We start from the raw sequence: 115,343 nt of genomic DNA on the forward strand, positions 1-115,343 counted from the left end.
GCCAGCGGGCTTTAGTTCCGCGCGAACAGGCCGAACACAAGACCGTATCTGACAAATTGCCAATTGCTTCGAAAAAAAGTCTTGCTTTGCAGGTGCCATCCACACAGGACAAAGCAGTCCTCTACAGGTTGAGGGTCAATGTCTGGTTTCCGAAAGCCACGCTTGACTTAACGCATAGGTCGACTGCGAGCCTTTTAACTTCGCGCCAATCTGATTTGGTCTAATGCCAATGCGACGATTGCCAAAAGGACCACTCCGCCGGAAATCATTGCAAGGACTACCCATCCAAGGCTGGAAATCACAAAACCAGCAGCAAAGGCGCAGATAGTGGACACCAGTGCAATGATTGTATCATTTGCACCTTGAACAGCCGCCTTTTCCTTCTCTGATAAAGCCGCATCTAGCATCGTAGTGCCTCCGATGAACCCAAAATTCCACCCAATACCAAGAATAATAAGTGATCCATAGAAGTGCATCGCCGATAGGCCGAGTGCAGCCGCGACCGCCGCTACGATAATGATGACAAGCCCCGTTACGGCGATGCGCTGCGCGCCAAACCGTTTAATCAGAAAGCCGGTAAAGAAGCTTGGCGCAAACATCGCTACAATGTGCCAGCGCACGACATCGCTGGCGGTCGCCTCGCTGAACCCGCATCCGACCATTGCGATTGGCGTCGGGATCATCAGGAACACCATGACACCCTGTGAGATCGCGGCGATACCCACCGCCTGTCTGATAGCGGGGCGGCGGAGCGCGGCAAGAGCGGCGAACCTGCTCGTCGGCTCTGTCGATGCGTCGGTTTCGGGTCGCGGAATCCGAACCGCCGCAAGAGGAATAAGGCCGAGAACGGCAATTAGACCCGTCGCCGCATAAGCGCCTGCGAATGGGATGGGTGCGAGCGCGTCCTGTGCCATGATGAACACCTGTGGCCCAGCAATCGCTGCAACTAACAAAGAACTTAGCATCAAGGAGATTGCAACAGGTCGCCAGTTTGGTTGGACGACCTCTCCGGCAGCGAAACGGAAATACTGAAACGACGCCCAACCTGCTCCCATCATGAAATGCGCAGCACATAGCAGGGTAAAACTCTGAGAGACCAATGCTTGGGTTGCGAGGATCGCTCCGAGAAGCGTAAGTACAGCTCCAAAAGCGAAGCCTGCCCGCCTACCCATTCGCCCCATAAGGAGGGAAAAGGGTGCAGCTGCAACCATCCCCGCCATGGTTTGGAGCGATGACGGAAGTGTGGTAAGCGCCGGGTTCGGTGCCAACATCAGCCCAGCGAGCCCCCCCAATATCAACTGAACAGGAAACGCCGCACCGAGGATTGTATTGGCCAAGAGGAGGCCGACGAAATTTCGGTTTTTGACGATGGAAGTTGCGGACAAAATGGCAGGCCTTTGAAACAGGGTTTGTTCAATAAGTTATAGGGCGACTTCAAGTGTATTCATCTTAGGAGCCGACATTCATTCGCACCGCAGTATTCGGGAGTTTGGGCTCACAGCCGCCATTCAGTTATCTCTCAAAATTTCCATGCCTCCCAATTTTTAAGACATAGAATATCACACTTCGAACAAATATTAACAAAATAGACATTCTTATCGAAACCTTACAGCAACGGGCTTGCTGACAGGTTTGAAAACTGTCTCTGGGATGTCAAAATCGCAGTTTTGTACAAAATTTCAGGTACAAAACCCGTGTACAAAATATACAAAACCGGGCGATTTCAGCTTAAATCGGCTCAATATCACCCTGCGCACGCATCGTTAGGAAGTCTGCTTCGAATTGCGCAAAAGTGCCAGCCGATATCGCGCCCCGCATTGCCGCCATAAGTTCTTGATAATAATGCAGATTATGCCACGTCAATAACATTGAGCTAATGATCTCTTGTGACCGAAACACGTGATGCAAGTAGGCCCGCGAATACTTGCGGCAAGTCGGACACGTGCAATCTTCATCCAAAGGGCGCGGATCATCTAAGTGTCTGGCATTCTTGATATTTATTACCCCGCGGCGCGTAAAAACCTGCCCCGTGCGGCCTGATCGCGACGGCAAAACACAGTCCATCATATCAACCCCGCGCTTCACCGCGCCAACAATATCATCCGGCTTTCCAACACCCATCAGATATCGCGGCTTATCTTCCGGCAGCATGTCCGGCGCATAGTTCAGAACGTCAAACATCGCCCCTTGCCCTTCGCCCACCGCAAGACCGCCAATGGCATACCCTTCAAACCCAACGTCCCGTAATTTCTGAGCACTTTCAGCACGTTGGTCACGAAAAACACTTCCTTGCTGAATACCAAAAAGCGCATACCCCGGGCGATCCCCGAACGCATCACGCGACCGTTGCGCCCATCGCATCGACAATTGCATAGACGCCAAGCTTGCTTTTTCTTCAACCGGATAAGGCGTGCATTCATCAAAGCACATCACAATATCACTGCCCAAAAGCCGTTGGATCTCCATTGAACGCTCCGGTGTCAGATGGTGCTTTGATCCATCGATATGGCTTTTGAATGTGACGCCTTCCTCTTTCAGCTTTCGCAGATCATTCAAGCTCATCACCTGAAATCCACCGCTGTCTGTCAAAATAGGGCGGTCCCAATTCATAAATTTATGTAATCCACCCAATCGGTTGACGCGTTCAGCCGTCGGGCGCAGCATCAGATGATAGGTATTGCCCAACAAAATGTCGGCACCGGTGTCGCGCACCGATTCAGGCATCATCGCTTTGACTGTCGCCGCCGTCCCAACCGGCATAAAAGCAGGTGTGCGCACGTCACCGCGCGGCGTCGAAATTAACCCTGTGCGCGCCTTTCCATCGGTGGCATGCAATGAAAAGCGAAAAGAAGAAGTCATTTTGTTCCTGATGCATCCAAAACAGCGTCTTTAACCAACGTCTGTTAATGCGTCCATGTCCCGCGGCGGTCTGTCGCAAAGTTTTCCCCGTACCCACGCTCCCGGATGTTCGCTCGGCGCTTTTTGGGTTCCTGAACAACAGCTTCAATCTGATTTTCGCGAGCATAGGCAACAGCGGCATCTTTCGTATCAAACTGCAGTTTGACCTGACTTTGGGTATCCGAAGATGACGTCCAGCCCATCAATGGTTCAACCTCACGCGCGGAGTCTGGTGCATATTCCAAAATCCAGTGTTTTGTCTTTGCTGTGCCAGACGACATTGCTGTCCTGGCTGGCTGATAAATACGGGCGCGCACAGATAGATCCTCCATCAAACAACATGCGTTATCGTTGATACATAATATCAATGCAACATATGGCGGACATATCCGAACAATTTTATGGAAATACACGCGTTGTCAGTCAGATCACCGGGAGCGAGGGATTGGGGGTGGAATGTAATCTGACTGACAAGCTTCTTGCGACGTGTACTTAAAAGTGTATGCACTACACGCTATGCGAGCAATACAATTATTGACGTTAAGTCAACATTTTATCTCCGAATTCACAGAAAACACTTTAATATACTGATTATAAACGATAATATAAAATTCCACAGGGGTGCGACAAAGTGACATTGCGACTTTGGTATGATATTGATACATCCCCTTGAAGAAGAACAAAAACAGATCAAATCTGTGGATGGAAGGAATCATCATATGTCCCAGCCTGCCCCAGTATCTGAAACGCGCCCTCGAGATAAACTTGAAGGCGGTATCTCATTTAAATTAAAAACAGATTTTGAACCTGCAGGCGATCAACCCACTGCAATTGCCGAATTAAGTGGCGGGCTTAAAAATGGTGATCGGGACCAGGTGCTGTTGGGCGCCACAGGTACGGGCAAAACCTTTACGATGGCTAAGATTATCGAAGAAACGCAGCGCCCTGCTATTATTCTTGCCCCAAACAAAACACTGGCTGCACAGCTTTATGGTGAATTCAAGGGGTTCTTTCCTGAAAACGCCGTCGAATATTTTGTCAGCTATTACGACTATTACCAGCCCGAAGCTTACGTCGCGCGCAGCGATACCTATATCGAAAAAGAAAGCCAGATCAACGAACAGATCGATCGGATGCGCCATTCGGCCACCCGCGCGCTGTTAGAACGCGATGATGTGATCATCGTGGCTTCTGTCAGTTGCATTTATGGTATCGGTTCGGTCGAAACCTATTCCGCCATGACCCAGGATCTGATCGCAGGCAATCAATATGACCAACGCAAAGTCATGGCTGATCTGGTAGCCCAGCAATACCGCCGCAATGATCAAGCGTTTCAACGCGGCAGTTTTCGCGTGCGCGGCGATAGCCTTGAAATCTGGCCCGCCCACCTTGATGATCGCGCCTGGAGGCTGTCGTTTTTTGGTGAAGAGCTGGAGGCGATCACTGAATTCGATCCTTTAACCGGACAGAAAACGGACACGTTCGAAAAGACCCGCATCTACGCCAATTCACACTACGTCACGCCGCGCCCAACCATGCAGCAGGCCATTATCGGCATCAAGAAAGAGCTGCGTATGCGGCTGGACCAGCTGGTGGCCGATGGTAAATTGCTGGAAGCGCAACGCCTTGAACAGCGCACGAATTTCGATCTGGAAATGCTGGAAGCCACTGGCGTCTGCAATGGTATTGAAAATTACTCTCGCTATCTGACGGGGCGTGCGCCTGGTGAACCCCCCCCCACCCTATTTGAATTTATTCCCGATCATGCCATTGTTTTTGCAGATGAATCCCATGTATCCGTGCCGCAGATCGGTGGCATGTATAAAGGTGACTATCGTCGTAAATTCACTTTGGCTGAACATGGCTTTCGCTTGCCAAGCTGCATGGACAACCGCCCGCTGAAATTCGAAGAATGGGATGCCATGCGCCCGCAATCAGTATTCGTTAGCGCCACCCCCGCCGCGTGGGAGTTGGAGCAGGCGGGTGGTGTATTCACCGAACAGGTCATCCGCCCCACGGGCCTTTTGGACCCCGAGGTTGAGATCAGGCCAGTCGAAATGCAGGTCGACGATCTGCTGGATGAGGTTCGCAAAGTAGCTGCTGACGGTATGCGCACCCTTGTTACGACCTTAACCAAACGCATGGCCGAAGATCTGACCGAATACATGCACGAACAGGGTATCAAGGTCCGTTATATGCACAGCGACATCGACACGATCGAACGGATTGAAATTCTGCGCGACCTGCGCCTTGGTGCCTTTGATGTTCTGATCGGCATCAACCTGCTGCGCGAAGGTCTTGATATTCCTGAATGCGGATTGGTCGCAATTTTGGATGCGGATAAAGAAGGTTTTCTGCGATCAGAAACGTCGTTGGTCCAAACCATAGGCCGCGCCGCGCGAAATGTCGACGGCCGCGTCATCATGTATGCAGATCGCATGACGGGCAGCATGGAACGTGCGTTGCGCGAAACCAACCGCCGCCGTGAAAAGCAGATTGCCTATAACATTGAACACAACATCACGCCTGCGACGGTGAAAAAGAACGTCGAAGATATTCTGGCTGGTCTGTACAAAGGCGATGTTGACATGAACCGCGTCACCGCCCAGATCGAAAAACCAATGCATGGCGCCAATCTTGAGGCCCATCTGGACGGCCTGCGCCAGCAAATGCGCAAAGCCGCCGAGAATCTTGAATTCGAAGAAGCCGCCCGCTTGCGCGACGAAGTGAAGCGCCTGGAAACTGTAGATTTGGTGGTGTCCGATGATCCCTTGGCCCGTCAAAGCGCTGTCGACCAAGCGGTGGGCGACGCCCAGAAAGCCGCCGGTCGCAGCACCGCTGGCAAACCCGGGCAAAGGGGCGGTGTGAAGCGAAGGAAGAAGAGATGAAATTAGATAGGATTCCACAATGAAACGCTCAAAATTTCTTGCAGATATTACTAAAATTAAAAAGGCTTATCAGGTTGGTATAAATGACTTAATGCAACTTAGTTCTTCGAAACAAATAGGTGGGCCTAAAACAAAGTTTTCATTTCTGTTACCTTATTCAATCATGATAGACAGAAAAAATGAACGTGCTGATGATAAGGCTATTATTTATAAATTTGATGAGTTGAGAGATAGTGTGCAAGTTGCTACAAATTATGTCTATTCATCTTTGTACATGGCCAAAGATCAGATAGTGGATTTTATGGCTGAAACACACAACCTTTACGGTGATAAAACCGGTGCTTTTCTTAGTGAACTCATGTATTCTTTGCATTCACACCAAGCTGAAAAAGGCTCCGAATATCAGCAGGCAGATATTCTTGCTTATGAAGCTGAAAATCAACTTACTGGCATATTAAACTTCCCAGCTTATTCCGCAGTTCAAATTGTAAATTATTTTAGTACAAAATCTTAAAAGAAATAAATTTTTTAGGACTTGGGCATTAAAAAAACCGAATTGATTGCTGACTACTTTTGCCTGCTTAATAATAAAGACCCAACACAATATCGTACGACTGTATCTGGACGTCCACGCCCACCAATCAATGTCTACAAACGGATCATACCGTTTGTAGACTAATTTGAGTGTGCGATTTAAAAATCGAAAATATCGCTTAGGAAAGACTCTTTCCGTTTTTTGCGGCGCGGGCGGCGGTCGTCGTAATCATCATAGTCATCATCATACCCCCGACCCGCTTGTGGCGGGGGCGGTGGGGCCGCTGCAGGAACGGAACGTTCGATGATCTTATCCAATTCACCACGATCCAACCAAACACCTCGACACTGGGGGCAATAGTCAATCTCGACGCCGCTTCTGTCGGCCATTACAAGCTCAGTTCCGTCAATTGGACATTGCATCGTGGTGCTCCTTTTCAAATCCTTTCAGAACATATGGTGCGGGTTTTCCAACATACAATATCGCAGCGAAGTGTTGCTAACGGGCTGTAATGTTTTATTGCTAAGATCAATATCTGCAGTTCAAATTTACATTGTTAAAAATAATTTTTAGCACGATACACCGGTATAAATTGAACTGGAACGATATGACCCCATCACGTCTTGGTCCCATAGCTAGCCTTGTGGCCCGCACCACAGGCATTTCAAACCTTCTTCTTGGCAGCCACTCATTAGCAATTATTTACATTCGTTTTGAAAGCGAGGGCCTTACCGAAGCATCGACTATGCAACTTGTTATCGGGTCGGCATTCATAATCTTTGGACTGCTGTTTCTTTTGCCCAATACACATATATCCGTTTTGCGCATCTTTTATAGTGCTTTGGCCCGCCCTTTGTTTATCGTTCTAAGCCTAGTGATGTTGTTATTTATGATAATATACGCAGTCGCGATACCAAATTCATTTTTGATCAAACAGTATATATCATTGAACCCCAAATACACCGGAGCGGCTGCCGGAATTCTAGCGATATTTTATTTGATTTTCTACATCATACCAGGCTTATCCTTTCGAGCTGCCCGTCCAACTGAAATCAGACCCAAGCAGCGTTTGAAAAACGTCAGCCGTATTTCGAATGCCTATCTTTATATCGTTTTAGTTTTTGCTGCGGCTGCGATTTACAGCTTCTTATTTTCAAAAACTATTCCATCGCTTGAACATATTGAAGCAAACCGAAAGCTTCTGCCCCTTAGTCTGGTCCTGCTAACTCTTGTGTCTTGTCTATTCGCTAATTTTCAAAGGCTGGTGAACGAACAAGGGTATGATGCAACTCACGTTGGACATCGGATTGGGTACGTTATCTTTACCACATCATTCCTGGCAGCGACACTTATCCCGAATGTTGAAAGAACATTTCCTATGATTTACCATCAATTTGAAACGTCTGTACCCGTAGAAGAGCAGATCTATCAAATCACTGGAAAAGCTGAAATGCGGCGTTGCCCAGAGGCCATATCGATTGCGTACCCCAAAGATCCGGATCGGCATTATCAAATATGCCGCGTGGGCAGCATTTGGTATCGCATTGAACCCGGCCAAAATATTCTGGTGTCAGGCAAACGCAGCCAATATGGGCATACGTTCACCACCATTCGTTTAGCAAATTAACCCAACCGACCTGCCAAACCTTTTTCAATAAGCACAACGGTTTCATCAACCCCATAAAGGGCGATGAAGCCGCCAAAACGTGGGCCCTGGCTGGCGCCTAAAAGCACCTCATAGATGGCCTTGAACCAATCGCGCAACGGCTCAAACCCGTGATTTTTACCGATGGCAAAAACGACTGATTGCAAGAATTCCTCGTCCGTATAATCGACCGCAGGTAGCGGGTCGTCATTACCCATTGCCGCATTTTTCTGCGCAATCGCATCCAACGCAATCTGCTCATCTTTCAGCGCATTTGCCAGATCCTGCAGTGCTGCATGTTCCTGGTCTGTGGGCGCACGGAAAACCTTGGTTGGCTTCACGAAATCATTGAAATAGCGTACAGCAAAACCCGCCGCTGCATCCATCGAAGGATGTGTCGAAGGCGAGGCATCGGGCGCATATTTGCCAATAAAGCCCCACAGAGTGTCCTTGTCTTCAGCACTTGATGCACTGGCCAGATTCAGCAGCATCGAAAATGGCACGACCATATCCGAAGCCGGCACATTATGACCGTGCAAGTGAAATACCGGGTTCGCCAGCTTTTGCGCATTATCCTGCCCCGGATATGCGCGCAGTTGTTGATGATATTCATCAACTGCCTTTGGGATCACGTCAAAATACAGCCGCTTTGCTGTTTTCGGCTTTTGATACATGAAATACTGCAGGCTTTCTGGTGCTGCATAGGTCAGCCATTCTTCCATCGACAATCCATTGCCTTTGGATTTGGAAATCTTTTGGCCCTGCTCGTCATTAAACAGCTCATAGGACAAACTTTCCGGCGGGCGCTGGCCCAAGGCGCGACAAATTTTCGACGACTGCGTTACGCTATCGATCAGATCTTTACCCGACATTTCGTAATCAACACCCAAGGCCGCCCATCGCATGGCCCAGTCAGGCTTCCATTGCATTTTGACGTTACCGCCGGTCACAGGAATTTCGACCCGTTCGCCATCGGGTTCTTCGTACACAATCGTGCCTTTGGCCACATTTCTTTCTAATGTCGGAACTTGCAGAACATGGCCTGTCTTCGGGCTGACAGGCAGGAAACAGGAATACGTCGCGCGGCGATCTGGGCCAAGGGTTGGTAACATGATCTCCTGAATTTTATCGAAACGTTCCAGTGCGGTCTGCAGCGCTTCGTCAAACTTGCCGCTCGTATAATACTCGGTCGATGACGCAAATTCATATTCGAACCCATAACTGTCCAAAAATTCGTTCAATTTGGCATTATTATGGTGTGCAAAACTTTCATGACATCCAAAAGGGTCACGTACTTTGGTCAATGGCAAATGTAGATCCTGCGCCAATTCATCCTGCATCGGCACATTGGTCGGGACCTTGCGAAACCCGTCCATATCATCGGAAAAACAGATCAGCTTTGTGGGTATATCGCTGATGATCTCAAATGCGCGACGTACCATTGTAGTACGAGCAACTTCGCCAAACGTACCGATATGCGGCAAACCACTAGGACCGTACCCAGTCTGGAACAAAACAAAACCTTTTTCTGGCGCGTTTTTCTCATAGCGTTTAAGCAAGCGGCGTGCCTCTTCAAAGGGCCAGGCTTTCGAACTCATCGCAGTATCGCGCAGATCAGACATCTTATTCTCCACATGCGTCCCGGCACCACACCAGAAACATCCCTTCTCCTATTGCCGCGGCGCGGCGGCGTCAATAAATTGCAAAGTGTATAGAAAAGGATATTCACGTGACCAATGCCACATCCCTAACGCCGCAGGATTGTCTAGCTGCCATGATGATCGCCGTTTCAGCATCTGACGAAAACATACGAACATCGGAATTGATCAAGATTTCAAATGCGGTAAATAACCTGCCGGTTTTTGCAGGCTATGATGCGGATCGCTTGAAGACGATTTCGCAAACGGTGTTTGATTTGTTTGAGCAAGAAGATGGGCTGGATGCGCTGTTTGGTCTTGTGCGTGAAAGTCTGCCGGAACGATTATTTGAAACGGCTTATGCGCTTGCATGCGACGTGGCTGCAGCAGACGGCAAAATCGCCGACCCAGAACTGCGGCTGTTAGAGGAAATGCGGTACGAATTAAATATTGATCGACTTCATGCGGCCGCGATTGAACGTGGATCGCGTGCACGTCACATGCCCATATAAAAAGAGCGGCTGTGCGCCGCTCTTTTCTATAAGAATTAATCATTTGATGGCGGCGACACGTTAAGTGTCGGTATGGTAACTTCTTCAGTATTTGTGGTTACCTGTACTTCTGGCACTTCCACTTCTACCGTCGTTTCACCCACACTAATCGAACCAACTTCGGCTTCGTATTCAGGAATTTGACCACCTTCGATGTCAATCGAAACATCAGGCAGACGTGCTTCTTCAGTTTGATCAATGTCGACCATATAGAATGCTACAGCCGCAACTGCGACAACCGCGATGACACCTGTGATTGCTACTGCTTTGTTCATAATAAACTCCATTGTTTGCTGATGAAACAACTCAACGTTTATCGAAATGGTTCCAATAATTTTTCAAATGGGAACTTTTAGGCATGCCCGGCATTAAATCCTTATAACGCCACAGGAGAGCGAAATGGAATATGGAATTATTGGCCTGCTGATTTTGATCGCAAACATCTATGCGATTATTAAAATCATAGGCAGTGGAGCATCAACCGGAGCAAAAGTTCTTTGGATTGTACTGATCTTAGTACTGCCAATTGTTGGGTTGATCATCTGGTTTCTTGCAGGACCAAAATAACACAATCAGCTTCCGTAAATATGGCCCCAACGCTGTAATAACTGCTGCTGCATAAGCCTGGAACGCCGATTCCACCCCCGTGCACCCCGAGGTCGATCATCACCAGATGATCGGCCTTTTTGCCGTTTACTAAGGTCTGCCGTGAAGATTGCAAAGACCAGTTCAGTCCCATCTTTTGCCGTTAAATAGCCGGCAAGGCTGCTTACGAAATTCAAAGTTCCAGTTTTTGCCCTGACCGTTACAGGATGGTTTTTCATGACTTTATAATCATTATCGCGCATTGGAATGGGTTTCAGCAAACTGGGTAAGGCACCTGATTGCAGTCTGGCAAGGGCTTTTACCATATCCTGCGGGGCCATGCGTGATGCGTCACCAAGACCGGAATGGTCGACAAACTTAGCATTGACCCCAAGCTTCGCCTTGGCCCATTTCGTCATTTCACTTGCCGAGACGCTTAACCCATCGACAGTTCCGTTTCGCATTTGGCTGGATGTCATGCCCAAAGCCTCGGCCGTCAGATTTGTCGAGTATTTCAACATACCACGGCACAAGGACCCAAGGGATGGGCTGCGATTTTCAGCAATCAGAGTACCCTTTGCAGATTTGTCAGAAACAGTCGCAGCAGGCAGACTGATCCCTTGTTCAATTGCAACAGCGCGAAATACATCGCCTGCATAAAGTTCAGGATTTCGTACTGGCAACCACCGCGCACCGCCTTTACCCAATGCGCTGCGTGCAACAGTCCATCGTTCAATCCGGTTTCCACGACGGTATGTATACACAGGCAATTTACGATCCACGATCTGCATCTGCGCCACATTCACAACAGGTTTAAACCGTTGTGCTGGTGCGCCCATGATCGTAACGTATTCTTTTCCATCCCGCTTCCATTCGAAATGCACACGGTTAAAATTGACATTCAGCCCTGAAATCGTCGCGTTATAACCATGATGGTCCGGTTGCCCCTGATCAATCGAATAGACAAACGGCAAGGCAGTCCCGATCACAATGAATTTGCCATTGATGCGATTGATGCCCTTGGCTTTCACACTGGCTGCCATATCGGCCAGATCATCGGTGCTTAAAACAGGATCGCCCCCGCCGACCAGATACAGATCCCCTTTCAACGTTCCATTTTGAATGGGGCCATTGGCCAGTATCTGCGTTCTAAAACGATGCCCTGCCCCCAAAACATCAAGCGCATAGGGGGCGGTGATGGCCTTGGTCACACTGGCGGGCGGCAAAGCTTTTCTGGCGCCACGGCTTTCAAGCATTTGTCCCGTTTTGGCATCGGCCACTGCAAAACCGACGTCGCCTGATAAGTTGGCACTGGCAATAATCTGATCCAGAGATCCAATTGCAGCCGGGATCAGGTTGGTCGGGCGTGCAACAGGTATCAACGAAATTTGGGGCGGTGCCGCGAAAGCGCCGGTAGCAGTACCGGACAAAAGCCCGGTTAAAAAAATGCGTCTTGAAATATCTGAAGTCATATTGAAACTAAAGCGCACAGGTCTTTTTCTTACAATACGCTTTACGATCAAATTTCCGATGTTTTGGTGTTATTTTTGCTTTCAACCCGCCTTATCAACGATCCACTCACCCCGAGCACGAATAGATGTCGATGAAACATGCGTTAAAGGCACATTCGCAAAACACCATGCAGGTGCATGTGACCGCGGCAAAAGATGTGACGCGCGTGCGTTAATACGGGCATGACGGTAAACCGTCGCAGCCTTGGATGTACGCGCCGAAATTCGGTCGCCAGGTCGGGCAATCACACCGATTGGGATATGTTCCATAATCCATTGCCACCGATCCCAATGGTGAAATTGCGCCAGGTTATCAGCGCCCATCAACCACACGAACCTTACACCTGGATAAAGGAACTGCAGATTAAGAAGCGTGGCTGCGGTATAACGCGTCCCGATTTGCGCCTCGATATCCGTAATGGTCACCTTTGGGTGCGTCATCAACGCGCGTGCGGCCTGCATGCGGTCGGACAGTTTAGCAGGTCCGCGCGATTTTAGCGGGTTACCAGGCGATACCAGCCACCAGATACGATCAAGATTGAAACGCTTTAGCGCCTCTGTCGTAATATGCACATGCCCTTGATGGGGTGGGTCAAAAGATCCGCCCAACAGACCGATTGTCTGCCCTAATCTGGCATATGGTAAGCAATATCGCATTTCGCTTGAATGACGGCATCAAAACAAAAGGGCAAGGGGACTGTTGTTCAGCACAACTGTCTTATATCGTTTGATCTTATGTTATCACCACGTATCTTGATCTTTACGACTGTATGTAACGAAGGCCCGTTTCTGCTGGAATGGATCGCCCATCACAAGGCGTTGGGCGTCACGGATTTTCTGATCTATTCCAATGATTGCACCGACGGTACCGATACGTTGCTGAATACCCTTCACAATGCGGGCGAAGTTACCCATGTGCCGCAGCATGCCAAAGGTAAATCTCCCCAATGGCTGGCGCTAAAGGCCGCAGCAAAGCACCCACTGATGACGCAAGCCGATTGGGCTATGGGCATTGATTGTGATGAATTCGTGAATCTGCGAGCGCCATTCCACCATTTGCAGGATATGATTACAGCGACCGAGGCAGACGCTTTTGTTTTGCAGTGGCGCTTGTTTGGCAACAGCAACGCATTGCAATTCGCAGATGCGCCAACGACGGAACAGTTCACCATGGCCGCACCCGAACGATGCCCATTCCCGTTGATGACACGGTTTTTCAAAACGCTTTATCGGGTCAAAGATGGCCCTTTTCGCAAGCCCGGCGTTCACCGCCCGAAATCAAAGCGTATTGCAAGATGGCATGACGGATCAGGCCGCCCTTTAACCACCGAATTTTCAAAAGCCGAAAACCGCATTATCGCAACAATGGGAAATGCACCTTGCGCATGGGTGCAACTGAACCACTATTCTCTTAGATCGACCGAGGATTTTATGGTCAAACGCGAACGTGGTTTGCCCAACAGACGCAACAAGAAAATAGATGCAGCGTATTGGGCGGAGCGCAATTTCAACATTGTCGAAGACCTGACAATCCAACGGCACCGCGATGCCGCAAAAGCCCATGAAGACAGATTGCTTAGCATGCCCAGTGTCGCGCAAGCCAGACAACAGTGCATATCAGCGCATCGTTCTGCGATTGAAACGATCTTGTCCAATCCGGATGAGGCAACTTTATTCACGCGCCTTGCGTTACTGAAAACAAGCACACCCCCAGATGAAGATATAGCCAAGATACTATTACAACGATTACAACACGCATCATCGACTTAATGATCACAACAAAAGGACCTGCCACAATGGATCTTAAGGACAAATCGCTTTTGGAAACCCGCGCTTTTATCGGGGGTGAATGGCACGAAGCGGACAAGACCTTTGAGGTGATCAACCCGGCGACAGGTGAAACAATCACACAAGTCGCTGATTGTTCAACGGATCAATTGTCAAAGGCAATTGATCTTGCCCATGCCGCGCAAAAAGACTGGGCTAAAAAAACCGGGAAAGAACGTGCAAATATCTTGCGCAAATGGTTCGATTTGATGGTCGAACATGCTGATGATCTGGCGCAAATTCTGACTGCCGAAATGGGCAAACCTTTGGCCGAGGCAAAAGGCGAAATCATGTATGGTGCGTCCTTTATCGAATGGTTCGCAGAAGAGGCCAAGCGGACATATGGAGATATTATTCCGCAACATCAGGCAGATAAGCGGATTGTGGTGATCCAACAGCCTATTGGCGTCGTTGGGTCGATCACACCGTGGAATTTCCCCAACGCAATGATCGCACGCAAGGTGGGACCTGCGCTGGCAGTTGGATGCTCTGTTGTGGCGCGACCAGCAGAACTGACCCCACTATCGGCACTTGCAATGGCAGTGTTGGCCGAACGGGCTGGCGTTCCAAAAGGTGTCTTGAACATCGTACCCAGCACCGATGCCGCCGCCGCAGGTGAAGAGCTGTGTGCAAACTCAAAAATACGCAAAATCACCTTTACCGGATCGACACGCGTGGGCCGATTACTAATGAAACAATGCGCCGAAGACATCAAAAAGGTCAGCCTTGAACTGGGTGGCAATGCCCCCTTTCTGGTTTTCGATGATGCCGATCTGGATGCCGCCGTGGAAGGGGCTGTTGCTGCAAAATATCGCAATGCCGGGCAAACCTGTGTTTGCGCAAACCGGATCTATGTACAAGCCAGCGTGTATGACGAATTCGCCGAAAAGCTGGCTGAAAAAGTGGCAGAACTGAAGACCGGAAATGGCTTTGAAGACGGTGTTACAATTGGGCCGCTGATCAATGATGCCGCCGTGGAAAAAGTACAAAATCATATCACAGATGCGTTGGACCACGGTGCGACGGTCAAACTGGGCGGCAATCGATTGGAAGGTACATTCTTTGAACCGACCGTCATTGTCGATGTTCCACACAAGGCACTGATCGCCCGTGAAGAAACTTTTGGGCCCGTTGCTGGCTTAATCAAATTTGACACCGAAGAAGACGTTATTGATATGGCCAATGACAGCGAATTCGGGCTGGCAGGGTATTTCTATACCCGTGACCTGGGTCGTGTCTGGCGCGTGGCTGAAGCGATGGAAACTGGCATTGTCGGTGTCAACACAGGCATTATCTCAACCGAGGTGGCGCCTTTTGGCGGCATTAAGCAATCAGGTCTGGGACGTGAGGGTTCAAAATATGGTGCTGATGACTTTACTGAAATCAAATACATTTGTATGGGCGGCATTTAGGGGCACATCATGGAAAAGAGATATCGCCCTTGTGTCGGCATCATGCTGGCCAATACTGCCGGACAAGTCTTTACAGGCCAGCGTATGGATTACTCTTCTGAGGCTTGGCAGATGCCCCAAGGCGGGATTGATGATGGTGAAAAACCCAAACAAGCCGCGCTGCGCGAATTGTGGGAAGAAACCGGTGTAGTTTCCGATCTGATCACGATTGAGGCTGAACACAGTGATTGGCTAAACTATGATTTGCCCGAAGATCTGGCCCAAAAACTGTGGAAAGGTAAATATGTTGGCCAGACCCAGAAATGGTTTCTGATGCGGTTTCAAGGTACGGATCAGGATATCAATATCGAAACGGATCACCAGGAGTTTTCGGAATGGCAATGGATGCCGCATGATCAACTGATTGATCGTATCGTGCCGTTCAAGCGTGAAATTTACCGTCAGGTCCTGGCGCAGTTCGCATCGCATTTATAAGATAAAGCCCCGGACATAACCCGGGACTTTGCAATCTTCAGCCTAAATGAATTTTCTTCATCTCGCCCTTGATAGCTGCCCATAAAAACATGCGATACAGAAGCAGGATGACCACAAAAACCACACCACCAAAAATTGCCAATCCTGCGGGATCTGCCATCAAATCGTTTGTGTCTGCGGCACCTGATGCGTTTCCATAAATTGCGATATTGGCAACTACACTAAAAACGATGGTTATGACAAATGCGATGATTGTGAACATGATCGACAGAGACCATCCTTCGCCAAATGTCGTCTTGCGCTTTTCATGAGTGACAAACGACTTTGCCACCGTGGCAACAGGAATAACAAGTACTGCGATACTGCCGCCCATCAACGCCCCCAGAAACATCGGTGATGCCGCAAGATCGGGGGCGAATTCCTGTAAAGCGAAAAGAGCAGCGGAAAGTACAACAATCGCGACTGTATAATAGAAAGCAAATGTCATGCTATACTGGGCTTTCGAACGCACCATAGTTAATAACCTTTCATTAGGTAAACATGCTCAGGTTAGACTGCCTTTTTTAAAGCCTCAACCAAATCTGTCTTTTCCCAGCTAAATCCGCCGTCGTCATCGGGTGTACGACCGAAATGACCATAAGCCGCAGTGCGTTCATAAATTGGTTTGTTCAACTCAAGATGCTGCCGGATGCCCCTTGGGGTCAGATCCATAACCTGTTCGATCGCTTTTTCGATCTCGGATGGATGCACTTCGCCTGTTCCATATGTATCAGCATAGATTGACAAGGGCTTGGCCACACCAATCGCATAGCTTAGCTGAATCAAACAACGATCTGCCATACCTGCCGCCACAACGTTTTTTGCCAGATAGCGCGCAGCATAAGCCGCCGAACGATCAACCTTAGTCGGATCTTTACCGGAAAACGCACCGCCACCATGAGGGGCCGCACCGCCATATGTGTCAACGATGATCTTACGACCGGTCAGACCTGCGTCACCATCGGGGCCGCCGATTACGAAAGTACCTGTTGGATTGACCCACCATTTTGTCGCGTCAGTGATCCAGCCCGATGGCATGACTTCGCGAATATAGGGTTCAACGATTGCGCGGATGTCATCGCTGGTCTGGCTTTCATCGGCGTGCTGTGTGGACAGCACAATTGATGTCACCTCGACCGGTTTACCGTCTTCATACCGTAAGCTGATTTGCGACTTTGCATCCGGGCGCAGCGTCGGTTCTTGACCCGATTTCCGCACCTCTGCCAAACGACGCAGAACTGCATGGGAATACTGGATCGGTGCTGGCATCAATGCGTCGGTTTCCGTCGTCGCATAGCCGAACATGATGCCCTGATCGCCTGCACCTTCGTCTTTATTATCAGATGCATCCACGCCTTGCGCGATATGGGCAGATTGCTGATGCAAAAGATTTGTTATTTCACATGTTGCGTGGTGAAATTCGTCCTGTTCATAGCCAATATCCTTGATACAGGCACGCGCAATATCTTCGATTTGCCCCATATATTCGGCCAATTTGGACTGATCGGACAACCCGACTTCGCCCCCGATGACAACACGGTTCGTGGTTGCAAAAGTTTCAGCAGCAACGCGCGCTTCGGGTTCTTCAGACAAAAACGCATCCAGAACGGCGTCAGAAATACGGTCACATACTTTATCTGGATGACCTTCGGAAACGGATTCCGAGGTGAAAATATAGTTCTTACGGGACATGAAAGTGCTCCATTAGGGTTAATCCGTCACGCCAGGAAGCCGTTGTGACAGGTGCCGGATTGGCCTACGCGTATGACCCGCGCCGGTCAATCAGATTTTCGCCATTTCGTTGCGGCAAGTGCTGCTAGTGCCAGACAAAGCACAAGGAACAGTGGCAAATCGCCTGTTCTATTATAAAGTGTTCGCGTCAATTTGGGGGGCAGTGCCACGTCAAGGTACCCTGCCTGCCCTAAAGGAATATGATCAATGATGTGGCCGCGCGCATCAATCATGGCTGAGACGCCCGTGTTCGCGACCCGCACCATAGGCAGGCCCTGTTCAATCGCCCGCATTCGCGCCTGCGCCAGATGCTGATATGGGCCAGAAAATTTACCGAACCAAGCGTCGTTGGTGATCATCAACAGAAAATCCGCGCGATTGGGCGCACCGTTGACCAGATGGGGAAAAATACCTTCGTAACAAATTAGTGGCATGGCAAGACCAAGAGGTCCAAGATCAACCAAGCCGGGACCAGATCCATGGGCAAAACCACCGTCTTGATTAGCTGCAAGGCCGTAAATGCCAAATTGCGCCAGAAAGGATGCGGCGGGCATGAATTCTCCGAATGGGACCAGATGACCTTTGTCATATTGCCCCATGATATGTCCGTCAGAATTGGCCGCGATCAGTGTATTGTAGAAGCGTTGGTTTTCGGTGCGTTGGATGCCCAGAACGACGGTCGCGCCCCGTGCTGCCTGACTAATCTGTTCCAAAGGGCGTCCGGCCTCGTGCAGCCAAAAGGGCACTGCGATTTCAGGCCAAACAACAAGATCGACAGGATTATCGGCAGATGTAAAGTCCAGTTGACGGTTGTAAAACACCGGCATCATTGCTGGATCCCATTTCAGGTGCTGTTCCGCATTTGGTTGGATCAGACGAACCACTGGCGCTGAGGCATCGGCCATTGGCCCTTTTGGCGCGGGCCATAATGTGATTGCGCAAACAGCTACCAATCCGGCAGTTGACCCCCAAAATGGTATGCTGAACTTTGATTGACGAAACGATAGCAGTGCAGCCATCATGAAAATCAGGGTATTCAAACCATGCGGCCCAATCCAGGCCGCAGATTGCCCAAGAATACTGTCGACCCAGGCATAAGATTGCATTGCCCATGGAAACCCAGTGAACAGATACGCGCGCAGCACTTCAGTTACTGTCAGCGTCATCACCAAAACCAACCGATTGGGCGACAGCCAGCGGGCGACGCCAAACGCAATGGCATACATAATTGCAAGGCCGCCGCATAAAAAGAACATGGCAAATGGTGCCAGCCAACCGTGGCGAGCAATATCAACCATAAAGGGTTCAATAATCCAATGCAGGGTTGTTACGAAAAAGCCCGCGCCAAAGGCCCAGCCCACTAAAGCCGCATCACGAGCCGTTGTGGTCAAGCCGTACATCGCAAATGCTGCGATCAGTCCCAGAAATGTCAAAATTGTCAGATCAAACGGCGGATGCCCCAAGGATGCGATCCCGCCAAAAAGCGACGCAATCCCCATTTTTTTCCAACGCGAACAGGACTGAAACCATACGGCCCAGTCCCTTGGCTTTTGATGCTGGGCAGTATCGCTCACGGCACCCGAACGCGAAGTCGTTTAATGCGGCGCGGATCTGCATCGACAATCTCAAATTCGGGACCTGACGGGTGGGGGACAACTTCGCCACGCGCTGGTACGCGCCCAGTCAGCATAAAAACCAACCCGCCAAGCGTGTCGATTTCTTCTTCGTCGATATCATCGTGATCGGTCAACGACTGGCCGATCTCTTCTTCAAATTCGTCCAGCGGCGTTTTGGCCTGCGCCAGATAACAGCCGGGTTTTTCTTCTGTCCAGAAAAGACCTTCGGCGATATCATGTTCATCTTCGATTTCGCCGATAACCTGTTCGATCAGATCTTCAATCGTGACAACACCGTCCACGCCGCCATATTCATCAATCACCAGCGCCATGTGTGTGCGATCTGTTTGCATCTTTTGCAACAAAACGCCGATCGGCATAGACGGCGGCGCGTAAAGCAAGGGCCGCAACATCTTGCGCAGACTAAATGTACCATTGCCGTTAAACCCGTGCCTGAGCGCTAGATCTTTCATATGGATCAACCCGATGGGCGTGTCCAAGGTACCTTCGTAAACAGGCAAGCGTGTTAGCCCGCTTTCGCGAAACGTCTGCACAAGATCCTCTTTGCTGATATCATCTGCAACAGCGACAATATCGGCCTTCGGAACGGCCACATCCTCGAGCCGCATGTTGTACAGATTAGACAAGCCATCCAACCGTCCCGAAGGCGGCGTATCTGATGTATCCACTTTTTCGACATCGGTATTTTTCGAACCGAACGCCCCAAAGATACGGTTTAACAAACCGTCCGAAGTGTTTGAGTCCTGCGCGCTTTGCGCTGCGTTAGAAGACCCGTCTGAGGTATCGCCCATTGTTCCTAACCAAAATGAAAACGCTGATTATGCGTTAGATTGCATATATGGGTCAGGCAGACCTAAAGTTGCAAGTATGTCGACCTCTAATTCCTCCATCAAGGCGGCATCTTGATCATTTATGTGATCATAACCCAACAGATGCAGCATAGCATGAACAATCAGATGCGTCACATGATCGTCTAGTGACTTATCCGCGGTGTCCGCTTCTTGTCTGCAAGTTTCATATGCCAATGCGATATCGCCCAATTCTGTCGGTCCCATCGGCCCAATCTCGGGCGAAACAGGGGTTTCACCAGGTCGCCCCGTCGATAAAGCCTGTGCAGGCCAACTAAGCACATTTGTCGGTTTTTGCTTTGCACGAAATTCAGCGTTTAATTCTGAAATGCGGGCATCATCGCACCCCATCAGGCTGACTTCAAACATTCCGGGTTCAATGCCAAGTCGGGACAATGTGGCAGATGCAGCTGTTTCTGCCAACGCAGCAAGTCTGACATTTTGCCAACGATCATCTTCGACAAGGATTTCAACCAGCATTATGGTTAAGTTGCTTCGTCAGCTTCATAAGCTTCGATAATAGCCGCAACAAGCGGATGGCGGACCACATCTTTCGATGTAAAATAGTTGAACGAAATCTTAGAGATATTCCCCAATAACCGTTCAGCATCCCGTAATCCTGATTGAACACCACGTGGCAGATCCACTTGGCTGCGATCACCTGTGATAACCATGCGGGACCCTTCACCAAGGCGTGTCAAAAACATTTTCATCTGCATGGTGGTGGCATTTTGTGCCTCGTCCAGAACGACGAAGGCATTCGACAGTGTGCGACCACGCATAAAGGCCAAGGGCGCAATTTCGATCCGCTTATCTTCGATCAGTTTTGCCACCTGTTTGCCTGGCAAAAAGTCATTCAGCGCATCATAAAGCGGCTGCATATAAGGATCGACCTTGTCTTTCATATCGCCAGGTAAAAAGCCCAAGCGCTCGCCTGCTTCAACTGCGGGGCGGGACAGGATGATCTTATCAACATGTCCGCCAATAAACATCGACACCCCCACCGCAACAGCCAGATAGGTTTTCCCCGTTCCGGCCGGACCAATTCCAAAGGCAAGTTCATTTTCAAAAAGCGATTTAACGTACGTTTTTTGCGCCTCTGTCCGGGGCTCAACCAGCTTTTTGCGCGTTTTGATTTCAACACGTCCGCCCTTGAACAGCTCCATCTGGTCACCATCCCGGGCGCCGGTATTTTTTGCCGCACTGTTCATTCGCAATTCGCCATCAATGTCGCCCGCGTCAATGCTGCGACCCGCCTCAAGACGTTGATAAAGCGTTTGCAAAATAGCAGCGGCACGCCCGCGTTCATCACCATTACCGATAATGGCCAGTTGATTGCCACGCCTTAAAATCTGCAATCCCAGGGAATGTTCGATTTGTGCAAGGTTGCGGTCAAATTCACCGCAAAGATCAATCAAAATGCGATTGTCTGGAAATTCCAGAAGTGTTTCTTGTATGTCATCCGAGGCAACTGGTGAGGTCGTCGTGCTGAGAGCCAATCAAATCTCCTGTTTTCGAGGGCTTGCTTTGATCTAGCCCTGCCTAAGACAGCGATGCAAGAGCGACATTTGATTTGTTACGAAATTGACAAGAAAACAGGCTGAAATTGGACAGCTTGCTATAAATAAGCAAAGATATGCACATGATTGTTAGGTATTGGTGTTATTCCATTACAACGTTGAATACCTCGGGATATCCCCAGATATCATCTGCACGCTCGCGCGGACCAATTGGAATTATGATCGATATACCGCCACCTGCTCCCATCATACTGTTTGCAGCTCGTCTTTTCTCAGAAATGTTGATGGCTTCAAGGGTATCCACGCCAATCTTACCTTCATAACTACATCTGATTGTTGCCGATGGTGACTGACGGCGGTAATCAGGCACCTTAACATACGCTGGTGCTGTAAAAGACGCCTGAAATAATTGGTTCGATAGGGTGCATTGTGGTCCTTTTCGAAAATTTACCAAATCAGCAGCACGGATCAAAATCAATCTATCACCATAGTATCTTGGCTGGCCTTGGTTGCGTGTCGCGGCATAAATATCAAGGCCGTTGGCGCTCTGTACTTTTGGTTGAACGACTACAACGTTATTTGGATCGCCATCGTACCCTGCACAGGCAATAAGGAAAACGAAAGGGATTGAAAAAAGAGCTTTGCGAAACAGCATAAATTTTACTCCTGAGTTATGTATGAATATTATTTGAAGCGCATAATTTGGGTGCCGCTAAAGCGAGGTTTTGAATTAGGATTGAAAAATGGACGGCACCCTAGTTGAGCCCTGCATGACAAAGATCGCGAGCGAAATGACCCGGTTGTGAAAAATGTGACATATAAAACTCCATAGTTCAAAAATATGAACATAGTTCATGAACGCCATTCATAAAGGCGGGGAAAAATCTGTCAAGGTTTTTTTGTCTATGGATTATGTGTCAAAGAAAAAGGGGCCCGAAAACTCGGACCCCTTTCAAAACTACATAAGCAGGTTGGCTTACATCATGCCGCCCATGCCGCCCATGTCAGGCATGCCGCCACCACCGCCGGCGCCTGGCTTTTCTGGCTTATCAGCAACCATCGCTTCTGTTGTGATCAACAGACCAGCGATTGATGCTGCATCTTCCAGCGCAGTACGAACAACCTTAGCCGGGTCGATCACGCCGAATTTGAACAGATCGCCATACTCTTCAGTTTGTGCGTTAAAGCCAAAAGTAACGTCGTCGCTTTCGCGGATCTTGCCTGCAACAACAGCGCCGTCAACGCCCGCATTTTCAGCGATCTGACGCAGGGGCGATTCAATCGCCTTACGCACGATTGCAATGCCGGCTTCCTGGTCAGAGTTTGCGCCTTTCAGACCTTCCAGTGCCTTACCGGCCTGAACCAGTGCAACACCACCGCCGACGACAACACCTTCTTGCACAGCCGCACGAGTTGCGTTCAGCGCGTCATCAACGCGGTCTTTACGCTCTTTCACTTCGACTTCGGTCATACCGCCAACGCGGATCACGGCAACACCGCCAGCCAGCTTGGCCACACGTTCTTGCAGTTTTTCACGATCATAGTCCGAAGATGTTTCTTCGATCTGACCACGGATCTGGCTAACACGTGCTTCGATTTCAGCTTTTTCGCCGTTACCATCAACGATTGTTGTTTCGTCTTTTGTGATCGAAATACGCTTGGCTGTGCCCAGCATGTCCATTGTGACGGACTCAAGCTTCATACCCAGATCTTCGCTTATCACCTGACCACCGGTCAGAATCGCGATATCCTGCAGCATGGCTTTACGGCGATCACCGAAACCAGGTGCTTTAACAGCCGCAATTTTCAGGCCACCGCGCAGCTTGTTGACCACTAACGTTGCCAAAGCTTCGCCTTCGACGTCTTCTGCGATGATCAAAAGTGGCTTGCCAGACTGGATAACTGTTTCCAGCAATGGAACCATTGGCTGCAGTGATGCCAGTTTCTTTTCATGCAGCAAGATCATGCAGTCTTCGAGATCTGCAGTCATCTTGTCGGGATTTGTCACAAAGTAAGGCGACAGGTAACCACGGTCGAATTGCATACCTTCGACGACGTCCGTTTCTGTTTCCAGACCTTTGTTTTCTTCGACGGTGATGACACCTTCGTTGCCGACTTTTTGCATCGCATCTGCAATCTGACGACCGATTTCAGCTTCGCCGTTGGCCGAGATTGTACCAACCTGTGCAACTTCGTCGCTGTCTGTCACTTCACGTGCCGCAGCTTTGATCGCTTCGACAACTTTGGTTGTTGCCAAATCAATACCGCGCTTCAGATCCATTGGGTTCATGCCAGCAGCAACAGATTTCATGCCTTCTTTGACAATCGCTTGCGCCAGTACAGTCGCAGTTGTTGTACCATCACCAGCTTCGTCATTGGTGCGGCTGGCGACTTCTTTCACCATTTGCGCGCCCATGTTTTCGAACTTGTCTTCCAGTTCGATTTCCTTGGCAACCGATACACCATCTTTAGTGATGCGCGGCGCGCCAAAAGATTTGTCCAGAACCACGTTACGGCCTTTTGGGCCCAGTGTTACTTTTACAGCATCAGCCAGAATGTTGACGCCGCGCAGCATACGGTCGCGGGCATCTGTATTGAACTTGACGTCCTTAGCAGCCATTTTGCTTGCTCCTGATTATATTTGAATTTTCGTGTTGTGCGGAAAATACGGTTTAGGCCATCAGGCCCAAAATATCGCTTTCCTTCATGATCAGCAGTTCTTCGCCGTCAACGGTCACTTCTGTACCGGACCATTTGCCGAACAGAATTTTATCACCGGCTTTGACGTCCATCGCGATGCGATCACCGTCTTCGTCGCGTGCGCCTGCACCGACGGACACAACTTCGCCCTCTGCTGGTTTTTCTTTTGCGCTATCCGGAATGATCAATCCGCCAGCTGTTTTTTCTTCACTTTCTACACGGCGTACAAGCACGCGGTCATGAAGTGGTGTAAATGCCATCTCTGAGGCTCCTTGGCTCAAAGTTTCTCCCAATGACGTCGAACGACGCCTATTAGCACTCGTTAGTGACGAGTGCCAATGAAGCGTAATTAAGTATCGTATCTCTGTGTGTCAACAGGAGTCTGACTGAAAAAATCAACACGGTTGAGCTTGATGCCGCGCATGCTTAGTTTGTATGTAAACTCAAACAAAGGAATGGGTTGTATGCGCATTATAACAAGTCTGTTTTTCTTTTGCTTATGTACCCCAATTTTCGCTGCGTGCAACGGGATTGACAGGCTGGCTGACTTGCAAAGTGAACAGCGCCAAGAGCTAGATCAGACGATTGCGCAGACACCTTTTCCATACGGAAATCATTGGAAGGCAGAAAAACCCGGCAGTACAATCCACATTGTCGGAACAATCCATGTCTATGATCCGCGGCTTGAGGTAAATTTGGATCGTCTTAAACCTGCGATAAAAGATGCAGGCATGCTGTTGGTCGAAGTGACCACCGACGACGAATACGCGTTGCAACAACGCCTGTCACGCGAGCCAGAGTTGCTGTTTATCACAAAAGGCCCCACCCTGCCCGATCTGATGTCGGAAGACAGCTGGAAAAAACTGGCAGATGAAGCGCGCGCACGGCAAATTCCAGCATTCATGGCAGCAAAATTTCAGCCTTGGTATTTGTCGATGATGCTTGGCATCCCCCCTTGCGCCATGTCCGATATTACATCTGGCAAACGTGGTCTGGACCACCTGATCATGGAATATGCCAAGCAAGCAGACATTCCGTCACAATCACTGGAAGACACGCTGACATTGTTTAAGATGTTCTCAAATGACCCTATCGAAAAACAGGTTGAGATGTTAGAGGCAGGTATTGCTGTGAACCAAGATGCTAACGCAATGTTTGCGACCTTGGTTGAGGCATATTTCCGCGAAGCTCATGTTGAAATATGGCAATACTCGCGCCTTCATGCTCTTCAAGTTTCAGGTCAGGATACTGATCAGACTGCTGAAATGTTTGACGAGATTGAAGAGTTGCTTTTGAACCGACGCAACCAAGCTTGGGTCCCAGTGATTTTAGAGGCCGCTGCAGAACACGAAACGATTATGGTGGCCGCCGGCGCCGCCCACTTGGGCGGTGACGAAGGTGTTTTGAACCTGCTGAATGCCGAAGGTTATCGTCTGACAAGGCAGGATTTCTGACACTTCCCAGGTGACAGGTGACAATCAGATCAAGCCCGGCTAAAACCCGCGCGACCGGATCAAACAGATGAGACAGCGCAATGATCAAAGTATTTGGCCACAAGGCCCCCGACACTGATTCCACCGGCTCCCCCATCATTTGGGCCTGGTACCTGAATAAGGTACAGAAAACTGTTGCAGAACCTAAATTGCTGGGCGAACCAAATACAGAAGCGGCCTTTGTTCTGAAGCGTTGGAATTTGGACAAGCCCGAGATCATTTCAGATGTCAGCGAAAACGATACCTGCATTGTCGTTGACACAAATAACCCTGCCGAACTGCCCCCATCCATCAACAGCGCTGACGTAATTCAGATTATCGACCATCACAAGCTAACTGGCGGGCTTGAAACAAAAGGTCCAATCGACATCACAATCCGCCCCTTGGCCTGCACGGCGACTGTTATGTATGACATGATGGGGGAAGATGCCGCCAGAATGCCTGACCAGATCAAGGGCACTATGTTATCATGTATTCTGTCAGACACTCTGGAGTTTCGCAGCCCCACCACAACACCCCATGACAAGGAAGTGGCTGAAAAGCTGGGCCGAGAATTGGGCATTTCCATTCCTGAGTATGCCGCCGATCTGTTTGCTGCAAAATCCGATGTCTCGGCTTTTTCTGATGCCGAATTGCTGCGAATGGATTCCAAGGAATATACCGTAGATGGCACAAAATTCCGTGTCTCTGTTTTAGAAACCACAGCCCCGAAAATGGTTTTGGATCGCAAAGCCAGTTTGATTGAAGCAATGCCGCAGGTTGCGCAAGAGGATGACGTGGATCAGGTACTGCTGTTCGTGGTCGATATCCTGTACGAGGAAGCCACAATGCTGATACCAAATAACCTTAGCAAAACGGTTGCAGAAAAATCGTTCGACGTGACTGTGTCTGGCGATACGGTGGTTCTGCCCGGTATCATGAGCCGCAAAAAACAGATTATTCCAAACCTAAAAATCTGATGACAGAATACGCCCTTGGCGAAAATATGTGTGGAACACTGAAAACCATGAGGCGCGTATGACCAGAATTATCAAGACATTGGACGAGATATCGCAAGACTATGATGCGCTTTTTTGTGATCTTTGGGGGTGCGTGCACAACGGCATTGCGCCGTTTTCCGAAGCTGTGGCAGCTCTAACTGCATTCAAAGCGCAAGACGGTATCGTCGTTTTGCTGACAAACGCGCCAAGGCCCTTTCCAAGTGTTGAAAAACAACTTAGCCGCATGGGATTGCCCAACGATTGTTGGGATACGATCGCCACATCAGGTGACAGTGCGCGCGCAGCCATGTTCCGTGGTGCGGTCGGCGAAAAAGTGTTCTTTATCGGTGAAGATCATGACCAAAGCTTTTTCACCCCAATGGACATCGTGGAAGACCCTGTTGATATCCAGCAAGTAAAGTTAGAAGACGCCGAAGGGATCGTTTGTTGTGGCCCTTTCGACGCGCACGCTGATCCATCCGTGATGCGGCCTGAATTTCTATATGCCAAGCAAAAGGGCCTGAAACTGTTATGCGCGAACCCCGATATTGTTGTGGATCGCGGGAAAACGCGGGAATGGTGCGCGGGGGCTTTGGCACAATTATATACGGAAATGGGCGGCGAAAGCCTCTATTTTGGTAAACCACATCCACCGATTTATGATTTGGCACGGCGGCGGTTGATCAATCTGTGGCATGATATTCCCGACAACCGAATTCTAGCGATTGGTGATGGTATCAAAACCGATATTCTTGGTGCTTCGGGAGAACAGATCGATTCTGTATTCATCACCGGCGGCTTGGCAGCTATTGAAACAAAAACGCAAGATCATCCGGACCAAAAGGCGCTTGATGCGTTTTTAGAAACAGAAATGGTCACACCAACATTTGCGATGGGTCAATTGAGATAACCGATTCAGGACTTGCATTTTCTGCACTTGCAAAGTAATTTAATTACTAAATTATGATCTTTAGTGGTTAAATATTACCCAAAGGATGTGCGAGATGTTGGATAACATGCCCCGTGGTACGATCTGTATCGAAGATATCGAAATTGGAATGAAACGCCATCTGCGCAAGGTGGTGACAGACCGCGATATCGAAATGTTCGCTGAAGTGTCCACCGATCATAATCCTGTGCATCTGGATGATGCTTATGCGCAAGACACAATTTTCGAAGGGCGGATCGCCCACGGGATGCTGACCGCAGGATTAATTTCCGCTGTGATAGGGGAACAATTACCCGGCCATGGCACTGTTTATCTTGGACAATCTCTGAAGTTTCTTGCGCCTGTTCGCCCTGGCGATATGGTCATGGCTGAGGTTGAAGTAATCGATATTGATCATTCTAAGCGCCGTGTCACTATGGATACCTATTGTGAAGTTGACGGGAAAAAAGTGTTGAAAGGCGAAGCGGTTGTACTAGCCCCATCGCGCAAGTTCGACTGAGCCTTGCACCCATATCGCAGCCACGTTAACTGCGATATATGAAGATCGTCCGAGACACTCAATTCATCGATCCAAGCGACCAAGGTGCCAGTGCGGCCATTGGTAATTTCGATGGTGTCCATCTGGGCCATCAGGCCGTTATCGATATTGCGCGCGCGCGCGCAGAACAATTGAATGCACCCCTTGGTGTCATGACATTCGAACCACATCCACGCGAATTTTTCGCCCCCGAAACACAACCCTTTCGCTTGATGAATGCAGACGCAAAAGCGCACCGACTTGAAAAAATAGGCGTAGAAAAATTATATGAATTGCCTTTCAATTCAATACTTTCATCGCTTGAAGCTGACCAGTTCGCACAACAGATTATCATGGACAGCCTAGCGCTGAGGCATGTCGTCATCGGGCAGGATTTTTGCTTTGGTAAAGGACGCAAGGGCACTGCGGATGATTTGCGGAATTTTGGCGATCAGATGGGTTTCGGTGTGACCATAGCTGAGATGGTTCAGATGGATATGGGTGAAGTATCGTCAACCAATATCCGCGCGGCATTATCGCAAGGGCGCCCCGGGGATGCAGCTGCGATGTTGGGCCACTGGCACCGAATTGAAGGCCAAGTGATCCGCGGCGAACAACGCGGCCGCGAGTTGGGATACCCCACCGCCAATATGTCGATCAGTGGCTTGCACCCCCCCAAATTTGGTGTTTATGCCGTCAAGATTGATGTGCTGGCGGGTGCGAACGCGGGCAGCTATCATGGGGCTGCTTCCATCGGGGTGCGTCCGATGTTCGGCCAAAATACAGCAAATTGCGAAACCTATCTGTTTGATTTCAAAGGCGATCTTTACGGTGCGCAAATATCGGTCGGGTTAGTGGAATTTCTGCGACCCGAGCTGAAGTTTGACACAATTGATGCGCTGATCACGCAAATGGATGCCGATTGCGCAAAAGCCCGGGAAATTTTGCAAAATGTCTGATGATCCCATTGATCGCAGTGGGCTGCGCCATCAGTTTTGGAAAACCGTTCCACTGAAAAAAATGACGCCAAAGGAATGGGAAGCCTTGTGCGATGGCTGTGGAAAATGCTGTCTGAACAAGCTAGAAGATGAAGATACGGGCGCTATTGCGCTGACCTGCGTGGCATGCCGGTTGCTGGATGACAGCACCTGCCGCTGCGCACAATATGACATCCGCAAACAGTTTGTGCCAGAATGTATCGTGCTGACGCCTGATACGCTGGCCGACCATATGTATTGGATACCACAGACCTGCGCCTATCGATTAGTATATGAAAACAAGCCCTTATACGATTGGCACCCTCTGATTTCCGGCACGCCACAAAGTGTCCACGATGCAGGTGTGTCGGTACAGGACAGGACCGTATCTGAATTCGAATTCCCTGAAGACGAATGGGAAGAGTTTATTATCGAGGAGCCAACCTGATGTTTTTCGCCTCTGACAACGCAGGCCCAGTGCATCCCAAGGTCATGGAATCATTGGTAAAAGCGAATGCAGATTATGCGATGCCCTATGGCAGCGATCCAATTATGGGAACCGTTCGCGAACAAGTACGCGAGGTATTTGAGGCACCGGAAGCGGCCGTTTATCTGGTGGCAACCGGAACTGCTGCGAACTCTATCATACTGGCAACACAGGCCAATCCCTGGGAAACGATCTTCTGTTCGCGCATTGCGCATATTCATGAAGATGAATGCGGATGTCCTGAGTTTTTCACGGGCGGTGCCAAATTGACCTTGGTTGATGCGCCTGATGGAAAAATGGACCCAGATGCCTTGAAAGTAGCAATTGAAGGCGAAGAAACACGCGGTGTCCACGGCCCTCAACGTGGCCCTGTGTCGATTACACAAGCCACAGAAAAGGGCACAGTCTATTCGCTTAGTGAACTGAAAACGCTAATTAATATTGCAAAATCCTATGGTCAGAAAACCCATATGGATGGTGCCAGATTCACCAATGCACTGGTCTCGCTTGGCTGTTCGGCGGCTGAGATGACTTGGGGGGTGGGGATTGATGCGGTTAGTTTTGGGGGGACGAAAAACGGATTGATGGGGGTTGAGGCGGTTGTTCTGTTTGATCCAGATCAGGCATGGGAGTTTGAGCTACGGCGCAAACGGGCGGCGCATCTGTTTTCCAAGCACCGCTTTTTATCGGCGCAAATGCAGGCCTATCTGACAGATGATCTGTGGCTTGAGCTGGCCACAAAAGCCAATACAGCCTGCGCCAGATTGACCCGCGGGTTAAAGCAAACCCCTGATACTAAAATACTTTTTGAACCCGGCGCGAATATGATCTTTGCTGAATGGCCGCGCGCGGGACACCAAAGACTGCATGATGCAGGCGCGCAATATTATATCTATTCAGGCGCGTTGGAAGGCGATGACCCGGACGAGCCATTGATGGCAAGACTGGTCTGTGACTGGTCCGCGACAGATGAAAATATCGATAGATTTATTGATCTGGTCAAAGGTTAACCCGATGAACGTTGCGCAGGATCATCCGCGCGCGCACCACCGTCACGCAGTTTTGTATATTTTGTACAAGGGTTTTGTACCAAAAGTTTTGTACAAAACTGCGATTCTGGCACCTCACGTCGGTTTTCAGCGCTGTCAATAAGGCCGCTGGCGAAAGGGTTCGGTAGGATTTTCCGATCTGTTAAGGTTTGCCCGAAATGCGCCCTTTTGAGAGATTGACCCCAGTCGATCCGGGATATTTAAGGGATGAAGAAATGCCCGCTTCGTCCATTTATGATGATCTGCAATGCAACGATCTGTGACCACAAACCGATCGTGCAGCTATGTCTGGTAACCCTGTTAAATAGAATTCCGCTGCCAGCGTGATACGCGTTGGGGTGAAACTCTTTTCAATCCAAGCGATAACCCTGCGGGACGTACACATCAAAGATTTCAGGCACCGCATCTGGCGCGACAAGAACTTCGCGACCAAAACCCGATACGCCGGGCGGTTCAACCGCATCAGCGACACAGCGCGCGGTAGCAGATCCGTCGAAAATGAAATCCTGCCCTTCCTCAAACAAAGGCGCTATCGTCGGGAAAAACTCGATAGCACGTCGCAACGTGGGTTCTTTGATAAACCTACCTGGAATCGCGACAAAGAAACCAGTCTCAGAGAAAGGTGAACCTTTGGTTATTTGAGTATTTGAAGGATCACTTTCGCCCCGATCGCTTACCCATTGGTTCAGTACGCCGTGTAGATCATATAGCCCAATCGGATTTGGAGGGCGCGTACCTGGAATGGGGCGGACAAAACTAGACACACCCTCGTCTCTCTTCCAGATATTTCTTGGTGGTTCCCAATGGCCATTATCAGTACCGTATGGAGGCTTGAGCACGCGCGACCGTGCCGCATATTCCCACTCACTTTCCAGCGGCAGGCGCATCGTAAGACCCGTCAAGTCGCCAAGCCACTTACAATAATCTTCGGCTTCATGAAAAGGCATAGAAGCTACAACTTCCGGCGGTGTTTCGTCGAGAAGCGGTGGCAGCCCGGTTTCATGACGAAATGTTACATATTCAGCAAAAGTTGGCAGATGGCTCTGAATATAGAAACTGTCGAGTGTTACCTCTGGCAAAGACTTACGTCCAATGACCCCCATCTCGCGTATTTCAATTTCACCATTTTGAAGACGCAGTTTGACATCGTAATTTCCGGGGCGAAACGTACCGCCTGCGATATAGACCAGGTTTGAGCGGGTGCGCTGCTTTAACTCCTCAAGGTTAACCATTTTGTTGTCCTGACAACCTGACAACGCAACTAATCCCAAAAGTGCTAATAATCTCATATAAAACCCTTTATGCGTTCGGTGCGGCAAGGCTTATTGGGCCTAGATGCGCGCACTCCTAAATATCTGCCTGCCTAGCACGACATTACGCGCGGACAAAGACTTGGCTGTGTGGGACATTCAAAAAAATAGACATTGGCGTTAAACGGTTGAAGGAAAGCATTATTCAGAAATCTATCAATGTTGGAGTTTATAATCGGCTCATTGGCAAAGAAAATCTTTGTATAGGATCGCCCCGGGGCTGGTCTTGGACGGCATTCACGTCGCAAGAATTTCAGCAATTTGGGTTGGATGTGTGATCGGAACCATGTGGCCTGCACCGTCGATCGTCGTTCGGGTCGGGTTTTGCATGCGGGCGGACAGGGCGTTCAGGATGGCGGGCATGATGGGGCCGGACAGGGCGCCGTCAATGAGATCAATGGGCATTGTCAAAGCCTCGATCAGGCCGCTGGTCAGCAGGTTTGCATTGTCATCACGGATAGCCTTGCCCTGAGCCGGGATCAGGTGGATGCGGTCAGTGATATATGTGCGTTGCGCGTCTGGCAGGGCAGCCCAGGGGGTGCCACCGCCCCACATGGACATGAACAGCCGTGCCGCTGTTGCGCGATCACCTGCTTGCATAGCTGCGGCAAAGGGCGCGAAATCACGTTCGTTCCGGGCATAGGCCGGATCACCAGCAGCACGGGCGGCGGCGAAAAAAACTGGCTCAATCAAGCTAAGGCGGTTGACCAGATTGGGGCGTTCACAAGCCAGACGCAGGGCGACCGTGCCACCAAAGGAATGGCCGATCAGGTGGACCGGACCATCGTCGCAAAAGGTTTCCGCGATCCGGGTCGTCAGTTGCTGGTAATCGCCCTGCCCGTCCCAATCGGCAGATCGGCCATGACCCGGCATGTCAAAGGCTGTGATCGTGTGCGTTTTGGACAGGCTCTTGGCAACACCTGCCCAGACGCCCTGATGGGCCAGCGCACAATGAATCAGGACCGCGTTGATCGGTCCTTGGCCATGTTGTGTCCAATAGGTCTGATGGCCCGCGCGTGTGTCTTTGGGCACTTACAGGCGGCCCGACAGATAGGCATCCAGATCATCCAGACGGTCCTGCCCCCAAAAGCGCTGATCGGTGTCAGTGATATAAAACGGCGCGCCGAATGCACCGCGATTGACCGCCTCTTCTAGGTTTGAAGCATAGGTATCGGCCCCTTGCAACAAGCCGCTGTCAGCCAGTGACGGATCAAAGCCCGCAGCAGACAGGCAATCGCGGATCACATCGTCTTGGGCGATATCCTTTTCACCGGCCCAACACGCAGCAGTCAGGCCATGGATCAGTTTGCCCATATCACCACCGCCCGCGTTTTGCGCCGCAATGATGGCATAGGACGACGGCGCAGGATTTGTGGGCCAAAACGCAGGTTTCAGATTGATCGGCAGACCGGCCAGCTTGGCGCGACGGGCCATATCCTGCAGTCGATATTCCTGACGGTTGGGGTGCCGGTCTTTGGGTGGGGTTCCCCCTGTGCGGGAAAAAAGCCCCATGATATCAACCGGCTTATATGTCACCGTCGCCCCATGTTTGGCGGCAATCTCCTCTAATCTGGTGCCGGTCATGTAGGTGAAGGGTGATATAGTTGCAAAAAAGTAGTCGATATGGGCCATTTGTGTTCCCCCGGGATGGCTAATTCTTTGCGTGACCCTAGACGCATGCTAAGCGATGTCAACGTCGCGAATCCGCTGCAATCGGAAAACCCTGGGGACCCTTACATGCCAACTGTTTTTGAGCCGAAATTGATTTCTGGCAACGCCAATCTGCCACTTGCCAAAGCTGTCGCACGGCGCATGTCAATGCACCGGGGGGTCAATGTCGGATTGGTCGAAGCGCGGGTCGAACGATTTAACGATGGCGAGATTTTCGTTGAGGTGTTCGAGAATGTGCGCGGCGAGGATATGTTTATCATCCAGCCCACGTCGAACCCCGCCAATGATAACCTTATGGAATTGCTAATTATTTCCGATGCCCTGCGGCGGTCTTCAGCATCACGGATTACGGCCGTTATCCCTTATTTCGGGTATGCGCGGCAGGATCGTCGCACCAAAGCACGCACACCGATTTCAGCAAAACTGGTGGCAAATATGCTGATCGAGGCAGGGATTGAACGAATTCTGACGATGGATCTGCATGCCGCGCAAATTCAGGGTTTTTTCGATATTCCCGTGGACAACCTTTATGCATCACCAATCTTTGCACTGGATATCCAGGCGCAATTTTCGGACCTGAGTAAGGTCACGGTCGTATCACCAGATGTGGGCGGCGTGGCGCGGGCCCGCGAGTTGGCGCAGCGTATCGGCTGCGGTTTGGCGATTGTGGACAAGCGGCGCAACAAACCCGGCGAGATTGCTGAAATGACTGTGATCGGGGATGTCGAAGGGCAGACCTGCATTATCGTGGATGACATCTGCGACACAGCTGGCACACTTTGCAAAGCCGCCGAAGTGCTGTCAGAGGCGGGTGCGACCGAGGTTCACAGCTATATCACACATGGCGTTTTGTCCGGCCCGGCGGTTGAGCGGATCACAAATTCTGTGATGAAAAGTTTGGTGATCACAGATTCGATCCAAGCCACCGATCCTGTCAAAGCCGCGCCCAATATCCGCATCCTGCCCACTGCCCCGATGTTCGCGCAGGCGATCCTGAATATCTGGAACGGTACATCGGTCAGTTCGTTGTTTGAAACCGAAACATTGATGCCGATTTATGAAGGATTTTACGGGTAAGCCCTAAGCTGGCTGCTGTGCAAGGCCTTGCCGCTTTGCCGTGCCACGTTGCCATAACATAAATGCCAACAGGATAGGCGTGATCTGGATGAATGTGTAGGCCAGAAGCACCGGTGAAAGAAGCGGTAATATCCAGCAAAACATCCAGATTGCATCTGCATAAGGTTTCCGGATCAAAAACAACTGTTCAGCCTGCCTGTACCATAAAGCCAGAACAATCTGGAAAATCACCAGATCATATAGAAAGCTGTACGGCAGGATCAGAAAAGTGCTGAGCACAAACCAGGTCAGATAGTCGCGTACGTCCCAGTCTTTTCCGGGCCAGGCGCGAATCGCCAGATAAGTCGCGATCAGCGCAACAACGGCATGCAGCATGTAAGCACCCTGCGTGCCCAAGTTCAGAACGCGGCCCTGCATAAAAGCGGTTGGCACCAACATCAGCATCAGACCCCGCCAGTCTTCTAATACAAATCGCTGCTGATATGTAGTGAATGTGAAAAAACCCTTCCATGGGTCCAAGCCCCAGACGGTAATCGTTGCGGCGATCAAAATGCCAAAAGCAATGGCACCATAAAGAATGACATTCCACTGTTTTCTAACTAGAACCATTGGAATCGCAATCAGACCCAAGTGTGGTTTCATCGTCAGTACAGCCCAGCTTATACCCGACAAGGCTGGTTTTCGGACCGCAAAGGTGACGGCGAAACTTATGAAAGCTGCTGTCACAAAGGCGTTTTGTCCTGCCAAAATGTTCAGCATACCCGCAGGGGACATGGCGACCAGAAAAACCCATACCCAGCTTAGCTTTAATGATCTTATGGCCAACGCGATCAGTGAAATGCCAAGTGCATGCCACAAAAACAAGGAAATATGGTAAATACTTCGGCTAACCAGAACAGAGTCGGCGGATATGACCAGCCGTGAATAGTATAGTCCGAGCCATATTTAGCCCATAGAACTTCCATATAAGCTTGCTGTGAGAAAAGCATATGCTGCTTGTTTTCAGCTAGCAATTCGCCCGCAGTATACAAGTTTATAAAATCGCGCCCAACCATCATGCCGCCCGGTTCACGGCCACTTATTGAAACATAAAAATAAGCCGCAAGAAGCATTAACACGATGACAGCGATGCTGATTGCAAATCTGATGTTTGGTACAGTGCCTGTCGCAGGCGCGGGGATTTTTTCAGACATGTAAGCGTGGACCAAACGGAAGAAGTGGAATTCATCTGATTAGAGCAGGTAAATCAAACCCGTTCCACTTCATTTGTGTTATGTCGTCGAAATCCCGATTTCGTCGCCAATTGCAACCATGTCGGCCAGCAGTTTTGTTGCCGCGTCAACAGTATCGGGGTTGGCGTTTTCCTGGGCTTTGCGGGCCTCGGAAATCAGGTTGTTCATGTCATCTTGTGTCACGTCATCACGGGGGATGGCGCGTTCGGCCAGCACGGATGTGCCTTCGGTCGAAATTTCAGCAAAACCGCCAGTGACGACATACTCTGATGTACCGTCGGGGCCGCTGATTTTCAAAAGGCCCGGACGCAGGGATGTGATTGTGGGCGCGTGATCCGGCATGGCGGTCATATCGCCGTCTGCCGCGGGGATCTGAACCTCGGACACCCGAAGCGAAGCAAGGCTTCGTTCCGGGCTGACCAGATCAAATTGCATTGTATCTGCCATGACTTAGGCCGCCTCTGCTGCCATTTTTTCGGCTTTGGCTTTCACATCTTCGATGCCGCCGACCATGTAAAACGCGCCTTCTGGCAGGTGATCGTATTCACCGGCCACAACCGCCTTGAACGAGCTGATCGTGTCTTCGATTGGCACCTGAACACCGGGCGAACCTGTGAAAACTTCGGCAACGTCGAACGGTTGCGATAGGAAACGCTGAATTTTCCGAGCGCGGGCCACGGTCAGTTTGTCTTCTTCGCTTAGTTCGTCCATGCCAAGGATCGCGATGATATCCTGCAGTGATTTATAGCGCTGCAAAATCCCCTGAACGTCACGAGCCACCTGATAGTGTTCTTCGCCAACCACGCCGGGGTCAAGGATCCGGCTGGTTGAATCCAGCGGATCCACGGCCGGATAGATACCCAATTCGGAGATTGCACGGCTAAGAACGGTGGTCGCATCAAGGTGCGCGAACGATGTTGCAGGCGCCGGGTCGGTCAAGTCATCCGCAGGCACATAAATCGCCTGAACCGATGTGATCGATCCATTTTTCGTCGATGTGATCCGTTCCTGCATTTGGCCCATGTCAGTTGCCAGCGTCGGCTGATAGCCCACCGCCGATGGGATACGGCCCAACAGCGCTGACACCTCGGAACCCGCTTGGGTAAAGCGGAAGATGTTGTCAACAAAGAACAAAACGTCTGTGCCGGACTGGTCACGGAACTGTTCGGCCATTGTCAGACCAGACAAAGCAACCCGCATCCGCGCACCGGGGGGTTCGTTCATCTGGCCATAGACCAGCGCCACTTTGGACTTGGTCAGGTCATCGGCATTGATCACACCGGATTCGATGAATTCATAGTAAAGGTCGTTGCCTTCACGGGTTCGTTCGCCCACACCAGCGAAAACCGAATAGCCCGAGTGCACTTTGGCGATGTTGTTGATCAGTTCCTGAATAAGAACGGTTTTGCCAACACCAGCACCGCCAAACAGGCCGATTTTACCGCCCTTGGAATATGGTGCCAGAAGGTCAATGACCTTGATGCCCGTCACAAGGATGTCGGATGATGTTGCTTGTGATGCAAAGTCAGGAGCTTCGGCGTGGATGGCGCGGGTTTCGGTGGCGCCTATCGGGCCTTTTTCGTCGATGGGCTCGCCCACAACATTCATGATGCGACCCAATGTTGCGTCGCCCACGGGCACGCTGATCGGGCCATCCATATCCGTCACGTCCTGGCCGCGCACCAGACCTTCGGTGGCATCCATGGCGATGGTGCGCACGGTGCTTTCGCCCAAATGCTGCGCCACTTCCAGAACCAGTGTTTTGCCATTGTTGTCAGTGGTCAGCGCGTTCAGAATCTCTGGCAGGTGATCCTCGAACTGCACGTCCACAACGGCGCCAATCACCTGGGTGATTTTGCCTTTTGCGTTTGCCATGTCGTTTCTCCGGTTCTAGCTGTTTAGGCCCGACAACACGTCGTCGGGCAGTTTTATACGGACAAGCTGCCATTGCAGCCCTTGTCGTTCAAAATAAAGATCGGCGGCGGTATCGCCACCCGTTTCGGTTTCAGACAGAGTGACCTTGAATTCATTCACCGCAGTGAAAAACGCCCAACTGATATGGGCCCACGGGTCCTGTACATCAGATTGACGAATGATATCGGCGGCGTTGGCAGGGGTTACAAAGCTGTCAACCATACCATCAACCATTGCGCCACCGAGGGTATTGGCCATCGCACCCGCCAATGGATCAGACCCGGCTTGGGCCATCATAGATGCTTTGATATCATCGCCCATCGCGCCGCGCACACGATCCCAATCAACCTTGTTCTCCAAGACCTTGGGATCACCTGCTTCAATACCTTGGGACATCGTATAGACGTTCCAATACGGCAAAGCCGCATAGGCGCATACACCCAAGAAAGCTATGAACAGGATCTTTTTCATCTAAAGCGCCTCGGCCCCTGAGATGATTTCGATCAGTTCGTTGGTGATCACAGCCTGACGTGAACGGTTGTACTGGATTGTCAGTTTGTCGATCATCTCGCCCGCGTTCCGTGTCGCGTTGTCCATTGCAGACATCCGCGCGCCCTGTTCCGAGGCGGCGTTTTCCAGCAAAGCTGCAAAGATTTGCGTGGCAACACCGCGCGGCAGCAGATCGGCCAGAATGGCTTCTTCGCTGGGTTCGTAATCATACAGCTGGCTGACGCCTTCGGCATCTTCGTCAAAGACGGCCGGGATGATCTGCTGTGCCGTGGGCACCTGACTGATCACCGATTGAAAGCGGTTGAAGATGATTGTCGCGACATCAAATTCTTCGGCATCAAAACGGGCCAGCACATCTTTGGCAATGCCCTGTGCATCTGCATATCCGATGCGTTTGACGTCAGATAGATCAACGTGGCCGATGAAATGGCTGGACAGATCACGCTTTAACGCTTCGCGGCCTTTTTTACCAACTGTCAGAATTTTAACAGTTTTTCCAGCAGCCAGCAGCTTTTGGGCCTGCAAACGTGCCAGACGCGCGATGGTCGAATTGAAGCCACCGCACAGACCGCGTTCTGCAGTCATAACGACCAGCAGATGCACATCATCACTGCCTGTTCCGCTAAGAAGTTTCGGCGCTGTGTCCGACCCACCCACAGATTGAGCAAGCCCTGACAAAACGGCATTGAACCGTTCTGTGTAAGGGCGTGATTGTTCGGCTGCATCTTGGGCGCGGCGCAGTTTTGCAGCCGCAACCATTTGCATAGCCTTGGTGATCTTGCGCGTGCTTTTGACGCTTTCGATCCTGTTTTTCAGGTCCTTAAGACTTGGCATGGTCCCGACCCCTTATGCGAAATCAGCGGCGAATTCATCGATGGCTGATTTGATCTTGTCGGCGGCATCACCTTTGACCTTGGGATCTTCGTTTGTGATCCAGTCCAGCAAATCCTGATGCTTGCCACGCAAATGCGACAGCAGACCGGATTCAAAGCGACCCACGTCTTTGACGTCGATCTTATCAAGATAGCCATTTGTACCCGCGTAAATAACGCAAACAATCTCGGCGTTAGTGAGAGGAGAATACTGGGGTTGCTTCATCAGTTCGGTCAGGCGGGCACCGCGGTTCAGCAAACGCTGAGTCGCCGCATCCAGATCAGACCCGAACTGGGCAAAGGCTGCCATTTCGCGATATTGTGCCAGTTCCAGCTTGACCGGACCTGCGACGGATTTCATCGCGTTGGTTTGCGCGGCAGATCCCACACGGGATACCGACAGACCGGTGTTCACCGCCGGACGGACACCTTGATAGAACAGTTCTGTTTCAAGGAATATCTGACCATCGGTGATCGAAATCACGTTGGTCGGAATAAAGGCCGACACGTCACCGCCCTGGGTTTCGATGATCGGCAACGCTGTCAGCGATCCCGCACCATGGTCTTCGTTCATCTTCGCCGAACGTTCCAGCAGGCGGGAATGAAGATAAAAAACGTCGCCCGGATATGCTTCACGTCCAGGCGGACGGCGCAGCAGCAGGGACATCTGGCGATAGGACACGGCTTGTTTTGACAGATCATCATAAACGATCAGCGCGTGCTTGCCATTGTCGCGGAAATATTCAGCCATCGCAGTCGCGGCGTAAGGCGCCAAAAACTGCATCGGGGCCGGTTCAGAGGCGGTTGCGGCCACGATGATCGAATACTCAATCGCGCCGGTTTCTTCCAGCTTTTTCACCAGCTGGGCCACAGTCGACCGCTTTTGACCGACGGCAACATATACGCAATACAGCTTCTTGCTTTCGTCATCACCGGCAGCATCGTTATAGGATTTCTGGTTCAGAATCGTATCAAGCGCCACAGCGGTTTTGCCGGTCTGACGGTCGCCAATGATCAATTCGCGCTGACCGCGGCCAATCGGGATCATCGCGTCAACAGACTTAAGACCCGTTGCCATAGGTTCATGCACCGATTTGCGCGGGATGATACCGGGGGCTTTTACGTCAGCCACGCTGCGCTTTTTCGTTTTGATCGGGCCTTTGCCGTCCAGTGGATTGCCTAGCGCGTCGACAACACGACCCAGCAGTTCTGGACCAATTGGAACGTCCACGATGGATTTGGTGCGCTTGACGACGTCACCTTCTTTGATGTCGCGGTCAGAGCCAAAGATAACGACGCCCACATTGTCGCTTTCCAAGTTCAAGGCCATCCCCATAATCTTACCGGGGAATTCGACCATCTCACCGGCCTGCACATTATCAAGGCCGTGCACACGGGCAATCCCGTCGCCCACGCTTAGCACGCGGCCAACTTCGGCCACTTCGGCTTCTTGTCCGAAGTTTTTAATCTGGTCCTTCAGGATCGCAGAGATTTCGGCAGCTTGGATACCCATTTATCCGACCTCTTTCATAGTGTTCTGGAGTGCGCTGAGCTTCGATTTGATTGACGTATCAATCATTTTCGAGCCCACTTTAACAATCAGGCCGCCGATCAGACTTTCATCGACCGCCGCTTTGATATTGATATTTTTACCGACATTGGCCTTTAGAACCTTGGCCAGTTTGTCAGACTGTGTTTTTGTCAGAGCCTTGGCGGATGTGACTTCGGCGGTCACTTCACCTTTGTCTTCGGCAATCAGATCGCGGATCTGATCCAGAAGATGCGGCAGAACGAACAGACGCCGCTTAGACGCCATCAGGCCCAGCGTGTTCGTCATGATACCAGGCAAAGACATTTTCTTGGCGATTGCGGCAACAGCGGTTGCCTGATCTTCGCGCGAATAGATCGGCGAATGGATCAGATTGCGAAAATCATCACTGTCAGACAATGCTGTCGTCAAGGCATCTGTATCAGCTTCCAAAGCTTTCAGACCCTTATCGGCTTTCGCCAGTTCAAAAACGGCTGTGGCATAGCGACTTGCTATGCCAGTTGAAATCGAAGCTGGTTCGGACACGTCCACCCTTCCGATGTCTTTGGCCCGGGTCTTTTTGCGGCTGCATCAAGACATCAGGCGTGCTGAAACCCCATTGATCAGAGGCATTAAAATCAGGGGGGATGTAACAGAGCCTTTGTGACCTCGCAACTACCCTTTGCAATCCAATCCCTGTTCAAGAACATAGGAAACATTAGCATTTCGCCAAGGTGCGACCGTTTTACACAAAATTTATCACATTTTTTTCGGGCTGAAATCAAACAAAAGGCAGGTGATTCTTGCCCATGCCTGTGTGAGCACCATTGTGCAACGACTGCCCCCATCCCGAGTGTCTTAAGGACACGAGACAACAGTAATAACACCGCGGGCGTTTCAATTTGATGATATCAAAGTTGCCCCGACCGACATGATACCGTAATCAATTGAAAAACAGTGGGGACAAAATCGAATGTATCGCGTCTGGAATTTCGTCGCAAATTACTCTCTTCTTCTGATAGCCGGCGCGATTATCGCTTTGCTTTGGGCCAATACAGATCCAAACGGGTATCATCATTTCGTGGAATTCGTGATCTGGGATCACGCCCCCATCGGACATTTGCATGATGGGCATCGCACGTTGACGCTGCATTATCTGGTCAATGATGTGCTGATGGCTTTCTTTTTTGCCATCGCCGCAAAAGAGGTGTGGGAAGCCGTTATTCTGAAAAACGGATCCCTGCGCGGGAAAAAAGCCGCGACGCCACTGTTCGCAACCGCTGGCGGCATGGTTGGCCCCATCGGTGTTTACCTTGGCATCGCTTTTCTGCTTGGGCCTGAAAAATTCACGGCCGTTGCGAATGGCTGGGCGATCCCAACTGCCACCGATATCGCGTTTTCCTATCTTATCGGGCGTCTGGTCTTTGGCGCAGGCCATCCAGCTGTGCGGTTCCTGTTGCTGTTGGCCATTGCCGATGACGCGGCGGGCCTGATCATTTTGGCGATTTTTTATCCTGAAAATGCGGTTATCCCGGCGTGGCTTTTGTTGTCGCTGTTTTCAGCCATCTTGGTTTTCTTTGCGTTCAACTGGTTGCCGCGTTATCTGGATCGAGGCAACCAGTTGCGCCCCAAATCCACCTGGGTGCGGCAAAAACTTGGGTTTGTTCCTTATTTTCTAGCTGGTTGCGCCAGTTGGTATGGATTTCAGGAAAGCGGTTTGCACCCTGCCCTTGGGTTGTTGCCGATTGTGCCCACGATCCCCCATGCTGACCGTGCATTTGGAATATTCAGCGAAGCCGAACAATATTTGTCTGACCTTCTGAACCAGATCGAACATGCGCTGAAACATCCGGTCGAAATCATCCTGTTCTTTTTCGGTCTTGTGAACGCAGGTGTCGAATTCAGCGCGATCAGCGAAGCGACATGGCTGGTGTTGGCGGGTCTGTTAATCGGCAAACCGATCGGAATCTTTCTTTTCGGCTGGTTTGCTGCACGTCCGCTTGGGCTTGGTATTCCACAAGGCATGAAGCTAAGCGATCTGATTGTGATCGGCTTTGTTGCGGCCATCGGGTTTACGGTGTCGCTCTTTGTCGCGTCGGTCGCCTTTGATCCAGGTCCTGTTCAGGATGCTGCCAAAATGGGGGCGTTACTTAGTTTTGGGGCAGCGATCGTTTCAATCATCGTAGGCAAAATGCTGAAGGTCGAAAAACAAGAGCTTTGACGCCAAGTCTGGTCAAATGCCCACAAAATGGACATAATATTTACAATTGCTTCTGTAAGGGTGCTGTTAAGACACCCATTGTAAAGATGTGGCCACACTGTCAGGGCAGACCAGATGCTTGAATTCGAAAACGTCAGCAAGTCCTTTTGGACAGGCATACAGCGCAAGGTAATACTTGATCGCGCATCGTTTCGTGTCGAGATTGGCAATTCACTTGGCATTCTGGCCCCCAACGGTACAGGCAAAACGACGCTGATCAACATGATGGCCGGTTTGGAAAAACCAGACGAAGGCGAAATTCGCAGATCTTGCCGCATTTCATTCCCGCTTGGCTTTATGGGGGGTGTGCTTCCCAAACTGTCCGCGATGGAAAATGCACGCTATATTGCGCGGCTGTACGGGCTGGATCCCGATTATGTTGAAGCATTTTGTCGCTGGCTGTGCGGGTTGGAAGAATATTTCGATATGCCCGTTGCCACCTATAGTACCGGGATGAAAGCACGGTTCACATTTGCCCTTCTGTTGTCGCTGGATTTTGATATGTACCTGATTGACGAAGGGATGCCGTCGTCAACAGATGTCGAATTCAATCGCAAAGCGGGTGAAATTCTGAAAGAACGGATTGAGACGACGACAATCATCATTGTGTCGCACCAACCGAAGACCCTTGAAAAGTTTGCCCGTTCAGCCGGTGTCCTGATGAACGGGCAATTGCGTTTGTTTGACACCTTGGAAGAAGCGAAATTGCTGTATGACTATGAAACCCAAGGCGAAGAAATATAGGATCCGCCGCAGTTCTGCGGAGGAAAGCGCGTTGCCGACGACCGATCAGGTCTTTGGCGATGTCAGCTCGACCGATGAGGTCGAAGCGGACGCTCGGATTGACGCCATTCGCCAGGAAGGTCTGACCGCACGCCAATTGCGCATGGCCCGGCGTGTGGCACAGAAAAACGGTCTGTATCCGACATCGGATCTTGAGGCCGTGGTGATGCTGCGCGAACAGGGCATTGATCCGTTCAAACGATCCCGTGCGCTGGAATTGGTCAAATCACAGAATTCAGGCGCCCGACCCAAGGGCGATGAAATTGATCCATCCGGCGATTTCCAATTACCGCAAACAGTCCCTGCGGCGCCGCGTAACAGCCCCGCGCTTGCCCCTGCCGCAGAACGCGCACGGGAAATTCAGCAAATTCAAAGAGACATCGCCAGCCGCCGCCGTCGTAAGATGGCGATGCTGTGTCTAAGGCTGTTTTCGTTTGTGATGCTGCCGACTGTCTTGGCCGGGTATTATTATTTCGCCGTGGCAACGCCAATGTATGGCACAAAGTCGGAATTCAGAATCGAAAAAGCTGACAGCCCCGTCAACCCGGGAAGTGCCAGCCTTTTGGGATCAACACCGATGGCAACGGTACAGGATTCAGTGTCGGTTCAGGGCTATCTGCAATCACGCGAGGCGATGTTACGGCTAAACGAAACCCAAGGTTTCAAAACGCATTTTTCCGACCCATCGCTGGATATGCTGCAGCGGCTGCCTGAGGGTTCGACGAATGAAAAAGCCTATAAGCTTTATATGCGCTATGTGAAGATCGGTTATGATCCGACCGAAGGCATCGTCAAGATGGAAGTGTCTGCCGCCGATCCGGAAACCAGTGCCCGCTATGCCCGCGAACTGATCGGGTTTGCCGAAGAACGCGTGGATCAGATCACCCAGCGCATTCGCGAAGACACGATGAAGGGGGCGCGCGAAAGTTATGAAGATGCAGAACGCAAACGTGAAGAGGCATTGGTACGTGTCACTCAGTTACAGGAAGAGCTGGGCGTACTGGATCCGACCGCAGCCAGCGGCGAATTGCAGGCGCGCGTGACATCGCTGGAAACGCTGTTGCTGGAAAAGGAACTAGAACTGGCCAGCCTGCTGGATAATCGTCGCCCCAATCAAGCACGCGTGGATGCCACCCAGGGCGAGATTCGCCGAATTGAGGAAAAAATTACGGAAGTGCGCGCGCTTATGACATCGACATCTGGTACGGGCGGTAATCAGGCGCGGAAAAATGCCGAACTGCGCGCAGCCGAAGAAGATTACCAGACACGCACGGCTTTGCTTCAGCAATCATTGCAACAATTAGAGCTTGCCCGGATCGAGGCGGAACGCCAGGTGCGCTATCTTTCGGTCAGCGTCAGCCCTATTCCGCCAGACGAACCGACATATCCCCGCGCATTCGAAAATACGATACTGGCATTTCTGATCTTTACAGGTATCTATCTGATGATCTCGCTTACAGCGTCCATTCTTCGCGAACAGGTATCGTCATAGACATGAAAACAATCACCGTCGGTTCTTTGAACGTCAGCAACGATGCGCCGCTGACTGTGATCGCAGGCCCATGCCAGCTGGAAACGGCAGATCACGCGTTGATGATTGCGACGCATATGGCCGAGGTTTGCGCAAAAGCCGGCGCGCAGTATGTGTTCAAGGCCAGTTATGATAAGGCCAACCGCAGTTCGATCAGCGGCAAGCGCGGCTTGGGCATGGATGAGGGGCTGAAAATTCTGCAAACCGTCAAAGATCAGATCGGCTGCCCGGTTCTGACCGATGTTCACGCCCCTGATCAATGTGCCCCTGTGGCCCAGGTCGCCGATATCCTGCAAATTCCCGCGTTTCTGTGCCGTCAGACCGACCTGACGCTGGCCGCAGGTGAAACAGGTGCCGTGGTGAACATCAAAAAGGGTCAGTTTCTGGCCCCCTGGGATATGACCCACATCGCCGACAAGGTTGCCAGCACCGGCAATGACAAGATCATGCTGACCGAACGGGGTGTATCGTTCGGTTACAACACCTTAGTCGCCGACATGCGGTCGCTGCCCGAAATGGCCAAGACCGGATACCCCGTTATCATGGATGCCACACACGCCGTCGCGCAGCCCGGTGGCCTGGGCGGTGCCAGTGGCGGACAGCGTGAATTTGCGCCAGTTCTGGCCCGCGCTGCCGTTTCTTTAGGCATCGCGGGTGTTTTTATCGAAACACATCAGACGCCGGACACCGCGCCCTCTGACGGACCGAACATGGTTGCGTTAGATCAGATGTCACATTTGGTCACTACGCTGATGGCGTTTGACCGTTTGGCCAAGGACGACCCAATCAGACTTTGAACAAAAGCGAGATTTGACAGTGAACACACCAGCCTCGACCGTTTCCCAGAACACCTGGGCCTTTCTGCGTGACCCCATGATCGCCCCCACCGGCTTTCGCGAATATGACGCGCGGTGGAAATACCCAGATGAGATTAACCTACCCGGCATCACAGCCCTTGGGCTGGGTCTGGGCACGCAGATGCACAAACGCGGCATTCCGCCCGTGATCGCAGTGGGAAACGACTACCGCGACTATTCCCTGTCGATCAAAAACGCGCTGATCGTCGGGCTGATGCAGGCGGGCATCCATGTCAAAGATATCGGCCCCGCCCTTAGCCCCATGGCCTATTTCAGCCAGTTCCATCTGGATGTCCCCGCCGTTGCGATGGTCACCGCCAGCCATAATCCGAACGGCTGGACCGGCGTGAAGATGGGCTTTGACCGCCCGCTGACCCACGGGCCCGATGAAATGGGCGAGCTCCGCGATATCGTTCTGCAAGGGCAGGGGCAGGCCCGCGACGGCGGCAAATACGAATTCGTTGATGGCGTACAAAAGGCTTACCTGGACGATCTGGTGGGCGACTTCAAAATGTCCCGCCCGCTGAAGGTCGTCTGCGCCACCGGCAACGGCACCGCCAGCGCCTTTGCGCCTGAACTTTTCGAACGTATCGGGGTTGAGGTTATCCCGTCGCACAACGAACTCGACTACACCTTCCCCAACTACAACCCGAACCCCGAAGCGATGGAGATGCTGCACGACATGGCCGCCAGCGTCAAAGCCTCGGGCGCGGATTTCGCACTGGGGTTTGATGGCGATGGCGACCGCTGCGGTGTTGTCGATGATGAGGGTGAAGAGATCTTCGCCGATAAGGTCGGCGTCATCATGGCGCGCGATCTGGCCAAACTTTACCCCGGCTCAACCTTTGTGGCCGATGTGAAATCAACCGGCCTTTTCGCCAGCGATCCTGAGCTGCAAAAGCATGATATCAAGGCCGACTACTGGAAAACCGGCCACAGCCACATGAAGCGCCGCGTCAAGGAAATCGGCGCGCTGGCGGGATTTGAGAAATCCGGTCACTACTTTCTGGCCGAACCCATCGGACGCGGATATGACTGCGGGATGCGCGTGGCCGTTGAGATCTGCAAGCTGATGGACCGCAACCCTGATATGAAAATGTCAGACCTGCGCAAGGCGCTGCCAAAGACCTATTCGACCCCCACCATGTCGCCCCACTGCGCCGATACGGAAAAATACGACGTGCTGGCCCGGCTGGTCGACAAACTGGTCGCCAAGCATAAGGCCGGCGAAACCGTCGCGGGCCGCGCGATCAAGGATGTTGTGACGGTCAACGGCGCGCGCGTGATCCTGGATAATGGCGGTTGGGGTCTGGTCCGGGCATCATCCAATACTCCCAACCTTGTCGTCGTCTGCGAAAGCCCCGAAAGTGACGCTGAAATGCGGGCGATTTTCAAGGATATTGATGCGGTGATCCGGACGGAACCTTCCGTGGGCGACTACGACCAGACAATCTGACTTTCCCTGCGTCTGCGCTGCCCCTATGGTGGCGCAGAGTTTCCAACGCAGAAGATAGATAAGATGAGATTTCTGGCCGCATTTTTCCTGACCCTGACCATTTTCCTGACCGGCCCGCTTTGGGCACAGGATACGAATGGTCAGCCGTCCGGCCCCATCGCGATCGAAGATGATAACGTCACCGACGCAGCCATTGCTGTACGCATCCGTGATATCCTGGCCGAAATTGGCGGGTACGAAGATGTTACGGTTACCGTAAATGCGGGCATCGTCACGCTGCGCGGCCAAACAGCGCAACTAACGGATATTGAACAGCTTGGCGCCCTTGTCAGCCGGGTTGAGGGCGTGGTCGCGATTCGAAACCAGGTTGTCACGACCTCGGATCTGGTCGAACGGTTGGACCCCACCATTGATCGGTTCCGTGACCGTTGGGATCAGTTCCTGCTGTTCCTGCCCCTGGCCCTGGTTGCGTTGGGGGCATTTCTGCTGATCGTGTTTCTGGGCATTTTCATCGCGCGTTTGCGCCAACCCTGGGATCGTCTGGCGCCCAATGCCTTTATCGCCGATATCTACCGTCAGGTTTTACGCCTGGCCTTTCTGATCGCGGCTATTGTCATTGCGCTGGATATCCTCGGCGCAACTGCTTTGCTGGGCACGATCCTGGGTGCCGCTGGTATCATCGGTCTGGCCATTGGTTTTGCTGTGCGGGACACGGTGGAAAACTTTATTGCGTCGATCATGCTATCGATCCGCCAGCCGTTTCGCCCCAACGACGTGATCGAGATTGAGGGCGACATCGGCAAAGTCATCCGCTTGACCAGCCGTGCGACGATTCTGCTTTCGTTTGACGGTAATCACATTCGCATCCCGAATTCGACAGTTTTCAAAAGCCGGATCGTGAATTTTACCCGCAACGCGGAACGGCGCTTTCAGTTTGATCTGGGCGTGGCGCCGAATACGGATTTGACACAAGCCAAAACGATCGCCCAGCACACGCTGAACGGTCTGCCATTTGTTTTGCAAGACCCCCCGGTCAGCGTCTGGATTGAAGCCATTGGCGACAGCACTATCAGCATTCGATCAACCGCGTGGATCAATCAGTATGAAAGTAGTTTCGCCCAAGCCCGCGGGGAAGCCATTCGGCTGGTGATGTCGGCATTTGATGCGGCCAACATCAGCATGCCCGAACCGACATATCGTCTTATGTCGATCATGGATCAAACTGAACCAGCGTCAACCGCCGCTCAGACACCTGCAGACACCGAAGTTGATGATGTGACGCGCGAACATGATGCATCGCTAGATCGCATTATCGAAGAAGAACGTGTCGAACAAGCCGACAACGATCTTTTGTCGAAAGAGGGCAAAGAAGAATAAATTATTGCGCAGGAAACGCCTTGGCGAATGCCGTCTGGCCTTTGGATGTCACTGACACAACGCGGCTGCCTTGCGTGCGCTTGACCCAACCCAGCGCCTCCATATGCGACAGTAACGCACGACCCAGACTGCCTGCCAGATGTGATCTGCGTTCGCTCCAATCCAAACACTCCAGACACATAGGTGCTTTTTGTTGATCCAGCCCGGTCAGATCAATACCGAATTTCGTGATAAAGTTGCGACCCTGATCCGTGAGCGTCAGCACCTTGTCGTCGTGCTTTAAAAAGCCCCGACTGGTCATGCTGTCATACATCTGAATACCCAGATCACCGGCCAGATGATTGTAACAGACGCGTGCCCGGCGCAGTTCGGGGTCTTTTGGCCCTATCCGGGTGCGCAAATGACCCTGACCCGCCGCCAAGCCCATTAACGCCTCAAGAACGCTTGCCACATCATCATGGGCTAGTGCGAAATATTTGTGCCGCCCCTGTTTGCGTTGCCGCAACAAACCGCCCTGATCCAGCTTGGTCAGATGTGAACTGGCCGTTTGCAACGTCACGCCCGCCTCGGCCGCCAATTCACTTGCAGTCAAGGCTTTGCCTGTCATCAAGGCAGTCAGCATATTGGCGCGCGCAGGATCCCCGATAAGGGCGGCAATTCGGGCGATATTCGGACCTTCTTTCATAGTTCGATCATAATCGAAGCGTGAAGCATCAGCAAGTCATATAATGACGGCACATCAGAAAGGAACGACAATGCTGACCTGCGTCATTAAATATCACATAGACCCCACGAAAAAAAAAGCCTTCGCCGAATATGCCCGCAACTGGGGCCAATCCATACCCCGGTGTGGCGCTGATCTGATCGGTTATTTCGCACCACATGAAGGGTCCAGCACATTGGCCTATGGTATCTATAACATCGCCAGCCTGTCCGAATATGAGGTCTATCGCACCCGTCTGGCCACAGATGTGTTAGGGCGTCAAAATTACGAATTCGCTCAAAAAGAAAAATTCATTTTACGCGAAGACAGAACTTTTCTGAAATTGGTCTCAGCGCCGCATACTAAGGGCGAAACATGATTTTATTCTCCTGTCCGAGTCGCAAAGTTTGGGTTGATTCAACATAGAAAACATATGTTGAGCAGCGTGCATCATTGGATTTTCAGGATGACCCTGCGCAAATATCGAAAAACTGCCGCTTTTTTGCATGATCAGGCTTGATCCTTAGCCCGGTCTTGCGTAACTAGCGCAACACGATTGGGGTGTGGCCTAGCGGTAGGGCAACTGTTTTTGGTACAGGAGATCGTAGGTTCGAATCCTACCACCCCAGCCAAGTATCTTTTTGTGTGTGCCGTCCGGCATGAATCGCAACTTGTCCGGCTAGAGATGCAACTTTTGTGGGTAAGAACACAACTTCCACTGGGACTTCTGCATTAATCGCCGTTCTTAGGGAAATTGCGGTTTTTGAGGTTGAGCATGCCGCGCAAATCACCGTTCAAGCACCATCGTTTTCCACGTGAGATCATCCTGTGTGCCGTGCGCTGGTATCTGCTATCCTCGCTGTTTTATCAGGATGTGGTCGATCTTCTGGCAGAGCCCGGCATAATGATCGACCGTGTATCGCTGGGTTCAGAAGTTCGTCCCAGAACTGACCACGCGCACCGAGAAGCATTTGCGCCGGGCGAGAGTCGACTGGCATGTCGATGAGACCAACATCCGTGTCGGCGGCAAGTGGCGCTATCTTTGGAGAGCTGCCGATGCAAACGGTCAGATGATCGACTTCCGCCTGACTGCGCGTGAAATCTTTTGCGAAAGCAAAGTATTGCCTCTTTCCTATATTCTGTAATGTTAGCGCTAACAAAGATCAGTCAGATGGACAGCCGCGGTGGAAGAGACCTACAAAAATTTGTTGCAGAAGATCAAAATGGGGCCAGCACCAGAAAAGATAGCGGCATACCGCCGACTCATCGTCGGATATACAGCTGAGGAAAGCGTTGTTACAGAAGTCGCCAAGCAGCTTGCTATTGAAACAAGCGGCATCGTTTACAACCAAGTTAGGGACCTCGACCTTACGGGCGGGCCACGCCTTGATTGGTATTTGATCCGTACTGAACGTTTGCAGAAATGCAAAAAAGCCGATGAACGTTATGCTGCGCTTTCAGTTGACGCGGACTACGGCGTGGATACCCGAACATTTCTGGACGGCGTGCTTTGCAACGACAAGGACCAATCTGTTCGCCGCCGCGCGCTTGATGTTTTGTTGGCAAAAAACAAAGGCTCGCAGGACCTGTCGCTGCTGACGCTTGCACAGACCTTTTTGGAAAACGAAGAAGGTTTGCCGCCGGTTGAGAAGAGTATGGTTTGGCATGGGATGGCCAATCTGGCACAATCACCGGAGCAGATTGCCTTTTTTGATGACGTCCTGGCCACTGCGTCACCAGAGCATGCGGCACACATCGGACAAGTCCTTAGCATCATGCAAGCCACCGGTGTGGCCTACGATCAGAAAATCTTGTTTCTCTGTCAGGATGCGTATGATTCAGTTCTACAAAATGATCGTGGTCTGGTTTCTGATACGGACCGGGTGCTTTATAATATTGTCGCGAAGTTCTTGGATCATCGAACATTTTCTGCGGAGTTCATGAGCAAAATTTTTGTTTGGGCAATAGGACCAATGTTGGCCTTTGCGGAAAGTTCCGATTCCAATGGCTGGTCACTGTTGCGCAGTGTTCGCGATATGCTTGGAAGGTCTGACGCGGAACGCCCAATTGCGACTGATCTGCTGTACAGATTAATCACAGATGAGGATATTTTTGATAGAGAACGTGGATTTGCCGTTCCGTATTATGTCCGATCCTGCCGAGCATTGGGCATGTCAGAGGCAGGCATTGCCGACCAACTGAAGCCTTTGCAGAAAGAGGGCGACGACCCAGTGTCAAACACCATCCGGCAGGTCCTCAATCAAGATCCTGATGCAGCAGCAAAAAGAGAACTGGCAAAGCAGAAATTCGTGGAGCAAAAGCACCGTATCGAAGTAGTTAAGACATTCGCCGACTTCGTTTCGCCTTTTGTGCCCGCCCGCAGTCTTGGGTCAATTACCGAACCTGTCATTGCGATGGCAAAAGCAGCCGAAATACTGGACGGTGCGACTATGCTTCAAGCATTCGCCGACATAGGGTCACAGTCGAATGAGCACACCCCGATACTGACGCTTGATCGCGATGATCGGGCGTCGGCATCGGAAGTGCTTGAAGCCTCACAGTATTTTCTCGCGCTTCCGGCCGAAGACGGTCTTTATGCAGATGAAGCGATGTACGACGCTTCGGTGCATGACCAGTTCGCGTTATACGCAATGTATCTTGCGCGCTTTGACCTGACGCTGGCTTATGTTGATGTAGGCTGGGACGACCCTTGCGCGGTGGTGTTGTCACAACCGGATAGGTTTATGGATTTTCTGGCCAAAGAGCTTCCCGACATAACGTGCACGGTATTTGGCTAGATCAAATCTCGCCTTCGTGACAGCCCGGGTCGGGCTCCTGATGGCGGCATAATTTATATCGGAATGTCATCTTGCCCTCTGTTGCGGACGACCACGAAAAATGGTTCGTCGTTAGCAAACCCACTTCGTTATGACGAATGACGTGTCCCAGACCAGAGCAATCGGCGTACTCGGTATAGTGCGTCTCATTTCCGTTTTCAGCAACACTCAGGAATGTTTCGGTGCCGTTAGCAGAACGGTTCCATGTGCTCACCACGCCAGTCATCGTCACAACCGAGCGATCAAATGACCAGTTTTCATGCACGACATGCGTGACTGCATCGGTTTCGGGGTCTTTGGTGGCAAAACGCAAACGTTCCCCCCACCAAAGACGCGCTTTCGATATTGTTTGGCGAAAGGAATGTTCCAGCGCAGCCGTTGGCATCGTACATCTCGTGGCTGCAACTCAGCGCGACCATGGGCAATAGCAAATCGACGACCCCCATTTGCGTGAAGTCACCGTATGCCTTTAGCGGCACAAGGGCTGCAAATGGATCTTGTATCGCCGCAATACGCTCCGAGACCACTTCGGCAGCAGGATAAGTTTGCGAATGCAACGCGACATAGTCTGTTGCATCACCCGCGTATGGCCCGCAGGCCTGCGCTGTTGCGGCATTCCCGACAAACATCACCAAAAGTGCAATAGGTATTCGCTTCATGGTTATCCCACTTTCTTGGACCCAATCGATAGGCTGCCGTCAAATACTCTTTGTTGCAACAGAGCAATTTTCTTTCAGAGCCAAACCAAGCGAAAGCGGACATCCTTGCATCGCACAGCATTGGAGACTCTGGGCTGATGTTGTTGAAAAACCCGACTTGAGAGTTGTTGTTGTCTGCGGATTTATTGTGGCCAGCGTTGGTTTTACGCCATCGCGGCGCCTGCGGGGCCTGCGGGGCGCAGTTTGGCGAGGTTTTGGGCTGTTGCTGCGAGGAGGAATTCATCTTTTGCACCCTTTGGTCCACGAAGGCGCAAGCGGTCGAGCCGCATGATTTTCTTGAGGTGCGCGAAGAGCATTTCGACCTTCTTTCGCCTTCGACTGGCCTCTGCATAGGCGTCTGTTCTGGCAATCTGTCGCGCTTTGTCACGTGCTGCTTCGTGGACATGCCGTGAGACAATGCGAGCATCTTTGTTGGGCGTACACTGCTCTTTAAGGGCGCAGGTGGAGCAATGCGTTTTGCTGGCGTAATACCGTTTGATGCCATCTTTGCTTACGCCAGTGCGTGGGGTGCGCATCTTGCGCCAGTACTTCTTGAGGGGTTTGCCACCAGGACAAGTGTATTCATCCGTGGTGGATCATATCTGTAACGGATTGCACTTATCCGTGGCTCGGATTGCAAACATCCCGGATTCTCGCTCGAATTATTTGACACTATCCGGGGTACTAAACTCACATTATCTGCAAACGTGATCAGATTATGTGCGACGGGATTGCAATCATCCGCGTCGGATCGCATTACATGCGAACCGGATTTTCGGCAAGTTTTCAAGTGTTTGCATTCCCATCAAGTTGTTGAGGCGCTGAACGTAGATTGTCGGATGCGATTTCAAGACAAAAATCTGCAATGGTTGCGTTCCCGCGCCTGCCAACGCCCTGTGGTCTGGAAATGGTACGTTTGCAAGCCGAACCGATTATGTTTGCAAATCACTACAACTACGTTTTGACCTGCATCGGTGTTTTCCCGGTCTCGCGTTTGAATGCTTTGTAAAATGATGAGCGAGAGTTGAAGCCGACATCATATGCGATCATCAATACAGTCTCATCGGTTGTCGTCAGTTGCTTTAATGCGTCCTTGATCCGCCAACTGTTCACATAGTCAAAGAAAGTCGCGTGCAGCTTGGTGTTAAGCGTTTGAGATACGTAATGCGATGATGCACCGATATGTTTTGAAAGATCAAAGAGCGACAGATTGGGGTTACGGTAAAGCAGGTCATTCTGCATGGCCCATTGGATTTTTTTGGCAATCCGGCTGGATTGTGCGTCGTCCAAAGCAGAGTTTTCGTATTTGGGTTGCCGCACCTCTGGTTGCCGGTCCTGATTGGGTGCCTGGACCAGCGCGAATGCTGGCCGCTGCCTGAGCCCCCAAATGCCGATGACCCAGATCAATCCGATCAGAGTTACCTCTTCCAACAGGTCAAGCCAGAATGCCCGCCCCGCCGGTATCGCGTCGTCAAAAAATGTGGAAACAAAGCCCGTCACATCGAAAAGGACGTAGAAAACCGACCAAAGAATGATTAGCCAGATCCATCGCAACTCTCGGTTTTCGGTACTGGCGAAGATGTCCTTTAGGCGCTTTTGGTGCCGCGCCAGACGCCGGATGACCAATATCAGATATGTAATGACCAGTCCGGTCATCAATAGATTCAGGCCAAGTAATGCAAGAATACCGGCTATAACCTGAGGCGCGAGCGTACCGGGAAACTCCACGTCAGATTGTAGCAGGCTTGGTGGAATGAACAGGATCAACGCGATCAGGCAAAGCGCAATTGTCAGCGGCGTAAAGTGCTGCCATTTCCGGGGTATCGCCTGATGCCCATCTTCCCTGGTCAGTTCCCAAACGTACCACCACAAAAGGAACGGGCTGATTAAGTCCGGCATCATCAGCGCCACTTCGAAGTAGTGGACCACAGCAAATTGATTATCTGTGGTCGGAGCCGGAATAGCCAGCCCTGGAACCTCGGTCAGTCCCTGACAAAGGAACAGCAATCCAAGCGGCCGAAAAAGTATCTTGTCGCTACGGCGTGTCAAAAGAACACTGGCGCAAAACAGGCATATGCCTGTGCGCAGCGTTGCCATCAGCATGATCAGGTGCGCGTCGTCCATCTTTATGCGCCTTATCGGGGCCGCCACCTACGTGCAAGGCGGCGACCGCGTTGATCAGAAGCTGTAAATGAAACCGATATGGGCAGAGGCCTCATAATCGGCTTCAAGCAATGGGCTATCTCCGATATCGCTAAGGTCGGTGTAGTCCAGAAGCCCCACGATCGCGCCGTTGTCCGATACCGGGAACACCATTTCGATGCTTGCAAATGGCAACACCGCATCCTTCGTTTCAAAGGCTTGCCTGCCGCTGCGCGCCTCGGTCGGTGAAACCCCATAATAGTATTGGTTGTGTTGTTCAGACGTGTATTTTGCACCGCCAGACACAGTTATACCGACAAAGGAAAGGTCAGTTTCATACCCGATCGCTGCGCTGGCAGTCATACCGCCATGCGCGTCAGAGATATCCTTATCAGCAGTTGCCGCGATAAACAGGCCGCCATCAAACGCGTAAGTGCCTTCTAATCCGATGGTCAGATCTGCCTCACGCTCCATTCCGTCGAAAAAGTCGTTATCTTCATCAAAGACAAGACCCAGATTTGACGCAGCGGTTAGTGATAAACTGGCGTTGTCCCCGTTCAAAACGTGATAGCCAAGACCGTCGATCCCGATATGAAAATGTTCGGTATCATAGGCAAAATAGGGCACAATGGATGCTGTGGTATTGTCATCGCTGACGTAACCGCCATCTTCGATACCGACAAATCCACCAACGGTAAAATTGCCTTCCGCATAGGATGGAGTGGCCGCGCAAAGCAGTATGATCGCATAGATATTTTTCATTGCAGTGTCTTTCAGTTTGATTGTGTGCGCTGGATATGTGCGACGAGTCCCCGAACAGCAGCAGGATGACGACTCACCAGATTGGTTTCCGAGAAGATATTGATGGGCAGTTCAGGCGGAATACCACGGCCTTCCCACAGGATGCCGTTCTGGTCGCGATAGACTTCATTCGACATCCCGATTTCCCATCCGTTAGGCAGCGTCTTGTACAGAACATCCGAAAGCGCGCCTTGGGTCGGCTGGCCGACATGTGTGACATTGGGTTGCGCGCGGAACGCAAGTGTCATGATTTCGCCCGCGCTGACGGTCGATTGCGTCGTCATCAGATAGACCGGGCCGTAAAAAGATGGTTGGTCCGATGGCTGAACATAGACGGGCGTTGCTTGCGCGCCTTGTGCGTCGGCTGCACGCTTCGTCAGGACAAGGCGGCGTTCATCGGCAAAGCGGGCAGCGATTTCGCGGCCCAGAAAATCGTTGCCGCCAAAATTAATACTCGCATCGACGATAACTGCCTGCACATTTGCATCAGCAAAGGCAGTCATTACGTCATCCATGATTTGATTTATCGCGGCATATTCGCGATCAGCATCGAAGTTATCTGATGTGGACAGCAGTTCATCTTCGGTCAATCCGGTCAGCATCAATACGGCAAGATAGCCAATGTTGCCGTCGATCACACCATACTGGATTTTGCCGCCAGCGGCCGTAGTACCTTGATCTTGCAAAATCTGTTTGGCGATACCATCGACCCAATAGTTTTCAAGCTGCGCGACGAATACCTCATCTTCGTCCACGCCAAGCGTCTCTGCCAATTTGCTGACACCGCGGCCAAGAGGCGTTGTTTTCGGGGCCGCGCTGTATTCGGCACCATCAATCTCGGCGTTCAGTTCCAGATGACCGTCCTGCAGGGGGGCAATCATTCGCGCAAACAGCGCAAACAACGCTTCTTCTGTCATGTCAGCTGAAAGGCGTTGCCGCGCCTTACGCACACGTGCATCCCAGTTGACACCATAGAGATCGAAGAACGCATAATTCGCGGCGAAGATGTCTGCAAAAGCCTGAAAATTGCCTTCAACCGTGTTCTGCAAAGGCGCTGCACAAGCAGCTGGCAAAGCGTCTTGGCTGATGTAAGTTGTGCGGTGCGGCTCATACTTTATCCCATAGGTAAATGAACTGCCACTTACTCCGACCTGAACACTGTCAGAAGTCAGGATTGAATCCAGTTCTGCACTGGCTGCCTGATCCAGCACACAGCTTTTGCCAGCCACATGATAAAGTCTTTGCTGACCCGGTCTAAGGTCAATAACGTAGCCATAGCCATCGCTGATCCAAACGCTTTGTTGCAACTGCAGCCTGGTGGCGATGTCTGCAGTCGTGCCGGCGCAAGCCAAAAGTGAAAGGGCTGCTGTTGTACAAGCCGCAGCCTTTGTTGTTCGTCGCATTAAGATTTGCCTTATTAGTGAATGATGGCACATCCCTAGACTGGCAGCGCTGTCGCGTCGTCTCACCCAATAGGGAAGGACAGACGGCGGCATTATTTTTGACGAACCTGACAGGTCCAGAATTTGAAGCGTGGTACGGCTCGCTCAGCAGATCCCTTGCTGGTTAACGTCATATTGAGTGGTCATTGACTACTTAGCAATAAACGACCAGCTTAACCCTTGGCACCGATTTCTTCGCCCCGCTGTATATGAACACCCGCAGCTTCGGCTGCATTGTGCCATAGGGTATCTCGCTCATTCGGCTGTTTTTACACTGAGTGCGCTCGCAGCAAGAAATCACAATGACCCCCGTGGGCTCTCAGTCAGCTTTCGCCGCGCTCATCCTGAACGACGCCTTCCGGTTTTGCAGGTCGCTGAACGCCTTGTGACTGTTCACTGAACTTCCTTGTGAAAACCGACACAAGGCAAATCTCTAAATTGATCTCGCAACGGACGATTAGTTACGATTTAAATGTTCAATTGTGCAGTTGATTGTCATTCCTGTTTTATCATGCCAACGCAAAGCTGCGCGAAACGCTGAGGCGCGCGCTGTGTCGATTTCGGTTTGGGCGCTTGCCAAGGGGGATTGGGCCTCGATCAGGGTGACGCCAGCATCGACACCAGCTTGACGTCGTGCACGTGCCTGTTCCAGATCGGTTGCAAGCAGGCGATATCTTGAGAAGGATGAGACATGAGAGCGAAGTTCAAACACCAAACCGCCCATCAGCAGGTTCAATATTTTCCCAGCCAGAGCAGTCAGCCCCAAGGATATTACCGTGCATTCACATAAGATCCATCAGCGCGTTGCGGCGCTTTTCGCCGTCATTCTACCGATCAGTCTCACCACAGCCCAAGCAGACACCGTCCCTGAAGGCCGGGCGGGTAACGCCTATCAAGCCCCGGTAACCTTTCTAACCAACCATCCGCAATGCACCGGCCCAGACGAGATTGTTGCCCAGGTGACAATCAACGCCGCAGACTTTGGCTTTCGAGTGGATGATGCGACTAACGGTGCTTTCGTCCGCGTCGCAGGCGGCGAAATTGTGGCGGATAGCGCGGTCGAAGGTCAGTGCTACACAACAATCCGAAGAGGTGTCGAAGAGCAGGAAATTTCTGTCGAGTGCCCGCGCAGTGACTTTGCGCAAATCGATTTGCGCAGTCTCGACACTGCTTTAAGTGGCAATGTGACCGCCTGCATCTCGCCAGCCGGATACCGGTTGCTTGAGGGTGACTGGGCGTTCGAAGCACAAGCAGAAGGTGACACCTTCGGCAACACTGGCATTTTTCAGGCCTATGATGATTGGCGGCGGACATCTCGCGGCATGATCGCCCCATATGCGCTGCTGCGGGTGCAGCATGAGCGCCCGGATATATATTTTATCGATGACGAAGGCTATAACGGCAATTTGATTTCACAAACGGCACCGTGGATTGACCTTGAGCTAGGATGCGTTCCCCTGACGAGGGCAAGACGCTCTGATACTGCGATTGATGGCGCGGAATCGCTACCGTTCCTGTCCGCCAGACTTGCAATCTATCCGCGCAGCGCAGGTGCAAGCGACTGTGATGAAAAAGCCTGCTATGGGCTCCGATGGATGCATCATTTCACAACGGCGGATGCCGGTCAGTGCGCTGTCCCATAAGAGCGATCTCTGATAATACGCTTCTGCTCCTTACCCCGACAGGACCCTTAAAGGGGTTTGCTGTACTCAGCCCTACACGACCCCTTAACGCCCTATTCTGCACTCACCCGGAGTCGACCCCATATTGCTCGCAGTAAATCCAATGACCGCTTTCCCATACTTCGCATAGGATTCGGACCACTCAACAAAACTCCAGTAAGTAGGCCGGGGACTTATAGGACGACGCGCTGTTACTGAGCTGCTATGTTCGCGACACAAACATACCACCGAGAGGGACGGTCTATTTTGAGAACGCTTCATAAGTCATTGTCTACGTTTTTGACGTTAGCTCTATTGCCTGCGCCCGCCAATGCTGACGTGTCAGCCGTCACACAGGCCTTTGTCAACGTCTGTCCCGCCGCCCTAATACGAGGTGTCTCGCCACTTGATCTTGGGATGGGCCCGCAGGTTGAAGGCACTTCACGAGTTCTCACAAAAGAGCTGATTGCGGCAATGCCTGGCGTATTTTGGCGTAACGACGCAACTGAAGTCACAATGTCGCTTCCTTTGGGCGGTATGTCCTGTGTGGTTATTGGAGAGGTTGGCGCACCACACTTTTCGTTGGCCGAGTTTGATGAATGGCGAGCAAGGCACCCGAATATGCTGCAACTAATTGAGACACAAACCCTCAGACAATCCGCGTCGAACGCTGGCGTTTTCTTGGAACTTTGTCTGATGGACCCATCGGATCACAGAGAGCATCGCGTCATCGGAGAAATTAGCAAGCGCCAAGATGGCTGGTCACTGAACCTTGCAATGCACCGAGATGAGGCCTGTAAGTATTCAAGCTGACATCGCGCAGCTCTGGGGTTGTCAATAAAACCACCCGTTAACAAAGCAGTCATTCTTACAGCATGCAGCATCAGTTACTTTTGGGCTGATTTTGTTGAAAAAGTCTTTGACTTGGATGCGTTTGTTTCGGGTAAGGGATGAGGTGAGTGGCTCCTGCTCCACCGGCATCGAATGTGCCAAAGTGCCGTTATAAACGAATGCTAGGAAAGGAGCTAACCAATGACAGTAAAGACCGTAGGCCTGGATTTGGCCAAGGATGTTTTTCAAGCACACGGCATTTCAGAGAACGGCTGCGTTATCTTCAACAAGGCGATCAAACGCGCGAAGCTGTTGGCGTATTTTGAGACTCTGCCACTATGCACGGTCGGCATGGAAGCGTGCGGTTCATCCCATCATTGGGGTCGTCAGCTGCGTAAGCTCGGGCATGATGTGAAGCTCATGCCTGCCGGTTATGTCAAACCGTATGTGAAGGTTGATCTTTGGACCGCTAAGATCATCGCTGATCCGGGCCGTTCAGGTGTGGAATCCGTTCCTGTTTTTTTCCGTTGATTTGGTTGCGGTCAAGATCTGCTGAGCGGAGCCTTTGCGGAGCTCAAGCGAGGCAGGCCGGGTGGCGCGGTTGAGATTGGCATAGACGACCGGGGCCAGCCCGCCAAGCGATGTGTGTGGCCTTTGTGTGTTGTAGTCGATCCTCCAGTTTTCGATGATCTTCCTGGCTTCGGCGAGATTGCCGAAGATGTGTTCGTTCAAGCATTCATCTCGCAGTCGGCCATTGAAGCTTTCCACGAAGGCATTCTGCATTGGCTTTCCTGGTGCGATATAATGCCAGCCGACGCCAGTGTCCTGGCACCATCGTAGCACAGCGTGCGAAGTCATTTCCGTTCCATTGTCGGAGACAATCATATCTGGTTGGCCACGTCGCCGGATCAGATCATCCAACTCGCGGGTCATCCGCGCACCAGACAGGGAACGATTCACGACCGTCGCCAGAGCTTCACGCGTGCAATCATCCACGATGCACAACACCCGGAACCGCTGACCATCTTCAAAGGCATCAGACACGAAGTCCAAAGACCAACGCTGATTGGCCCGATCCGGCACCAGGATAGGCCTACGCGTGCCCAAGGTCCTCTGTGGGGGGCTCCTGCAACGCGGCTTCCCGAAAGCGGACGTCCTAGGGTGCCGACAAGGCCAACTTTCGGGAAAGCAAAATCAACAAGTCTTTGATCTGCCTGCATCGGTATCTTAGGTGCAGACTGTTGCAACAATAAGTGCAATTCAAACGTCGGGGTGAAACTGTATACTACTTAAATGTCAGACCATTCGCGATAAGATCTGCTAAGGGCGCTTTATCCGTTTCTAAAGGATGTGCGCCGTATATCGTTTCGAGGTTGGTCAGGTTTTGCAGTGGTGCTAGATCAGTGATTGGTGTGCCTTTGATCGTTAACGTTCTTAATTCCGTGGATCGACTCAACGGAAGCAAATCGCTAACCTTTGTGTTTCGAAGGTTCACATTTTCCAATGCCGCAAGCCCTGCAAGCGGTTGGATGGCGGAAATTTCAGTATCTAGTAAATAGAGTTGTTCCAGATTTCTAAGACCCTCTAAGCCTTCAAGGGACTTGATTTCAGTATGACCCAAATCCAAATACTGTAAATTGGACATACCTGATAACAGCTTAGTATCCCAAAAATCGGTATAATCGAGCTTGAGGTATCGCAGGTTCGTCAAACCAGAAAGTGGCGTGTAATCGTAGGTTTCTGCGTGAGCGAGCGATAAGTACTCAAGAGATGACAAACCGCCCAACCCTGATATGTCGTTTACAGGACTAAAACTAAGATACAGCTCTTTAAGATTATCAAGTTCTGCAAGTGCATCAAGTGACGTAACTTTCGTGCGGAACAAATTAAGAATACGTAGGTTCGTGAGATCTGCCAGCGGTGTTAAGTCGGAGACAGACCCTTCGTAGAAGCTGAGCGTTTCCAAAGATGTCAGACCAGATAGTGGCGATAAATCACTAACGTTACTAAAAGAAAGATCGAGGTATTGGAGATCGATTTCCCCCGCCAATTCTTCCAAATTCCATAGAATTGGCATCCGAACCAAATACAGTGTTGTTCCATCGTAATTTGCATTCAGATCTGAAATAGCAAGAGGACTCATCCCTTGGTTCTGGCGCGTCATGCGGTACGCTAAATCTGCAATTTTTGGCGTGACATACTGTGGCAGTCCACAATCTGCCCAAACAGCTTCGTGGTAAACGTATCCGCTTGCTGAATTACCGTCACCAGTGTCTCGGAGTTTGACGTAGTAGTAGTGGTATCCTGCATCGTTTGTTTTTACCGATTGAACCGTAACAGGCAAACTGTTTGGTAATTGTCCAACAATGCTTGACCCCTGCGCTGTTGGCTTGTTCCGCATGTTCGTGAAAGACGACTCGTCATTGCAAATATATACTTCCGCTCCTTCGCTGAAGTCTGGATCCATATCAACCTGCGCCGAAATCGGGTTAGATAAAGCGATTGCGAATAAGAGAGTTAAGACACGTATCATGATAACACCTGATGGAATGGTTTGCTTCTCGACCCTACCTACCGTGCGCCTTTCCGTTTCGAAAGAGCAGACTTTCGTGCCGTCAGGCCCAACTGGACCGAATGTGCATATTTGGGCGTCTTGAAGAACAATAGCGGAACATGAGGTTTAGCCGCCGTTCGCTGCGTCGTCCACAAACAAGCAAGACGCGAGACTAAGTAAGCATTCGCTGCGGCTGTGCCAAGGTCAGCTTTCCACTCGTAGCTTCAAACGCAAATTTGAACTTGGCCATACGAATTTACGCTAGTTTCCCAATTCGTCGGTGGCTCTTTTAAGTGCGATTTCAGCCGTTCCATTAAATAAGTCGAATACATCAACAATCTCGCCTCGCTCTACACGCTTAGAGATCATCGTCAACGGAAACAACAAAACGCTAGTTCGCTCAACTCTTAGGGCTGGATCACGTCCAAAATCATCCTCGACAGCAACCCATTCAAAGCCATGCTGCTGAACAAGAGCATCGCCGAGAACGATACCCATGCACTGTAATTCATAGGTTTGATCAGCTTCAAAAACGCCCGCTTCCAGTAAGGCGCGCAATGTACCAAGCTTTCCCGCAGCGGTTCGATACTGCTCCAGACTGCCTTCAGACACAAAATTTATCACGACTGACCTTTGTACTTCTAGTCGCTCAGAATCTTTCACAGACAATGGCGAAACAGTTTGTTCCATATGGCGGCTCCTCGAAACTTTTGCAGACTGCAGCAGTTCTGACCCAAACGGCAAGTATATGGAAACTATATGTCTAGGGCGCATCTAGGAAGGTGCCAACGAAAGAAAAGTCGACGTTCGTTCACCTAGCAGTATCGGTCAAGCCGGCCCGTTGCAGACATACTCTCGTACTGGTCATCTAATGGACGCTAGAGACCCGGCACCCTGATCTTGGACGGCAGCAGCACAGACCATTGCTGAAGCTCAGACCTTAGGTCCCAGCGGACGCTTTGCGTGCTGCGCGATATTAGAATATCGAGGATAATTTAGCTTGAAATTGGCGTTACCTTAATAAGGCCATTCCGTGAAAAACTTACATTCAGGCGGCATTCGTCTTCGTCTAGGAATTCAAGAACATTGATGTCACCATTTCTATTGAGGGCGTATTTTTCGATACGGTAACCGATAATCGATCCTGCCACATTGATTGCAGTGACGCCCTCGATCTCAATCATGAATGGAGCGTCGGCATAATCGCGAACGCGAATCATAATGCTGCCACTAGCGTAGTCAAAGCCATCTATGGAACCATCTGTAAGAACCATACTAGAAAGCTTCATAGTTGATGGTGCCCGATCCATTCGGCCCTGTCTTCGTTCTCATCTTGTATCCTTTCAAGGATTACTATGAACCGAAAACTCTTGCTAAGCAAAACTGCTGCTCTGTCTCAAAGGCCGTGACGGGATACAATTTTTTGTACATGATAAACGGGGATCAGATTAGTGTACCCAATGCAGTGCTAGCACTTTCAATAATTCAACCCGATATGAACCCTGCTGATGCATATAAATATCAAGTTCAACAGGCACTACTAGATAATGGCGTAGAAGAAGCACCAGAACTATATGTAGTTTTCTCAAATTTCAATAACGAGCAGATGTTAGAGGGCACAGAAGCTGATGATGTAATAATTACTGAAGGTGATCTAACGTTTGTTTTCGCAGGTGATGGAAATGATAGTATAACAGGTAATGATCAGAACAATGTTTTCTATGGTGGTTCAGGAGATGATGTTTTAGGTGGTGGAACTGGGGATGGCACATATATCTATAGGCTAAATGATGGTAATGATATCATTAGCGATTATGCATATGAGCGTGGTAATGACCGCCTTGTCTTCAGCGATCTGACCCCTGCAGATGTAACGGTGGGGCGCGATGGCCAGAACCTGCTACTGAGCCTTGCCAATGGCGAGGTGATCACCATCGTCAATCATCTCAATGGGGACACTCCTTGGGCCATCGAGACCATCGAATTCGCCGATGGCACCACTTGGGATCACGCTGCCAGTCAGGCACAGATCTCGACAAGACTTATGTCCACACCACAGGTGACGGCTCTTATACCATCACCGACTTTTACTATTACGGTGGTAATGATGAGTTCATCTTTACCGATGTTGCATCAACTGACGTGACTGTTCAACGTTTGCAAAGTGACGCGAATGACCTGGTTATATCTTTGACAAACGGCGACCAGGTTACTCTGCTGGATCAGCTGATCGGCGATGGTCGTCATGGTGTTGAAAGTATTCAATTCAGTGATGGCGCTGTTTGAGATCGCGATGATCGGCCTGGATGTACCGACCTGTGGTGGGGTCGTAGTCCCGCATCCAGTTCTGGTGGGGGCCGCGTTCGGATTGGTGCTATTGGCCGGGGAAGCGGAGGTTTATGGGGGTGCCGGTGGTGGTCTCGACGCCGCCGAAGGGGAGGTGGGAGGCCTCCCAGACCTTCGCTCCGCTTGTGTCGGTGGCAAAGACCGGCCGGCCGATATGGTTGGTGCGCACAAAGTACACGGCTCCACCCTCGACCATGGCCATGCCGTCCATCCAGATGTACGCGTGTAGAGTGTCTTTGACTGAGCCACGCAGTTGATTGTAAAGGCTGCCACCCGGTTCATAGCGCTATATTCATAGCTGTAGGCGAAATGATCTCGGTCATTCAGTGCAGTTCTAGTGAAAACCTAAACGCCTTAATCTAAGCTCAAAATCGGCTCTATGTTGCGGAGCGGGCGACACAAAGCAAAGTGCGGCTCTTAGATTCCCAGAAATTTTTGCATGCTTCCAGATAGCCTCTGAGCTTTCTTCGTAATCGTGAACCATCAAATTTTCAAGCGGGCCACAGCCCAACTTTTCAAATTCAGATTCTGTCAGATCTTGCTTGGCAATCTCGATAATTGCATGTCGAAGTATATCTGGCCGCTTCGCAGCCCACTCTATGGAAGCTCCAACGACCCATTCAGAATTTAGCCACATATCTGTTCCCGGGGCAGATCGTATATGTGCAATCCAATCTTTGGAAAACCTTTCTATATTGCTCTTATCCATAATCATACAGCTACTTCAAAATTTCTCGGATAGAGTTCCTTAGATGTGGGGGCATTATCCATCCGGGCGCAGGTGGCCGAGCCCAAGCATAATAATGCGCGCGCTTGTCGAAATGGAGGCATCCTCGCCTCTTTGCTTCGTCTATAAGTTTCCGCATGTAACGCTGATAACTCAAAATAGCTTCAGTGTGACCGATAAATGTAAGGTCATTCTTATTAGCTGCTTGATTTGTAAATCGTCGATTCATCTCCCGCACCGCGTTCCAGATCTTTGCATAGATATCCAAGCAGTCTCGGGTTGTACATTGAGTATCTGACGGCGCAGGCTCAGGCCATGGCGCCATCTGTGGCCAGCTGGCCATGGGATGAGTGCTAGGGAAGCCAACTGGTGGCTTCCGCTGTCCACTTGTGACAGGTGGTCTAGTGGGAATTACTGGTACAACCGGAGGGGGAGCCGGGCTTGTGCTTCGCTCACCCCTCGGATCCACATACCTTCCTGGACTCTGCAACGCATACCCATACACACTCGCCCCATCCACCAGCCCCAGCGGATCGGCCTGGATGTAGCGCCCGGTCGTTGGGTCGTAGTCTCGCATCCAGTTTTGTTGGAGGCCGGATTCGCTTTGGTACCATTGGCCGGGGAAGCGGAGGTTGATTGGGGTGCCGGCTTTCTCCTGTACGCCGCCGAAGGGCAGGTAGAGCACCTCCCAAACCTTGCCGCCGTTGGCATTTGTCGCGAAGACCGGCCGGCCAATATGGTCGGTGCGGACGAAGTAGACCGCCCCGCCCTCAACCACCGCAACGGCCATGCCGTCCATCCAGACGTATTCGCGGAGCAGCGTTGAGGTCTGGGTGACCGCATCCCACTCATATTCGGCGATCCGGTTGCCATCGACATCGTGCACCGAATGCAGCACCCGGTTCTCCTGCGTCAGGTGCCGGATCACCTGCTGGCCAAGGGCGTTGTAGGTGTACTCGGCCTGCACCACGCCATTGATGGCGAAGGCCGCCATGCGGTTTGCGTCGTTATAGCCATAGCTGTAGGCCTGGCCCGTGCGGTTGTCATAGGTCACGTTGCCCGCTGCATCATAGGTGAAGCTGCGGCTGGTGGCGCCTGAGATCGCGGCCAGGCGGTTGTCGGTGAGGGGGTAGCTGTAGGTATCCGTTTCGGTCACGCCGCCGACGGTCGCGGCGAAGCTGACGCGATTGCCGACGCCGTCATAGGTATAATCCTGCTCGCCATAACGTCCGTCGGCCGAAGACAGCATCTCGCGCGGGGTGTAGCCGTAGGTCTCGTTGCGGCTGGGCGCGCGGGCATCGGTAATGCTGATTAGGTTGTCGCGCGTGCTCCAGCCATAGTCGATCTCGCGCCGGGTCGTGCCGCTGCGGGTGTCAAGTTGTTTGGTCAGGCGGTAGGAGCTGTCATAGGTCGCGGTGTAAAGCCCACCATCACCATAGCTGAAGCCCGCAACCGGCCCCATGGGGCGGTAGGCCACGCCGGTTACGATATCGACCGGGGGGCCGCCTGTGCCCAAGTCGAGCGCCAGGGACGTGATCCGGTTCTCGGCATCGCGGGTGAGGCTGAGCACCTTGCCCGAGGGATAGGTCAGCGCGGTCAGATTGCCTTCGACATCGGTGTCGTAGCCGATCGTGTAGGTGGCGCCGCCGATGACCCGCTCTTCCGAGGCCAGATTGCCGGTCACGGCATCATAGCTGCGCCGGGTCGTGCCGCTTTCATCCGTCGTCTCCCACAGCTTGCCAACACCCTGCGGCGCCGTGCCGCCGGCGTCGTGGTCATAGGCGAAGGTTTGGTCCTCGCTTGGGTCCGAGGCGAAGCGGCGGGCCAGCAGGCGGCCGCCATTGTCGTATTCATAGGTCGAGGTGATGCCACGGGCATCAGTCATCGAGGTGGGGAGTCCGCGGGAATTGTAGGTGTAGGTGATCGTGCCGCGATCGGCGCTGACCTCCTGCAGGACCTCGCCGAAGCCGTTATAGACGAAGTCGGTCTCGATCCCGCGCGGGTCGGTGTAGTCGGTCATCAGGTCGCTGTCATTGTGGTCCAGCGTGGTGGTGTAATTCTCACGATCGACAACTTGGGACACGCGGTTCAGCGCGTCATAGCTGTTGGTCGAGGCGTAGCTGAGCGGGTCGGTGATGCTGGCCAGGTTGTCCTCACGATCATGCGAGAATTGCCAGATCTGCCCCTCGGCCCCGAGGCTGCGCAGAAGGCGGCCCAGCTCGTCAAACTCGGTCTCCTGCCAAAAGCTGGCCGCAGCCGCGCCGTTGGCGTATTCGGTGCGTGTGATGTTGTCCATCGCGTCGTATTGGAAACGCGCTTCCTCACCTACGGCGTTGGTTGCTTTGATCAAGCGTCTTGCATCGTCGTATTCGAAGCTTGTGCTCTGGCCCAAGAGGGTAGTCATACCCGTGAGCAGACCAACCGGATCATAAGTGTAGGTCGCTGTGGCGGCCGTGGCGGTTCCGGGGTTGAGCGTGACTGAGAGAACCCGGCCATCGACATCATAGTCCAGCGCCCATTCGATGCCGTCGGGTTGGCGCACCAACGTCGGCTGGCCCTGCGCGTTCAGCGACAGGATCTGCATCGTCAGCCCGTTGGGATCGGTGACACCGGTTAGCGCGCCGTTGACATCATAAGTGTAGGTGGTGACATCATTCACGCCATCGGCCAGCAGGCCCGGCCCGTCGGTGGAGATCAGCACTTTGATCCCCGAGGCCAACGTGGTGTAGGTATAATCCCACGTCCGCGTCTGGCCATTGGTCGGGCTGCCAACAAGCACATCTGTCTGGCTGTACTGCGTCAACAAACCCTCGGCCGTGTAGCTGAAGCTCTCTGTCATCTGCGAGGTCGTGCGCGTAGCCGGGAGGTGATAATCGCCGAACCAGGTATAGGCCGTAATCCGCGGCGAAACACCATCTGCATCTTCCGTTTTGGTCAGAACCCGTCCTAGAGCATCGCGCTCAAACGTCGTGCGCGAGCCGTTACGCTCAACCCGCTCATAGACAAACCCAAGCGGTGCGCCAGCATTTGGAGTGTAGCCAAACGATTTTGCTGTGCCGAGACAATTGGCCGTTGCAACACCTTCCACCTCGGATACGCGAAGCATGCCTTGAACATGTGTGTAGCGATAGATTGTCTGATGCCCCAGTGCGTTCTCGACGTAGATGTCCTCATTGTATTCTTGTGGACCGGTCAGATCGGGATTGCGCCCAACACTAGTGCTTCCAACACCGCCCGCGCGGCTGGTGCTCAGCGCGTCACCTGTTCCTGCGCCGTAGGTGAACTCAGCATAGGGTGTCAGAGTGCCGCCCGATGCAGCTTGGCGACCGTCACTGATGCTAGATAAAGCCGGTGGATAATAGAGATCATCTTCCAGATATGAATACTGCGACTGAATTTCAGACACAGAAGTGTTCAGGTCGACGATCGATGTTTCCACAAGCTTGGGCGCCTCTGGAGAACTGGTGTTCTCCTCATAAAGATACGCGATGGCTGTCTGCGGAGAGAATGTGGACCCGTTGTAATCTGAGTCAATTTCGATGCGCGTCACAAGTGGGGCTGTCGCATTCGGAACAGCGGTCGCCGACCAAGTGTATTCAGCACGTTGGCCCTTATTGTCAGAGACAGTCAAAATTCGGCTATCTGCCGCGTCCCTGTCTATGACGATCTGATAGCCGTCCGGCCAGGTAATTTCGCGCAAAGTTCTATTGCCCGCGCCAGCAAAATACATAAGTTTTCCGCTTCCATCTGCGACACGCAAGCGGTAACCAGAAGAATGATAGACGTTTCGAATAGTGTGTTTGTGCCCACCCAGTGCTGGTGTTGTTGAATTTATACCACCAAACTCAATAACTTGACCGTCGTAGGTGCGATATTGATAGGGTCCAGACTGCACGATCTCATCAAAGTTTCCACGCCAAGTCGCACCATGACTTAAAAATGCATCCATCTTGGTGCCGCGGATGACGTTATTGGATGTGTCTTTCGAACTGTAAGATCTTGCAACGGAGAAACGACTATCTCTGCTTGAGAGCCAATCAATCGCATCTTCAGTTTTTCGACCACTCGGAAGTGATATGGAGTCTTCTATTTCTATTTCACAGACACCGGTTGGCTTAATACAAGGAACCTCATCCCAACCCCAAATGCCTGACCAGTTAGATTTTGTAATTTCACATACGTGAGAAACGACAATCGTAACGCCTTTTTCATCGGTGCATGTGATCGTATCCTTATCACCATTATACGTGCCGACGGTGACATTGCCCGAGCCGTCAAACCCACCAAGATCTACGCTGATCTGCTTGCAAATATTATTTACTGGATCGCTATATGCTCTGCTTGGTGAAAGCGGCGCTTGGAGAATCCAGACCTCTTTATAAGTATAGAATACTTCCTGTTCAGATGTTTGTGCTCCAACAGTTGCGGGTTGTAACAGCGCGCAAGAGAGCAATACTGAAAGGAGGGAAAATTTACGGATCAAAGCTTTCATGGATTCGCCTATCTAAGAATTTGATATTTGAAACGTCTTCCAAAGAAAGTAGAGACAGCACTGAATATACTAAGATATCTGACTTGTCAGAATCCTTTAGGAAGCGAAACTCACACGATACAACTTCAAGATACTCACAAAACCGTGAATAGAAAAAACGAAATCGTCAAGAGCTTTTATGACGGAATACCGCTCGCGCTTGACCGCCAGATTATCCAAACACGAAAAGCGGCTCGATTCAGGGGGCACGCTTTCTCGAAGTTTACAAACTATCGCCATCCGAACCTCCTTCACCTAGGCAGGACCTCTCGGAAGAAAGACGCAAAGCGATCTATATGAGTAGCGCAACCGTGTATATCATCCATCCTTGACTATAAGGATCGGGGCGGGACGTCTGGTATCAAGGTTTGGCGGCCCGCAATATCCGTCAGGATCTTGAGATCGGCAAAGATAGTCGGTGCTAAACTCCAAACGCCAAAACGGCACAAATAGTTGTTTTTAAACAGGGTATTTATATGACTAGATCATCCTTCGAAGACATTTCAACTACGTAAATTGCTGGGTGAGCCTGGATTTCGCGATTAGCACCCGGTATCTTACTAAAAAAGTCAACAAAACAATTTATACCTGATTAAAAAAGTCAGATTGACATATCTGATTGAATTACTCAGATTTGAAATAATATCTAGCCACCCCTTACAATACTGGGGAAGCCCGACAATCGTCAGATGAAAGGACTTCCAAGTTGAGAGACTCAGTAGATCATTTGAAAGACCAAAATCGTGACCGTTGCGCGCCGCACCCTGACCAATCCGAAGTGGCCAGTATTTGGCTACAATCAGGATTGCTTGAAGGGTTCAGTATGGAATGGGCCTTTGACCGCTATAGTCGCGGCGGCACCGGAAACAGGGGACGCATCTGATGTCATATCATTCCGCCCGAGAGACGCTAAAGCCCGCACCAAACGACTTGCCGACCTATGCTGCAGTGGATCTGACGAAGGGTGCAAATCAAGCTCAGATCGTTCTTGGCGATCAAACCTACACTCTGCGGATCACGCGGACTGGCAAGTTGATCCTGACCAAATGACCAGTGCACAGGAAAAACGCGGCGGTGCACCCGTTGGCTTTATCACAGAACTTGACGGGATTGAGGCCGCTTCGGTCATCTATCTTCGGCTCTGGTGTGATGGCCCTGATGCGCAGGCGAGCGTTTGGAACGACTTCGCGTCCAGTTTTGGTGCAACTCAGGGACGTAAGGTGCTGAAATCATTTGAGCACATGTGCAATCTTTGTTCCCAGTACGGGCGCAGACCTTTGATGCGTCATTCGGTGAACTGCAAATGCCTGGGATCTGACGAATCTTGCTTTGCAAATTTCATTGCGACAGCAGTCACGGGTGATCGGGACGACGCCATGCTAATCGCAACGCTGTTGGTCCGCCCCGATATTGCCCCGCTACTGACATCCCTCGCCACTGATTTCGGTCTTGCGCTGAAACGTATGAATCTTCGTGCCCCTAAACACATGGTGGGCGAAGAACCATCACTCCACTCTCAACCAACAATTCTTCACTGACAGGACCATTAATGAAACACGCTTTTCTTTCCTCCACGGCACTGATCGTAGCCTTCGCCACGCCCGTCCTTGCAGTTGATAAGACAGAGGTGCTGGACACTTATGCTGATATCGCAGCCGCCAAGTATGAGGATAGCCTGACGACTGCGCAAACGCTTCAAACGGCTGTAAATGCGTTGGTCGCCGATCCATCGGCAGAAGCACTGCAAAATGCAAAAGATGCCTGGTTGGCGGCGCGTGTGCCTTACCAACAGACCGAAGTGTTCCGCTTCGGCAATGCCATTGTCGATGATTGGGAAGGCAAAGTGAACGCCTGGCCGTTGGATGAGGGTCTGATCGACTACGTCGATGCGTCCTATGGTGGACCATCTGACGAGAATGAATTTGCAGCATTGAACGTTATCGCCAATGCAACGTTCCCCCTGTCTGGGACAGAGATCGATGCGATGGAAATCACGCCTGACCTGTTGGAAAACACGCTGCAAGAGGCCGATGGTGTCGAAGCCAACGTCGCCACGGGCTATCATGCGATCGAGTTTCTGCTCTGGGGTCAAGATCTGAACGGTCACGAGACAGGTGCAGGCCAGCGGCCTTGGACCGATTATGCAGCAGGTGACGACTGCACCAACGGCAACTGCGACCGTCGTGGCGAATACCTGACCGCTGCAACCAACCTGCTCGTTTCTGATCTGGAATGGATGATGGCACAGTGGGCTGACGATGGTGCTGCACGTGCCGAAGTAATGTCGAACGCCGATGCGGGCCTGGCCGCCATGCTCACCGGCATGGGATCATTGTCTTATGGTGAAACGGCGGGGGAACGGATGCGCCTTGGCGTCATGTTAAACGACCCCGAAGAAGAGCATTCCTGTTTTGCGGACAACACTCACAACGATCACTACTACAATGGCATTGGTATCCAGAACGTTTACCTGGGCGAATACATCCGCGTGGATGGATCACTGGTGAAGGGGCCGTCATTGTCCGACTTAGTGACCGAAACCGACGCGACCTTGGATGCTGAAATGCAAGGCAAGCTAAGCGATGCCGTGATGGCCTTGGGTCGCATCAAGACAACCGCCGAAGCTGGTTTTGCCTACGACCAGATGCTGGAACGCGGCAATGACGCAGGCGAGGCCCTGATCATGGGCGGCGTGAACGGGTTGATCGATCAAACACGATCCATTGAGCGGGTGATCGCGGCCTTGGGCGTGGACGGGGTTGGGATCGAAGGGTCGGACAGCCTCGACGATCCAGATGCTGTGTTCCAATAAGCCCAAACAGGTCTTGCCATCATGATCATTTGTCATTGTCAGAATATTAGCGACCACGACATCAACGCAGCCGTCGACTGGATGCGTGCGTCGGATGACAAGACCATCATCACACCTGGAAAGGTGTACCGCGCACTTGGTAAAGCAGCGGAATGCGGCGGCTGTATGCCACTGTTCCTGTCCACCATGCGCACCAACGACAACCATAAAGTCCCCATGCAATTGCGGAATTTGAAAACCGCAACCACACAGGAAGAACCACATGAACGGCGACAAGAAAGTAATTGAATACCTGAACGATGCCCTGCGTAGCGAGTTGACAGCGGTGAGCCAATACTGGCTGCACTACCGTATGCAGGAAGACTGGGGTCTTGGTCATATGGCCAAGAAATCCCGTGAAGAAAGCATCGAAGAGATGAACCATGCTGACAAGATCATCGCCCGCATCCTGTTTTTGGGCGGGCATCCGAACTTGCAAAAACTGGACCCGCTGCGGATCGGCCAGACCCCCAAGGAAACCTTGGAATGCGATCTGGCCGCAGAGCATGGTGCCCGGGACTTATATATGGACGCCCGCAAGCACTGTGAGGCCGTGGGTGATTTTGTCACCAAGAATATCTTTGAGGAATTGTTGACCGATGAAGAAGGTCATATCGATTTTCTTGAGACACAACTCGACCTTGTGGCCAAACTCGGTGAAGAAAAATATGCGCAGCTCAATGCATCGAAAATGGATGAAGCCGAGTAATCTGCTGCTTGTAGTGTTGGCCACCAGCACGATAGCAACGGCTGAAACACCCGCCGAGGGGCCTTTTTGGCAGCTCGGCGATCCACATTTAAATAAAGTTCCCCGCACTGTTGAGGAAACCACACGGATTGCAGCGGTTACCGCCATTACGAGCGATTTCAGTGCACCTCATCAGTTTGAAGATAAACCTGGCGGTGCAGCAACCGTACGGGCCATGACGAATGCCAATGCGTTTTCCCAACCCTCGGGCAATATCACGTTCGAAGACCAGTTAGACTTCAGGGTTGGCAACGGGCTGTTCCGAAAACTCTGGGTGTCATCGCCTGCGTCGACTTTAGCGTCAGACGGGCTTGGGCCGCTGTTCAATGCGCGATCCTGCCAACGATGCCACATCAAAGATGGGCGGGGCCATCCGCCTGAGAATTCTGATGATAATGCTACTTCTATGTTCCTTCGCGTATCGATCCCCGGACCAGCCGACGCAGCCATTGCTGAGATCAAAGACTATATTGCCACGCTTCCCGACCCAAATTACGGAGCACAGATGCAGGAATTCGCCGTGCAGGGCCACGCATCTGAATACCGCCTCGATATCACATATGACGAAGAGATCGTGACGCTTGTCGATGGCACGCAGGTTTCGCTTCGCCACCCCACCTACAACGCGGCTGACCTTGGCTATGGTCCGCTGCACCCAGATGCTATGCTCTCCCCTCGGGTTGCCCCACAAATGATCGGGCTTGGCCTGCTTGAGGCGATCCCTGCCGCTGATATTCTGGCGAATGCCGACCCAGATGACCTGAACGATGATGGCATTTCTGGTCGTCCGAATGTGGTTTGGTCCGTTGAGTATGACCAACCGATGCTAGGACGTTTTGGCCTGAAGGCGGGCAGCCCGACCATCATGGAACAATCAGCAGCAGCCTTTGCGGGCGACATCGGAATTTCCAGCCCGCTCTTCCCAGCAGGTTCGGGTGAGTGCACAGCGGCCCAGACTCAGTGCCAAGACGCCATTCACGGGGATGGCGATGATCGTGGTACAGAAATCGACGCCGAAGGCATGGAGCTTGTGACATTCTACAGCCGTAACTTGGCCGTTCCTGCAAGGCGAGGTGCGGATGATCCGGAAGTGCTGCGCGGCAAAGAAGTTTTCTACAACACCGGCTGCACATCGTGTCACACGCCCAGCTTCGTCACCCACCGGCTTGAAGATCAACCTGAGCAAAGCTTCCAGCTCATCTGGCCCTATACCGACATGCTGCTGCACGACATGGGACCCGCACTGGCCGACAACCGCCCCGAAGCACGGGCAACAGGTCAAGAATGGCGTACCCCACCGCTTTGGGGCATTGGTCTGACCGAACAGGTAAGCGGCCACACCTATTTCCTGCACGACGGGCGCGCTCGTTCGCTATTGGAGGCCGTGCTGTGGCATGGCGGCGAGGCGCAAACGCAACGCGATGCTGTAACAGAAATGACGACAACAGACCGCGATGCATTGATAAGATTCTTGGAGAGCCTATGAAGAGATTTCTTCTGACCGCCGTGCTGGCAGCGACACCCATCACTGCAAACGCCCAAACGGCAACCATCGATGACATCGTAAACGCGCACATCCTGCCAAGATTTCAAACACTGGCGGAAACCTCTGCGCATCTGGCAACAACCGCACGGAACGACTGTTCGATCACATCGCAAACATTGCAGGCGGCATATAGCGACGCCTTCGATGCATGGGTCAGTGCCAGCCATCTGCGCTTTGGTCCGACCGAGGTGGACGACCGTGCATTCGCATTGGCGTTTTGGCCCGATAGTCGTGGCGCAACACCGCGCACACTCGCCAAACTGCTCACGGACCAAGACCCTGTTATCGCATCCGCCGAAGACTACGCCCAAGTCTCCATCGCGGCCCGTGGCTTCTACGCTATGGAGTTTTTGCTTTATGATGAAGCGTTGAGCAACATAGGCGACGCGGACGACCACTGTACGTTAATCCAGACCGTCACCACAGATATCGCCACAACCAGTGCGGCCATATTGGACGACTGGAAGACGGACTACGCGGCACGGCTATCAAGCCCAGATGCGAGTGGCACCTATCGATCCGAAGAAGAAGTACTGCAAGAATTGTTCAAGACCCTTGCAACGGGCCTACAGTTTACTTCTGAAACACGTCTGGGCCGCCCGCTTGGCACGTTCGACCGCCCTCATCCCACAAGGGCGGAAGGATGGCGATCTGGTCGCTCGGCACGTCACGTCGGTCTGAGCCTTGCAGCACTAAATGATTTAGCACTCCGTCTATCCAACGACGATCTCGACATATCAGAGCGCATCGAGACCAGCTTTGAACGCTCCATTGCGCTTCTTGCTGAATTGAACGACCCAATCTTTACTGGTGTGGCTGCACCTCAGAGCCGCCTCAAAGTTGAAGTTCTTCGACAATCCATCGACAGCATCCGCGCACTCGTTCGTGATGAGTTAGGGCCGACCCTTGGTGTTGCGGCTGGATTCAACTCTTTGGACGGTGATTGATATGGCACGTACTGGACGACGCCAATTCCTCGGTGGCTTATTAGCAGCGGGGCTGATCCCGAAACCAACTTGGGCCGATGTAGGTTCACCCGTCTTTTTATCTGCTGCTGCAACCCCAGATGGATCATACGTTCTGTGCGGCATTGATGCAGCGTTAGATGTGCGGTTTCAGATACCGCTGCCGACACGAGGCCATGCAGCAGCGGCCCATCCATCACAGCCTGAAGCTGTGGCCTTTGCTCGTCGCCCAGGCACATTTGCCATCATCATCGACTGCATAACTGGTGTTGAGAAAGCGAGAATCGATTCTCCCATGGGTCGTCATTTTTACGGACACGGAACGTTCTCGTCAGACGGAAGCCTGCTCTTCACAACAGAGAACGACTATGAGGCTGGTCGTGGTCTGATTGGCGTCTGGGACGCTCAGAATGGCTTTGCACGCATCGATGAGTGGGACAGCGGTGGTGTCGGCCCACATGACATCAAACGGCTTCCAGGAACTGACATGCTCGTCGTTGCCAACGGCGGCATTTATACTCACCCAGAAACGGGTCGCACGAAGCTGAACATCCCTACGATGGCACCAAACCTTGCCTATATCGAAGATGGGACGGTGGCCGAGATCGCTTCACTTCCTGCAGACATGCATAAGAACTCTATCCGACATTTGGCCGTTGGTCCTGAGGGGCAAGTCGCATTCGGGATGCAGTGGCAAGGCGATGGTCCCGTCGCCACACTGGTCGGCATCCATCAGATGGGACAACCAGTGCGGCTTATGACTGCCAATGCAAATGATTTACGTGCCATGCAAGGGTACGTTGGCAGTATCGTTTTGTCATCAGATGGCCACACGATTGCAGTAACTTCTCCTCGAGGCGGCTTCGTGCAAGAGTATAGTGTTGGCGTTGGCGCTCTCTCCAAATCCTCAGCAATACCCGATGTATGTGGAGCCGCAGTCCTTGGACAAAGCATCTTCGTAAGTGCTGGTACTGGAGAGATTGGACCGCTCAATACTGGTGGCCCAACCCTACAGCGTCAAATGAATGTGCAGTGGGACAACCACCTGATACCGATCTCCACGGCTTGAACGTATTCCAGTAAGCCCAACCAAAAACGCGCTGGTAACATCAGTTATGTTTGGACCTGTAAAGGCTGGCTCTATCTTGTCGCCATCCTCGATCTGCATTCCAGGCGTGTCATCGGCTGAGCGGTGAGCAACCGGATGAAACGCGACCCGGCCATCAAAGCGCTGAATATGGCCATTACCTTCCGGGCAGTACCGAAGGGCTGTATGCATCATACAGACCGTGGTAGCCAATATTGTTCTCACGACTATCAAAAGATCCTGGGCCAGCACGGGTTCAAGGTATCGATGAGTGGAAAGGGAAACTGCTACGGCAACGCCGCTATCGAAACGTTCATCAAAAACTATCAAGACCGAACTGATCTGGCGCAGGTCTTGGGAAACACTCAGGCAAGCCGAGATAGCGATCTTCGAATACATCAACGGCTTCTACAATCCGCGCCGACGACACTCAGCACTGGACTGGAAAAGCCCCGTCGCATTCGAACGGAAGGTGGCTTAAACGAACACTCGGGACAGCACAAAAACGTGACAGGTCAAGTTTGTACAAAAATTTACGTACAAAACCCGTGTACAAATTATACAAAACTGCGCGACTGTGGGTGCATCGGCCAGTTTGTGCAACGCAAAGTGGGTACGTACCTACCCACCGTACGCAGATCAGTTTATCGATTGCGCCAGACATCCAGAATATAACGGCTAACCATCAAATCCAAATGCGCCCCTCCGCCATTTTTAAACAGCGTAATTTCATCATTGGACTGGCGTTGAAAATTGCTAAGGTCATAGTAATCTGCTACCACATCTGCCCGCGCAATTGCCCCGCTTTGCAGTGGTGTTTTCAGCTCTCCGATGTGGTCGATTGTTGTAGCAAAGCTATCTACGAAAACGCGCGATTTTTGCAAGGCCTCATCATCTGCCTCGCGCATGTCAGCGCGGTAAGCGCCAATTAAATCAATGTGTTGGCCAGGTTTCAGCCACGCACCCTTGATCAATGGCTCTGTCGACATAGTGGCTGAGGTTATGATGTCAGCATCCATCACCGCCGTCTCAAGATCAGGTATATAACTGACCTTGTCATAGGACCTTACCAATGCTTTTGCCCCTTCTGGCGTTCGATTCCAGATTGTAAAATTCGCATCCGGAAAGGCAGCTCCATAAGCCTCGCGCAGACTGCGCCCAACTGTGCCCGCGCCAATGATCAAAATTGTCTTTGCATCCGGCCGCGCCAATCGTTTGGCTGCCAGTAAACTGTCACCAGCCGTTTTCCATTTCGTGACAAGATGAAAGTCGATCAGTGCCTCTAACTCACCGATTTTATTGGAAAATAAGCTGACAACACCGTTGACCATCCGCTTGCCAAGCTGCGTATTTCCAGGAAAAATCGTGGCTGTTTTTACAGCCAACCCCATCCCATCAATCCATGCCGACCGCGACAAAAGCGTATCTGGATCGCGATACAAAAATGTGTCCCCAACCTCGGCCTTTGGCAAATCATGGCCTGCGGCAATAGCATCCGTCAGATCATGCCAATCCAGCAAGTCCCCCGCGGCAATCGGAACAATCTCAATCGTCATTCGACCTCACTTGCAGATAATAAACCATGCAGTTTCAAAGCCTTACCCCAACCTGTCGCACCATCAAACCAATGCGTCTGCCATCCACGCGCGTTCGCGGCATTGATATTTTCAAGCCTATCATCGGTGAACAAAAGGCGCCCCGGCGCGATCCCACAATCTTCTTCTACCATCTGATAAATCTGCGGATCAGGCTTGGTTACCTTCATATGACCCGAGATATAGCGGCGATCAAATTCCCCAAGAAACGGGTATTTCGTTGCGGCATATTCAAAACTTTCAGCCCCGAAATTTGTCAATGCAAACACAGGCATACCCTTGCTGCGCAGCGCACGCATAAGGCGTACAGAATGATCAATCATGGGTGATGCCATTTCGATCCAATGGTCATGCCACATCCGAATTTCATCGCGCCATTCAGGATAATCTTCGGCCGTAGTATAAATTGTATCGGTAAAGTGTTCGCCCTGATCCACGCGATCATTCATGGCATGTAAATCAACCGCTTCAAACATCGCGCGGCGACGTTCAATACCAATTTTGGCATCATAAAATCGCTCAGGCTGCCATTCGATCAGCACATTTCCAATATCAAAAATAACTGCTTGAATTGTCATGCTATATCCCTTTTTGCGCCTTGCACTTCGCGTTCCAATGCATCCAGAAATCTGGACCGATCCGCCTTGCTAAATGCCTTACCGCCACCTTGCCTGAACGGATCCGCCGCGCGCAAATCAGTCATCAAATCCCGCGTAGCAAGCTGCTGTCCGATATTTGACGGCGTAAAGATTTCACCATTATGACGCACCACTCGCGCACCCGCAGCGATACACTTTGCCGCCAAAGGAATATCGCCCGTAATCACCACATCCCCACGCCCTGCCCGATCCGCAATCCACATATCCGCAATATCGGGTCCGTCGGGTACGATAACAGTTTCAACAAAAGGGTTCTGTGACGGCCGCAAACCGCCGTTGCTGACGATATATAGCATTAGTTTGTGGCGTGTTGCGACCCGTTCTGCCTCGGACTTGACCGGGCAGGCGTCTGCGTCGACATAGATCATCCGTACAGCGCATCGGCATGAAAGGCGATGTGATCCTCCATGAAGCTTGAGATGAAGAAATAGCTGTGATCATAGCCTTTGTGCAGTCTGAACACTGCCTCTTGGCGTCGCTCTGCGATGGCATGTGCCAAAGCTTCGGGCATAAGTAAATCCAGAAACTGATCGCTGCCGCCCTGATCAATTAGCATCGGGCCGTCAAAGCCTTTATCCCGCATAAGCAATGTTGCATCATGGCCAACCCATTTACTTTCATCACTTCCCAAATATGCGCCAAGCTGCTTTCGGCCCCATTCTGACATGGTGGGGTGAGCAATCGGGGCGAACGCAGATACGGATTTAAACCGATCTTGCAGTGTCATTGCAATCGTCAGTGCGCCATGCCCACCCATTGAATGGCCAGTAATGGACTGTCGGTCAGGATCTATCGCGAATTCCTTAGTCACCAAACCCGGCAATTCATCTATGATATAATTCCACATTTGAAAATGTGAGGCCCAAGGTGATTGGGTGGCGTTGACGTAAAAGCCCGCCCCTTGCCCCAGATCGTAAGCTTCGTCATCAGCCACACCTTCACCGCGGGGGGACGTATCAGGGAATATGATTGCAATCCCCTGCTCTGCCGCCCAGCCCTGTGCTGCGGATTTATCCATTGCATTGGCATGTGTGCAGGTCAGGCCGGATAAATACCACAGAACCGGAACCGGGCCATCGTCCGCTTCGGCAGGCAAGAACAGGCCAAAGGTCATATCGCAGGCAGATATCTTTGACATATGGCTGTACACGCCCTGTACACCACCGAAACATTTGTTTTCAGATAGAATTTCCATGTCGCTCCCCTGCCTTTTTAGATGGCTAACTTACTGGCTTGCGCTTGTCACGTATCGAATATCCCCATAATGAAACCCGACACCAGATACATACCAAAGCCGCAATGTTTTCAGTCTATATCAGAAAAAACAGGGTTCAGCGCATCCAGAAACCTTCGCGTTTGATTTTATTGCGTATCAGTTGTTCACGTTTAGGAAGATGGTTTTGATCAAACAAAGCACGGACCTTCTGCCCCCTACTTTGGAAAACCATGCGTTTTATCGGATCATGACCTTTAAGAACCTTCTTGATCTTGTTTGGCGCCGCAACATTTTCCAATACTTCGATGGTGCGGTCAGACTCGCGTGCGTACAGCAATGGGAAAAAGCGGTAATGACAGCTGACATCACCATCCAGTAGATTAGGTGGCAATGTATCCCGCCCCCCATTCAATGACTGGATCACAAGCGGCAGTGCGATTTGATCCAACCACGGATCAACTGACTGGCATGCAACTTCCGGGGGCGGCGCGTCGCGAATGCTTAGCGTGTATTCCAAAAACCGTTGCCCAAACTCGTGCGGGCATCGGTAAAAAAACCAACCTGCATTGAAATACAAATAGCGCCGCCAGTAATCTGCAGCGTGTTCAAGGTTCAGCGATGCCTCAAAATCCAAACCGAATTTATCATAAAGCGATTTCCAGATCTCAGCATATCCCGGGCCATAAAGATCGATCTTTGGCCATGTTCCTTCGACCCGGGATGACGCAGATGGTTTATTGAAATCAAATGGAACCTGACAAATATCGCCCGTTATCAGCGTATCTGTATCAAAGAAAACAAACGGTTCGCCTTTGGGCAGGGCCTTTAATCCTTCAATCTTATTTCCATAAGGATAAGACTGCCCGAAATGATTATTCTCAAACGGGACAATCTCTGCGCCCAATGTGTTTAGCGTTTGCAAGACATCTTTTGATTTTATCCGCGGATCATCATTCCACAGTTTGCCTGGCTGCGGTTCAGCGATGATCAGGCGCCCCGCAAAATCAGGCGCCATCTGACGAAGAGACGCTGCAAAAAGAACCGCTTCATACATCAATCGGCCCGACTGGCCTACAATCATGATATTAAAGGTCTGTTTGGTATGTTTTAAAGCGGACATGCAGATCCTGCGAGACTTTCACCTGACACTCATACCATGTTGCAGATGACTGATAAAAGCTACTGAAACAAAAACAGCAGGGCAAATAACCCCGCTGTCATCAATTTTTCTGGTTTTAAAAAGTTAGCTGCCCCAGATGTAGACGGCCGCAAAAAGAAACAGCCATACGACATCTACGAAATGCCAATACCATGCTGCTGCTTCAAAACCGATGTGCTTTTCTGCCGTAAAGTGGCCTGCACGAACACGCAAATAGCAGATAAATAGGAAAATCGTACCGATTATGACGTGGGCACCGTGAAAGCCAGTGGCCATAAAGAAGTTCGAAAAGAACTTATCGCCGCCGAAAACCCAATCTTGTTGGACCAGAAGATACCAGTATTCATAACCCTGCAAACCTGTGAATGCGATGCCCAGAACGACACCAAGCAGAAGCCCGTGTTCAACATCTTTACGGCTTTCGTTATGTACCAATGCATGGTGTGCCCATGTCACTGCCGCGCCAGAGCAAAGCAAAACCAGTGTGTTAATCAAAGGCAAGTGGAATGGATCCACCGAATACATATCGGGTGTAATGTATTCTGAGCCGACATAGGTATCCATGGGGTACATGGCATGCTTGAAAAAGCTCCAGAACCATGCGGCAAAGAACATGATCTCGGACATGATGAACATGATGAAACCATAACGCAGACCGATACGAACAACGGGCGTATGATCCCCTGCCTGGCTTTCAGCGATCACATCGGACCACCATGCAAACATGACATAAAGCACACCCGAAAGGCCGATCAGAAACAGCCAAGGGCCGTTATTATGCATCCAGAATACGGCACCAAACAGCATTGCAAAAGCACTGACCGATGCCAAGAGAGGCCAGATTGAGGGCGGCAAAATATGATAGTCGTGGTTTTTGGCGTGTGCCATGTCTTATCCCTCAGTTTTTTAGTTCACACTTGTTGTTTCAGTTTTCAAAGCGGCCTGCGTTTCGGGCAGATCAATCTGATAGAAGGTATAGCTAAGCGTGATGGTATGCACAAACTTGCCTTCGCGGTCATTAACAATGTCGGGGTCGACATAGAATGTAACGGGCATCTGCACACGTTCACCTGGCTGTAAAATCTGTTCTTCAAAGCAAAAACACTGGATCTTTGAAAAATAAGCGCCGGCTGCATAGGGCGTCACATTATAACTTGCCGTTCCAGCGATAGGGCGATCTGTCGGATTATACGCCTCATAAAATGCCAGGCCGGTTTGGCCGATACGGATTTCCATCTGACGTTCAACGGGTTTAAAACTCCATGGCATATTACGGTCAAGTGATGCATCGAAACGCACCTTGACCGTACGATCCAGTATCAAATCACTTTCACCGTCGGCCACATTCGTTGTGCCGCCATATCCTGTCACACGGCAAAACCAATCGTAAAGCGGAACAGACGCCCAAGCCAAAGCGCCCATAAAAACAACGACTGCAACAGTTTGCATCAGCGTCTTATGAATACCGTCAAGCTTCATCAATTAATCTCAACCAGTTCAGGACGTGGGGCGTGATCATAGGCTTGCAGGCTGCCACCAGACGTCACTTTGACAATGGTAAGTCCGAAAACAATTACGATTAGACAAACCAGCACGCTAAACAAGGCCCAGTTTCGGCCAAGGCGACGTTCATGCAGTTCATGATCTTTGCGAAAATAGCTCATGACCATCCCCCCAAACCGTATGGGCGCAGAACTGCTTCCAAAAGCAAAGCCCCGAAGTGCAGAAATAAATACAATATCGAGAATTTGAAAACGGACTTTTCGACTTTATAACCATCTGCTTCGGCTGTTGTTTCATCACGCCGCCAGATATCGAAAGCCCCCTTGATAAACCATGCGTTCATCAAGACAGCCGCGACAAGATAGATGGGCCCACCAATAGATGTGAAAGCGGCGCCCACAGCAACAGGGGCCAGCAGAAGCGTATATGCGATGATATGGCGACGTGTTGATTTGCGGCCATGGGTAACCGTTAGCATCGGCACGCCTGCATCTTTATAATCCGACTTCATGAACAAGGCCAAAGCCCAGAAATGTGGCGGCGTCCACATAAAGATCAACGCAAACATCAACACGCTTTCAACCGAAATACTGCCTGTTGCGACCACCCAGCCAATCATTGGTGGAAACGCGCCCGCCGCACCGCCGATAACGATGTTCTGCGGGGTCGAGCGTTTTAGCCACATGGAATAGATAACGGCATAGAAAAAGATTGTAAACGCAAGCAGAAAAGCCGCGGCAAAGTTCGCAGCCAAGGCCAAAAACACGACAGAAAAGCCTGACAATGCAAGGCCGACAGCAAGCGCTTCGTTACGGTGTACCTTTCCAGCTGGCACAGGTCTTTTCTGAGTGCGACGCATAATCTGGTCGATGTCTGCATCCCACCACATGTTCAACGCACCCGATGCGCCCGCACCAATCGCGATGAACAGGATCGAACAGAAAGCAACGAAAGGATGAACCGGAACCGGGGCAACGATCAAACCAACCAAAGCTGTGAAAACGACCAGTGACATCACACGTGGCTTCAACAGTGCAAAATAATCACCAAAGCTGGCGTCACCATTGCCCGCGATACTGTCTTGATCAAAGCTTGCGTCGCTCATTCATATGTCCAGTCGTTCGGCCGATAAGCCGGTTAAAGCTGCCAATCTGGGTTTTCTTTAGCGTTTTCCAGCCATTCAGCATAGGCTTCTTCACTGACCACTTTCACAGTGATTGGCATATAGGCGTGAGAAACGCCGCATAGTTCTGAACATTGGCCAAAGTAAATGCCTTCACGATCAGCTGAAAACCACAGCTCGGCCAAACGGCCCGGAATGCCGTCCTGCTTGACGCCAAACGCAGGTATTGTCCAGGAATGGATCACGTCCCCACCCGTTACCTGCATCACAACAGTTTTGCCAACCGGAACGACAACGGCGGTATCTGTCGCCAAAAGCCATTCATCACGGCTGTATCCGGCACGAACCAGCTTTTCTTCCATGCCAGCACTTAAGACATATGGTTGCACGTCATCCCCATCTTCCGCAGTCAATGTCGCGGGGTGACCAATCATATAGCTGTCAAAGTAAAAGCCGTGATCCACATACTCATAACCCCAAAACCATTGATAGCCTGTCACCTTGATCGTGATGTCAGCTTCGGGAATTTCCTGTTGCTTAAACAAAATGGGCAGTGAAAAGGCGCCAATGAAGACAAGAATTAAGATAGGAACGATCGTCCATGCAATCTCAAGCGGGGAATTATGTGTAAACGTTGCAGGCGTTGGATTACGGTGACGATTATAAAATATCACAACCGCAGCCAAAAGTCCGACCACGCCAATCACAATCGCCGTTAAAATCACCATCAGCATACCGTCCAGCCATTGCAGGTCTGATGCCAGTTCAGTTGCGGCGGTTTGAAACCCCATGCCCGCGTCTGTTGGCGCGCCCACAACTTCAAGATCCTGATTGACCTCTTGCGCAAATGCAGTGGTTGCTGTGAAAAAAGCCGTAAGGCTTGCAAAAAACGTCCAAAGTCGCATGTACCGGTTCCCGTTCGATAGTGGGCAACATTATGTTACCTCATGCATGGTTTTGCTGCTTTCGCAGAATCCCGTTGTCTTATTGGCGGTTAAAACCATATCCTGCAATGCATCTCAAGCCACAGCGTTGCGGCAAACAGACGCTTTTTTGATCCAGATCACCTAAGAAGGAGCTTTCGCCATGTCTTCCCTCCCTTTTCGGCCCTTCGAAAATGCGCTTGATCAGGATCAGGCGCTGCATCTTTTGCGCACGGCCGTCGGCGGCGCAGATGACGGCGAATTATTTCTGGAACGCCGCAGATCCGAGGTTTTGTCCTTTGACGACGGGCGCGTGAAAACAGCCAGTTATGATGCATCCGAAGGCTTCGGCCTGCGCGCCGTAAAAGGCGAAGTCGCCGGTTATGCCCACTCAACCGAAATCAGCGAAACCGCGATAAAACGCGCTGTTGAAACGGCGCGGCTTGCTGTTGGTGATGGCGGCGGCACATTGGCTGATGCGCCCGCACTGACCAATCAGAAACTTTATACCGATACCGACCCAATGGAGGCCGCAGTTTTTTCGGTCAAAATCGATACCTTGCGGGAAATCGATGCGTTTGCCCGCGATCTGGACAGCCGTGTGATTCAGGTTTCAGCGACACTTGCCGCATCTTATCAAGAAGTTGAAATCCTGCGACCAGAAGGTGTAATTGTGCGCGATGTTCGACCGATGGCACGACTAAATGTATCAATCATCGTTGAACAGAATGGGCGCCGTGAAACTGGATCAGCTGGTGGAGGTGGGCGATATGGCTTGGACGGTTTGATCGCGCGGAATCACTGGGAACAAACCGCACGTGAAGCTTTGAGGATAGCGCTGGTGAACCTTGATGCTGTCCCTGCCCCCGCAGGCGTCATGGATGTTGCATTGGGCGCCGGCTGGCCCGGTATTTTGCTGCACGAAGCTGTGGGCCATGGGCTGGAAGGCGATTTTAATCGCAAGGGCACGTCCGCTTTTGCAGGGCTTATGGGCCAGCGCGTTGCGTCGAAGGGTGTGACTGTGTTGGATGATGGAACAATACCGGATCGCCGTGGATCATTGACCATTGACGACGAAGGCACGCCATCGGGTAAAAATGTACTAATTGACGACGGTATTTTGGTGGGCTTTATGCAGGATCGTCAGAATGCACGGCTAATGGGTGTGGATGCCACAGGTAATGGGCGGCGTGAAAGCTATGCGCATATCCCGATGCCGCGTATGACCAATACCTATATGCTGGGAGGCGACACCGACCCTACTGAAATCGTGGCCGATGTGAAAAACGGTATTTATGCCGTCGGGTTTGGCGGGGGTCAGGTTGATATCACAAACGGCAAGTTCGTGTTCAGCTGTACCGAAGCATATCAGGTTGAAAACGGTAAGATCGGCTCACCGGTTAAAGGTGCCACCCTGATCGGCGACGGGGCCACCGCCATGCAACAAATCCGTGCAATCGGTAACGACATGAAGCTGGACCCCGGCATGGGAAATTGTGGAAAACAGGGGCAATGGGTTCCGGTCGGTGTCGGACAACCGACGCTGTTGATCGGCGGACTTACGGTCGGGGGGTCAGCCACCTAGTCAACAATCATATGGCGAACTCGTCTAAGCATCTTCGCTTGTTTACGGATGATTAACCACACCAAACTAAAAGTGATTCTGCAAACAGACGGAGGCATGGATGACAGAAGACGCACACTCTTCCACTCACCCCCCACTCCCACCCACCACGGAAGAACACCGTTTTTCATGGCTCCGTCTTTTGCGCTCTCGTCGTGTGGGGATCGCGACGTTTTACCGGCTTCTTTCTGAACATGGCACTGCACAGGCTGCACTTGATGCATTGCCAGATGTTGCCAAAGCGGCGGGTGTCGAGAAATACCAGATTTGTCCCGAAGGCGTTATTCACGCAGAGCTAAAGGCCGGTCGTGCCCTTGGCGCGCAACTGCTGTTTCGCGGCGATGCCGCCTATCCCAAAAGCCTGTGTGATATCCATGATGCGCCCCCTTTTGTCTGGGCAATTGGAGACACCAGCCTTTTGAAACGCCCCATGGTCGCAATGGTCGGCGCGCGCAACGCGTCATCCCTGGGCACCAGAATGGCCAGTGCGTTGGCCAAAGAACTGACCGACAATGATATTGTCGTTGTATCGGGTCTGGCACGCGGCATTGATACAGCGGCCCATCACGCTGCATTGGACGGCGGTACTGTTGCCGTTCAAGCCGGCGGTGTCGATGTGATGTATCCGGCGGAAAACACGGAACTGGCCGCGCAAATTGCGAAAAAGGGTCTGCGATTGTCTGAACAGCCGATCGGGCTGCAGCCAACTGCGCGTCATTTTCCAAGCAGAAACCGTATCATATCCGGACTTTCGCAAGCCGTTGTCGTGGTTGAAGCTGCCGCTAAATCCGGCAGCCTTATCACGGCACGCAATGCTTTGGACCAAGGGCGCGACGTCTTTGCTGTTCCAGGTCATCCCTTTGATGCCCGCGCAGCGGGGTGTAACATGCTTATCCGCGACGGCGCTGTCTTGATCCGTAATGCACAGGATGTACTGGAAAATCTTAAGTCTCAAGAACCTGAATTCGATCTGGCCGAACCTTTGCTAGAACAAGCGGCCCCAGTTTTATCTGACGCATCAGAATTACACAGCATCATTTTGTCCCGGCTTAGCCCGTCACCCATCGCCGAAGATCAACTGTTACGCGACATCAACCAAAAGCCTCAAACCATCGCACCAATCCTGCTTGATATGGAACTCAGCGGCCATGTGATGCGGCATCCAGGCGGGTTGTTATCATTGGCCTGCTGATCATCGCAAGCAGCATACCGCCTAGTCCAAATGACACTCTTATAAATGTGTGGATTGACAATCACGACCCCGCCCCCACATCTTGCGCCGCTAAACGCCCCTTTTTGAGTCGCGAGGATTTAGATGCCAGTAGTTGTGGTGGAATCGCCTGCTAAGGCCAAGACAATAAACAAATATCTTGGTAAAGATTACATCGTTTTGGCGTCCTATGGCCATGTGCGAGACCTGCCGCCCAAGGATGGGTCGGTCGACACCGAACATGGGTTCGACATGAAGTGGGAAATCGCAAACGACAGCAAAAAGCATGTCAAAGCGATTGCGGATGCACTGGCAGAAGACGGCGAACTGATCTTGGCCACAGACCCCGATCGCGAAGGGGAGGCGATCAGTTGGCACCTGCAAGAGGCGTTAACCAAACGCAAATCAATCAAAAAGGATACCCCCGTCAGCCGGGTGGTGTTCAACGCCATCACAAAATCTGCTGTGACCGAGGCAATGAAAAACCCCCGTGCCGTGGATATGGAGTTGGTCGAGGCTTATCTGGCTCGACGTGCCTTGGATTATCTGGTGGGTTTCAATCTGTCGCCCGTTTTGTGGCGCAAGCTGCCCGGCGCGAAGTCCGCAGGCCGTGTTCAATCTGTTTGCCTGCGTCTGATCGTTGAGCGCGAGATGGAGATCGAAGTATTTCGCGCACAGGAGTACTGGTCAGTAAAAGCCATGCTGGGCACACCGCGCGGTCAGGATCTTGAGGCACGCCTGACGGTTCTGGGCGGCAAAAAGCTGGATAAATTCGACATTGCCAATGACACAGCGGCAGAACTGGCGGTTCAGGCGGTCAATTCACGCGATCTGATGGTAAAGTCAGTTGAGGCGAAACCGGCCAATCGGAACCCATCCGCGCCCTTTATGACCTCGACCCTTCAACAGGAGGCCAGTCGCAAATTTGGCTTTGGCGCGCGCCAGACAATGAGCACGGCACAAAGGCTCTATGAGGCCGGGCTGATCACCTATATGCGGACCGATGGCATTGATATGGCGCCCGAAGCTGTGATGGCCGCCCGCGACGCAATCAAGGAAAAATACGGCGAAGAGTACCTGCCAAAATCGCCGCGTATGTATAAGAACAAGGCGAAAAACGCGCAGGAAGCACATGAATGTATCCGCCCGACGGACATGATGAAATCTGCGGATAAATTGAAAATCTCGGAACCCGATCAACGCAAACTGTATGACCTGATCTATAAACGTACCATTGCCAGCCAAATGGCGGCAGCCAGGATGGAGCGTACGACTGTTGATATCGCGTCGGCCGATGGTCAGGTTGAATTACGTGCGACGGGTCAGGTCGTGCTGTTTGATGGCTTTATCAAGATCTATGAGGAAGGCCGCGATGATGCGGTGGTTGATGACGATGACAAACGCCTTCCTCAAATCGCGCAGGGAGAACCTCTGGATAAACGATCCATCACGCCCGAGCAACATTTCACCCAGCCCCCACCTCGCTATACCGAAGCAACGCTGGTCAAACGCATGGAAGAACTGGGCATCGGACGCCCTTCGACCTATGCGTCTATCGTGACGACAATTCAGGATCGCGACTATGTTCGCAAAGAAAAAAACCGGCTGATCCCAGAAGACAAAGGGCGGCTGGTTACAGTCTTTCTGTCGAATTATTTTCATAAATACGTGGGCTATGATTTCACCGCCGATCTTGAGGCACAATTAGATGACGTCAGTGCAGGCGAACGCGAATACAAAGACGTTCTGGACAAATTCTGGCGCGATTTTTCAGCGGCGATTGCCGAAACATCCGAACTGCGGATCACGGATGTTCTGGAAAAAATCAACGAGGTTCTGGAACCGCATCTGTTTCCCGCCAATGAAGAAGGCACTGATCCGCGTCTATGCCCAAACTGTGGTGCGGGGCGTTTGTCGATGCGCACGGCACGATCAGGCGGGGCTTTTATCGGATGTTCGAATTATCCCGAATGCCGGTTTACGCGCCCCTTTGGTCCCCCCGGTGCCGAAGGTGATGAAATTGGTCCGGATGGTAAATATCTGGGCGATGATAATGGCGATAAGATCACGCTGCGCAAAGGGCGCTTTGGTCCCTATGTTCAGCGCGGTGATGCGACCGAAGAAGAGCCAAAACCTCCACGGGCATCACTGCCAAAAGGATGGGCGCCAGATGAGATTGATCTTGAAAAAGCGCTGATGCTGTTAAGCCTGCCACGCGAGATCGGGCCACACCCCGAAGATGGCGAGATGATCGAGGCAGGCATCGGGCGCTACGGCCCGTTCGTGAAGCATGGCAAAAAGTACGCCAATATTCCCGAAGTGGATGAAGTTTTTACCATCGGCATGAATCGTGCGGTCGAAGTTTTGGCGTCAAAACCGACGCGCGGCAAGGCTGCGCCCACCACTCCGCTGAAAGAGCTGGGCGAACATCCAGAAAGCGGTGGTCCGGTGAATGTGATGAACGGGCGATATGGGCCATACGTAAAATGGGACAAGATCAACGCGACACTGCCCAAAGGAACTGAACCCGCCGATGTTACAATGGAACTGGCTGTTCAATTGATCGCGGAACGAGCTGCAAAAACTGGCAAGAAGCCAGCGCGCAAAAAAGCAGCCCCGAAAAAGAAACCTGCCGCAAAGAAGAAAAGCTAGGGCATGATCAAAGTTTTTGAAGGGCGATGAATGCGTAAATTTCTTCTGGGCGGCCTGATCCTGATCGGACTTGCGATCGGTATTCTGGCTTGGACTACGCAACCGCCAAAGGTTCCACCGGTTGCGGATATGCCGCCCGCTTTGCCTGAACTGACCACGATGGAGACATTCACAGCATCGACCCTGCTACCCGGCACACCGCAAGATGCCCGCGCTTTTATGCAAGACAAAACTATTCTGGTATTTTTACAGGCAGGAAACGGCATTCCTGCAGTGACCGGTTTTACCGCAATCGATGGTGATTTTCCCGATCAAGGTGCAACACGGCGCGTTGAAATCGAAGGTGGGCATTATGTGGTTGAGCGGGTGTTAAACACCAGCGCCACAGCATTCCAATATCAGGTCTGGAACTATACCAATTTTGCAAAGCTGTTGGTATCGCAATCCGTGGGTCAGTTCACGTTTGAAGCACAGGGGGATCAAACGCTTATGAGCTGGACGTATTATATGGAACCAACGCATCAGCTGACGCGACCGCTTCTTGCAAATTTTCTGGAAACGCGGTTTGGACCTTATATGCAAGCAGGGCTTGACCGTTTTCAAACAGCCTATATGACACAGTAAAAGCGTCCAATCTTTATTGACAGTGATCAATGCGACCGCCAACTATGTCTAAAAACTGCCAAGGGAATAGGAATGAAGAAAATCTATGACACGGCCGAGGCTGCATTAGATGGGCTTTTGCATGACGGCATGTTTATTGCCGCCGGCGGGTTTGGTCTGTGCGGTATTCCCGAATTGCTTTTGCAGGCGATCAAGGACGCTGGCACCAAGAATTTAACCTTCGCATCCAACAACGCGGGCGTGGATGATTTTGGCATTGGCATTTTACTTCAAACCCGACAGGTCAAAAAGATGATCAGCTCATATGTCGGGGAAAACGCGGAATTCATGCGGCAATATCTTTCGGGTGAGCTTGAGTTGGAATTCAACCCCCAAGGCACATTGGCGGAACGCATGCGTGCTGGCGGCTGTGGTATTCCCGGGTTTTATACAAAGACCGGCGTGGGCACGGTCATTGCGGATGGCAAAGAACACAAAGACTTCAACGGCGAAACCTTTATTCTGGAAACCGGCCTGTTTGCTGACCTTTCCATTGTGAAAGCCTGGAAAGCCGATGAAACTGGAAATCTGGTTTTTCGTAAGACCGCACGCAACTTCAACCCGCCCGCAGCCATGTGTGGCAAAATTTGCGTGGCCGAAGTGGAAGAGATCGTTCCGACGGGCAGCCTGGATCCCGATCATATTCATTTACCCGGCATTTACGTGAACCGTCTGATTCAAGGCGCGCACGAAAAACGTATTGAACAACGCACGACACGCGCAGCATAAGGATACTGCAATGGATCATTTAAGTGATAAAAACCGGGCGGCCCGCGTTGAACAACGCGCCTTGGAATATATTCATCGCTCGAAACGCATGATAATGGAAAATTTTGGAACTGAGTCTGGCCCCGAGCACGTCAAAGTCGTTTTGGCCCTAGCCACTGCAATGATCCATCTGGAGTCAGCCGAGATCGGGGCCGTAACCCAAGACCGAATTGCCGAGATCCTGGAAAGTCAGGAAATCTGATCAAAACCATCATAATGAATGGCGATCTGTATAAGCAGTTGTCGCTATTTTCACGAAAAGAGGCATCGCAAAGTGCGAAATCACCTCTGAAGGAGAGCCAGACAATGTGGGATCGCAATCAAATGGCTGCGCGGGCGGCGCAAGAGCTGGAAGATGGTATGTATGTCAACCTTGGCATTGGCATTCCAACGCTGGTTGCGAACTATATTCCTGATGGCGTCGAAGTAACGCTGCAATCAGAAAATGGCATGTTGGGCATGGGTCCTTTTCCAACTGAAGATGAAATCGACCCAGACCTTATCAACGCAGGTAAGCAAACGATCACCGAATTACCCCAAACGGCCTATTTTGACAGCGCACAAAGTTTCGGAATGATCCGCGGCGGCAAGATCGCCATGGCCATTCTTGGTGCCATGGAAGTGGCCGAAAATGGTGATCTGGCAAATTGGATGATCCCCGGCAAACTGGTCAAAGGCATGGGTGGCGCAATGGATCTTGTGGCGGGTGTCGGACGTGTCGTCGTTGTGATGGATCACACCAACAAAGCTGGTGAGTCAAAGCTGTTGAAAGAATGCACTTTGCCCCTGACAGGCAAGGGTGTGGTCGATCGTATCGTGACCAATCTTGGCGTACTTGATGTTGTTGATGGCGGTTTGAAAATTGTCGAACTTGCCCCTGATGTCACACATGACGTGATGGTTTCATCAACCGAAGCTACGATTATCTAGGCCTTATTCATCGAGTGCACTAGAGCATTCCTATCAGATATTTGTTTGAAGTCTCTGATGTGACGCTTTTTGCACAGATGCGTTATTTGCTGAAAAATTTTACCGTAGCCATCCTGCGCATGTTATTTGACTTATCAAGTAAATGCATGAGCATATCCGAATGACCAGTGAATCGGCTGTCAGCCCATCATCTCCTCCATCGCATAAATGGCGCGATATCGTGATTATGGCGGGTATATTTGCTTTGATGATTTTAGGCTTGGCGGGTTTGGCACTGGCAACAGGCTGGGCGGAAACAAAAGCACATTTAATACATCTGACAGGTATGCAGATTTGCATATTACTGGCATTGTCCATGGTAAACTATCTGGCCCGGGCAATACGTTGGCATTTTTTCACGCGGCAAATGAAGATGCCAACCTATTTCTTGCAAAGCATTCGTCATTACATTGGCGGCTTCGCAATGAGCGCCACGCCAGGGCGTGTTGGCGAGTTAATCAGAATGCGTTGGATCAAACGTGAAACCGGTTGGAGCTTTGATAAAATCGCGCCTTTGGTTTTGGTGGATCGCGCGGCAGATCTGGCCGCAATGGCAATCATCCTTGGTATTGCATTATATTTTTCGACAGCAGGCATTGCCGGCGCTGTCCCCGTGGCAAGCTTTGCACTGCTCAGTGCCATTGTATTTACAAGACCTGCCCTTTTGGCAAAGATCGTCACCATAGGGTATCGCAGCACCGGGTTGTTTCCACGCCTTATGGGCAAAGTGCGTCGTGCGTCCAAGTCGCTTGGCTTTTTTTCACATCCAGTCACGTTCAGTATTAGTTCAGGTCTTGGTATCCTTGGCTGGATGGCTGAAGGTTACGCTTTTTATGTGCTTCTGATCTGGCTTGAAAGTGACGTCACCTTTTGGACTGCCATGGCGATCTTTGTATTTTCCACACTGGCAGGTGGCTTAACCGGCGCGCCCGGTGGCGTTGGCGGGGCTGAAGTGGCAATCGTTGCCCTATTGACTTTACAAGGAACCCCAATCGACAGCGCAGTTGCCGCGACTTTGATCATCCGGCTGGTTACGCTTTGGTTTGCAATCGCTCTTGGGTTCGTTGTGTTTCCATTTGCGGAACGTACTACTGCACGCCCCGCTGTGGAACGTCACGAACCTTTGCCTCAATGCGGCCGATTTTCCGAATCCGATCAAGGGGACGCGTCACACAATATTGACCCAAATATCAAGCATTTCTGACCCAGACCGGACCTTCACCACGACTTAGGCCAAAGTCTGCTGTGCGGGACTTTGCTGACATTGCCCTAATGTCTGCTAAGGTGCGGAGAACAGATACTTCGGAGACAACGCAATGGTTCAGGGACTAAGTCATATGACTTTCATTGTGAGCGATCTCGACAAGATGGAAGAGATGCTTACGACAGTCTTGGATGCCAAGAAAATCTATGACAGTGGCGACAAGACCTTCTCGCTATCCAAAGAACGCTTCTTCGATATTGCGGGCATCTGGGTAGCGACGATGGAGGGCGAACCCCTTCCGGAAAAGACCTACAACCATGTCGCCTTCAAAATGGGACAGGACGACTACGACGACAGACTTCAGCGAATAAAGGCGCTCGGTCTGGAGGTACGAGAGGGTCGCTCGCGCGTAGAGGGCGAAGGTCATTCGATCTACTTCTATGATTACGACAACCATATGTTCGAGCTGCACAGCGGCACTCTGGAAGAGCGGCTAAGGCGCTATGCAGAAACGTGAACCGGACGTTCGCTGCACTCTGTCGAACTAGCAGGTTGGGCTCTTTCAGAGAATTCGCCGCGATCTGTGCGAAGGGCCGCTTGGCCGATTATTCTGATTTTGGCTCAGTGTATGACGTGAAGCTCAAAGTTATCTGACGTCTAACACCCGCCTAGCTGCCTTTGCGACGATTTAAAACACATCCGTCTGTGATCAATTGCGGTGGCGTCACGCACAAACCGCGTGCAACTGTCCATGCGGCAAGTACCTTTGGTACATAGGCGCGGGTTTCACTGAATGGTGGTACACCTTCATTTCGGGTAACTGCGTTTTCCCCGGCATTATAGCCCGCCAACGCTAATATCGGATCCGAATCGAATTTTTTGATTAGAAAATCCAGATAAGCAACACCACCCTTTATGTTCTGATCTGCCTTCATACTATCTAATACGCCAAATCTCTCAGCGGTTGCAGGCATAAGTTGCATCAACCCTTCGGCCCCGGCAGTACTGACCGCATCTTCCCGTCCAGCCGATTCGACACTGATCACCGCCAAAACCAGTGCAGGTGACACTTTTGTTCCAATTGTATGCTTTAAAATGTCTTGTCCATGCGCGTCTGCAATTGATTGCAGTCCGCTCAACCGTGGCGTAGGGACATTTTGCCCCGAAGGTGCTTCGCGCAGATGGTTAACTGCAGCTTCCAAACGGTCTGGGCCCATATCCTTAATGTCTGGGGATATCGCGCCCCAGTACCATCCCATCACACCCGAACCAGCCTCTGCTTTTGGGGTTTGTGCTACTGTTTCAGTCGGTGGTGGATCGGCCTTGGGTTCAACCTGAACCGTTATGCGTTGTTTTGTGTCTGCCGTCGGAACTGTCACACGTTTAAATGTGAACTCCGGAAAGGGTTGGGGTTCATCTGCAAAGACTATGGACGACAAAAGAATCGCCCCAGTCGCTAATCCTGCTAATAGCCGCATTTTGCGGATCCTGCCTTTATTATTCTTGTTTCCTAATTACGTAAAATACAGCCTATATAACGAGCTTTATTTCTGAATCGAGAAATTTAAATATGTTGGTTGTGCCATAAACACATCGCCAAACACATTGAAATTCGGAAATTTTCTATATTTTATACATACAAAACAAATACTTATGATGTTTTTTTTATAATTTTACATTTTCTTATATATTGCGCCACGATTGCCCAACTCTTGCCCCATTCGGCTGGCTATATCTGGCTATCCGACGCGGGCTTGGTCTTTAAGAGGCTGACCTACATGGCCACGCCGGGGGATAACTGAGCGATATGTAACGGAGAAATGATATGAACTTCCTTAACCTTCTGAAAAACTTCCGCGATGACGAATCTGGTGCTGTAACTGTTGACTGGGTTGTACTGGCTGCTGCCATCGTACTTCTGGGTTCTGTTGTACTGGCGGCCATTCGTACAGCGACTGGAACACTTGCCCAAAACATTGCAACTGCAATCGGCAAAGTTAACGTTGAATAAGTATAATTTTTATACTTTTGAAATGTTTAAAAGCCACGCTTTGCGTGGCTTTTTTTATTTTATAAAACAAAGTATTAATCGGCAATATTTTGCCACTTTTCAATCAAAAAAATGACTTACAAAGACTTCAAAAGTAATTTCAATAGGAGTGTCTGACATGCGCAAATTATTCAAAGAATTCCGTAAATCGGAAGATGGTGCCATTACGGTTGACTGGGTTGTTTTGACAGCAACAGTTGTTTTCTTTGTTTTAACGCTTGTTTTAGGTACAATTGGCGATGCCGTTGGCGGAGTTGCAAACTCTATCGCAACTTACATGAACGGCCTTATGTAAGAATCTTGCAACGCCCACCAGTTTTCTTAAGAGATCGCATTTAATGAATGCTATGGCGTAACGTTATGGCTTTACGGTCCTTCCCATCTGATATGTTTTGTCTATAATTAAGACGGCCACACTCACTAAGGGGAATATGATGCGTTTGGTTTTCGGTTTGGTTCTGTTGTTAGGCGTTGGCCTTGCAGGATTTGCTGTGTTTATGGTGCAAGATTATTTTGCGCAACAAGAAGCCCAATTGGCCAAAGAGCGCGAGGCGAGGGCACAAATTGTACCCACGACTGATGTGTATATAACAGCACGTGCAATCAGGTATGGTGAACGTCTCACCAAAGAAGATGTGACGCTTGTTCGCTGGCCAGTTGAGGGCGTACCAGAAGGTTCTTTTCAAACCGAAGAATCGCTGTTTCCAAACGATGCCGATCAGAACAGATTTGTTTTGCGTGCTTTGGAAAAAGGTGAAGCACTGATGAATGTTAAAGTATCCGAGCCTGGTGCTGACGCAGGTATCCGGTCTAGAATTTCATCAGGTATGCGCGCATTCACTGTCAGGGTTGATGTATCAAGTGGTGTGTCAGGCTTGTTACGTCCAGGGGATCGCGTTGATGTGACTTGGACAGGTAGTCCAGGTAATTCAGGCACTCAAATTACACAACTTATCGAAACTGGTTTGGAAATTATTGCAATCGACCAATCTGCTGATCCGGATTTCGAAGGGACAGCAATCGCTCGAACAATTACTGTTGAGGCAACTCCAAACCAAGTTTCGCGTTTGGAAACAGCTCAAAACTCTGGGCGGTTAACATTGTCTTTGATCGGACTTGATGAAGTTGGATCTCCAATTACTTCATCCAGCAATCAAACACCAACGACATTGGGTGATGTATTGGGAATTCAACAAGAAATCATCATTCAGGAAGAAGAAGAAAAAGAGTGCTTTAACACCGTTACACGTGGTGGCGTAAGGGAACGCATCCAGATTCCATGCACTAACTAAATTTTGTTGTCCTGAAAAACAATTCAAAATCAAAAAACGCACCACTTCATATAGTGGTGCGTTTTTTTATTTGCACAACAAATGTCACGTTGTTGCGCAAGAATCACATAAACAACACCCTGCAACGTATTGATTCTTGCAATGAATCTTGAAATCGCGCAGTTTATCCATAATCGCAGGCGCTAGACCTGCTTAACTGGGCGTGATCGGAGAGGCAGGTCACTATGAAATACACAAACGCTATTAAGGCGGCTCTTTTGGGGTTCGCTGTAACTGTTGCAACCATTCCGACAGGAGTGAATGCAGAAACACTGCGCATTATGCGTGGTGCTCCATCGAGCGCATTGAATGTGCCGATGAACCGGGCTGTGGTCGTCGAAAGCGATGTACCATTTGCCGAACTCAGCATTGCCAATCCTGGGATTGCTGACATTTCAACCTTGTCAGATCGCACGATCTATGTGTTGGGTAAAGAGCCAGGTCGTACAACACTGACCCTCCTGGGTGGCGATGGTCGTTTGATTTCAAACATCGACGTCCACGTTGCACCTGATATCGGTGAATTCAAAGAACGTCTTCGTCAGATTCTTCCTGGTGAGAACATCGAAGTGCGGACAGCAAATGATGGTATCGTGCTGTCTGGAACTGTATCCAGTATCGCACGTCTTGATCGCGCTTTGGACTTGGCAAACCGCTATGCACCTGACCGCGTTTCCAACCTGATGATGGTTGGCGGCACACAACAGGTGATGTTGAAAGTGCGTTTTGCTGAAATGCAACGGACAGCGTCTAAGGCGCTTGGTTCGCGACTAAACATTTTTGGCGGTGGCCTCGAAGGCTTTGGAGTTAATGGTGTTGGCGATTTAGTGCCAAGAGTGGATCCTGATTCTGTAGATAACCGCGGTGTTTTAGGTGGAGGCGCTATCCAGGAAGCTACAAGTAGCGTAGGCTTGACGTTTGGTATTGGTGACTACGAAGTCGCTTGGATATTGGAAGCGCTTGAGCAAAAAGGTCTTGTCAGAACACTGGCTGAACCTAACCTAGTTGCATTATCGGGTCAGGAAGCAACATTCTTGGCAGGTGGTGAATATCCTGTCGCTGTTGCCCAAGATGATGAAACAATCACTGTTGAATTCAAGCCGTTTGGTGTTGAATTAAACTTTATTCCACGTGTGGTCGATGGTGATACGATCAACCTTAGTTTGGAAGCTGCGGTAAGTTCGATTGATCCTTCGGTTAGTTTTCGTGCTGATGTCGATGGGATTGAAATCTTTGGCTTCCGCAGACGTGAAACATCCACAACAGTCGAAATGCGTGATGGTGAAAGCTTTGCGATTGCTGGTTTGTTGGAGGATGATTTTTCTAATACGGCAACGCAGACACCTTGGTTGGGCGATGTGCCGATCTTGGGTTCATTGTTCCGCAGTGCATCTTTCGAACGCGGTCAGTCTGAACTGGTCATCATCATCACACCGCATCTTGTCACACCAACACGCGGCGAAGCACTTGCATTGCCAACAGATCGGGTCACACTGCCAACTGAAGGTGAATTCTTCATCAATGGTCGTATGCAAGGTCGTCTTCGTGGTAGTGCAGAAGCAGAAGTAGCAAAGCAGGACTTCAATGGGTCCTACGGCTACGTAATGGACTAAGGGGCATGAAAGCTATGAAAAAATCACTTCTTATCATGGGCCTCTTTGCCCTTGCGGCTTGCGAATCCGGCTCTGGCCCCGCAAGTCTGGCACAAGAAACAGGCGCTCAGGTTGACCAAGGTAACTTTGGCAACGCCACGATGAACAACACGCTTGTTCAGAATGGGGAACGCTCGGCAACAATCAACCTGACCAACCGTTTCGCAAGTGAGGTTGATCCATCTGTAACCTTCGCATTTAACAGTGCGGCTCTTGATGATGCGGCACGTCAAACGCTGCGCCAGCAAGCGACATGGATTCAGCAGTTCCCAGAGGTGCGGTTCCGTGTATATGGCCACACCGATCTGGTTGGATCAGATCAATATAACCAGACACTTGGTCGTCGTCGTGCAGAAGCTGCTGTCAATTATCTTGTAAGCCAAGGTGTTGATCGTCGCAGACTGGAAGCACTGGTATCGTTTGGAGAAACACGTCCTGTCGTATCAACGCAGGATCGTGAGCGCCGCAATCGCCGCACAGTAACAGAGGTTGCAGGTTTCGTGAAAAACCACCCTGCTCTTCTGAATGGTAAGTACGCTGAAGTTATCTTCAGAGAGTATATTGATCCAGGCGCAAGCTATCCGACCGAACTTCAGACCATTGCAGGGTCCGAAGTGCAGGCTGGTCAGTAAACAAACAGTTCCGAGAAACCGCATAATCGCGGTTTTTTGGCCCCAATGTTGCCAAAGTCTGACAACATGTTCGAAATTAGGGGAAAAGCGCCAGGAAAACCCTGGCGCTTTTTGTATTGGGCAGGCTTATACTCATAAAGATGTATATTGTTGATAACGAGTCGGCCCGCAGACTGGGGAATGTATAAGGATGAAAAGCGATGAGTAGCGCTATGGTGCAATCAGATGAGGCACAGATCACGGCCTGTACGATATGTCGTGACATCCAGAATTTTGATTTGCTTATTGATGACATGGAAGGTGCATTAGGCGAAAGCTGGGGCGACCTGGGGTTTAATGATGCCATGTCTTTCTTTAAGCAGCCGGACGCATCGCAGCTGGAATTTGTTGCGATCGCCGTTGATGCCGAAGACGAAGAAGACCTGACACTGATCGAAGAGATCGTAAAGGGTGCCAAGGACAGCAACATCAAGGTTATTTTGATCGCTGATGAAGTTAGCCCTGCGGCCCTGCACCGTCTTCTGCAGACCGGGGCTGACAGTTTTGTGCCCTATCCGCTGCCTGATGGCGAACTTCACGCCGCAATCGAACGTATTCGCATACCCGAGCCCGAGATAACGGGTGGTGGTGAAGGCCAGGTTGCACAAAAGTTCCTCGGCAGCAAAAATGGCGTTGTTCTACCCGTGCATGGACTTGCTGGCGGATCAGGCGCAACAACATTTGCGGTAAATCTAGCTTGGGAATTGGCAAACGTTTATAAGAAAGATAATCCGACAGTGTGTGTTTTGGATTTCGAACTTCAGTTTGGAAACACAGCAACTTATCTTGATCTAGCACGTCGCGAAGCTGTTTACGAATTATTGGTTGATACCGAAAATATGGATCGTGAGAGCTTTTTGCAGGCGTTGCAGCCGTTTAAAGACAAGGTTCATGTACTAACTGCACCGACTGACATCTTACCTTTGGATCTCATCGGTCCCGAGGATGTTTTGCGTATTCTGGCAATGGCCAAAGCCAACTTTGATTATGTGATTGTTGACATGCCGTCAACATTGGTTGCCTGGACGGAAACGGTACTGAACGAAGCGCAGGTTTACTTTACTCTGTTCGAAATGGATATGCGCTCTGCCCAAAATGCGATCAGAATGATCAAAGCTTTAAAAGCGGAAGAGCTTCCGTACGACAGATTGCGTTTTGTCGTTAACCGCGCCCCAAAATTTACTGACATGCAGGGCAAGGCGCGCGTAAAACGTATGGGCGAAACACTTGATATCAAAATCGAAGTACAGCTGCCTGATGGCGGCAAACAAGTCATGGAATCTGGGGATCATGGCGAACCGCTGGCTGAAACAGCTGGTAAAAATCCCCTTCGTAAAGAAATTCAGAAACTCGCAGCGTCGCTTCATGAATTGAATGTCGAAGCCGCTGCTCAAGAGTCTCTATGATTTTATGAAAAGGGTGCTGACACATGTTTTCACGCTATAAAAAGCCAAACGGATCGAAACCAGAAGCTGGTTCAGAAGCCGCAACTGTTAAACCTGTTGATGCAAATGCATCAGCAAAGCAAGTCACTGCCGTAAAGCCTTCAAAGATGAAACCCCAAAAGGTTTCAGCACAGGCCGCGCCTATGGATAAAGAAAAAAAGCGGAAAGAACGCCTGGGCGAAATCAAACTTCAGCTTCATACAGAACTTCTGGATAACCTGAACCTTTCGGCCCTTGAAAATGCGTCTGAAAGTGACCTTCGCGCTGAGATCAACGAAATCGCGACAGAAGCATTAAATAATATGAACGTGGTTTTGAACCGCGAAGAACGTTCTATTTTGAACCAGGATCTGTATGACGAAGTGACAGGTCTTGGGCCGCTTGAGCCGCTTTTGAAAGACGAAGACGTCAATGATATTCTGGTAAACGGACCACAGCAGATCTTCATAGAGCGTGCTGGTAAACTGATGTTGAGTGACATTACCTTTAAAGATGAACGTCACCTGCTGCGGATTATCGATAAGATCGTGTCTGCGGTTGGACGTCGTGTTGATGAATCCAACCCTTATGTCGATGCGCGCTTGGCCGATGGGTCGCGTTTTAACGCCATGGTTCCGCCCATTGCAGTGGATGGATCACTGGTATCAATTCGTAAGTTCAAAAAAGAAAAGCTAAGTATCGATAAACTGGTCGAATTCGGTGCCTTTACCGATGAAATGGCCGCCTATCTTCAAGCAGCAGTGTCGACACGTCTGAACGTGATCGTATCGGGTGGTACGGGTTCTGGTAAAACGACCACTCTGAACGCGCTTTCATCGTTTATTGATGATGCCGAGCGCATTCTGACGATCGAGGATACAGCGGAACTTCAGCTTCAACAGACACACGTGGGTCGGATGGAAAGCCGCCCGCCAAACGTTGAAGGAAAGGGGGCCGTTTCGCAACGCGACTGTTTGAAAAACGCCCTTCGGATGCGACCTGATCGGATTATCGTGGGTGAGACGCGTGGCGAAGAAGTCATCGACATGCTTCAGGCGATGAACACGGGCCATGACGGCTCAATGACAACCATCCACGCCAACTCAGCACGTGATGCTGTGTCTCGTTTGGAAAACATGATTGCGATGGCCGGCATCGAAATGCCGATCAAAGCGGTCCGAAGCCAAATCGGTAGTGCTGTGAACCTGGTCGTTCAGGCCAGCCGTTTGCAAGATGGTTCGCGTCGCATGACATCCATCACGGAAATAACCGGGATGGAAGGTGATGTTCTGTCCATGCAGGAAATTTTCAAATTCCAGCGTGTCGGCCTTAGCCCCGACAACAAAATTATCGGCCACTTCACTGCAACAGGTGTGCGGTCCCACTTTTCGGAACGTTTCCGCCTGTGGGGATACGATTTGCCGGCATCTGTCTTTGAACCTATGGCCGCGGAGTAAATATTATGAGTTTTGATCCCGCAATTCTAATCTATGGTATCATCTTTATTGGTGTTTTGCTGCTTGTCGAAGGTCTTTACCTTGTCATGTTTGGCAAGTCGATCAGCTTGAATTCCAAAGTGAACCGTCGCCTCGAAATGCTTGAAAAGGGTGTGGCGCGCGAACAAGTTCTGGAACAGCTTCGCAAAGAGATGAGCCAGCACATGAAATCGCGGTCCATTCCGTTGTATTCCATGCTGGCCGACCGCGCACAAAAGGCAAATATTGCTTTTACTCCTGGCCAATTGGTCATGATCATGGTCGCAGTATCTGTCTTTGCCTTTATCGCAATGACTTTTGGTACGGGCGCTGGTCTTCTGGTCCGCGTATTTGTATCGATCTTCATGGGTGTTGTCGGTGTTTTCATGTGGGTGAATAGCAAAGCCAAGAAACGCATGGGAATGATCGAAGAGCAATTGCCTGATGCTGTTGAACTGATGGTCCGAAGCCTGCGTGTTGGCCACCCGTTTTCAAGTGCAGTTAATATCGTTGCAAAAGAGGTGAAAGATCCACTTGGCACGGAAATGGGCGTTATTGCAGATGAATTTGCTTATGGTCGCGATGTTGGCGAATCCCTCAAGGCAATGGCCGAACGGATGGATAACCAAGATATGCGCTTTTTGGCTGTTGCCGTAACAATCCAACAAACGTCCGGTGGTAACTTAGCCGAAATTTTGCATGGTCTGGCATTGGTGATCCGATCTCGCTTTCGTTTGTTTCGCAGGGTCAAAGCAATCACGGCTGAGGCAAAATGGTCAGGTGTTTTCCTGTCCAGTTTCCCTGTTGTCGTGATGGTATTGATGAACCTCGTACGTCCGGATTATTATGACGAAGTCCGTGAAACAGCGGTATTTGTTCCAGCGTGTCTGGTTGTTGCAGGCTTTTTGATTGCGAACATCTTCGTTATGCGCGCACTCGTCAACATCAAGGTATAAGGAGCAACTGAAATGGAATTCCTGACCCAAATTAACGATATGCTGACTGATAGATTTGGTCCTCTTGGCCCCTTGCTTGCTGTCGGTGTGCTTGGCTTTTTGTTGATACTTCTGACGCTTCCGATTTTTTTGAAAAAGCAAAAAGATCCATTAGCACGTCTGAAAGAAGCCAATAAAGACAACACTCCAAAAGAGAAAAAACAGTCACTTCGTCTTGGCGGTAAGTTCGCTACCCTGAATAAATATTCCAATTTCCTTGAGCCGGAAAACGAAGAAGAATATTCCGCAACACGCCTTAAATTATTGCAAGCCGGATATCGTGGGAAAGACGCCGTACGGACGTTTCACTTTGCCTCATTTGCACTTGGTATCGGCCTATTGGCTTTTGGTGCGCTTTTGGCATTGGTTCGAATTGCAACGACGGATGGCATTTCAACAACTTCGCTGTTGTTGACCGTATTTATCCCGGGCTTAATTGGATACATGCTACCAAAATATTGGGTAACGCGTCGAAAACAGGCGCGTCAGGATGAAATTATTAACGGCTTTCCTGATGCACTTGACATGATGCTTGTTTGTGTTGAGGCGGGTCAATCGCTTGATCAATCTATCATTCGTGTTTCCGGAGAAATCAAAGCAGGGTACCCTGCTTTGTCCGAGGAGTTTGAAACTGTCGCACAGGAAATGAAGGCCGGTAAAGAAAAATCTAACGTCCTCAGAGATATGTCAGAACGTGCCGATGTACAGGATGTTTCTAGCTTCGTGACGGTTTTGATTCAATCGGCTCAATTTGGTACATCCATTGCAGACGCGTTGCGAGTATACGCAAGCGAAATGCGGGACAAGCGCGTGATGCGTGCAGAAGAAAAAGCAAACAAATTGCCAACAAAAATGACATTGGCAACAATGATGCTGACGGTTCCACCACTTCTGATTATTTTGATTGGACCGTCGATTTATAGTATCTACAACACAATGATGAATATGACTGTGAACTGAATGAAAATTCGGGCTTCTATCATAGCCACAATGTGCATGTATTTTTTGGCCGCCTGTAACCCAGGTGGCCAAGATACATCTAGGGACAGTCCTTTTGCACCCCAAGGTATTGCTCGTGGAAAATCTGTGGATGGACTGACTGTTGGTCATCGCTTAATGGCCAACGGCCAATACGAGTTGGCGCTCAAATCCTATACCAGGTCAATTGGTGATCAGGGTATGTCAGTGGATGTTTTAAGTGCACTTGGATCTGCCAATCTGCGCTTGGGGCGTCTTGGTCAAGCCGAACGATTGCTGCGTCGCGCTATTGAAGAAGACGAAACTTTCGTGCCCGCATGGAACAATTTGGGTGTCGTCATGTACGAAAGAGGCGTTTATAGCGAAGCAGCTCGTATTTTTAAGCGCGCATTTGCATTAGATAGCGGAAATAGCAACGAAATTCGCGATAATTTGCGGTTGGCACTCGCAAAAGTCGAAAATCCAGCGTATGATGAACAAGAAGAAAAAATACAATTGGTGCGTCGGGGCACAGGAGACTATCTGATCCTGGCGACACCATGACGAGGTGAAGCAGTAAAAGGACGCAGAAAAATGCGCCAACAGGTACTTTTTAGCATCTGCTTAACAGCAGTAATTGGACTCGCGGCCTGCGAAAAAAAGGGCGGCGAGGCAGAGGTTGAACGTGCGTTGAAAGACTTGAATGTCATCGACGAAAGCAACCTTAACAACGTAATGGCAACCGCCGCTGATCCAAATGAGGCAGTGTCATATTTTCGCCGGGCCACAACAAATGACCCTGATCGCATTGATCTACAACGCGGACTTGCGCAATCTCTGGTACGCGCAAAACGCCCAACCGAAGCTGTAACCGCTTGGGCTAAAGTCGTTGATCATAAAGAATCAGTTCCTAATGACCGTGTTGAACTGGCGGATGCGTTGATCCGTACAGGACAATGGGATCGCGCCGAAAGCGTATTGGACAGCGTGCCCCCCACCCACGAAACCTTCAAGCGTTACAGGCTTGAAGCAATGGTTGCGGACAGCAATCAGGAGTGGGATAAATCTGACAGCTTTTACGAAACCGCTCTTGGTCTGACCACGCGACCATCTGGTGTGTTGAATAACTGGGGTTATTCCAAAATGTCACGCGGCGATCACAAGGGTGCGGAAAGCCTGTTTATTCAAGCCATTCAGGATAATCCGAAGCTGTTCACAGCAAAAAACAATCTGATCTTGGCACGTGGTGCACAGCGCAGATACGATCTTCCTTTGATCAAAATGACTCAGATTGAACGGGCTCAACTTCTGCATACACTTGCATTGACCGCAATAAAACAAGGCGATGTGAATGTGGGTAAAGGTCTTCTGCAAGAAGCCATCGACACCCACCCACAGCACTTTGAAGCTGCTGTGATAAGTTTACGCGCACTCCAAAATGGCGTATCAAACTGATAAAGATGGCCGAGATAATCGGCCATTTCTAACAGAAGGCAGGAATACATATGGACTTAGCCGCAAATTCGGCGTTGTGGTTTCTGCCTTTCGTCATCCCTATTGCATTATACACAGCATTTTCTGATCTTCGGACGATGAAAATTCCCAACTATGCTGTCATAGCATTGGTGGTGGTGTACGTCGTTGTTGGTCCTATCGCGCTGCCACTAGCAGATTACCTTTGGGGCTATGCGGCCTTGGTTATCGTGCTGTTGTTTGGGTTCATATTATCTCTCGCGCGGGCCATTGGCGCTGGGGATGCCAAATTCATCGCCGCTGCCGCACCCTTTATTGCGTTTGGGGATATCCTTGTCATCTTAACGATCTTGACCGCAAATCTGCTTGGAACATTTGCCACCCATCGCATCGTCAAATATACCCCCCCCTTGCGAAATATGGCTGCAGATTGGAAAAGTTGGAACACGGGCGCAAAATTTCCGATGGGGTTCGCGCTTGCCTCAAGCCTTGTGTTTTATTTATCGCTTGCGATTGTTTTCGGACGATAGATTTACAGGCAAAAAAGCAACAGATTGTTTCCTGCATTCATAATTTAGTCAAAGATACGCCACGAAACGCCACTATTGTTACTATCAGTATGGGTTTAGGTTGGCACAAGCTGACTTAATCAGTAATTTATGAGTCTGGACATAAGGAAAGCAGGGACCACCATGAACATGGAGACATCTGCCGTAATGGCGCCACCAGCGCCGCGGTCTCTTGAACAAATGCAACTGCCGCTTGTCATGATGCGGGATATTCTGCTGAAAACGATGTTCCGTATGAATCAGGAACATGTAACTGTCCTATCTCAGTCGATTTGTCTGCCCGTTCCGGTAACGCAGGAATTGGTGGATTTGGCACGTAATCAAAACCTGTTGCAGTCGACAGGCACGCTGCATGCCACGTCAGGCAATGAAATGGGCTATCAACTGACCGATGCTGGTAAAGCCCGTGCTTTGGATGCTTTGTCGCAATCTGAATATTTTGGGGCCATGCCCGTTCCCCTGCCCGTTTACCGCGAACAGGTTAAACGTCAATCGATCCGAAATATCCAGATCACGCGCGATCAATTAACCGGTGCGATGGGTCACCTGATTCTACCGGATGAGCTTCTTGACCATTTGGGACCAGCGGTCAGTGCAGGTCGTTCGATCCTGATGTATGGCCCACCCGGTAACGGTAAGTCTTCGATTTCAAACGGTATTCGCGACGCGCTTGGCGATAAAATCTACATCCCACGCGCCATTGAATACTCGGGCCAGGTCATCACTGTTTATGACCCCATCGTCCACTCCGCCGCCGAAGCACAGGTTGATGATCCCAATTCACTGCGGCGTACGGGCAACCGATTTGACACACGTTATGTGCGTTGCGAACGCCCAACCGTGATCACGGGTGGTGAACTTTCACTGTCGATGCTGGATCTGGTCTATAACCCAACGGCGCGAACCTATCAGGCCCCGTTGCAGCTGAAATCCACCGGCGGTGTCTTTATCGTAGATGACCTTGGTCGTCAGGCCGAACCGCCACAGGCACTGGTTAACCGGTGGATTGTTCCGCTGGAAGAAAACAAAGATATTCTTTCTCTACAATCGGGTGAAAAATTCGAAGTGCCGTTTGACACACTCGTTATCTTCTCGACCAACTTCCATCCGAATGAGATCTTCGATAAAGCGGCGCTGCGTCGTATCTTCTTTAAGATCAAAATCGACGGGCCAGAACAGGAAGATTTCCTGAAAATCTTTGCCATGGTTGCAAAGAAACGGGATATGCCACTGAACGAAGAATCGCTAGTTCACCTGCTCAAGGTCAAATACCCGACCATCAACAATATCTATGCGAACTATCAGCCAATCTTTCTGATCGACCAGATGATTTCGATCTGCGAATTCGAAGGGATACCCTATCAAATGTCCCCCGACCTCATTGATCGCGCATGGGCCAACATGTTTGTTAAAGACGAAACCATCGTTCGCTGATGCAAATCGGCATTGCGGGTTGCGGAAGAATGGGTGCGCCAATGTTGCGCGCCCTTTTTTCATCTGACTTTCCAGCACGTGGCTTTGATATTCGTCCGCGCTCTGACTTTGGCGACCTTCCTGTCATGGATGATCCGCTTGGTTTTGCAGATGGATTGACCCATCTGATCACGGTTGTCCGGGATCAACAGGAAACTGATAACCTTTTGTTCGATCAGCAAAAAATAATCGAAATTGCAGTAGATCTAAAATATCTGATCATCAGTTCGACGCTATCCCCGCGCTATGTCACAGATCTGCGCGACCGTGTTCCAAGCCACATCCACCTGATTGATGCCCCCATGTCCGGCGCAGAAATCGCGGCGCAAGAATGCCGTCTGTCTTTCATGCTGGGCGGTGAGATTGAGCACCTTGAAACCCTTCAGCCCATTTTTGATGCGATGGGCAAAACCTTTCACCACATGGGCGCATATGGTGCTGGAATGCAGGCCAAAGTTCTGAATAATTTGCTCGCAGCTGCCTCAACCGCAATGACCCGTCAGGTTCTGGACTGGGCCGGTCAGGCTGGCCTGGATCAACGGAAATTCCTGGACCTTGTCGATGCGTCGTCGGGTCAAAACTGGCTAGCTTCGGGTTTTGAGACCATCGAATTTGCCAAAGACGGTTATGCCCCGGATAATACCATCGGCATTCTAGTCAAAGATATTCAGGCCGCTTTAGACGCCCTACCGGGCACAGCAGACACCGCATTGCCCCAAGCAATTCAGACAGCCATTCGGCAACTGAAGCCGCTTGAAAAAAATTAGATTTAATACCAAGCACTTCATGTTAAATCACGTCGCAGCACCATTCCGTATTTTTCATCCTGATCGAAACCAATACGCCTGTAAAATCCAGAAGAATTTCGTTTTTGTCCGGTTAACAGCATGATTTTATAGGTCCCGGCATCCCATGCGGCTTGTATCACATGGTGCATCACAGCGCGACCAATCCCATGGCTTTGGTATGCTTTAAGGGTTGCCACATTTTCGACCAGGCAATATGGGCTTCCGTTATATGTCATATTGGGCAACACATGTAATGTCGCCATTCCAATAACTGTGCCATCAACTTCAGCACCAAAGATATGCGTGCCCTCGAAAGACAGAACTCTCTGAAATCGATCCCGCCTATCATCGCCCCGTACTGCGGGTTTCGCACCGACCAACTCATCATAAAGTTGAAGCGCATCATCGAAATCATGTGCTGTCAATTTACGGATAAACACAGTTTGGTTCAGGGTCATCGTCGTATTTGCCTTTGATCAGTTTCGCAAAGTTCGACACTGTAAGTTCCAGACTTTTGTACAAAATATTTGTACAAAACCCATGTACAAAATATACAAAACTGCGCACGGTGGGGCGATGGCTGACCTTTTTGATGCATCTTCGCAGGTACCAGATACCACACCGCGCCCGCTTGCAGATCGCTTGCGCCCGCAATCTTTGGATCAGGTGATCGGGCAAGATCATGTGCTTGGTCCGGACGGACCCTTGGGCACGATGCTGACCTCTAGCACCTTGTCTTCATTGATCCTTTGGGGTCCACCAGGTGTTGGGAAAACCACAATTGCCCGGCTTTTGGCTGATCAAACTAACATGCATTTCATACAGATCAGCGCGATTTTCACCGGTGTGCCAGACCTACGCAAAGTTTTTGATGCTGCCAAACTGCGGCGCACGCAAAACCGGCAAACCCTTCTTTTTGTTGATGAAATTCATCGCTTTAACAAAGCGCAACAAGATGGATTTCTGCCCCATATGGAAGACGGAACTATCCTACTAGTCGGCGCCACAACCGAAAACCCATCCTTTGAACTGAACGCGGCGGTGCTTAGTCGTGCACAGGTTATGGTATTGAAAAGGTTGGAACTTTCTGATCTAGAAAGGCTTGCACAACGTGCCGAAAAAGAGCTTCAGAAGCCCCTGCCCCTGACTGGCGAGGCCCGCGAGGCATTGCTTGGCATGGCCGATGGCGATGGCCGCGCATTGCTGAATTTGGTCGAACAAATTATAGGATGGAAAACGGATGCTAAACTTGACACCGACGCCCTGACCACACGCCTGATGCGCCGTGCTGCGCAGTACGACAAATCAGGTGACGCGCATTATAACCTCATATCAGCATTACATAAATCTGTCCGCGGATCAGATCCCGACGCTGCATTATATTGGCTGGCGCGCATGCTGGATGGCGGCGAAGACCCCCGTTATCTGGCCCGTCGGATCACCCGAATGGCGGTCGAAGACATCGGTTTGGCCGATCCCCAGGCACAGCCTATTTGTCTGCAAGCCTGGGAAACCTATGAGCGGTTGGGCAGCCCCGAAGGCGAATTGGCATTGGGTCAGGCTGTTGCTTATCTCGCACTTGCGCCCAAGTCGAATGCTGGCTATGTCGCCTTTAAAGCCGCGATGAAGGCCGCCAAAAAGACCGGGTCAAACCCGCCTCCTAAACATATCCTGAACGCACCCACATCATTGATGAAAGATCAGGGATACGGGAACGGGTATGATTATGATCATGACGCGGAAGACGGGTTTTCCGGTCAAAACTATTTTCCAGACGGCATGAAAAGACCCGTTTATTATCAACCTGTTGAACGTGGGTTTGAACGGGAACTAAAGCGCCGACTGGACTATTTTGTCAAACTGCGAGCCAAGCGTCAGAGTTGACAAGCGTCTCAGGACACGAAACAGACGCGATCATGTTTATAACTGTTCTTCAAGTCGCAGCAGGCGGCGCAATCGGGGCGACTGGCAGATACCTGACCGGGGCGCTGATGATTCGTATCTTGGGGCCAGGGTTTCCATGGACCACCATGGTGGTGAATATATTGGGCAGCTTTCTGATGGGTGCTTTCATCATTTATGCCGCTGAACGCAGCGCGACTCACCTGAATCCCTTTATCATGACGGGCGTTTTGGGTGGCTTTACGACATTTTCTGCCTTTTCACTGGATGCCGTGACCCTGTTTGAACGCGGGCAAATGACGGCGGCAGCTGGCTATGTCATTGGATCCGTTGTGCTGTCCCTGGCTGCACTTTTCGCAGGAATGGCTGCGGCCAAAGGAATATTCGCATGAGTGCTGTACAGACATTGACGGTCACCGATGATGAAAGCGATCAGCGTGTTGATCGCTGGTTGCGTCGTAAGTTTCCCCATCTGGCCCAAGCGCGGATCGAAAAGATGTGCCGCAAGGGTGAATTGCGGGTAGACGGAGGTCGCGTTAAATCCTCGACCCGCGTAATGGCAGGCCAATCCGTGCGGGTGCCACCGCTGCCAAAACCGGGTCAGGTATCGTCGCAGCCCAAATCAACGCTGACGGACGCGGACGTAAAGATGATACAGTCCTGCGTGATCTATCGCGATGATCATATCATTGCGCTGAACAAGCCACCAGGGCTTCCAACGCAAGGCGGCAGCAAGCAAACCCGCCATATCGATGGCATGGCTGAGGCCCTGAAATTCGGGTTTGAAGACAAGCCACGGCTTGTGCACAGATTGGACAAGGATACATCTGGCGTTCTGGTTCTGGCGCGCACACGGCAGGCTGCCAGTGCCCTGACCGAAGGATTCCGCCACCGCGATACGCGCAAGATTTATTGGGCCATCGTCGGCGGTGTGCCCAGCCCACAGATGGGCACGATCAAATACGGCCTGGTCAAAGCGCCAGGTCATGGAAAACAGGGTGAAGGTGAAAAAATGCTTTGCATTCATCCCGCGAAAGTGGACGAGACACCCGATGCCAAACGGGCAACCACCGATTATGCTGTTCTAAGCACCCTTGCCAGACGGGCGGCATGGGTCGCACTGGTTCCGATTACCGGGCGAACCCACCAATTACGCGCCCATATGGCCGAGCTGGGACACCCGATCATAGGTGACGGTAAGTATGGTGGATCGGGTCAGGAAAACATGGGCGATGGCTGGGGCGCACAATTGGGCGGAGATATATCGCGCAAGCTGCATTTGCATGCCAGATCCATCAGCCTGGAACACCCTTTTACCAAGGCGAAACTATCGCTTACTGCTCCTTTACCAGACCACATGGTCCATACGTGGGACACATTCGGTTGGAGTCCGTCAGACGTGCCCACAGACCCTTTTGAGGATATGATGTGAGCCCAGACCTTCGCCTGATCATATTTGATGTTGATGGAACGCTGGTCGACAGTCAAAATGATATCGTATCTTCGATGAAAGCCGCGTTTGAAAGCGTTGATATAGCTGTACCAGATCGTAGTCAGATTTTATCAATCGTTGGCTTGTCGCTGCCTGTTGCGATTGCACAATTATCGCCTCAAACGAATGACGCAACGCAGGCCGAAATTGTTGCTGCCTACAAAAATGCTTATGCAGAACAGCGGGCAGAAAATGACATAGCAGTGACATCGCCATTCTATCCGGGTGCGCGCGATATGCTGCATCAACTGAATGCAAAGGCCAATATTTTAATGGGCATCGCAACCGGAAAGTCGCGTCGTGGTCTGGACGCATTATTAACGGGCCATGGTCTGAATGGTATTTTCGTTACGGAACAAGTGGCCGATTTTCACCCCTCAAAACCACATCCATCCATGATTGAAGCGGCCTTGTCAGAAACTGGTTTAGCGCCTGATCAGGCCGTTATGGTTGGCGATACCAGCTTTGATATGGAAATGGGTCGCAATGCAGGCATACGCACGATTGGTGTCAGCTGGGGTTATCATTCACGCGATAATCTTGGCCACGCAGGTGCAGATCTGATCATCGACCGGTATGATGCATTGCCTGACGCGCTGGACCACATCTGGGAAAAATAAACGTGAGCGAATGGAAACAAAAGCGGTTTTGGACTGATGCAAGCCATGACGAACGCCCCGATGGATTTGCAATTTTGCTGGACGATCGTGAGATCAAGACACCCGCAAAAGCGACCCTAATTGTACCGACACAGGCATTGGCCCAAGCTATTGCTGCAGAATGGGACGCGCAGAAAGACATTATCAACCCCGCCCATATGCCCAACACACGGTCCGCGAATGCCGCCATTGATAAGGTTCAAACGCAACAGACCGAAGTTGCAAACATGATCGCAGCTTACGGCGAAACCGATTTGCTGTGTTATCGTGCAGATGGTCCAGATGCATTGATTGTACGACAGAATGATGCATGGAACCCCCTGCTGAACTGGGCAGTTGATCGCTTTGACGCACGGCTGCAGCCGCATACTGGTGTCATGTTTGCCCCACAAAATGAAAAAGCCTTGCGGCAGCTTTCCAAAGAAGTTCACAGATGCGATGCTTTTCAACTGACGGCCTTGCACGATCTGGTCAGTCTTACGGGGTCACTGATTATCGGGTTGGCAGCCACCCAAAACGACCACAGCGCGGCAATGCTTTGGGCCAGTTCAAGAATCGATGAAGATTGGCAAAGTGAACAATGGGGCTTGGATGACGAAGCCGTAAAGGAAACGGAAATAAAGCGTGAGGCCTTTCTTCACGCCTATGAATTCTACCGATTAGCTGAAATTACAGCCTAAAATAGAGATATCACATCACAAGTAGCTTAACCTCAAGTCATTTGATATAAAGTTATGCATCAAATACTCGCATCGGCCTTGACGACAGTCATGGAATTTGCCCAAGTTACGTCACCGAGGGGGCTCGCCCCTTCAAAGGATCACGTCCAGACCTAAAGTCTGGCATGAAACGCTCTGAACAGGGGCGAAAATCAGGAAGAGGTAAACATGAAAAAATCCATTTTGCTTGGCACGCTGACAGCCGCTGGCCTTGTTGCTGGTGCTGCCACTGCTGGCACGCTTGACGACGTTAAAGCCCGTGGTACGCTTAACTGCGGTGTTGTAACTGGTCTGGCCGGTTTTGGTGCACCAGACACAAACGGTGAATGGCAAGGTTTTGACGTCAGTCTTTGTCGCGCTGTTGCTGCGGCTATTTTTGGCGACCCAACTGCGGTTACTTTTGTACCAACAACAGGTAAGACCCGTTTCACAGCCCTTGCGTCCGGCGAAATTGATATGCTGGCACGTAACACGACTTGGACATTCTCGCGCGATGTTGACCTAAAGTTCGAATTCGTAGGCGTGAACTATTACGATGGTCAGGGCTTTATGGTTCCCAAAGCACTGGGCGTGTCATCTGCAAAAGAACTGGACGGTGCGACAGTCTGTATTCAGACCGGTACAACAACCGAACTGAACCTTGCTGATTTCTTCCGTGCGAATAACATCAGCTATGAGCCGGTGCCAATCGAAACCAATGCCGAAGC

117 protein-coding genes, 1 tRNA gene, 5 pseudogenes and 1 riboswitch (1 of these 124 running past the window's edge) are annotated in these 115,343 nt (G+C 51.0%); of the genes and pseudogenes, 69 read left to right on the forward strand and 54 right to left on the reverse strand.

Annotation, left to right across the window (positions count from 1 at the left end):
* Window positions 1-194 precede the first annotated feature (194 nt).
* From HRQ87_RS13930 to HRQ87_RS13940, 3 genes are all read right to left on the reverse strand, one after another.
* Complete coding sequence (locus HRQ87_RS13930; protein WP_246252290.1) at window positions 195-914, reverse strand: MFS transporter; 720 nt, start codon at window positions 912-914, stop codon at window positions 195-197.
* A gap of 814 nt (window positions 915-1,728) precedes the next feature.
* The gene (gene tgt / locus HRQ87_RS13935; RefSeq protein WP_174139058.1) at window positions 1,729-2,859 is read right to left on the reverse strand and encodes a tRNA guanosine(34) transglycosylase Tgt; all 1,131 of its coding nucleotides are present in this window, start codon (window positions 2,857-2,859) and stop codon (window positions 1,729-1,731) included.
* 44 nt (window positions 2,860-2,903) lie between these two features.
* Window positions 2,904-3,215 (reverse strand): NADH dehydrogenase ubiquinone Fe-S protein 4, encoded by a 312-nt coding sequence (locus HRQ87_RS13940; protein WP_174139216.1) that lies wholly within the window; start codon window positions 3,213-3,215, stop codon window positions 2,904-2,906.
* A 402-nt stretch (window positions 3,216-3,617) separates the two neighbouring features.
* Here HRQ87_RS13940 and uvrB point away from each other — a divergent pair, with 402 nt between their 5' ends.
* Together uvrB and HRQ87_RS13950 are read left to right on the forward strand one after the other, a co-directional pair.
* Window positions 3,618-5,786 carry an excinuclease ABC subunit UvrB gene (gene uvrB, locus HRQ87_RS13945; protein ID WP_174139059.1) on the forward strand — a complete coding sequence of 723 codons (2,169 nt, stop codon included), beginning with the start codon at window positions 3,618-3,620 and terminating at the stop codon, window positions 5,784-5,786.
* Between the two features lie 19 nt (window positions 5,787-5,805).
* Window positions 5,806-6,300 carry a hypothetical protein gene (locus tag HRQ87_RS13950; protein ID WP_174139060.1) on the forward strand — a complete coding sequence of 165 codons (495 nt, stop codon included), beginning with the start codon at window positions 5,806-5,808 and terminating at the stop codon, window positions 6,298-6,300.
* Between the two features lie 179 nt (window positions 6,301-6,479).
* Here HRQ87_RS13950 and HRQ87_RS13955 read toward each other — a convergent pair whose 3' ends face one another.
* Window positions 6,480-6,743 carry a TFIIB-type zinc ribbon-containing protein gene (locus HRQ87_RS13955; protein WP_174139061.1) on the reverse strand — a complete coding sequence of 88 codons (264 nt, stop codon included), beginning with the start codon at window positions 6,741-6,743 and terminating at the stop codon, window positions 6,480-6,482.
* A gap of 221 nt (window positions 6,744-6,964) precedes the next feature.
* Here HRQ87_RS13955 and HRQ87_RS13960 point away from each other — a divergent pair, with 221 nt between their 5' ends.
* Window positions 6,965-7,948, forward strand: a complete 984-nt coding sequence (locus tag HRQ87_RS13960; protein ID WP_174139062.1) for a hypothetical protein — start codon at window positions 6,965-6,967, stop codon at window positions 7,946-7,948.
* Here the strand turns inward: HRQ87_RS13960 and HRQ87_RS13965 are convergent.
* Window positions 7,945-9,588, reverse strand: a complete 1,644-nt coding sequence (locus tag HRQ87_RS13965) for a lysine--tRNA ligase (protein ID WP_174139063.1) — start codon at window positions 9,586-9,588, stop codon at window positions 7,945-7,947. The two genes, HRQ87_RS13960 and HRQ87_RS13965, sit on opposite strands and share 4 nt — an antisense overlap.
* Window positions 9,589-9,740: 152 nt before the next feature.
* Here HRQ87_RS13965 and HRQ87_RS13970 point away from each other — a divergent pair, with 152 nt between their 5' ends.
* On the forward strand, window positions 9,741-10,115 hold the full coding sequence (locus HRQ87_RS13970; RefSeq protein ID WP_217430465.1) for a tellurite resistance TerB family protein: 375 nt from the start codon (window positions 9,741-9,743) through the stop codon (window positions 10,113-10,115).
* Window positions 10,116-10,150: 35 nt separating this feature from the next.
* On the opposite strand, the gene HRQ87_RS13975 is transcribed toward HRQ87_RS13970, so the two are convergent.
* A complete protein-coding gene (locus HRQ87_RS13975; RefSeq protein WP_174139065.1) occupies window positions 10,151-10,429 on the reverse strand; it encodes a hypothetical protein in 279 nt (92 codons plus the stop codon).
* A gap of 124 nt (window positions 10,430-10,553) precedes the next feature.
* Between HRQ87_RS13975 and HRQ87_RS13980 the strand changes: the two genes are divergently transcribed.
* Window positions 10,554-10,721, forward strand: coding sequence for a PLDc N-terminal domain-containing protein (locus tag HRQ87_RS13980; RefSeq protein ID WP_174139066.1), 168 nt, complete (start codon window positions 10,554-10,556; stop codon window positions 10,719-10,721).
* Between the two features lie 5 nt (window positions 10,722-10,726).
* Here HRQ87_RS13980 and dacB read toward each other — a convergent pair whose 3' ends face one another.
* The gene (dacB, locus tag HRQ87_RS13985) at window positions 10,727-12,229 is read right to left on the reverse strand and encodes a D-alanyl-D-alanine carboxypeptidase/D-alanyl-D-alanine endopeptidase (protein ID WP_343035287.1); all 1,503 of its coding nucleotides are present in this window, start codon (window positions 12,227-12,229) and stop codon (window positions 10,727-10,729) included.
* A gap of 63 nt (window positions 12,230-12,292) precedes the next feature.
* Window positions 12,293-12,907: a nicotinate-nucleotide adenylyltransferase gene (locus HRQ87_RS13990; RefSeq protein ID WP_174139067.1), complete on the reverse strand. Its 615-nt coding sequence runs from the start codon at window positions 12,905-12,907 to the stop codon at window positions 12,293-12,295.
* Window positions 12,908-12,916: 9 nt separating this feature from the next.
* On the opposite strand from HRQ87_RS13990, the gene HRQ87_RS13995 reads away from it, so the two are divergent.
* From HRQ87_RS13995 to HRQ87_RS14005, 3 genes are read left to right on the forward strand one after another with little or no spacing between them, the layout of a single operon-like run.
* The gene (locus tag HRQ87_RS13995) at window positions 12,917-14,020 is read left to right on the forward strand and encodes a glycosyltransferase family 2 protein (RefSeq protein WP_174139068.1); all 1,104 of its coding nucleotides are present in this window, start codon (window positions 12,917-12,919) and stop codon (window positions 14,018-14,020) included.
* 26 nt (window positions 14,021-14,046) lie between these two features.
* Window positions 14,047-15,489, forward strand: coding sequence for an NAD-dependent succinate-semialdehyde dehydrogenase (locus HRQ87_RS14000; RefSeq protein ID WP_174139069.1), 1,443 nt, complete (start codon window positions 14,047-14,049; stop codon window positions 15,487-15,489).
* A 9-nt stretch (window positions 15,490-15,498) separates the two neighbouring features.
* The gene (locus HRQ87_RS14005) at window positions 15,499-15,963 is read left to right on the forward strand and encodes an RNA pyrophosphohydrolase (RefSeq protein WP_174139070.1); all 465 of its coding nucleotides are present in this window, start codon (window positions 15,499-15,501) and stop codon (window positions 15,961-15,963) included.
* Between the two features lie 37 nt (window positions 15,964-16,000).
* Here HRQ87_RS14005 and HRQ87_RS14010 read toward each other — a convergent pair whose 3' ends face one another.
* The 9 genes from HRQ87_RS14010 to HRQ87_RS14050 form a co-directional block, all read right to left on the reverse strand.
* Window positions 16,001-16,477, reverse strand: coding sequence for an ABZJ_00895 family protein (locus tag HRQ87_RS14010; protein ID WP_174139071.1), 477 nt, complete (start codon window positions 16,475-16,477; stop codon window positions 16,001-16,003).
* A gap of 35 nt (window positions 16,478-16,512) precedes the next feature.
* Window positions 16,513-17,694 carry a methionine adenosyltransferase gene (metK, locus tag HRQ87_RS14015; protein WP_174139072.1) on the reverse strand — a complete coding sequence of 394 codons (1,182 nt, stop codon included), beginning with the start codon at window positions 17,692-17,694 and terminating at the stop codon, window positions 16,513-16,515.
* Between the two features lie 5 nt (window positions 17,695-17,699).
* Window positions 17,700-17,748: riboswitch (SAM-SAH riboswitch) on the reverse strand.
* Window positions 17,749-17,780: 32 nt separating this feature from the next.
* Complete coding sequence (lnt, locus tag HRQ87_RS14020) at window positions 17,781-19,307, reverse strand: apolipoprotein N-acyltransferase (protein WP_343035288.1); 1,527 nt, start codon at window positions 19,305-19,307, stop codon at window positions 17,781-17,783.
* Window positions 19,304-20,161 carry a hemolysin family protein gene (locus HRQ87_RS14025; protein ID WP_174139073.1) on the reverse strand — a complete coding sequence of 286 codons (858 nt, stop codon included), beginning with the start codon at window positions 20,159-20,161 and terminating at the stop codon, window positions 19,304-19,306. The genes lnt and HRQ87_RS14025 overlap by 4 nt, the downstream gene beginning before the upstream one ends.
* A 27-nt stretch (window positions 20,162-20,188) precedes the next feature.
* Window positions 20,189-20,698, reverse strand: coding sequence for an rRNA maturation RNase YbeY (ybeY, locus tag HRQ87_RS14030; protein WP_174139074.1), 510 nt, complete (start codon window positions 20,696-20,698; stop codon window positions 20,189-20,191).
* Between the two features lie 5 nt (window positions 20,699-20,703).
* The gene (locus tag HRQ87_RS14035; RefSeq protein WP_174139075.1) at window positions 20,704-21,717 is read right to left on the reverse strand and encodes a PhoH family protein; all 1,014 of its coding nucleotides are present in this window, start codon (window positions 21,715-21,717) and stop codon (window positions 20,704-20,706) included.
* 163 nt (window positions 21,718-21,880) lie between these two features.
* Window positions 21,881-22,393 carry a hypothetical protein gene (locus HRQ87_RS14040; RefSeq protein WP_174139076.1) on the reverse strand — a complete coding sequence of 171 codons (513 nt, stop codon included), beginning with the start codon at window positions 22,391-22,393 and terminating at the stop codon, window positions 21,881-21,883.
* Window positions 22,394-22,714: 321 nt separating this feature from the next.
* Entirely contained in the window at window positions 22,715-24,358 is a 1,644-nt protein-coding gene (groL, locus tag HRQ87_RS14045) for a chaperonin GroEL (RefSeq protein WP_174139077.1), read from the reverse strand.
* A 52-nt stretch (window positions 24,359-24,410) separates the two neighbouring features.
* Window positions 24,411-24,698, reverse strand: a complete 288-nt coding sequence (locus tag HRQ87_RS14050; protein ID WP_174139078.1) for a co-chaperone GroES — start codon at window positions 24,696-24,698, stop codon at window positions 24,411-24,413.
* A gap of 204 nt (window positions 24,699-24,902) precedes the next feature.
* Here HRQ87_RS14050 and HRQ87_RS14055 point away from each other — a divergent pair, with 204 nt between their 5' ends.
* From HRQ87_RS14055 to HRQ87_RS14085, 7 genes are all read left to right on the forward strand, one after another.
* Window positions 24,903-25,892, forward strand: a complete 990-nt coding sequence (locus HRQ87_RS14055) for a TraB/GumN family protein (protein ID WP_174139079.1) — start codon at window positions 24,903-24,905, stop codon at window positions 25,890-25,892.
* 80 nt (window positions 25,893-25,972) lie between these two features.
* On the forward strand, window positions 25,973-26,890 hold the full coding sequence (locus tag HRQ87_RS14060) for a manganese-dependent inorganic pyrophosphatase (RefSeq protein WP_174139080.1): 918 nt from the start codon (window positions 25,973-25,975) through the stop codon (window positions 26,888-26,890).
* A 58-nt stretch (window positions 26,891-26,948) separates the two neighbouring features.
* Entirely contained in the window at window positions 26,949-27,821 is an 873-nt protein-coding gene (locus HRQ87_RS14065; protein WP_174139081.1) for a TIGR01459 family HAD-type hydrolase, read from the forward strand.
* Between the two features lie 94 nt (window positions 27,822-27,915).
* Entirely contained in the window at window positions 27,916-28,359 is a 444-nt protein-coding gene (locus HRQ87_RS14070; protein WP_174139082.1) for a MaoC family dehydratase, read from the forward strand.
* Window positions 28,360-28,397: 38 nt separating this feature from the next.
* The gene (locus HRQ87_RS14075) at window positions 28,398-29,336 is read left to right on the forward strand and encodes a bifunctional riboflavin kinase/FAD synthetase (RefSeq protein WP_174139083.1); all 939 of its coding nucleotides are present in this window, start codon (window positions 28,398-28,400) and stop codon (window positions 29,334-29,336) included.
* Window positions 29,329-29,802, forward strand: coding sequence for a YcgN family cysteine cluster protein (locus HRQ87_RS14080; RefSeq protein ID WP_174139084.1), 474 nt, complete (start codon window positions 29,329-29,331; stop codon window positions 29,800-29,802). The genes HRQ87_RS14075 and HRQ87_RS14080 overlap by 8 nt, the downstream gene beginning before the upstream one ends.
* Complete coding sequence (locus tag HRQ87_RS14085; protein ID WP_174139085.1) at window positions 29,802-30,851, forward strand: threonine aldolase family protein; 1,050 nt, start codon at window positions 29,802-29,804, stop codon at window positions 30,849-30,851. Before HRQ87_RS14080 ends, HRQ87_RS14085 begins: the two co-directional genes overlap by 1 nt.
* 389 nt (window positions 30,852-31,240) lie before the next feature.
* Here HRQ87_RS14085 and HRQ87_RS14090 read toward each other — a convergent pair whose 3' ends face one another.
* The 3 genes from HRQ87_RS14090 to HRQ87_RS14100 form a co-directional block, all read right to left on the reverse strand.
* Window positions 31,241-32,209 carry a formylglycine-generating enzyme family protein gene (locus HRQ87_RS14090; protein WP_174139086.1) on the reverse strand — a complete coding sequence of 323 codons (969 nt, stop codon included), beginning with the start codon at window positions 32,207-32,209 and terminating at the stop codon, window positions 31,241-31,243.
* A gap of 228 nt (window positions 32,210-32,437) precedes the next feature.
* Window positions 32,438-33,232 carry an alpha/beta fold hydrolase gene (locus tag HRQ87_RS14095; RefSeq protein ID WP_174139087.1) on the reverse strand — a complete coding sequence of 265 codons (795 nt, stop codon included), beginning with the start codon at window positions 33,230-33,232 and terminating at the stop codon, window positions 32,438-32,440.
* The gene (locus tag HRQ87_RS14100; RefSeq protein ID WP_174139088.1) at window positions 33,233-33,832 is read right to left on the reverse strand and encodes a 2-hydroxychromene-2-carboxylate isomerase; all 600 of its coding nucleotides are present in this window, start codon (window positions 33,830-33,832) and stop codon (window positions 33,233-33,235) included.
* Between the two features lie 105 nt (window positions 33,833-33,937).
* On the opposite strand from HRQ87_RS14100, the gene HRQ87_RS14105 reads away from it, so the two are divergent.
* On the forward strand, window positions 33,938-34,948 hold the full coding sequence (locus HRQ87_RS14105) for a ribose-phosphate pyrophosphokinase (RefSeq protein ID WP_174139089.1): 1,011 nt from the start codon (window positions 33,938-33,940) through the stop codon (window positions 34,946-34,948).
* Between the two features lie 3 nt (window positions 34,949-34,951).
* On the opposite strand, the gene HRQ87_RS14110 is transcribed toward HRQ87_RS14105, so the two are convergent.
* The 8 genes from HRQ87_RS14110 to HRQ87_RS14145 all read right to left on the reverse strand — a co-directional run bounded on the left by HRQ87_RS14110 (window position 34,952) and on the right by HRQ87_RS14145 (window position 41,550).
* Window positions 34,952-35,812, reverse strand: coding sequence for a glycosyltransferase family 87 protein (locus tag HRQ87_RS14110; RefSeq protein WP_174139090.1), 861 nt, complete (start codon window positions 35,810-35,812; stop codon window positions 34,952-34,954).
* Entirely contained in the window at window positions 35,779-36,141 is a 363-nt protein-coding gene (locus HRQ87_RS14115) for a hypothetical protein (RefSeq protein WP_174139091.1), read from the reverse strand. Before HRQ87_RS14115 ends, HRQ87_RS14110 begins: the two co-directional genes overlap by 34 nt.
* 78 nt (window positions 36,142-36,219) lie before the next feature.
* Window positions 36,220-36,627, reverse strand: a complete 408-nt coding sequence (locus HRQ87_RS14120; RefSeq protein ID WP_174139092.1) for a F0F1 ATP synthase subunit epsilon — start codon at window positions 36,625-36,627, stop codon at window positions 36,220-36,222.
* A gap of 3 nt (window positions 36,628-36,630) precedes the next feature.
* Entirely contained in the window at window positions 36,631-38,055 is a 1,425-nt protein-coding gene (gene atpD, locus HRQ87_RS14125) for a F0F1 ATP synthase subunit beta (RefSeq protein ID WP_174139093.1), read from the reverse strand.
* 15 nt (window positions 38,056-38,070) lie between these two features.
* Complete coding sequence (locus tag HRQ87_RS14130; protein WP_174139094.1) at window positions 38,071-38,565, reverse strand: DUF2939 domain-containing protein; 495 nt, start codon at window positions 38,563-38,565, stop codon at window positions 38,071-38,073.
* A complete protein-coding gene (locus tag HRQ87_RS14135; protein ID WP_174139095.1) occupies window positions 38,566-39,438 on the reverse strand; it encodes a F0F1 ATP synthase subunit gamma in 873 nt (290 codons plus the stop codon). It abuts the gene before it with no gap.
* A gap of 12 nt (window positions 39,439-39,450) precedes the next feature.
* Window positions 39,451-40,989: a F0F1 ATP synthase subunit alpha gene (gene atpA, locus HRQ87_RS14140; protein ID WP_174139096.1), complete on the reverse strand. Its 1,539-nt coding sequence runs from the start codon at window positions 40,987-40,989 to the stop codon at window positions 39,451-39,453.
* Window positions 40,990-41,550: a F0F1 ATP synthase subunit delta gene (locus tag HRQ87_RS14145; RefSeq protein ID WP_174139097.1), complete on the reverse strand. Its 561-nt coding sequence runs from the start codon at window positions 41,548-41,550 to the stop codon at window positions 40,990-40,992.
* Between the two features lie 427 nt (window positions 41,551-41,977).
* Here HRQ87_RS14145 and HRQ87_RS14150 point away from each other — a divergent pair, with 427 nt between their 5' ends.
* The 6 genes from HRQ87_RS14150 to HRQ87_RS14175 all read left to right on the forward strand — a co-directional run bounded on the left by HRQ87_RS14150 (window position 41,978) and on the right by HRQ87_RS14175 (window position 49,268).
* The gene (locus tag HRQ87_RS14150; protein WP_174139098.1) at window positions 41,978-43,225 is read left to right on the forward strand and encodes a Na+/H+ antiporter NhaA; all 1,248 of its coding nucleotides are present in this window, start codon (window positions 41,978-41,980) and stop codon (window positions 43,223-43,225) included.
* A gap of 114 nt (window positions 43,226-43,339) precedes the next feature.
* Window positions 43,340-44,008 (forward strand): ABC transporter ATP-binding protein, encoded by a 669-nt coding sequence (locus HRQ87_RS14155; protein ID WP_174139099.1) that lies wholly within the window; start codon window positions 43,340-43,342, stop codon window positions 44,006-44,008.
* 31 nt (window positions 44,009-44,039) lie between these two features.
* Window positions 44,040-45,539, forward strand: a complete 1,500-nt coding sequence (locus tag HRQ87_RS14160) for a KpsE/RkpR family capsule polysaccharide export protein (protein WP_343035293.1) — start codon at window positions 44,040-44,042, stop codon at window positions 45,537-45,539.
* Between the two features lie 2 nt (window positions 45,540-45,541).
* Window positions 45,542-46,375 carry a 3-deoxy-8-phosphooctulonate synthase gene (gene kdsA, locus HRQ87_RS14165; protein ID WP_174139101.1) on the forward strand — a complete coding sequence of 278 codons (834 nt, stop codon included), beginning with the start codon at window positions 45,542-45,544 and terminating at the stop codon, window positions 46,373-46,375.
* A 76-nt stretch (window positions 46,376-46,451) separates the two neighbouring features.
* Complete coding sequence (locus HRQ87_RS14170; protein ID WP_174139219.1) at window positions 46,452-47,891, forward strand: phosphomannomutase/phosphoglucomutase; 1,440 nt, start codon at window positions 46,452-46,454, stop codon at window positions 47,889-47,891.
* A 63-nt stretch (window positions 47,892-47,954) separates the two neighbouring features.
* Window positions 47,955-49,268, forward strand: a complete 1,314-nt coding sequence (locus tag HRQ87_RS14175) for a mechanosensitive ion channel family protein (protein WP_174139102.1) — start codon at window positions 47,955-47,957, stop codon at window positions 49,266-49,268.
* 1 nt (window position 49,269) lies between these two features.
* Here the strand turns inward: HRQ87_RS14175 and HRQ87_RS14180 are convergent, their stop codons facing one another.
* Window positions 49,270-49,953: an ArsR/SmtB family transcription factor gene (locus HRQ87_RS14180; protein ID WP_174139103.1), complete on the reverse strand. Its 684-nt coding sequence runs from the start codon at window positions 49,951-49,953 to the stop codon at window positions 49,270-49,272.
* Between the two features lie 70 nt (window positions 49,954-50,023).
* On the opposite strand from HRQ87_RS14180, the gene HRQ87_RS14185 reads away from it, so the two are divergent.
* From HRQ87_RS14185 to HRQ87_RS14200, 4 genes and pseudogenes are all read left to right on the forward strand, one after another.
* Entirely contained in the window at window positions 50,024-50,350 is a 327-nt protein-coding gene (locus HRQ87_RS14185; RefSeq protein ID WP_174139220.1) for an NIPSNAP family protein, read from the forward strand.
* 178 nt (window positions 50,351-50,528) lie between these two features.
* Window positions 50,529-50,603: transfer RNA gene (locus HRQ87_RS14190), tRNA-Gln, on the forward strand.
* Window positions 50,604-50,746: 143 nt separating this feature from the next.
* A pseudogene (locus tag HRQ87_RS20660) lies at window positions 50,747-51,068 on the forward strand (IS6 family transposase); the annotation flags it as partial.
* Between the two features lie 87 nt (window positions 51,069-51,155).
* Window positions 51,156-52,769: a hypothetical protein gene (locus HRQ87_RS14200; protein ID WP_174139104.1), complete on the forward strand. Its 1,614-nt coding sequence runs from the start codon at window positions 51,156-51,158 to the stop codon at window positions 52,767-52,769.
* Window position 52,770: 1 nt separating this feature from the next.
* On the opposite strand, the gene HRQ87_RS14205 is transcribed toward HRQ87_RS14200, so the two are convergent.
* From HRQ87_RS14205 to HRQ87_RS14230, 6 genes and pseudogenes are all read right to left on the reverse strand, one after another.
* The gene (locus HRQ87_RS14205) at window positions 52,771-53,193 is read right to left on the reverse strand and encodes a hypothetical protein (RefSeq protein ID WP_174139105.1); all 423 of its coding nucleotides are present in this window, start codon (window positions 53,191-53,193) and stop codon (window positions 52,771-52,773) included.
* Between the two features lie 477 nt (window positions 53,194-53,670).
* Window positions 53,671-54,072: pseudogene (locus HRQ87_RS14210) on the reverse strand (transposase); the annotation flags it as partial.
* 388 nt (window positions 54,073-54,460) lie between these two features.
* A complete protein-coding gene (locus tag HRQ87_RS14215) occupies window positions 54,461-55,630 on the reverse strand; it encodes a helix-turn-helix domain-containing protein (RefSeq protein ID WP_174139106.1) in 1,170 nt (389 codons plus the stop codon).
* Between the two features lie 54 nt (window positions 55,631-55,684).
* Window positions 55,685-56,410, reverse strand: coding sequence for a MipA/OmpV family protein (locus HRQ87_RS14220; RefSeq protein WP_174139107.1), 726 nt, complete (start codon window positions 56,408-56,410; stop codon window positions 55,685-55,687).
* Window positions 56,411-56,421: 11 nt separating this feature from the next.
* Window positions 56,422-57,852 (reverse strand): S41 family peptidase, encoded by a 1,431-nt coding sequence (locus HRQ87_RS14225; protein ID WP_174139108.1) that lies wholly within the window; start codon window positions 57,850-57,852, stop codon window positions 56,422-56,424.
* A 496-nt stretch (window positions 57,853-58,348) separates the two neighbouring features.
* Window positions 58,349-58,657 (reverse strand): hypothetical protein, encoded by a 309-nt coding sequence (locus HRQ87_RS14230; protein ID WP_174139109.1) that lies wholly within the window; start codon window positions 58,655-58,657, stop codon window positions 58,349-58,351.
* A gap of 10 nt (window positions 58,658-58,667) precedes the next feature.
* Between HRQ87_RS14230 and HRQ87_RS14235 the strand changes: the two genes are divergently transcribed.
* The 3 genes and pseudogenes from HRQ87_RS14235 to HRQ87_RS14245 form a co-directional block, all read left to right on the forward strand.
* Complete coding sequence (locus HRQ87_RS14235; protein WP_174139110.1) at window positions 58,668-59,534, forward strand: hypothetical protein; 867 nt, start codon at window positions 58,668-58,670, stop codon at window positions 59,532-59,534.
* 285 nt (window positions 59,535-59,819) lie between these two features.
* Entirely contained in the window at window positions 59,820-60,365 is a 546-nt protein-coding gene (locus tag HRQ87_RS14240; RefSeq protein WP_174139111.1) for a hypothetical protein, read from the forward strand.
* 219 nt (window positions 60,366-60,584) lie between these two features.
* A pseudogene (locus tag HRQ87_RS14245) lies at window positions 60,585-60,836 on the forward strand (IS110 family transposase); the annotation flags it as partial.
* 42 nt (window positions 60,837-60,878) lie between these two features.
* On the opposite strand, the pseudogene HRQ87_RS14250 reads toward HRQ87_RS14245, so the two are convergent.
* From HRQ87_RS14250 to HRQ87_RS14265, 4 genes and pseudogenes are all read right to left on the reverse strand, one after another.
* Window positions 60,879-61,499: pseudogene (locus HRQ87_RS14250) on the reverse strand (IS3 family transposase); the annotation flags it as partial.
* A gap of 169 nt (window positions 61,500-61,668) precedes the next feature.
* Window positions 61,669-62,916: a leucine-rich repeat domain-containing protein gene (locus tag HRQ87_RS14255; protein ID WP_174139113.1), complete on the reverse strand. Its 1,248-nt coding sequence runs from the start codon at window positions 62,914-62,916 to the stop codon at window positions 61,669-61,671.
* Between the two features lie 282 nt (window positions 62,917-63,198).
* Window positions 63,199-63,627 (reverse strand): DUF3806 domain-containing protein, encoded by a 429-nt coding sequence (locus tag HRQ87_RS14260; protein WP_174139114.1) that lies wholly within the window; start codon window positions 63,625-63,627, stop codon window positions 63,199-63,201.
* 305 nt (window positions 63,628-63,932) lie between these two features.
* Window positions 63,933-64,247 (reverse strand): hypothetical protein, encoded by a 315-nt coding sequence (locus tag HRQ87_RS14265; protein ID WP_174139115.1) that lies wholly within the window; start codon window positions 64,245-64,247, stop codon window positions 63,933-63,935.
* Between the two features lie 119 nt (window positions 64,248-64,366).
* Here HRQ87_RS14265 and HRQ87_RS14270 point away from each other — a divergent pair, with 119 nt between their 5' ends.
* Window positions 64,367-65,083, forward strand: a complete 717-nt coding sequence (locus HRQ87_RS14270) for a calcium-binding protein (RefSeq protein WP_174139116.1) — start codon at window positions 64,367-64,369, stop codon at window positions 65,081-65,083.
* The gene (locus HRQ87_RS14275; RefSeq protein WP_343035297.1) at window positions 65,080-65,223 is read left to right on the forward strand and encodes a calcium-binding protein; all 144 of its coding nucleotides are present in this window, start codon (window positions 65,080-65,082) and stop codon (window positions 65,221-65,223) included. The genes HRQ87_RS14270 and HRQ87_RS14275 overlap by 4 nt, the downstream gene beginning before the upstream one ends.
* An 88-nt stretch (window positions 65,224-65,311) precedes the next feature.
* Here HRQ87_RS14275 and HRQ87_RS14280 read toward each other — a convergent pair whose 3' ends face one another.
* The 3 genes from HRQ87_RS14280 to HRQ87_RS14290 all read right to left on the reverse strand — a co-directional run bounded on the left by HRQ87_RS14280 (window position 65,312) and on the right by HRQ87_RS14290 (window position 70,502).
* Window positions 65,312-65,485: a hypothetical protein gene (locus HRQ87_RS14280; RefSeq protein ID WP_174139118.1), complete on the reverse strand. Its 174-nt coding sequence runs from the start codon at window positions 65,483-65,485 to the stop codon at window positions 65,312-65,314.
* 132 nt (window positions 65,486-65,617) lie between these two features.
* Window positions 65,618-65,992, reverse strand: a complete 375-nt coding sequence (locus HRQ87_RS14285) for a hypothetical protein (protein WP_174139119.1) — start codon at window positions 65,990-65,992, stop codon at window positions 65,618-65,620.
* A 10-nt stretch (window positions 65,993-66,002) separates the two neighbouring features.
* Window positions 66,003-70,502, reverse strand: a complete 4,500-nt coding sequence (locus tag HRQ87_RS14290; protein WP_174139120.1) for an RHS repeat domain-containing protein — start codon at window positions 70,500-70,502, stop codon at window positions 66,003-66,005.
* A gap of 921 nt (window positions 70,503-71,423) precedes the next feature.
* On the opposite strand from HRQ87_RS14290, the gene hemP reads away from it, so the two are divergent.
* The 9 genes and pseudogenes from hemP to HRQ87_RS14335 all read left to right on the forward strand — a co-directional run.
* Entirely contained in the window at window positions 71,424-71,591 is a 168-nt protein-coding gene (gene hemP / locus HRQ87_RS14295; protein ID WP_174139121.1) for a hemin uptake protein HemP, read from the forward strand.
* Window positions 71,588-72,079, forward strand: coding sequence for a hypothetical protein (locus tag HRQ87_RS14300; RefSeq protein WP_174139122.1), 492 nt, complete (start codon window positions 71,588-71,590; stop codon window positions 72,077-72,079). Before hemP ends, HRQ87_RS14300 begins: the two co-directional genes overlap by 4 nt.
* An 11-nt stretch (window positions 72,080-72,090) precedes the next feature.
* Entirely contained in the window at window positions 72,091-73,353 is a 1,263-nt protein-coding gene (locus tag HRQ87_RS14305; RefSeq protein WP_174139123.1) for an imelysin family protein, read from the forward strand.
* Window positions 73,354-73,374: 21 nt separating this feature from the next.
* Complete coding sequence (locus HRQ87_RS14310; RefSeq protein WP_174139124.1) at window positions 73,375-73,641, forward strand: (2Fe-2S)-binding protein; 267 nt, start codon at window positions 73,375-73,377, stop codon at window positions 73,639-73,641.
* The gene (bfr, locus tag HRQ87_RS14315) at window positions 73,616-74,101 is read left to right on the forward strand and encodes a bacterioferritin (RefSeq protein WP_174139125.1); all 486 of its coding nucleotides are present in this window, start codon (window positions 73,616-73,618) and stop codon (window positions 74,099-74,101) included. The genes HRQ87_RS14310 and bfr overlap by 26 nt, the downstream gene beginning before the upstream one ends.
* Window positions 74,088-75,626 (forward strand): di-heme oxidoreductase family protein, encoded by a 1,539-nt coding sequence (locus HRQ87_RS14320; RefSeq protein ID WP_174139126.1) that lies wholly within the window; start codon window positions 74,088-74,090, stop codon window positions 75,624-75,626. The genes bfr and HRQ87_RS14320 overlap by 14 nt, the downstream gene beginning before the upstream one ends.
* Window positions 75,623-76,633 (forward strand): imelysin family protein, encoded by a 1,011-nt coding sequence (locus tag HRQ87_RS14325; protein ID WP_174139127.1) that lies wholly within the window; start codon window positions 75,623-75,625, stop codon window positions 76,631-76,633. The genes HRQ87_RS14320 and HRQ87_RS14325 overlap by 4 nt, the downstream gene beginning before the upstream one ends.
* Window position 76,634: 1 nt before the next feature.
* Window positions 76,635-77,720, forward strand: a complete 1,086-nt coding sequence (locus HRQ87_RS14330) for a DUF1513 domain-containing protein (protein ID WP_174139128.1) — start codon at window positions 76,635-76,637, stop codon at window positions 77,718-77,720.
* Window positions 77,721-77,735: 15 nt separating this feature from the next.
* Window positions 77,736-78,219: pseudogene (locus HRQ87_RS14335) on the forward strand (IS3 family transposase); the annotation flags it as partial.
* Between the two features lie 163 nt (window positions 78,220-78,382).
* Here the strand turns inward: HRQ87_RS14335 and HRQ87_RS14340 are convergent.
* The 10 genes from HRQ87_RS14340 to coxB all read right to left on the reverse strand — a co-directional run bounded on the left by HRQ87_RS14340 (window position 78,383) and on the right by coxB (window position 85,898).
* Window positions 78,383-79,294 (reverse strand): ornithine cyclodeaminase family protein, encoded by a 912-nt coding sequence (locus HRQ87_RS14340; protein WP_174139129.1) that lies wholly within the window; start codon window positions 79,292-79,294, stop codon window positions 78,383-78,385.
* Entirely contained in the window at window positions 79,291-79,911 is a 621-nt protein-coding gene (locus HRQ87_RS14345) for an HAD family hydrolase (protein ID WP_174139130.1), read from the reverse strand. The genes HRQ87_RS14340 and HRQ87_RS14345 overlap by 4 nt, the downstream gene beginning before the upstream one ends.
* On the reverse strand, window positions 79,908-80,360 hold the full coding sequence (locus HRQ87_RS14350) for a YaiI/YqxD family protein (RefSeq protein WP_174139131.1): 453 nt from the start codon (window positions 80,358-80,360) through the stop codon (window positions 79,908-79,910). The genes HRQ87_RS14345 and HRQ87_RS14350 overlap by 4 nt, the downstream gene beginning before the upstream one ends.
* Window positions 80,357-81,187 (reverse strand): S-formylglutathione hydrolase, encoded by an 831-nt coding sequence (gene fghA / locus HRQ87_RS14355; RefSeq protein ID WP_174139132.1) that lies wholly within the window; start codon window positions 81,185-81,187, stop codon window positions 80,357-80,359. The genes HRQ87_RS14350 and fghA overlap by 4 nt, the downstream gene beginning before the upstream one ends.
* 136 nt (window positions 81,188-81,323) lie before the next feature.
* Window positions 81,324-82,328: a hypothetical protein gene (locus HRQ87_RS14360; protein WP_174139133.1), complete on the reverse strand. Its 1,005-nt coding sequence runs from the start codon at window positions 82,326-82,328 to the stop codon at window positions 81,324-81,326.
* A 123-nt stretch (window positions 82,329-82,451) separates the two neighbouring features.
* A complete protein-coding gene (locus HRQ87_RS14365; protein WP_174139134.1) occupies window positions 82,452-83,255 on the reverse strand; it encodes a cytochrome c oxidase subunit 3 in 804 nt (267 codons plus the stop codon).
* Between the two features lie 18 nt (window positions 83,256-83,273).
* A complete protein-coding gene (locus HRQ87_RS14370) occupies window positions 83,274-83,846 on the reverse strand; it encodes a cytochrome c oxidase assembly protein (RefSeq protein WP_174139135.1) in 573 nt (190 codons plus the stop codon).
* Window positions 83,846-84,031, reverse strand: a complete 186-nt coding sequence (locus HRQ87_RS14375) for a hypothetical protein (protein ID WP_174139136.1) — start codon at window positions 84,029-84,031, stop codon at window positions 83,846-83,848. The genes HRQ87_RS14370 and HRQ87_RS14375 overlap by 1 nt, the downstream gene beginning before the upstream one ends.
* Complete coding sequence (cyoE, locus tag HRQ87_RS14380) at window positions 84,028-84,975, reverse strand: heme o synthase (protein WP_174139137.1); 948 nt, start codon at window positions 84,973-84,975, stop codon at window positions 84,028-84,030. Before cyoE ends, HRQ87_RS14375 begins: the two co-directional genes overlap by 4 nt.
* A 32-nt stretch (window positions 84,976-85,007) precedes the next feature.
* Window positions 85,008-85,898: a cytochrome c oxidase subunit II gene (gene coxB / locus HRQ87_RS14385; RefSeq protein WP_174139138.1), complete on the reverse strand. Its 891-nt coding sequence runs from the start codon at window positions 85,896-85,898 to the stop codon at window positions 85,008-85,010.
* A 181-nt stretch (window positions 85,899-86,079) separates the two neighbouring features.
* On the opposite strand from coxB, the gene tldD reads away from it, so the two are divergent.
* From tldD to fosX, 9 genes are all read left to right on the forward strand, one after another.
* A complete protein-coding gene (tldD, locus tag HRQ87_RS14390; RefSeq protein WP_174139139.1) occupies window positions 86,080-87,501 on the forward strand; it encodes a metalloprotease TldD in 1,422 nt (473 codons plus the stop codon).
* Window positions 87,502-87,601: 100 nt separating this feature from the next.
* The gene (dprA, locus tag HRQ87_RS14395; protein ID WP_174139140.1) at window positions 87,602-88,732 is read left to right on the forward strand and encodes a DNA-processing protein DprA; all 1,131 of its coding nucleotides are present in this window, start codon (window positions 87,602-87,604) and stop codon (window positions 88,730-88,732) included.
* Window positions 88,733-88,855: 123 nt separating this feature from the next.
* Entirely contained in the window at window positions 88,856-91,402 is a 2,547-nt protein-coding gene (topA, locus tag HRQ87_RS14400) for a type I DNA topoisomerase (protein WP_174139141.1), read from the forward strand.
* A gap of 30 nt (window positions 91,403-91,432) precedes the next feature.
* Complete coding sequence (locus tag HRQ87_RS14405; RefSeq protein ID WP_174139142.1) at window positions 91,433-92,026, forward strand: SRPBCC family protein; 594 nt, start codon at window positions 91,433-91,435, stop codon at window positions 92,024-92,026.
* 72 nt (window positions 92,027-92,098) lie between these two features.
* Window positions 92,099-92,794, forward strand: a complete 696-nt coding sequence (locus HRQ87_RS14410; RefSeq protein WP_174139143.1) for a CoA transferase subunit A — start codon at window positions 92,099-92,101, stop codon at window positions 92,792-92,794.
* A 10-nt stretch (window positions 92,795-92,804) separates the two neighbouring features.
* Window positions 92,805-93,035 (forward strand): hypothetical protein, encoded by a 231-nt coding sequence (locus tag HRQ87_RS14415; RefSeq protein WP_174139144.1) that lies wholly within the window; start codon window positions 92,805-92,807, stop codon window positions 93,033-93,035.
* Window positions 93,036-93,139: 104 nt separating this feature from the next.
* Window positions 93,140-93,763: a 3-oxoacid CoA-transferase subunit B gene (locus tag HRQ87_RS14420; RefSeq protein WP_174139145.1), complete on the forward strand. Its 624-nt coding sequence runs from the start codon at window positions 93,140-93,142 to the stop codon at window positions 93,761-93,763.
* Between the two features lie 160 nt (window positions 93,764-93,923).
* Window positions 93,924-95,006, forward strand: a complete 1,083-nt coding sequence (locus HRQ87_RS14425; RefSeq protein ID WP_174139146.1) for a lysylphosphatidylglycerol synthase transmembrane domain-containing protein — start codon at window positions 93,924-93,926, stop codon at window positions 95,004-95,006.
* A gap of 112 nt (window positions 95,007-95,118) precedes the next feature.
* Complete coding sequence (fosX, locus tag HRQ87_RS14430) at window positions 95,119-95,523, forward strand: FosX/FosE/FosI family fosfomycin resistance hydrolase (RefSeq protein WP_174139147.1); 405 nt, start codon at window positions 95,119-95,121, stop codon at window positions 95,521-95,523.
* A 151-nt stretch (window positions 95,524-95,674) separates the two neighbouring features.
* On the opposite strand, the gene HRQ87_RS14435 is transcribed toward fosX, so the two are convergent.
* The gene (locus tag HRQ87_RS14435; RefSeq protein WP_174139148.1) at window positions 95,675-96,484 is read right to left on the reverse strand and encodes a lytic transglycosylase domain-containing protein; all 810 of its coding nucleotides are present in this window, start codon (window positions 96,482-96,484) and stop codon (window positions 95,675-95,677) included.
* 347 nt (window positions 96,485-96,831) lie between these two features.
* Here HRQ87_RS14435 and HRQ87_RS14440 point away from each other — a divergent pair, with 347 nt between their 5' ends.
* From HRQ87_RS14440 to HRQ87_RS14505, 14 genes are all read left to right on the forward strand, one after another.
* A complete protein-coding gene (locus tag HRQ87_RS14440; RefSeq protein ID WP_174139149.1) occupies window positions 96,832-97,017 on the forward strand; it encodes a Flp family type IVb pilin in 186 nt (61 codons plus the stop codon).
* A gap of 157 nt (window positions 97,018-97,174) precedes the next feature.
* Window positions 97,175-97,351, forward strand: coding sequence for a hypothetical protein (locus tag HRQ87_RS14445; protein ID WP_174139150.1), 177 nt, complete (start codon window positions 97,175-97,177; stop codon window positions 97,349-97,351).
* Window positions 97,352-97,490: 139 nt separating this feature from the next.
* Complete coding sequence (gene cpaB / locus HRQ87_RS14450; protein ID WP_174139151.1) at window positions 97,491-98,348, forward strand: Flp pilus assembly protein CpaB; 858 nt, start codon at window positions 97,491-97,493, stop codon at window positions 98,346-98,348.
* A gap of 224 nt (window positions 98,349-98,572) precedes the next feature.
* On the forward strand, window positions 98,573-100,000 hold the full coding sequence (locus HRQ87_RS14455) for a type II and III secretion system protein family protein (protein ID WP_174139152.1): 1,428 nt from the start codon (window positions 98,573-98,575) through the stop codon (window positions 99,998-100,000).
* A gap of 14 nt (window positions 100,001-100,014) precedes the next feature.
* Window positions 100,015-100,671 carry an OmpA family protein gene (locus HRQ87_RS14460; protein WP_174139153.1) on the forward strand — a complete coding sequence of 219 codons (657 nt, stop codon included), beginning with the start codon at window positions 100,015-100,017 and terminating at the stop codon, window positions 100,669-100,671.
* Window positions 100,672-100,871: 200 nt separating this feature from the next.
* The gene (locus tag HRQ87_RS14465) at window positions 100,872-102,116 is read left to right on the forward strand and encodes a CpaE/TadZ family protein (RefSeq protein ID WP_174139154.1); all 1,245 of its coding nucleotides are present in this window, start codon (window positions 100,872-100,874) and stop codon (window positions 102,114-102,116) included.
* 23 nt (window positions 102,117-102,139) lie between these two features.
* Window positions 102,140-103,591 carry a TadA family conjugal transfer-associated ATPase gene (locus HRQ87_RS14470; RefSeq protein WP_174139155.1) on the forward strand — a complete coding sequence of 484 codons (1,452 nt, stop codon included), beginning with the start codon at window positions 102,140-102,142 and terminating at the stop codon, window positions 103,589-103,591.
* A 5-nt stretch (window positions 103,592-103,596) separates the two neighbouring features.
* Entirely contained in the window at window positions 103,597-104,565 is a 969-nt protein-coding gene (locus HRQ87_RS14475; RefSeq protein WP_174139156.1) for a type II secretion system F family protein, read from the forward strand.
* Window positions 104,566-104,577: 12 nt separating this feature from the next.
* Entirely contained in the window at window positions 104,578-105,564 is a 987-nt protein-coding gene (locus HRQ87_RS14480; RefSeq protein WP_174139157.1) for a type II secretion system F family protein, read from the forward strand.
* Window positions 105,565-106,125: a tetratricopeptide repeat protein gene (locus HRQ87_RS14485; protein ID WP_174139158.1), complete on the forward strand. Its 561-nt coding sequence runs from the start codon at window positions 105,565-105,567 to the stop codon at window positions 106,123-106,125.
* Between the two features lie 30 nt (window positions 106,126-106,155).
* Entirely contained in the window at window positions 106,156-107,016 is an 861-nt protein-coding gene (locus HRQ87_RS14490) for a tetratricopeptide repeat protein (RefSeq protein ID WP_174139159.1), read from the forward strand.
* A gap of 50 nt (window positions 107,017-107,066) precedes the next feature.
* On the forward strand, window positions 107,067-107,564 hold the full coding sequence (locus HRQ87_RS14495; protein ID WP_174139160.1) for a prepilin peptidase: 498 nt from the start codon (window positions 107,067-107,069) through the stop codon (window positions 107,562-107,564).
* A 162-nt stretch (window positions 107,565-107,726) separates the two neighbouring features.
* On the forward strand, window positions 107,727-109,037 hold the full coding sequence (locus tag HRQ87_RS14500; protein WP_174139161.1) for a P-loop NTPase family protein: 1,311 nt from the start codon (window positions 107,727-107,729) through the stop codon (window positions 109,035-109,037).
* Window positions 109,037-109,843 (forward strand): NAD(P)-dependent oxidoreductase, encoded by an 807-nt coding sequence (locus HRQ87_RS14505; protein ID WP_174139162.1) that lies wholly within the window; start codon window positions 109,037-109,039, stop codon window positions 109,841-109,843. Before HRQ87_RS14500 ends, HRQ87_RS14505 begins: the two co-directional genes overlap by 1 nt.
* A gap of 17 nt (window positions 109,844-109,860) precedes the next feature.
* On the opposite strand, the gene HRQ87_RS14510 is transcribed toward HRQ87_RS14505, so the two are convergent.
* Complete coding sequence (locus HRQ87_RS14510; RefSeq protein ID WP_174139163.1) at window positions 109,861-110,322, reverse strand: GNAT family N-acetyltransferase; 462 nt, start codon at window positions 110,320-110,322, stop codon at window positions 109,861-109,863.
* 118 nt (window positions 110,323-110,440) lie between these two features.
* On the opposite strand from HRQ87_RS14510, the gene HRQ87_RS14515 reads away from it, so the two are divergent.
* The 6 genes from HRQ87_RS14515 to HRQ87_RS14540 all read left to right on the forward strand — a co-directional run.
* The gene (locus HRQ87_RS14515) at window positions 110,441-111,748 is read left to right on the forward strand and encodes a replication-associated recombination protein A (RefSeq protein ID WP_174139164.1); all 1,308 of its coding nucleotides are present in this window, start codon (window positions 110,441-110,443) and stop codon (window positions 111,746-111,748) included.
* A 32-nt stretch (window positions 111,749-111,780) separates the two neighbouring features.
* Complete coding sequence (crcB, locus tag HRQ87_RS14520; protein ID WP_174139165.1) at window positions 111,781-112,158, forward strand: fluoride efflux transporter CrcB; 378 nt, start codon at window positions 111,781-111,783, stop codon at window positions 112,156-112,158.
* Window positions 112,155-113,198 (forward strand): RluA family pseudouridine synthase, encoded by a 1,044-nt coding sequence (locus HRQ87_RS14525; RefSeq protein ID WP_174139166.1) that lies wholly within the window; start codon window positions 112,155-112,157, stop codon window positions 113,196-113,198. The genes crcB and HRQ87_RS14525 overlap by 4 nt, the downstream gene beginning before the upstream one ends.
* Complete coding sequence (locus HRQ87_RS14530) at window positions 113,195-113,878, forward strand: HAD-IA family hydrolase (RefSeq protein ID WP_174139167.1); 684 nt, start codon at window positions 113,195-113,197, stop codon at window positions 113,876-113,878. Before HRQ87_RS14525 ends, HRQ87_RS14530 begins: the two co-directional genes overlap by 4 nt.
* A gap of 2 nt (window positions 113,879-113,880) precedes the next feature.
* Entirely contained in the window at window positions 113,881-114,597 is a 717-nt protein-coding gene (locus tag HRQ87_RS14535; protein WP_174139168.1) for an ATP12 family protein, read from the forward strand.
* Between the two features lie 207 nt (window positions 114,598-114,804).
* On the forward strand, window positions 114,805-115,343 hold the 5' portion of the coding sequence (locus tag HRQ87_RS14540) for an amino acid ABC transporter substrate-binding protein (RefSeq protein ID WP_174139169.1). Its footprint extends 478 nt past the window's final position; the window shows 539 of its 1,017 coding nt (coding positions 1-539); its start codon is at window positions 114,805-114,807; the stop codon falls past the right edge of the window.

The organism is Parasulfitobacter algicola, assembly GCF_013315265.1.
GTDB lineage: Bacteria > Pseudomonadota > Alphaproteobacteria > Rhodobacterales > Rhodobacteraceae > Parasulfitobacter > Parasulfitobacter algicola.

Coding starts and splice junctions, on each gene's coding strand:
- HRQ87_RS14185 (WP_174139220.1), top strand. CDS start 50,024: ATGCTGACCTGCGTCATTAAATATCACATAGACCCCACGAAAAAAAAA.
- HRQ87_RS14470 (WP_174139155.1), top strand. CDS start 102,140: ATGTTTTCACGCTATAAAAAGCCAAACGGATCGAAACCAGAAGCTGGT.
- HRQ87_RS14080 (WP_174139084.1), top strand. CDS start 29,329: ATGTCTGATGATCCCATTGATCGCAGTGGGCTGCGCCATCAGTTTTGG.
- HRQ87_RS14420 (WP_174139145.1), top strand. CDS start 93,140: ATGTGGGATCGCAATCAAATGGCTGCGCGGGCGGCGCAAGAGCTGGAA.
- uvrB (WP_174139059.1), top strand. CDS start 3,618: ATGTCCCAGCCTGCCCCAGTATCTGAAACGCGCCCTCGAGATAAACTT.
- groL (WP_174139077.1), bottom strand. CDS start 24,358: ATGGCTGCTAAGGACGTCAAGTTCAATACAGATGCCCGCGACCGTATG.
- HRQ87_RS14205 (WP_174139105.1), bottom strand. CDS start 53,193: ATGCCAACGGCTGCGCTGGAACATTCCTTTCGCCAAACAATATCGAAA.
- HRQ87_RS14415 (WP_174139144.1), top strand. CDS start 92,805: ATGGATCATTTAAGTGATAAAAACCGGGCGGCCCGCGTTGAACAACGC.
- HRQ87_RS14360 (WP_174139133.1), bottom strand. CDS start 82,328: ATGTCCGCTTTAAAACATACCAAACAGACCTTTAATATCATGATTGTA.
- ybeY (WP_174139074.1), bottom strand. CDS start 20,698: ATGCTGGTTGAAATCCTTGTCGAAGATGATCGTTGGCAAAATGTCAGA.
- cyoE (WP_174139137.1), bottom strand. CDS start 84,975: ATGAGCGACGCAAGCTTTGATCAAGACAGTATCGCGGGCAATGGTGAC.
- HRQ87_RS13975 (WP_174139065.1), bottom strand. CDS start 10,429: ATGAACAAAGCAGTAGCAATCACAGGTGTCATCGCGGTTGTCGCAGTT.
- HRQ87_RS14005 (WP_174139070.1), top strand. CDS start 15,499: ATGGAAAAGAGATATCGCCCTTGTGTCGGCATCATGCTGGCCAATACT.
- HRQ87_RS14055 (WP_174139079.1), top strand. CDS start 24,903: ATGCGCATTATAACAAGTCTGTTTTTCTTTTGCTTATGTACCCCAATT.
- HRQ87_RS13970 (WP_217430465.1), top strand. CDS start 9,741: ATGATGATCGCCGTTTCAGCATCTGACGAAAACATACGAACATCGGAA.
- HRQ87_RS14010 (WP_174139071.1), bottom strand. CDS start 16,477: ATGGTGCGTTCGAAAGCCCAGTATAGCATGACATTTGCTTTCTATTAT.
- HRQ87_RS14375 (WP_174139136.1), bottom strand. CDS start 84,031: ATGAGCTATTTTCGCAAAGATCATGAACTGCATGAACGTCGCCTTGGC.
- HRQ87_RS14155 (WP_174139099.1), top strand. CDS start 43,340: ATGCTTGAATTCGAAAACGTCAGCAAGTCCTTTTGGACAGGCATACAG.
- HRQ87_RS13965 (WP_174139063.1), bottom strand. CDS start 9,588: ATGTCTGATCTGCGCGATACTGCGATGAGTTCGAAAGCCTGGCCCTTT.
- HRQ87_RS14325 (WP_174139127.1), top strand. CDS start 75,623: ATGAAGAGATTTCTTCTGACCGCCGTGCTGGCAGCGACACCCATCACT.
- HRQ87_RS14050 (WP_174139078.1), bottom strand. CDS start 24,698: ATGGCATTTACACCACTTCATGACCGCGTGCTTGTACGCCGTGTAGAA.
- tgt (WP_174139058.1), bottom strand. CDS start 2,859: ATGACTTCTTCTTTTCGCTTTTCATTGCATGCCACCGATGGAAAGGCG.
- cpaB (WP_174139151.1), top strand. CDS start 97,491: ATGCGTTTGGTTTTCGGTTTGGTTCTGTTGTTAGGCGTTGGCCTTGCA.
- HRQ87_RS14135 (WP_174139095.1), bottom strand. CDS start 39,438: ATGCCAAGTCTTAAGGACCTGAAAAACAGGATCGAAAGCGTCAAAAGC.
- HRQ87_RS14215 (WP_174139106.1), bottom strand. CDS start 55,630: ATGGACGACGCGCACCTGATCATGCTGATGGCAACGCTGCGCACAGGC.
- HRQ87_RS14405 (WP_174139142.1), top strand. CDS start 91,433: ATGCGTAAATTTCTTCTGGGCGGCCTGATCCTGATCGGACTTGCGATC.
- HRQ87_RS14255 (WP_174139113.1), bottom strand. CDS start 62,916: ATGATACGTGTCTTAACTCTCTTATTCGCAATCGCTTTATCTAACCCG.
- HRQ87_RS14180 (WP_174139103.1), bottom strand. CDS start 49,953: ATGAAAGAAGGTCCGAATATCGCCCGAATTGCCGCCCTTATCGGGGAT.
- tldD (WP_174139139.1), top strand. CDS start 86,080: ATGTCTTCCCTCCCTTTTCGGCCCTTCGAAAATGCGCTTGATCAGGAT.
- HRQ87_RS14305 (WP_174139123.1), top strand. CDS start 72,091: ATGAAACACGCTTTTCTTTCCTCCACGGCACTGATCGTAGCCTTCGCC.
- HRQ87_RS14220 (WP_174139107.1), bottom strand. CDS start 56,410: ATGAAAAATATCTATGCGATCATACTGCTTTGCGCGGCCACTCCATCC.
- HRQ87_RS14345 (WP_174139130.1), bottom strand. CDS start 79,911: ATGACAATTCAAGCAGTTATTTTTGATATTGGAAATGTGCTGATCGAA.
- HRQ87_RS14460 (WP_174139153.1), top strand. CDS start 100,015: ATGAAAAAATCACTTCTTATCATGGGCCTCTTTGCCCTTGCGGCTTGC.
- HRQ87_RS14310 (WP_174139124.1), top strand. CDS start 73,375: ATGATCATTTGTCATTGTCAGAATATTAGCGACCACGACATCAACGCA.
- HRQ87_RS14150 (WP_174139098.1), top strand. CDS start 41,978: ATGTATCGCGTCTGGAATTTCGTCGCAAATTACTCTCTTCTTCTGATA.
- HRQ87_RS14070 (WP_174139082.1), top strand. CDS start 27,916: ATGTTGGATAACATGCCCCGTGGTACGATCTGTATCGAAGATATCGAA.
- kdsA (WP_174139101.1), top strand. CDS start 45,542: ATGAAAACAATCACCGTCGGTTCTTTGAACGTCAGCAACGATGCGCCG.
- HRQ87_RS14525 (WP_174139166.1), top strand. CDS start 112,155: ATGAGTGCTGTACAGACATTGACGGTCACCGATGATGAAAGCGATCAG.
- HRQ87_RS14505 (WP_174139162.1), top strand. CDS start 109,037: ATGCAAATCGGCATTGCGGGTTGCGGAAGAATGGGTGCGCCAATGTTG.
- HRQ87_RS14175 (WP_174139102.1), top strand. CDS start 47,955: ATGAGATTTCTGGCCGCATTTTTCCTGACCCTGACCATTTTCCTGACC.
- HRQ87_RS14040 (WP_174139076.1), bottom strand. CDS start 22,393: ATGCTGTTTCGCAAAGCTCTTTTTTCAATCCCTTTCGTTTTCCTTATT.
- HRQ87_RS14495 (WP_174139160.1), top strand. CDS start 107,067: ATGGACTTAGCCGCAAATTCGGCGTTGTGGTTTCTGCCTTTCGTCATC.
- HRQ87_RS14000 (WP_174139069.1), top strand. CDS start 14,047: ATGGATCTTAAGGACAAATCGCTTTTGGAAACCCGCGCTTTTATCGGG.
- HRQ87_RS14485 (WP_174139158.1), top strand. CDS start 105,565: ATGAAAATTCGGGCTTCTATCATAGCCACAATGTGCATGTATTTTTTG.
- HRQ87_RS14130 (WP_174139094.1), bottom strand. CDS start 38,565: ATGAAAAAGATCCTGTTCATAGCTTTCTTGGGTGTATGCGCCTATGCG.
- HRQ87_RS14330 (WP_174139128.1), top strand. CDS start 76,635: ATGGCACGTACTGGACGACGCCAATTCCTCGGTGGCTTATTAGCAGCG.
- crcB (WP_174139165.1), top strand. CDS start 111,781: ATGTTTATAACTGTTCTTCAAGTCGCAGCAGGCGGCGCAATCGGGGCG.
- HRQ87_RS14425 (WP_174139146.1), top strand. CDS start 93,924: ATGACCAGTGAATCGGCTGTCAGCCCATCATCTCCTCCATCGCATAAA.
- HRQ87_RS14290 (WP_174139120.1), bottom strand. CDS start 70,502: ATGAAAGCTTTGATCCGTAAATTTTCCCTCCTTTCAGTATTGCTCTCT.
- HRQ87_RS14100 (WP_174139088.1), bottom strand. CDS start 33,832: ATGGCCCATATCGACTACTTTTTTGCAACTATATCACCCTTCACCTAC.
- HRQ87_RS14265 (WP_174139115.1), bottom strand. CDS start 64,247: ATGGATCGGGCACCATCAACTATGAAGCTTTCTAGTATGGTTCTTACA.
- HRQ87_RS14440 (WP_174139149.1), top strand. CDS start 96,832: ATGAACTTCCTTAACCTTCTGAAAAACTTCCGCGATGACGAATCTGGT.
- HRQ87_RS13930 (WP_246252290.1), bottom strand. CDS start 914: ATGGCACAGGACGCGCTCGCACCCATCCCATTCGCAGGCGCTTATGCG.
- HRQ87_RS13980 (WP_174139066.1), top strand. CDS start 10,554: ATGGAATATGGAATTATTGGCCTGCTGATTTTGATCGCAAACATCTAT.
- HRQ87_RS14105 (WP_174139089.1), top strand. CDS start 33,938: ATGCCAACTGTTTTTGAGCCGAAATTGATTTCTGGCAACGCCAATCTG.
- HRQ87_RS14085 (WP_174139085.1), top strand. CDS start 29,802: ATGTTTTTCGCCTCTGACAACGCAGGCCCAGTGCATCCCAAGGTCATG.
- HRQ87_RS14465 (WP_174139154.1), top strand. CDS start 100,872: ATGAGTAGCGCTATGGTGCAATCAGATGAGGCACAGATCACGGCCTGT.
- HRQ87_RS14410 (WP_174139143.1), top strand. CDS start 92,099: ATGAAGAAAATCTATGACACGGCCGAGGCTGCATTAGATGGGCTTTTG.
- HRQ87_RS14445 (WP_174139150.1), top strand. CDS start 97,175: ATGCGCAAATTATTCAAAGAATTCCGTAAATCGGAAGATGGTGCCATT.
- HRQ87_RS14455 (WP_174139152.1), top strand. CDS start 98,573: ATGAAATACACAAACGCTATTAAGGCGGCTCTTTTGGGGTTCGCTGTA.
- HRQ87_RS13995 (WP_174139068.1), top strand. CDS start 12,917: ATGACGGCATCAAAACAAAAGGGCAAGGGGACTGTTGTTCAGCACAAC.
- HRQ87_RS14120 (WP_174139092.1), bottom strand. CDS start 36,627: ATGGCAGATACAATGCAATTTGATCTGGTCAGCCCGGAACGAAGCCTT.
- topA (WP_174139141.1), top strand. CDS start 88,856: ATGCCAGTAGTTGTGGTGGAATCGCCTGCTAAGGCCAAGACAATAAAC.
- fosX (WP_174139147.1), top strand. CDS start 95,119: ATGGTTCAGGGACTAAGTCATATGACTTTCATTGTGAGCGATCTCGAC.
- HRQ87_RS14225 (WP_174139108.1), bottom strand. CDS start 57,852: ATGCGACGAACAACAAAGGCTGCGGCTTGTACAACAGCAGCCCTTTCA.
- coxB (WP_174139138.1), bottom strand. CDS start 85,898: ATGCGACTTTGGACGTTTTTTGCAAGCCTTACGGCTTTTTTCACAGCA.
- metK (WP_174139072.1), bottom strand. CDS start 17,694: ATGTCCCGTAAGAACTATATTTTCACCTCGGAATCCGTTTCCGAAGGT.
- fghA (WP_174139132.1), bottom strand. CDS start 81,187: ATGGAAATTCTATCTGAAAACAAATGTTTCGGTGGTGTACAGGGCGTG.
- HRQ87_RS14320 (WP_174139126.1), top strand. CDS start 74,088: ATGAAGCCGAGTAATCTGCTGCTTGTAGTGTTGGCCACCAGCACGATA.
- HRQ87_RS14475 (WP_174139156.1), top strand. CDS start 103,597: ATGAGTTTTGATCCCGCAATTCTAATCTATGGTATCATCTTTATTGGT.
- HRQ87_RS14260 (WP_174139114.1), bottom strand. CDS start 63,627: ATGGAACAAACTGTTTCGCCATTGTCTGTGAAAGATTCTGAGCGACTA.
- HRQ87_RS14515 (WP_174139164.1), top strand. CDS start 110,441: ATGGCTGACCTTTTTGATGCATCTTCGCAGGTACCAGATACCACACCG.
- HRQ87_RS14170 (WP_174139219.1), top strand. CDS start 46,452: ATGATCGCCCCCACCGGCTTTCGCGAATATGACGCGCGGTGGAAATAC.
- HRQ87_RS14025 (WP_174139073.1), bottom strand. CDS start 20,161: ATGGGCGATACCTCAGACGGGTCTTCTAACGCAGCGCAAAGCGCGCAG.
- HRQ87_RS14285 (WP_174139119.1), bottom strand. CDS start 65,992: ATGGATAAGAGCAATATAGAAAGGTTTTCCAAAGATTGGATTGCACAT.
- HRQ87_RS14365 (WP_174139134.1), bottom strand. CDS start 83,255: ATGGCACACGCCAAAAACCACGACTATCATATTTTGCCGCCCTCAATC.
- HRQ87_RS13955 (WP_174139061.1), bottom strand. CDS start 6,743: ATGCAATGTCCAATTGACGGAACTGAGCTTGTAATGGCCGACAGAAGC.
- HRQ87_RS14370 (WP_174139135.1), bottom strand. CDS start 83,846: ATGAAGCTTGACGGTATTCATAAGACGCTGATGCAAACTGTTGCAGTC.
- bfr (WP_174139125.1), top strand. CDS start 73,616: ATGAACGGCGACAAGAAAGTAATTGAATACCTGAACGATGCCCTGCGT.
- HRQ87_RS14435 (WP_174139148.1), bottom strand. CDS start 96,484: ATGCGGCTATTAGCAGGATTAGCGACTGGGGCGATTCTTTTGTCGTCC.
- HRQ87_RS14270 (WP_174139116.1), top strand. CDS start 64,367: ATGATAAACGGGGATCAGATTAGTGTACCCAATGCAGTGCTAGCACTT.
- HRQ87_RS14350 (WP_174139131.1), bottom strand. CDS start 80,360: ATGATCTATGTCGACGCAGACGCCTGCCCGGTCAAGTCCGAGGCAGAA.
- HRQ87_RS14510 (WP_174139163.1), bottom strand. CDS start 110,322: ATGACCCTGAACCAAACTGTGTTTATCCGTAAATTGACAGCACATGAT.
- HRQ87_RS14115 (WP_174139091.1), bottom strand. CDS start 36,141: ATGTCTGAAAAAATCCCCGCGCCTGCGACAGGCACTGTACCAAACATC.
- HRQ87_RS14500 (WP_174139161.1), top strand. CDS start 107,727: ATGAACATGGAGACATCTGCCGTAATGGCGCCACCAGCGCCGCGGTCT.
- atpD (WP_174139093.1), bottom strand. CDS start 38,055: ATGGCAAACGCAAAAGGCAAAATCACCCAGGTGATTGGCGCCGTTGTG.
- HRQ87_RS14075 (WP_174139083.1), top strand. CDS start 28,398: ATGAAGATCGTCCGAGACACTCAATTCATCGATCCAAGCGACCAAGGT.
- HRQ87_RS14280 (WP_174139118.1), bottom strand. CDS start 65,485: ATGGCCATGGTCGAGGGTGGAGCCGTGTACTTTGTGCGCACCAACCAT.
- hemP (WP_174139121.1), top strand. CDS start 71,424: ATGTCATATCATTCCGCCCGAGAGACGCTAAAGCCCGCACCAAACGAC.
- HRQ87_RS14300 (WP_174139122.1), top strand. CDS start 71,588: ATGACCAGTGCACAGGAAAAACGCGGCGGTGCACCCGTTGGCTTTATC.
- dprA (WP_174139140.1), top strand. CDS start 87,602: ATGACAGAAGACGCACACTCTTCCACTCACCCCCCACTCCCACCCACC.
- HRQ87_RS14060 (WP_174139080.1), top strand. CDS start 25,973: ATGATCAAAGTATTTGGCCACAAGGCCCCCGACACTGATTCCACCGGC.
- HRQ87_RS14340 (WP_174139129.1), bottom strand. CDS start 79,294: ATGACGATTGAGATTGTTCCGATTGCCGCGGGGGACTTGCTGGATTGG.
- HRQ87_RS13950 (WP_174139060.1), top strand. CDS start 5,806: ATGAAACGCTCAAAATTTCTTGCAGATATTACTAAAATTAAAAAGGCT.
- HRQ87_RS14480 (WP_174139157.1), top strand. CDS start 104,578: ATGGAATTCCTGACCCAAATTAACGATATGCTGACTGATAGATTTGGT.
- HRQ87_RS13990 (WP_174139067.1), bottom strand. CDS start 12,907: ATGCGATATTGCTTACCATATGCCAGATTAGGGCAGACAATCGGTCTG.
- HRQ87_RS14490 (WP_174139159.1), top strand. CDS start 106,156: ATGCGCCAACAGGTACTTTTTAGCATCTGCTTAACAGCAGTAATTGGA.
- HRQ87_RS14065 (WP_174139081.1), top strand. CDS start 26,949: ATGACCAGAATTATCAAGACATTGGACGAGATATCGCAAGACTATGAT.
- atpA (WP_174139096.1), bottom strand. CDS start 40,989: ATGGGTATCCAAGCTGCCGAAATCTCTGCGATCCTGAAGGACCAGATT.